The sequence below is a fragment of the Bradyrhizobium sp. 215_C5_N1_1 genome, from assembly GCF_052075935.1.
GTDB classification, from domain to species: domain Bacteria; phylum Pseudomonadota; class Alphaproteobacteria; order Rhizobiales; family Xanthobacteraceae; genus Bradyrhizobium; species Bradyrhizobium barranii.
Genome location: NZ_CP197228.1, coordinates 4,460,848 through 4,575,058, shown reverse-complemented (window position 1 = coordinate 4,575,058; position 114,211 = coordinate 4,460,848). Strand labels below are relative to the sequence as shown.

The following is a 114,211-nucleotide window of genomic DNA, read 5'->3' as shown; positions in this document are numbered from 1 at the left end:
CCTGGCAGGGCATCAGATAGTCGCCGGTCTTCGTAAAGCGCATCAATTGCTCGGAGATGTAGCCCGGCACCAGCATGGTGTTGATGTTGGTGCCCTGGATCAGGATGCCGTGGACGACGTCGGCGCTGGTGGCGCGCATCGTGATCGGCGTATCTACGGGCACCACGATGCAGGCCGGCGTGAAGGAATATTGCTGGCCGATCGCGCGCACGGTCACATTGCCATTGGCCTCCAGCACGCTGCCGAGATTGCTCTCGACGAATTCGCCGGACAGATGAATGCGCGAGGGATCGGTGGTCTCGACGCGCGGCTGCGGCATGGTGGCGCGATGGATGCCGGCGAAGGCTGCCAGAAGCGCCATGCCGACGACGATTATCACGGCAATGGTCGCCCAGCGCCGCTCGACGCGGGCCGCGACCTCGGCGCTGCCATGGGTGTCCTCTGCGCTCATTGCAGTGATCCGCGCGGCAGGAAGACGAAGAGATAGAAGGCAAGCCACATCGCGACCACGCAGGCCGTGGCGATGCCGGCCAGCACGATCGCGCCAGACGGTCCTTGCGAGACGACTTCCTCGACGGCCTGGTCGGCGGCGGCTGGGCTGGTCGGCGGATCGGAATTGAACATGACGGTTCTCTGGCGCCTCTCAGTTCAGCGGTGCGGAGCGCAGCTCGTTGGCCTCGCGCGCCGACACCGGCGTGCCGCGATTGCCCCAGGCGGTGCGGATGTAGGAGACGACGGCGGCGACCTCGTTGTCGGAGAGGAGGCCTGCGAAGGGCGGCATGCCGTAGGGCATCGGATTGCCCTTGGTGCCCGGCGGATAGCCGCCATTGAGCACCATGCGGATCGGGTTGACCGCCGACTGCATCTCGATCGACTGGTTGTTGGCGAGCGGCGGCCAGTGCGGCGGCTTGCCTTCGCCCTGGAGGCCGTGACAGCTCGCGCAATTCTTGTCGTAGACGGTCTTGCCGAGGCTGATCAGCAGGCTGCTCTCGGTGGTCGGCAGCGCCGAGCTCGGCGCCGGCGGAGGCGAGGGCTCCGCGATGCCCTTGAGGTACACCGCCATGGCGCGCGTGTCCTCGTCGTTGAGATATTGCAGGCTGTTGTGCACGACCTCGGCCATCGGGCCGTAGACCACGCCGCGCATGGAGACGCCGGTCTGGAGCAGGTCGGTGATGTCCTTGATGCTCCAGTCGCCGAGCCCCGCCTCACGGTTGGAGGTGAGGGACGGCGCGTACCAGTTCTGCATCGGGATCAGGCCGCCCTTGAAGGCGTCCGATTGCGAGGTGCCGCCAAGCGCGTTGATCGGCGAATGGCACATGCCGCAATGGCCGAGCCCCTCGACCAGATAGGCGCCACGATTCCATTCCGCCGACTTGGTGGGGTCGGACTTGAACTCACCCTCGCGGAAGAACAGCGTGCGCCAGCCGAGGATGAGCTGGCGGTTGTCATAGGGAAAGCGCAGCTCGTGCGGCTTGTTCTTCTGGTTCACCGGCTGAATCGAGCGCAGATAGGCGAAGATCGCGTCGCTGTCGGCGCGTGTCACCTTTGTGTAGGACGCGAACGGCATCGCCGGATAGATCAGCCCGCCATCCGGGAAACGGCCGTTGTGCATGGTTCTGTAGAAATCGTCCGCGCTCCACTTGCCGATGCCGGTCTCCGGATCGGGCGTGATGTTGGAGGTGTAGATCGTTCCGAACGGGGTCGGCATCGGGCGCCCGCCGGCAAACAGCCGGCCCTCAGCCGCAGTATGGCAGGCCGTGCAATCGCCGGCGCGGGCGAGATATTCACCCCGCGCAATGACGTCGCCGGCCTTGTCCTGCGCCTGCGCGGCCGTGATGAGCGCGGCGAGGGCCAGGAGCTTGATCGAAAGCAGCGTGATCGACAGTCTTGAGCCCATCATGCGCCTCGTCAGTTGGGCTGGCTGCCGCAGCCGAACGGCAGCGCGTAGGTGCCTTTCGGGACGGGGGCCGGGTTGGTGGGCGCGGGTCGCGTCGCGAGCCAGGCCGCAACGGCGGTAACATCTGCTTCCGTCAGATGGCCGGCGACGAGCTGCATGCAGTCCGGCGATTTTGCCGTTCGCGTGCCGTAGCGCCAGGCGCCGAGCTGCGCACTGACGTAAGCGGCGCGCAAGCCCAGCAGACCGGGGATGCCGGGCTGCATGCCGGTGAGGCCCGGGCCGTGACAGCTCACGCACGCCGGTATGTTACGACCGGCATCGCCGCTGGTCGCGAGCAGCTCGCCCTGCGCCAGCACTTCCTTGCTGACTTCGCTCGGCGCGGGCTGCGGCAGCGGCGGATGCTCGCTGGCGAAATATTCGGCCATCGCCTCCAGATACGGATCAGGCAGAAACTCCAGCAGATAGTTCATCGGCGGGTATTTGCGCCGGCCGCTGCGGAAGGCGAGGAGCTGGTTGTAGAGATAGCCGGCCGGCTTGCCGGCAAGCCGCGGGAAATAGACGTCGCTGGTGCCTTCGCCCTTGTTGCCGTGACAGGGCGTGCACGCCTCCACCCGCGCCGCCATGGTATCCGGCGGCTGGTTGGCCGTTTGTGCTGCAGTACCATCAATAGCGGCCAAGGTAGCAATAGCGATTGCCAGTGCAGTGTCGCGAGCGAACACGCCGTCGCCCTCCAGAAAGCAGGACCGGGTTGATTCCTGGCCACAGCGTAGAGCCGCATTATTGCGCCAATACAGTCGCGCGCAAGATCGGACATGGCGATGACGCTTGGTCGCGGTTGCACATTTGCGATCCTGATCGAATTCGACAAGAATTGCGTGCTTTTTGAAAACTGGCGTAACGCCGCGATCTCGCGGCGTATTCCGCCCGAGCTTTGCTTCACAAGCGGGAAGCGCGGCAATGTGGAATCCGTTCGCGCGCGCGCGGATGTTCTGCCGCTTGGGCCGGGCAGACGACCCATCATCAGAGTGCATCTTCCCGTCGGGCGACAAGTGCAGTTTGTGCCAAAACGCACCGCGCTGACGCAACACCCCTTGCCGGAAACGGCGCACCGCGAGCTCTGCCCTTCGCGAAAGGTTCGACTACAATCCGAGTCGGGCGCGGGCGCCTTATCGCGGGATCGGGGAGATGGGACGCTGGAAGCAGGCATGGAGCGAAGAAGACCTTGGCAGGCTGAAGGTCCTGGCAGGCACCAAGCCGATTGCGCTGATAGCGAAAGAGCTCGGCCGGACCCGCGGCACGGTGCTGGCGAAGGCGATTGAGCAGAAGCTCCCTGTCATTTGTCGGACGAAGCGCCAGGAACAATAGGGCGCGATATCGCTCGCGATCGGTCTGGCGTTACAGGGCACGCTGTCCAATCTCGCTGCCGGCGTGATGCTGCTGCTGTTCCGGCCCTTCCACATCGGCGCCGACGTCGAGGTCGTTGTGGGGCGTGGCGATCATCAATCACAGCGCGAGCGCGCTGCTGGCGGCGGCATGAAGTGGCTCAGCCGCGCGGTGACCGCGGCGTCCTGCGCTTCACCGCATGCCGGCGCGGCGAGCGGGTCACGCGGGGACGCAGGCGGGTTGCCGCGGCGGCGCGCCGGGGCTTGGGCTGGGCCTTCGGGCCGCGGGCGAGATCCATCAGCATGCGCAATGCCTCGACCACCGAGCGCTGGCGCACGGCGGTCCGGCCGATCGCGCCAAAGCGATGCTCGCGATGGACGATGCGGCCGTCGCGCGCGGCAACCGCGAAATGCACGAGACCGACCGGCTTGCCGGGCGTGGCGCCGCCGGGGCCGGCGATACCGGTAATGGCAACGGCGAGATCGACGCCGGCACGCTCCAGCGCGCCGACCGCCATCGCGGTTGCGGTCTCCTTGCTGACGGCGCCGAAATTCGCGAGCGTGCTCGCCTCGACCCCTAGCATCGCGCGCTTGGCGTCATTGGAATAAGTGACGAAGCCGCGGTCGATCACGTCGGAGGAGCCGGGAATGTCGGTCAGCGCGCCGGCAACCAGACCGCCGGTGCAGGACTCGGCGGTGGCAATCGTCAGCTTGCGCATCCGGCACAGATCGAGCAGCGAGCGGGAGAGGGCGCGTGCGTCGCTGCCGCCCATGACCTAGACGCTCCAGGGCAGACGGATGGTGGCGCTCGCGGTGGCCGCGATGCCTTCCTCGCGGCCGGTGAAGCCGAGCCGCTCGCTGGTGGTCGCCTTCACCGCGACGCGCGAGATATCGACCCCGGAGATCTCGGCGATGCGGGCGCGCATGGTGTCGCGCAAGGGGCCGATCTTCGGCCGCTCGCAGATCATCGTCACCTCGAGGTTGGCGACGCGGCCGCCGCGCTGCGCAACGCGCTCGATGGCGTATTTCAGGAACTGGTCGGAGGAAGCCCCCTTCCATTTCGCATCGCTCGGCGGAAAGTGCGAGCCGATATCGCCGTCGGCGAGTGCGCCGAGGATGGCGTCGACCAGCGCATGCAGGCCGACATCGCCGTCGGAATGGGCGAGGAAGCCTTTGGTGTGCGGCACCCGTACGCCACAGATCATCACGTGGTCGCCTTCGCCGAAGGCGTGCACGTCATAGCCGGTGCCGGTCCTGATGTCGCCGAGCAGGCTGGCCAGGCGCGCTTCCTCGCGCACGAAATCCTCGGGAGTGGTGAGCTTCATATTGGCAACATCGCCTTCAAAGGTTGCGACCGTCAATCCCGCCCATTCGGCAATCGCGGCATCGTCGGTGAAATCGCTGCGCCCATCCTTTGCCGCGCGACGATGCGCCTCGAGGATGACGTCGAAACGAAAGGATTGCGGCGTCTGCGCGATTCGCAAGGCTGCGCGGTCCGGCGTGTCCTCGACATTGCCGCTCTCGCCGGTGACCTTGATCGTGTCGGTGACAGGGACGACGGGGAGCGCAGCGCCGGTGCGGCTGGCCGCCTCGATCGCGCGCGAGATCACGCCTGCCGAGACGAAGGGGCGCGCGGCGTCGTGGATGAGCACGATATCGGGCTTATGCTTGGCGAGTGCTTCGAGCCCTGCGAGCACGGAGGCCTGCCGCGTCGCGCCGCCATTGGTCGGCGGCTCGTGGCTGAGACCTGCGACCGCTGCCGTGAACATGGCGCTGTCGTCGGGGTTCACTACCGGCTGCACGGCGAACACGTCGGGGTGGCGGCTGAAGGCTTCCATGGCGCGGTAGATCACGGGGACGCCGCCGATCTCGCGATATTGCTTGGGACCACCGGCGCCAGCCCGCAGGCCGCGTCCGGCCGCGACGAGGACGACTGCGGTGCGCTGTGATTTCGCCATAGGACTCAAATACTCAGTTGGTGATGAAGAGAGTCGGGGGAGTGGGGTGATTGCCGCATGCCTCTAGCACGGCAGGCCCGCAAAAAAAGGGGTTTCCCCGGATTGTGGGAAACAGCATTTTGCTGCACTGCACTTGAAAGATTTGCAGAACTGTCTAAACTGTAGGCATGACGCTTGACTGCACAAGAATTGTGCGCAAGATAGGTCATGGCAGGCGCGATGAGGCCCTGCCTACGCAACGAGACCCCTGTGACCGGCTCGGCAGTATCAGGCTCTAAGCCGTTGAAAATTGGCGATATCGAGGTCGCCACCCCGGTCTTCCTGGCGCCGATGTCGGGGGTCACCGACTCGCCCGTCCGCCGGCTCGCCGCCGAGCTCGGGGCCGGTCTGGTCGTGTCCGAAATGACCGCCAGCGATGAGCTCGCGAATGGCCACAAGATGTCACGGTTGCGCTGCGAAGCGACCGGGATCGGGCCTCATGTAGTCCAGCTCGCCGGCTGCGAGGCGCACTGGATGGCCGAAGGGGCCCGGATCGCCGAAGCCGGAGGCGCCGACATCATCGACATCAACATGGGCTGTCCGGCCCGGCATGTCACCGGCGGCCAGTCCGGCTCCGCCCTGATGCGCGATCTCGACCATGCCGTCAGCCTGATCGATGCGACGATCGCGGCGGTGAAGGTGCCGGTGACGCTGAAGATGCGGCTCGGCTGGGACGATCACACCCGCAACGCGCCGGAATTGGCGCGGCGTGCGGAAGCCGCCGGCATTGAGCTCGTCACCGTGCACGGCCGCACCCGCTGCCAGTTCTACAAGGGCGAGGCCGATTGGGATGCGATCCGCGCGGTGCGCGAAGCGATCTCCATTCCGCTTGTCGTCAATGGCGACATCACCACTTACGAGAAGGCGCTCGCGGCGTTGGAGGCCTCCGGCGCCGATGCCGTGATGATCGGCCGCGGCGCGCAGGGGCAGCCCTGGTTGCCCGGCGAGATCGGCCGCCGCCTGAAGGGCGGGGCGGTCGAAGCCGCGCCGTCGCTCGAGACCCAGCTGCATTATGTCCGCACGCTCTATGAGGGCGTCTGCGCGCTCTACGGCCTGCGGATCGGCCTCCGGCACGCGCGAAAACATCTCGGCTGGGCGCTCGACGTCGCGGCCGATGTGAGCCGTGCGCCGGCCGAGAAGCTGAAAGCCTGGCGCCAGAAGATCCTCACCTCCGAGGATCCGCGCCTCGTCCACCAGTCGCTGCAAGATGCCTTCGACGATTTCGCATGGAGCGCTGCTGCATGAGCTCAGTTGCTGACCATCGCCGGCCGCTTCCGTCCGAGAGCGACGCGATCCTGGATGCGCTGCCCAATCCCGTGCTCATGATCGGGCCGGACGGCAAGATCGTCGCCGCCAACATCGCGACCGAAGCCTTCTTCGACATCTCGACGCAGTTCCTGAAACGGCAGTCGCTGAAAGAGCTGGTGCCGTTCGGGAGCCCCTTGCTAGCGCTGATCGACCAGGTTCGTTCGTCGAACTCGCCGGTCAACGAATACAAGGTCGATCTGGGCACGCCGCGCATGGGCGGCGACCGCCAGGTGGATCTGCATGTCGCCCCGCTGACGGAACGGCCCGGCCATATCGTGGTGATGCTCCAGGAGCGCTCCATCGCCGACAAGATGGACCGCCAGCTCACCCATCGCAGCGCCGCGCGCTCGGTGATCGCGCTGGCCGCCATGCTGGCGCATGAGATCAAGAATCCGCTCTCCGGCATCCGCGGCGCCGCGCAGCTGCTGGAGCAGCAGGCCTCGTCCGAGGACCGCATGCTGACGCGGCTGATCTGCGACGAGGCCGACCGCATCGTGACGCTGGTCGACCGCATGGAGGTGTTCGGCGACGAGCGCCCCGTGGTGCGCGGTCCCGTCAACATCCATTCCGTGCTCGATCACGTGAAGCGACTGGCGCAGTCGGGCTTTGCCCGCAACATCCGCTTCATCGAGGATTATGATCCCTCGCTGCCGCCGGTCCTGGCGAACCAGGATCAGCTCGTCCAGGTGTTCCTCAACCTCGTGAAGAACGCCGCCGAAGCGCTGATCGACGTCCCCGACGCCGAGATCCAGCTCACCACCGCGTTCCGTCCCGGCGTGCGCCTGTCAGTCCCCGGTCAAAAATCCCGTGTATCCCTGCCGCTCGAGTTCTGCGTGAAGGACAACGGACCAGGCGTGCCGGACGATCTTCTGCCCAACCTGTTCGATCCCTTCGTGACCACCAAGCAGACCGGCTCGGGTCTTGGCCTGGCGCTGGTCGCAAAGATCATCGGAGATCACGGGGGCATCATCGAATGCGAGTCTCAGCCGCGCAAGACCACCTTCCGCGTGCTGATGCCGATGTATTCCACATCGGTCAAACATGCCGATCAAAGCAGCCGCGACGGCTCTGCCGGGAAGTCGTCGTCTGCGTCACAGGGGGCGAAATGAGGATTAACGATGCCCGCAGGTAGCATTCTCGTTGCTGATGACGACACTGCCATCCGCACGGTTCTCAATCAGGCGCTATCCCGCGCCGGCTACGAGGTCAGGCTGACCGGCAATGCCGCAACGCTATGGCGCTGGGTCAGCCAGGGGGAGGGCGATCTCGTCATCACCGACGTGGTGATGCCCGACGAGAACGCCTTCGACCTGCTGCCGCGGATCAAGAAGATGCGGCCCAATCTGCCCGTCATCGTCATGAGCGCGCAGAACACGTTCATGACCGCGATCCGCGCCTCCGAACGCGGGGCGTACGAATATCTGCCAAAGCCCTTCGACCTGAAGGAACTGATCGCCATCGTCGGCCGTGCGCTGGCCGAGCCGAAGGAACGGGTCTCGACGCCGGACGAGGACGCCGAGATGGAGGCGATCCCGCTGGTCGGCCGCTCGCCGGCGATGCAGGAAATCTACCGCGTGCTGGCGCGTCTGATGCAGACCGACCTCACCGTGATGATCACGGGCGAGTCCGGTACCGGCAAGGAGCTGGTGGCGCGCGCGCTGCACGATTACGGCAAGCGCCGCAACGGCCCGTTCGTCGCGGTCAACATGGCGGCGATCCCGCGTGACCTCATCGAGTCCGAACTGTTCGGCCACGAGCGCGGCGCCTTCACCGGCGCCAACACCCGCGCCTCGGGTCGGTTCGAGCAGGCCGAGGGCGGCACGCTGTTCCTGGACGAGATCGGCGACATGCCGATGGAGGCGCAGACCCGCCTGCTGCGCGTGCTCCAGCAGGGCGAATACACCACCGTCGGCGGCCGCACCCCGATCAAGACCGACGTGCGGATCGTCGCGGCGTCCAACAAGGACCTGCGCGTCCTGATCCAGCAGGGCCTGTTCCGCGAGGATCTGTTCTTCCGCCTCAACGTCGTGCCGCTGCGGCTGCCCCCCTTGCGCGAGCGCATCGAAGACCTGCCGGACCTCGTGCGGCACTTCTTCACACTGGCCGAGAAGGACGGTCTGCCGCCGAAGAAGCTCGATGCGCTGGCGCTGGAGCGGATGAAGCAGCACCGCTGGCCCGGCAACGTGCGCGAGCTCGAGAACCTCGCCCGGCGCCTCGCCGCGCTCTATCCGCAGGACGTGATCACCGGCTCCGTCATCGACGGCGAGCTGGCGCCGCCCACGGTCAGCCCGGGTGCCGCTGTCCAGCAGGGCGTCGACAATCTCGGCGGCGCCGTGGAGGCCTATCTGTCCTCGCACTTCCAGGGCTTCCCGAACGGCGTGCCGCCGCCGGGCCTCTATCACCGTATCCTCAAAGAGATCGAGGTGCCGCTGCTCACGGCCGCGCTCGCCGCCACCCGCGGCAACCAGATCCGCGCCGCCGATTTGCTCGGCCTCAACCGCAACACGCTGCGGAAGAAGATCCGGGACCTCGATATCCAGGTGTATCGGAGCGGGGGCTAGTTTTCCGAACGGACGGTGGCTCAGCTCCCCCTACCAAAGCGGAGCTGAGCCTTCCGGATCGCGCTGGCCGTTGTGGCTAACGCGGTGAGCAAAAGTCCGAATCAGGCCGAAACGTTCCGTTGGAACGTATGAATTGTTATTCAACCGCCGAGCGCTGCGTCGCGCTCATCTGATCAGCCGCGCCGAGACCGACTGGGCGCTGGCGACGTTCGCCAGCGGCTGCTGCACCCCGAGACCATTGACCAGGAGGTCGGCGGCTACGATCAGCAGCAGCACGGCCGACACCATCATCGCGAGAAAGAACCTGTCCATGGCGGTCAAGCCGTAGGGGCGGGAATCCGTTCCCGCAAGCGAGGTTTGCCAGAACAGCGGCCTGTGGATGCGCCGGTCCGTCGCGGCGAGGGCGCCGCGGAATTGTCGCAATTCGGCAACAATGTGGTACGAATACATCAGTATCCGCCCGCCGCGGACCCCGTTTTCAGCACCATTGCCGGAATGACCAGCGCAGACACCTCGGCCGCACACTTCGACACGGCCCCAGCGGAAGAGCCCCGGCGTTGGTCGGTGCGACGCTGGCTGGCACCCCTTGCCGTGGCGATGGCGTTGCTGTCGGCCCTCCTGACCTTCCTGGTCCTGACCGGTCTCACGCGGATCGAGCCGACGCCGGAGGTGGTCCGCTCGTTCTATCTGATCAATGCGGCCACGATCCTGCTGCTGGTCGGCATCATCGTCCGCGAGCTCTGGCAGCTGATCCTGGCGCGTCGGCGGGGCCGGGCGGCGGCACGCCTCCATGTCCAGATCGTCAGCCTGTTCTCGATCGTCGCGGTGCTGCCGGCGGTGCTGGTCGCCGTCGTCGCCAACGTCACCATCGAGCGCGGCCTCGACCGGCTGTTCTCCGGCCCGACCAAGGAGGTGATCCAGAATTCGCTGACGATCGCGCGGGCCTACATGCAAGACCACGCGCAGCTGATCCGCGGCGACATTCTCGGCATGGCCAATGACATCGCGCACGCCCGGCCGCTCTACGACCAGGACCGCCGCTCGTTCCGCGAGCTGCTGACCGCCAGCGCCGGCTCCCGCAACCTGCCGGGCGCGATGATCATCGACAAGAACACCAATATCCTGGAATCGGCGGACACCGGCATGCGGCTAGCCTATTCGCCGCCGGCGCCGGACTTCCTCAGCAACGTCAACGAATCCGAGCCCGAGATCGCGGTGCTCCCGGATGCGAGCTTCGTCGCCGCGGTGATCCGCCTGCGCGCCTTCAGCGACACCTTCCTTTATGTCGCGCGACCGCTCGATCCGAACGTCGTCAACCAGCTCAAGCAGACCGAGGTCAGCGTCGCCGAATACGCTCAGATCGAGTCGCGCCGGCTCGGCATCCAGGTCGCCTTCGCGCTGATGTTCGCGGTGATCGCGCTGACCATCCTGATGGCCTCGGTGCTGATCGGCCTCAACTTCGCCAACTCGCTGGTGGCCCCGATCCGGCGGCTGATGAACGCCGCCCACACGGTCTCGACCGGCGACCTCCATGTGAAGGTGCCCGTGCATCAGTCGGAAGGTGACCTCGCCCAGCTGGGTGAGACCTTCAACAAGATGACACAGGAATTGCGCAGCCAGCGTGACGAACTCGTCAACGCCAGCGATCTCATCGACAGCCGCCGCCGCTTCATCGAGGCCGTGCTGTCTTCGGCGAGCGCCGGCATCATCGGCGTCGACAATTCGGGCAGCGTCGGCATCCTCAACCGCTCTGCCGAGAAGCTGATCGGGCACTCCGAAGCGGAGACGCTCGGCCATCCGCTCTCCGACGTGCTGCCCGAGCTCGAGGAGATGATGAAGACGGCGCGGGAAGGGACCCAGCGCCTGGTGCAGGGCCAGATCACGATCACGCGCGACGGCACCGAGCGCAACCTGTCGGTCCGCGTCAGCGCCGAGAAGACCAGCCAGCCGCACGACAGCTACATCATCACGCTCGACGACATCACCGAGCTGGTCTCGGCGCAGCGCACCTCGGCCTGGGGCGACGTCGCGCGCCGCATCGCGCATGAGATCAAGAATCCGCTGACGCCGATCCAGCTCTCGGCCGAGCGCATCCGCCGCAAGTTCGGCAAGGACATCACCGAGACCAAGGACAAGCAGATCTTCGAGCAGTGCACCGATACCATCGTGCGCCAGGTCGACGATATCCGCCGCATGGTCGACGAGTTCTCGCGTTTCGCACGGATGCCGAAGCCGGTGATGGAGGGCGAGGACGTCGCCGACACCGTGCGGCAGGCGGTGTTCCTGATGAAGGTCGCCCATCCCGAGATCGATATCGAGGCCGAATTCAAGGAAGATCCGCTGCGCGCGCAGTTCGACCGGCGGCTGATCTCGCAGGCGGTCACCAACATCGTCAAGAACGCCACCGAGGCGGTCGAGCAGGTGCCGCCGGAGGAGCTCGGCAAGGATTACGGCAAGGGCCGCATCGACGTCGTGGTCTCGCGCGAGGGCGAGGACGTGCTGATCGACGTCATCGACAACGGCATCGGCCTGCCCAAGGTCGCGCGCTCGCGCCTCCTCGAGCCTTATGTGACGACGCGGGCCAAGGGCACCGGCCTTGGCCTGGCGATCGTCGGCCGCGTGCTCGAAGACCATGGCGGGCGTATCGAGCTGAAGGACGCTTCCGATTTCCGCGAGGGCCAGCGCGGCGCGTGGATGCGGATGCGTTTTGCGATCTCCGGTGCCCCCGCGAAGAGCGAGGGGACCGTGCAGGCATCGTTGGCCGCAAACGCGGTCACGGACATCGCCAAGCCGCCCGAAACAAAACCGCCGGCCGCCGAAACCAAAGAGCCGGCTGAAATGACCAATGATTCAACGAAGATCGAAGCCTCAACAGGCATCTGACAAGACAGGCGCGAACCATGGCAAGTGAAATTCTGATTGTCGATGATGAGGCCGATATTCGCGATCTCGTCGCGGGCATTCTCGAAGACGAGGGCTTCGTGACCCGGACCGCTCGCGACAGCGATACGGCGCTCGCCGAGATCGCCAATCGCAGGCCGCACCTGGTGTTTCTCGACATCTGGCTCCAGGGCTCCAAGCTCGACGGCTTGCAGCTGCTGGAGCAGGTCAAGAAGGACAATGCCGATCTGCCGGTCGTGATGATCTCCGGCCACGGCAATATCGAGACCGCGGTCGCCGCGATCAAGCGCGGCGCCTACGACTTCATCGAGAAGCCGTTCAAGGCCGACCGGCTGATCCTGGTCGCGAACAGAGCGCTGGAGAACTCGCGACTCAAGCGCGAGGTCAAGGAGCTGAAGCAGCTCGCGCCGAGCGCAAGCTCGCTCGTCGGCCGCTCGCCGAGCATGAACCAGCTGCGCCAGACCATCGATCGCGCGGCCAAGGCCAACAGCCGCATCCTGATCGTCGGCCCGGCCGGCGCGGGCAAGGAGCTGACCGCGCGCACGCTGCATACGGCCTCGGGCCGCGCCGATGGTCCGTTCGTCGTGATCAATGCCGCCGCGATCACGCCGGAGCGCATGGAGCACGAGATGTTCGGTGTCGAGCAATCTAACGGCGAGCAGGCGCGCAAGCCCGGTGCGCTCGAGGAAGCCCATGGCGGCACGCTGTTCATCGACGAGATCGCGGACATGCCGCGCGAGACCCAGAACAAGATTTTGCGCGTGCTGGTCGAGCAGTCGTTCCAGCGCGTCGGCGGCACCGGCAAGGTGCAGGTCGACGTCCGCATCATCTCCTCCACGGCGCGAAATCTCGAAGAGGAGATCGCTGCCGGTCATTTCCGCGAAGACCTCTATCATCGGCTCTCGGTGGTGCCGATCCGCGTGCCCGCGCTCTCGGAGCGGCGCGAGGACATTCCGGAATTGATCGACTATTTCATGGAGCAGATCTCGGCCGGCAGCGGCCTGCCCAAGCGGCAGATCGGGCAGGACGCGATGGCGGTGCTGCAATCGCATGTGTGGCCGGGCAACGTGCGCCAGCTCCGCAACAACGTTGAGAGAGTCATGATTCTGGCCGCGGGCGGACCGGAGGTGATCATCACCGCCGACATGCTGCCGCAGGACGTCGGCTCGATGGTGCCGGCGATGCCGACCAGCAACAATGGCGAGCACATCATGGGGCTGCCGCTGCGCGAAGCGCGCGAAGTGTTCGAGCGCGACTATTTGATTGCACAGATCAGCCGTTTTTCAGGAAATATTTCTCGCACAGCTGAGTTTGTTGGCATGGAACGTTCGGCGTTGCACCGGAAGCTGAAGGCGCTCGGTGTCGGCTGACACCGCGACGTCGCGGCCGCACCTCAGGGATTAGCGAGGAAAATCATCGATTTCCGTAGTTTTTCGGGGCATTTGGGCGTGGCCTGCCGCGTGAAGCGGCTTGCCTAATAACCCGTCCTGTCCTCTAATCGAACCGCTGTTCCTCCGAGGGGGATCTCATGAGGAATAGCAACCGGAAGAGGCCCCGAATGTCACAAAGAGGGCCGCAACCGGCGCAATAAAAAGAAACTCAAAGCGAGAAAAAAACAATGGCGGCAGACCGCGCACAAAACCTACAGGACACCTTCCTCAATCACGTTCGCAAAACCAAGACGCCACTGACGATCTTTCTGGTCAACGGAGTGAAGCTCCAGGGCATCGTGACCTGGTTCGACAATTTCTGTTTGCTGCTTCGGCGCGACGGTCACTCGCAGCTTGTCTACAAGCATGCGATCTCGACCATCATGCCGGGCGCTCCGATCCAGTTGTTCGAAGGCGGCGAGGATCAGCCGGCTTGAGAGTGATCTGATTGGAACCCCGGAATTTCGACGGGGAGGCCGACCGTCCGCGGTCGGCAGGGGCGAAGCAGACGGGGCGGGTGCTTGTCATCGGCCCCTACTTGCGTGTGCGCGCGGGCGGTACCGACACGCAATCGGAAAGCCATGTTCAGCGTGACGCGGAGGCCCGGCTTGATGAGGCCGCCGGCCTCGCGCGGGCGATCGACCTCGTCATTGCCGACGCCATCATCGCGCCGATCAGCCAGATCCGCCCCGCGACCTATATCGGCAAGGGCAAGGTCGAGGAGATCGCCGCGCTGGCCAAGAGCCTCGACGTCGAGCTCGTGGTGATGGATTGCGCGCTGGCGCCGATCCAGCAGCGCAATCTCGAGAAGGAATTGCACGCCAAGGTGCTCGACCGCACCGGGCTCATCCTGGAAATCTTCGGCCGCCGCGCCAAGACCAAGGAAGGCTCGCTCCAGGTCGAGCTTGCGCATCTCAACTACCAGCGCTCGCGCCTCGTTCGCTCCTGGACCCATCTGGAACGCCAGCGTGGCGGCTTCGGCTTCATGGGCGGTCCCGGCGAGACGCAGATCGAAGCCGATCGCCGCCTGATCCAGGAGCGCATCTCGAAACTCGAGGGCGAGCTGAAGAAGGTGCAGGCGACGCGGCGGCTGCATCGCGCCGGCCGTCAGCGTGTGCCGTATCGCGTCGTCGCGCTGGTCGGCTACACCAATGCCGGCAAGTCGACGCTGTTCAACCGCCTGACGCGCGCAGACGTCCAGGCCGCCGACATGTTGTTTGCAACACTCGATCCGACCCTGCGCGCGCTCACTTTGCCGCATGGCGGCAAGGCAATGCTGTCCGACACCGTCGGCTTCATCTCCAACCTGCCGACCCAGCTCGTCGCGGCCTTCCGCGCTACGCTGGAAGAGGTGCTGGAGGCCGACGTCATCCTGCATGTGCGCGACATCTCGCACGAGGATGCCGAGGCCCAGCAGAGTGACGTCGACGCGGTGCTGCGCCAGCTCGGCATCAACCCCGACGATTCCGGCCGCATCATCGAGGTCTGGAACAAGATCGACCGTTACGAGCCTGACAAGCGCGAAGAGCTCTTGAACATCGCCGCGCGCCGGCCGGAGGATCACCCGGCGATGCTGGTGTCGGCCGTGTCAGGCGAGGGGATCGACGCGCTGCTCGCCGCGATCGAGGAACGGCTCGCCGCAAAGCGCACCACGCTCGATCTCTCCATCGACGCCGCCGACGGTGCCGGGATCAGCTGGCTGCACAGGAATTCCGAGGTGCTGGCGAAAGAGCTGCACGACGGCCGCTTCGACATGACGGTGCGGGTCGACGAGACCAAGCGGGATATCGTGGTGAACCGGTTCGATGCCGTGCCGCGCGTGGCGTGATCCGAAGGGCGCGGTGCGCCCGACCGGCCTGCGTGCGATATCGACCATATCCGCGTTTCTGGGTTGAGACGCGTAACGCTAGAATGGAATGGTCAGGCCCGGATTCTTCGCCTGCGCCTTGGTATAGGCGACGCCGTGGATCTTGATCCCGCGCTCGTCCAGCAGCGAAATGATGCCGCCCTGGTTCGACAACTCCATCGGCTTCTGCACGACGATTGCGAGCGTGCCGCCGGCCGCGATCTTCCCTGACAGGGCCATCTTGTTCTTCTGCTTGTCGGCCAGCATCCAGCCGGTGAGATCGATGTCGCGATCGGCCGTATTGAGCAGCGTGACGACTTCCCGCTCAGGCGTTTTCAAGGCATTGACGAGTGCTGCGATGATGCGCACGAGTCCGTCAGGCATTTGCCCGGTCGGAGGAGCGGTCGGATCTGGCGGCTGTGTCGGCGCGCCGAGATCGATGGGGTCACCGGTCTTGTCGTCGGTGTGCCAGGCCTGCGTCTGAAATTTGAGGAAGACCGCCGTCCATAGCTTCTGATCCGGGAATTCGAACACCAGCCCGCCGTCTTGCCATGGCCCGTTGTCGCCCGAGAATCGCCCGATTGGATTTCCCTGATTCATATGGATGTCGTGAATGCCGCGACCCGGCCGGAAGCCGAAATAATTGTCCGCTTTGGTTTCCGGCCCCCATGTCTCACCGAATGCGTAGATCATCGCGCTTTCGTTCGAGAGCGCGCGCTGGACGAACTGGTCGAGCTTCTCGTTGAGGTCATTGTCCGGTCCGGGCACGGACAGCGGCAGCGGGATCATCTCCTGGGGCTGCATCAGATTGCCGCGAATGAAGTCCAGCGCGATGCTGGCCGGCTTCGGCGGCTGCGGGTGCAGGCCCTCCGGCAACGCCGCGAGATGATCGGTGATCGGATGGACAAAGTGCGATCGCACCAGGAACGCGACTTCGCTTCCGTCGCCTGACTGTACATTGACGGCGATGCGGAAATCCGCGTTGTCGGCCACGACATGGACTTGATAGTGCGGCGACTGGCCGGTGCCGAAACGCATCGCGATCGGGCGTCCCTTGAGGACCGAATAGTGCTTTAATGGCATCGCACTCACCTGAGGTGGGATTTCGGCTGCGCGGGCTCCGTCGCTCAACTTTAGACTGCTTGTCGTGACGGTTTCATGGCTTGACTGCGATCCGCCATGACCGCCTCGCTGCATTCGGGAAAAGATGCTGACCTATATCTCCTTCGCGACCGCTTCGATCCTTGCGGGTACACCGATGGAGCAGGCCACAACGCTAGCGGCGGGCCTGCGAGCGAGTCTTTGATACCGGTTTCCCCTCACTCTTCGCCGCGTTCCACAGCGCGTCCATCTCCGCCAGCGACGCCTGCTCGAGCGTCCGCCCCTGCGCCTCAAGCGCCCGTTCAATGAACGCAAACCGCCGCTCGAATTTCGCGTTGGTCGCGCGGAGTGCACTTTCGGGATCGGCATCGACATGGCGGGCGAGGTTGACCAGCGCGAACATCAAGTCGCCGGTCTCTTCAGCCAGCCCCTCGCTGTCGTTGCGGTCGAGCGCCGCCTCGATCTCGTCGGCTTCTTCGCGGATTTTTGCCAGCACAGCGCGCGGGTCGTTCCAGTCGAAGCCGACGGTGGAGGCCTTGCGCTGGAGCTCCATCGCGCGCGTCAGCGCGGGCTGGCCGGCCTTGACGCCCGAGAGTAACGACTTGTGCGTCGGCGCTTCCTCCGGCGGCCGGCGCGCCGCACGTTCGGCTTGCTCCTCGGCCTTGATGCGGTCCCAGACTTCCTTGACGTGGGAGGAGGCGAGATTGCCGTCCTTGTCGGCGAAGACATGGGGATGGCGCCGGATCATCTTGCGGGTGATGGCCTCCACGACGTCGCCGAAGGCAAAGGCATTCTGTTCTGATGCCATCTGGGCGTGGAACACGACCTGGAGCAGGAGGTCGCCGAGCTCTTCGCGCAGGTCATCGAGATCGCCGCGGCTGATGGCCTCGACCACCTCATAGGCTTCCTCGATCGTGTAGGGCGCGATCGTCGCAAAATCCTGCTCGAGGTCCCAGGGGCAGCCGGTCACCGGCGTGCGCAGCGCCGCCATGATCTCGATCAGGCGGGAAATGTCACGGGAAGGGGTCATTGCGGGGCAGTCTCCTGGGTCCAAAACCTTATGCCAAAAGCGGCCCGCCGTTCCCAGCGCGGCGCGGCGGAACAGGCCGATTTCCACCGATTGGCGGCAGATTGGCGAGGTGCTAAAGCGCGGGCCATGACTGACGCATTTTCATCACAAACCGCGCTGGTGCTGTTTTCCGGCGGTCAGGACTCCACCACCTGCCTCGCCTGGGCGCTCAGCCGCTTTGCACGCGTGGAAACGCTGGGTTTCGAATACGGGCAACGCCACGCCGTCGAGCTCGATTGCCGTGACCGGCTGTTCGAGGGCATCAAGGGCTTGCGTGCCGATTGGGCCGCAAGGCTCGGCGAGAGCCATACGCTGTCGATCCCGACGCTGGCGGCCGTGTCCGAGACCGCGTTGACGCGCGACGTCGCGATCGCGATGGGGGCCGACGGCCTGCCGAACACGTTTGTACCCGGCCGCAATCTCATCTTTCTGACCTTTGCCGCGGCGCTCGCCTACCGGCGCGGTATCACCCACATCGTCGGCGGCATGTGCGAGACCGATTATTCCGGCTATCCCGATTGCCGCGACGACACCATCCGCGCCATGCAGGCCGCGCTCTCGCTCGGCATGGCCAGGCCATTCGAGCTGCATACGCCGCTGATGTGGATCGACAAGGCGGCGACGTGGAAGCTAGCCCACGACCTCGGCGGCGCAGGACTGGTCGATCTCATTCGCGAGCACTCGCACACCTGCTATCTCGGCGAACGCGGCGCGCAGCATGAGTGGGGTTTCGGGTGCGGCGAGTGCCCGGCGTGCCGTTTGCGGGCGAAGGGGTGGCGGGAGTTTGCGGCGGGGCGCAAATAGCGCTCCAATCTCCGCCGTCATCGCCCGCGAAAGCGGGCGATCCAGTATTCCAGAGAAGGTGCTTGAGCCGAGAAGCCGCGGCGTACTGGGTCGCCCGGTCAAGCCGGGCGACGACGGAGGAGAGAGCTTGCGCTCTCTCAACGTCGTCATTGCGAGGAGCTAAGCGACGAAGCAATCCAGACTGTCACCGCGGAGAAATACTGGATTGCTTCGCTGCGCTCGTAATGACGGGTCAGGCGCGACCTACCGAAAATCCTCCGGCCGCAGCTCGATCGGCTTGCCGTGCGGCGTGCGGTCGGCGGCGTGGTCCCAGGCGTCGCGGTAGCGGTGCAGCGTCTCCGCCGATGCGACGCCCTTGCTTGCAACCAAACCTTCCAGCGTGGCGAGCCAATGCAGGTAATAGGTCTCGCCCGTGTCAGGGTCGCCGACGGCCTGCGCGCGCTTGATCTCGGAGGCCAAGGCTGCGGCCCATTCCGGCCAGGTGAACACGCCGCGCTCGTGCAGCGTCAGCGCCATCGCAAACGCATGCGCTTCCCAGGGTGCGCGGAACACCGGGCCGTCGTCATCGCGCGGAATGCTCGGAATGGCCGCCGTCGCAGCGGCCGCAGCCGGGCTGCTCATCACGCCGGGTCCAGATAGGGTTCGAAGGCGTCGATCGACACCTTCAAGGTCGGATCACCGTCCGCGCCCCAGAGGTCGCGGCCCTCGAATACGACCGTGTAAAGCCATTGCGGATTTTCGCCGAGCTCCATCGCCGCCGAATCCGGAAATACGTGGCAGCCGTGGTTCAGCTCGACGACACCGACATGGCCGCGCACATAGCGCGGCAGCCGCGTATGCGTGGTCGGATGAATGTTCCTGGCGCGGACGCGATCGCCGATGTTGAATTTTGCCGGCGCCGGAGCAGGGCGGGCGAACTCGCCGCGCACCATGACGCGCTCGACATTGGCGAGGTCGAACTTGCCGTGCTTGAGCGCCCTTGCAGGCTGCATCGCGTGACCGGCAGCGACCTCCTCCCGGGTGAGGTAGCCCTTCTCGATCAGCATCTCCTCGAGCCCGAGAAACCATTTCTTGTAGTAGGAGCTCGAGAGATAGACGTGCGGCGGCAGCGTCTCGCGATAGAAGCGCGAGGTGTCGATGTTGAAGGCGCCCGCCGCGCCCATCGCGCGCACCATGGCGAGAACACGCGATTCCCATTCCTCGTGAAACATCGGCTCGTTCGGCTCGGCCTCGACCTTGCCGAACCCGTCCATGCCGCCCATGTCGTGGACGCCGTTCACGACGGCGCTCCAGGCGTCTTGGGAAAGCCGGTGCCGATCATGGAATCGCGCGTGACCAGCTCGGCAAGCTGCTCCTCGCTCCAGCCTTCGGTGCCCGCGGGGCGCATCGGCAGCACCAGGAAGCGAGTCTCGGCCGTGGAATCCCAGACACGGATTTCCATGTCCTTGGGCAGCGTGACGTCGAAATCGGCGAGCACGCCGCGCGGGTCCTTCACCGCGCGCGAGCGGTAGGGCGCGGCCTTGTACCAAACCGGCGGCAGGCCCAGCATTTCCCAGGGGTAGCAGGAGCACAGCGTGCACACGACCATGTTGTGTCGCTCTGGCGTATTCTCGACCACGACGAGATGGTCGCCGACGCGGCTGACATGGCCGAGCGTGCCGATGGCCTTCGAGCCATCCTCCAGCAGCGCCTTCTTGAACGCCGGATCGGTCCAGGCCTTGGCGACGACGCGCGCGCCGTTGTGCGGGCCGATCCTGGTCTCATAGGCCTGGATGATGGCGTCGAGCGCGGCCGACTCGACATAGCCTTTTTCTGTCAAGATCGTCTCGAGCGCGCGCACGCGCAGCTCGGTCTCCGACAGCTCGGAATGGTCGTGATGATGGTCGTGATCGTGGCTCATGGCGCAAAGATAGGCGCAATGGTCCCTGCCTGTCGAGTATGCGCTGGGGCGCAACCGGGTCCCATATTCGTGAGGCCGGATGTAGGCTAGCCTCGCAGCAAAGCGGATTGGGAGACATTGGTGACGAACTTCGTGACGATCGAGAAGGGCCTCGGACCGGAGGGGCGGATTGCGGTGGTACGGTTCGACCGCGGCGACGGCATCAACGCGCTCTCGCCGGAGGCGATGCGCCAGCTCACCGCGGCCGCGCGCAGCTTCGAGGATGATGCCGCAACGTCCGTCGTGGTTCTGACGGGCAGCACCAGCGCCTTCAGCGCCGGCTTCGACCTCAAGGATGCCGAGGGCCGCTCGCGCAAGGACATGGATCTCGGCACGCTGCGGCGGCATCTCAAGCTCGGGCCGCGTCTGACCCATGCCTGGCATGAGATGGAGCAGATCACGATCGCGGCCATCGAGGGTTTTTGCGTCGGCGGCGGCGTCGCGCTGGCCGTGGCGCTCGACTTCCGCGTGATCGGGCACGACGCGCATCTGCGCGTGCCCGAGATCGGGCTCGGCATGAACATGAGCTGGCAGAGCATCCCGCGCATGCTGCATCTGATCGGGCCGGCCCGCACCAAGCAGGCGGTGATCCTGGCCGACCAGCGCATCTCGGCCGATGAGGCCTACGAGTGGGGTTTGGTGGAGCAGGTGGCCGATCCCGGCCATGCGTTCGATGCCGCCATGGAGCTTGCCCGGAAGGTCGCCGCGCAGCCGCCGCTCTCGGTCGCCATGACCAAGCTGACCGTCAACCGGCTGGCACATGCGCTGGATGATCTCGCCAGCCACATGGACGTCGACCAGTTCGCGCTGGCGAGTCTCACCGAAGACCACAAGGAGGGCGTCGAGGCGTTCCTGACCCGCCGCAAGCCGCGCTTCAAGGGGCGGTAGAACGTGAAGTCAGGCCATTGATCGCGCCGCGGACAGTCCGTATACGCCGCGCTAGGACAAAAACGGCTCGGCCAACGGGCGGTACAATGCGACGACAATCGAGGGGGGAGGGTCCATGGCCGCTAGCTCGCAGACGCCTCAGGCAAAAGGGTTTAGCTGGAAGCTGATCGCGCCGCTCGTGGTGTGGCTGGCCATCTATCTGTGGCCGGTGCCGACCGGTCTCAACGCCAATCAATGGCACTATTTTGCCGTGTTCGCGGCCGTCATCACCGGGCTCATCCTGGAATCGATGCCGGTCGGCGCGGTCGGGTTCATCGGGCTGACGGTCGCGGGCGTCGCCGGCTATATCGATCCCGATCCCGGCAAATCGCTGCGCTGGATGCTGGCGGGATTTGCCGAGAGCACGGTGTGGCTGATCGTTGGCGCCTTCGTATTCTCGATCGGTTATCGCAAGAGCCAGCTCGGCCGCCGTATCGCGCTGGTGCTGGTGCAGAAGCTCGGCCACAACACGCTCGGTCTCGGCTACGCGGTGGCGATGTCGGACTTCCTGCTGGCACCAGCGACGCCATCCAACACCGCGCGCAGCGGCGGCATCGTCTATCCCATCATCAGCAACATCCCGCGCATCTACGGCTCCGAGCCCGGGCCGACCGCCGGCAAGATCGGCACTTATGTGATGTGGACGGCGTTTGCGGCAACCGCGATCACCAGCTCGCTGTTCTTCACCGCGCTCGCGCCCAATGCGGCCGCGCTTGCGATCGCCAAGAGGACCGCCGGCGTCGAGGTGAGCTGGGCGCAGTGGTTCGTCGGCTTTGCGCCGCTCGGCATCCTCCTGATGATCCTCGTGCCGCTGCTCAGCTATGTGGTCTGCCGTCCCGAGGTGAAGCACAGCCCGGAGATCTCCGAATGGGCGGCCAGGGAGGTCAGCGAGATGGGCCCGATGTCGCGCAACGAGTGGATCATGCTGGCTCTGATCGTCCTCGCGATGTTCCTGTGGATCGCGGGCTCGAGCCCGGACATCCACGTGCCCCTGCTCGGCTCGAACTTCGTCAACGCCACCACCGTCGTGTTCATCGTGATCTCGCTGATGCTGGTGACGGGCGTGATCGAGTTCGCCGACATCGTCAGCGAGAAGAGCGCCTGGGAGGTGTTCTTCTATTTCACCTCGCTGCTGACGCTGGCCTCGGGCCTCAACGAAATCGGCTTCATCAAATGGTTCGCGACCGAATACGCCAAACCGCTCGCGGGGCTGTCGCCGTCGACCGCGATGCTCCTGCTGGTCGCGCTATTCTTCTGGATCCACTACTTCTTCTCGAGCATCACCTCGCATGCCGCGGCCGTGCTGCCGGTGGTGCTCGCGGTCGGATCGGGCATTCCCGGCCTGCCGGTTACGACGCTCGCCATGCTCTGCATGTATTCGCTCGGCCTGATGGGCGTGATCTCGCCTTACGCGACGGGACCCGCGCCGATGTATTTCGGCAGCGGCTATATCGGGAAGGGCCAGTTCTGGGGCTTTGGGCTGCTGTTCGGGCTGCTCTATTTTGCGGGACTCCTGCTGATCGTGCTGCCCTGGTTGCAGATCAGCTGAGCGGGGCCGGAAGCTCATACCCCCGGCAGACGAATTTTCTTCGCCGGGGTGGGATTGGGAAAACTTCGTCCAACTCCCCGCAAATATCTGACATTGCAAGGAAGACCTGAAAAGGCGATGGTGCGTGCTGCAGTGCAGCGCGTTCCACCCGAACCCTCACGGCGATTTCACTCTCCGTCGCTTGACGCGACCCGGTTCCCGGATGCCCCAGGGGGCAACAGGAACTGTTGTGCATGAAGGCCGCCTCCATGAACGCCCACCAATCGCTCGCGATCGGACAGAAGATCGAAACGCTTGAAGCGATTTCACCTGCCGCCCGGAACGCTGACGCGATGGTCCGTTTCGAGGGCATCTCGAAGATCTATCCGGCCTATCGCGGCAAGCCCGGCGTCAACGCGCTGCAAGACATCGACTTCGCGATTGCGCGCGGCTCGATCACCGGCGTCATCGGCCGCTCCGGCGCCGGCAAGTCGAGCCTGGTCCGGCTGATCAACGGGCTGGAGAAGCCGACCACGGGCCGCGTGATCGTCGACAACAGCGATATCTCGGCGCTGGCAGGTCGCGAATTGCGGCTGGCGCAGCGCTCGATCGGGATGATCTTCCAGCATTTCAACCTGCTGTCGTCGCGCACGGCGGCCGACAACATCGCGCTGCCGCTGGAGATCGCCGGCTGGGCCAAGTCCGACATCAAGGCCCGCGTCGCCGAGCTGCTGGCGCTGGTCGGCATCGCCGACAAGCGCGACCGCTACCCTTCTGAACTCTCGGGCGGCCAGAAGCAGCGCGTCGGCATTGCCCGTGCGCTGGCGACGCGGCCGAGCGTGCTGCTGTCGGACGAGGCGACCTCGGCGCTCGACCCGCAGACCACGCGCGCGATCCTCGATCTGCTCGCCAACATCAACCGCGAGCTTGGCGTGACCATCGTGCTGATCACCCACGAAATGTCCGTGGTGCGACAGCTCGCCAAGGAAGTGGTGGTGCTCGACGCCGGCCATGTCGTCGAGAGCGGCCATGTCGCCGACATCTTCACGCACCCCAAGCATCCGATCACACAGTCTTTCCTGGCCGAGGTCATCGGCGACAGCCTGCCGGTCTCGCTGGCGAGCCGGATCGTACCAGAGCCGTCTGCCGGCGGGCAGGCCGTGATCCGCGTCCAGGTGCGCGGGGCAGGGGCCGGCGACACGCTGGTGGCGCGGCTCGCGCGCGAGCTCAGCCTCGACGTCTCGCTGCTGTCGGCCCGCATCGACGAGATCGGCGGTCAGCATGTGGGCTCGCTGGTGCTCGGCATTCCCGGCAGCGAGGACACGGCGACGCGGACGCTCGCCTGGCTCTCTCAATATCAATTCTCGGCGGAGCGTCTCGGCTATGTCGCCTGAACTCATTAACCTGATCATCCAGGCCACCGGCGAAAGCCTGTATATGGTCGGCGTCGCGGCGCTGCTCGGCACCGCCTTCGGCCTGCCGCTCGGCGTCTTTCTCGCGACCAGCCGAAAAGGAGAGCTGTTCGCGGCCCCCGCGGTCAATCGCGTGCTCGGCATCGTCGTCAATGCGACACGCTCTACGCCCTTCATCATCCTGGTCGTCGCCATCATCCCGTTCACGCGGCTCATTGCCGGCACTTCGATCGGATCGACTGCCGCGATCGTGCCGCTGGTCATCGCATCGACGCCGTTCATCGCGCGCCTGGTCGAGGCCGCGATCCGCGAGGTCGATGGCGGCCTGATCGAAACCGCGTCCTCGTTCGGGGCATCACCGATCCAGATCGTTCTCAAGGTGCTGATCCCCGAAGCGTTGCCCGGCTTGCTCCTGGCACTGACGCTCGCGGTGGTCAGCCTGCTCGGCTACTCCGCCATGGTCGGTGCCGTCGGTGGCGGCGGGCTCGGCGATCTCGGCATCCGCTACGGCTATCAGCGCTTCATGCCGGAGATGATGCTCGCCGTCGTGGTCGTGCTGATCGCGCTGGTGCAGCTCGTGCAGAGCGCGGGCGATTATCTCGCACGTCGGGTCAACCGCCGGCTGCGGCAGCGCTGATACTCATTCCCTGAAACTGGAGACTACAATGCGCTTTCTCGCAACCCTTGCGGCTGCAGCCTTGCTTGCGACCACCGCTCAAGCTGAAACCATCCGCGTCGGCGTTACCGCCGGCCCCCATGCCGAGATCCTCGACGTGGTGAAGAAGGTCGGCGCCGAGCGCGGCCTCGACATCAAGGTGGTCGAGTTCACCGACTACGTCATTCCGAACCAGGCGCTGGCGCTGAAGGACCTCGAAGCCAACTCGTTCCAGCACGAGCCTTACCTGAAGAACCAGATCTCCAAGACCGGCTGGAAAATTGTCAAGGTAGCCAACACGATCGGCTCGCCGCAGGGCGTCTATTCGCAGAAATACAAGAAGCTCGCCGATTTGCCGGAAGGCGCTCGCGTTGCGATTGCCAACGATCCCTCCAACGGCGCGCGCGGCCTGATGATTTTGGCGCTGCACGGCGTGATCAAGCTGAAGGATCCGAACAACGTCTCCTCGACCATTGCCGACATCACCGACAATCCGAAGAAGCTGCGCTTCGTCGAGCTCGATGCCGCCCAGCTGCCGCGCGCGCTGCAGGACGTCGACGTCGTCTCGATCAACAACAATTACGCCGTGCAGGCCGGCCTCAATCCGGCGACCGATGCGATCGCGCGCGAGAACCCCGATGGTCCCTGGGTCAACATCCTCGCCGTCCGCGAGGAGGACAAGGACAAGCCGTGGGTGAAGCAGTTGATCGCGGTCTATCACTCCGATCCTGTGAAGACGTTTCTTGAGACGCGCTTCAAGGGTACGTATTTGCCGACCTGGTAACGTGCCGGCTTGCATGGTTCGAGACGCCCGCTTGCGCGGGCTCCTCACCATGAGGGTCCAATATCTCGCCGCAAAACGCGACCTCATCCTGAGGGCCCGCCAGAGGCGGGCGTCTCGAAGGATGGCCGCAAGCGAGCTGCGAGCCACGACTAGTCGTAGAGTAGAAGACGCGCGTCAGGCGACAAGCCTCGCGCGCCGCAGTGTCTCCGAGGGCAGCTCGGAGAAGTGGCGCTTGTAGTCGAGCGAGAACTGGCTGAAGTGCCAGAAGCCGTGTTGCACGGCGACGTCGTAGATCGACGTCTCGGCGCCGCCGGCGCGCTTCAGGTCCCGCCGCACCCGGTTCAGCCGCATCGCGCGCCAGTAATGCATCGGGCTCGTGCCCACGGCTTCCTGAAAGCAATAGCCGAGCTTGCGCGGGCTGGCGCCGACCGCCTTGCAGACCTCCAGCAGCGACAGCGAGCGATCGCCGCTGCCATGCATCAGCTCGCGGGCGCGATCCACGGTGCGCTTGCGCGCCGTGGCGCTGCGGCCGGGATCGCTGGGCTGGGCCGTCGGCAGCATGTCCATGATCTCGACGAGGAGGGCGTCCTCCAGCGCCTGTCGCGCGGCCGGATCGTCGAACCGTTCGGGTGCGGCCGTGATGGTCTCGTGAATGGCGGCAAGGTGGGCGCGCAGCCGCGCGACCGGCGCCGCCGCCATCTCGATCACCCGCAACTGGTGCCAGACGGCGCGCGGCAATTCGATGTCGAGCCGTGCCGCAAGCTCCGCGATCAGCACCGCGCTGGCGACGACACCGCGCAACTCGAACGCCTTCGGCGTACACATGTCGATCTCGGCGTCGATGCTGGCGATGACCTGGGAGCCCGCAACACTGGCCCCGTTGCAATTCACCTCGCCATCGCCGTGCCAGGGCAGACCGATGCCAAAGCTGTCGGCACCGAGCTGGCCGTATTGGCGGACTTGCTGGCTGGTGATCTCGCAGAACACTTCGAGCCGGGGCAGGGAGAGTTGCGTGAAGCTGCCTCGGAACGCCCCGGCGCTGATCTGGTCGTAGCTCAGCCGCCAGCGGCCGAGCGTGGCGCAATGCTCGTCGACATCCGTGCTGCTCGCTTGAAGTAGATTGGCAGCCGAGTCTTGAATCGGAAGAGTTTCGCTTAAAGCCATGACAGCACGTCAGAATTTGCAAGCCGAATAGCCAGCAAGAACTACGCCAGACTGGCACGGCCATGGCCACTGTCCAGCAAAATATTGCCGGATCTCGATAACGCCCGATGCGGCCTGTGTGCAGTCTTCTCCCTTGCCGTTCCGACATCGCAGTCGGGATGGCCTTGCGGAGGATCGAGATGCGACCGACGGACATCATGCGCGGCACCCCGCCTGCGCCCGAGGCCCAAGTGACCCGCGCCAATTGGCGCAGCTTTCCCGCCATCCGCTGGGGCTTCACCCACACCCGCGAAGTGCTGCCGACCGCGGAGGTTCGCCGCTCCGCGCATCCCACACGGATGGCAAGCGCGCCGCGCGAGCTGCAAAAGCTCAGCTTCACCGCGCCGGACGGCAAGCCGACCACGGTCGAGGCCACGTTGCGCGAAACCTTCGGCGATGCGCTGCTGGTCATGCACCGGGGCACGCTGATCCACGAATGGTACGGCGATGGCATGAGCGTCACCACGCCGCATCTGATCTGCTCCATCAGCAAGTCGATCGCCGGCACGCTCGGCGGCGTGCTGGCCGCGCGCGGCCTGCTCGATCCGGAGGCGAGGGTGGTGCGCTACGTGCCGGAGCTGGAGAGCTCGGTCTATGGCAGCTGCACCGTCCGCAACGTCCTCGACATGGCGGTCGCGATCAAGTTCGAGGAGGATTACGATGACCCCGCCGGCGACGTCGCGCGCTATCGCTTCTCTTCGGGCTGGGACGTGCCGCCGCCAGGCGTCGAGGCCGGCCATCAGCGCGCCTATCTCACCACGCTGCGCGGGACCGGCAAGCCGCACGGCAAGGTGTTCCACTACGTCTCGACCAATACGGAAGTGCTCGGCTGGGTCTACGAGCGCGCCTGCGGCATGCCTTACCATCGCATCCTCTCCGACTATCTCTGGCAGCCGATGGGCGCCGAGGAGGACGGCTCGCTGACGCTGGACAGCCACGGCATGGGCCGCATCGCCGGCGGGCTTTCCGTCACCGCGCGCGATCTGCTGCGCTTCGGCGAAATGATCCGCTGCCGCGGCGTGGTCGAGGGCCGGCAGGTGGTGCCGGGCTGGTGGATCGACGACATCCACGAGAACGGCGATCCCCAGGCGTGGAAAGACGGCGATCTCGCCGACATCTTCCCGGGCGCCCGCTACCGCAGCAAATGGTACACGATCGATCCCTCGCGGAACGATCTCGCGGGGATCGGCATCCACGGCCAGTGGCTCTATATCGACGCGGCCACCGACACCGTCATCGTCAAGCTCGCGACGCAGCCGAAGGCGATGGACGTTCCGCTCGACCACCGCTGGCTCGCCGCCTTCCGCGCCATCACCGCGCATCTCGCCCTGCGCTGATTTCTGGTCATCATCATGCTCGATACCGTCAAAGCCAAATCACCGATTCAAGCGGCCGCACCTCATCCGCTCGATCCTCTGACAGCCGAAGAGATCACGGCCGCCTCCACGCTGGTTCGTGCCGCCGCGACCTCGCCCGAGAACTGCCGCTTCCCGACGGTGCGGCTGGAGGAGCCGACCAAGCAGGAGCTGGCCGCGGGCGGAGCAGGGCGCCGGGCCTTCGCGCTCACGCTGGACATCACCACGGGCGAGGCGATCGAGCACATCGTCGATCTCGGCCGCAACGAGATCGTCGGCCGCAAGGTCATTCCGAACCGCGAGGCGCCCTATGGGCAGCCGCCGGTGATGCTGGAAGAATTTTTCAAGTGCGAGGCCGTGGTGAAGGCCGATCCAGGCTGGCGCGCGGCGATGGTCCGCCGCGGGCTCACCGACAAGGATATCGAACTGGTCCAGGTCGATCCGTTCTCCTCGGGCTTCTTCGATTTTGAGTACGAGCGCGGCGCCCGTATCGTGCGCGCCGTCAGCTTTTTCCGAGAACATCTGCAGGACAACGGCTACGCCCATCCGATCGAGGGCGTGGTGGCCGTGGTCGACCTGATCGCCGGCAAGGTCATCGCCCTCACGGACGCAGACCCGATCGTGCCGATCCCGCGCAAGAAGCGGAATTACGGCGCGCATGAAGTCAAAAACCCGCGCACCGACATCAAGCCGCTGCATATCGAGCAGCCGGAGGGCGCGAGCTTCAAGGTCGATGGCTGGAAGGTCGACTGGCAGAAATGGAGCTTTCGCGTCGGCTTCACGCCGCGCGAGGGCCTGGTGCTACATCAGCTCGCCTACCAGGACGGTGCACGCAAGCGCTCGCTGATCCATCGCGCCAGCGTCACCGAGATGGTGGTGCCCTATGCCGATCCGACCGAGAACCATTTCTGGAAGTCGGCGTTCGACGCCGGCGAATACGGGCTCGGCATGCTCGCCAATGCGCTCGAACTCGGCTGCGACTGTCTCGGCAACATCCATTATTTCGACGTGCCGGCCGCCGACAACAAGGGCGCGCCATTCGTCATGCAGAATGCCATCTGCATGCATGAAGAAGACTACGGAATTGCCTGGAAGCACTACGAATTCCGCAACGGCCTGTTCGAGGTGCGCCGCTCGCGGCGCCTCGTCATCTCGTTCTTCGCGACCGTCGGCAATTACGACTACGGCTTCTACTGGTACCTGTACCAGGACGGCACGATCCAGCTCGAGACAAAACTCACCGGCATCATCCAGACCGCCGCCGTGCCATCCGGCGAAAAATACAAATGGGGCGGCATGGTCGACGACAATCTGGGCGGCCCAACGCACCAGCATTTCTTCAACGTGCGCATGCACATGGATCTCGATGGCGGCGGCAATACCGTCACCGAGCACGAGTTCGTGCCGCGGCCCTGGGGCGCGGACAATCCGCACGGCAACGCGTTCGATACCACGACCCGCATCCTGTCGCGCGAGCGTGATGCGGCTGCCATTGCGAACGGCGAGACCGGCCGGTTCTGGAAGATCAGCAATCCCAACGAGACCAACTCGGTCGGCAACGCGCCGGCCTACAAGCTCGTAGTCAATCCGAGCCCGCTGATGCTGGCGCAGGAGGGCAGCTACGTGCGCAAGCGCGGCGGCTTTGCGACGAAGCACGTCTGGGTCACGGCCTTCGACAAGGACGAGAAATACGCGAGCGGCGATTATCCCAACGTCCATGCCGGCGGCGACGGCTTGCCGCGCTACGCCGCGCAGAACCGCAACATCGAGAATACAGATCTCGTGGTGTGGCACTCCTTCGGCCACACCCATGTCTGCAAGCCCGAGGATTTTCCGATCATGCCGGTCGAATATGCCGGCTTCATGCTGAAGCCGACAGGATTCTTTTCGGCCAATGCCGCCGGCGACATTCCGCCGGAGCGCAACAGCCGCAGCGTGCTGGCGGGCGACCCGAAGGATGCCGCCGGCGGCGCGTGCTGCCACGCCGGCAAAGCTTAGGCTCGTCGCGCGACAACAACGTTCGCAGCAGGCCAACCAGCGCTCGTTCGCTGGTTGCATGCGCTCGCGGTCGAATTGTCAGGGGAGTATTGCTGCCCCTTTCGAACGGCCCGCGACGCGACGGCCGGCCGCAGGTCGAAAAGATCGTTTCCAATTCCTTTCGAGAGTGATACCATCTTAAGGTTGTATTCTTTAAGGAGATTTCCCATGACCCATGCACTCAATCTCACGCTGCCGATCAAGCAGGATGCCGAGACCCTGGCGAAACTGCGGAATCTCGAGGCGAGCTTCACTGAGAAAGTTCAGCCCGCCATCGCGGCGGCGTTGAAGCAGTCCAGGATCGTCCATTTCGCCCGCGTCGTCGTCATCGACGACAAGTACATCCAGGTCATCACCGAATATGAGGGAACGCACCAGGAATACACCGAGTTTTTCCGTCGAGCGCTCACGCCGATATTTGCCGCGATATTTTCCCTGGCAGATACGACTGGCCTGGACATCAACGATCCCAATGCGTTCTTCGAATTCTCGAAGAACCACAACGCGCGCTCGCTGGGCACGGCGACCGACGGCTCAACCGACATCAGCGGCAACCCGTCCGGCTGGCTGTTCTCGGCTTACGACGGCATGACTGTCGCGGACATTCTGGCAAAGCTCGGGAAATAGCTTTCAGAGCGTATTTGCGCTTTCGGGATAGGCCGGCTTTGAGGCTGCCTATCGGCTGACCGTTCTTGCAGGACAGGCGCCATGGTGGATCTCGGCAATTTGCAGGCGATCGTCGCTCGAAGCTCCGCCAAGCCGCTGCTCGCGGTTCTGTTGTTTAGGTTTGGCGACGCCGGCGGTGCCAGGTCCTTCCTGCGGCAATGGATACCGCGAGCAGCGGTGGGGGCAGGCCCGGATCCCGATGGTCCCGCGTTCCACTTCATGTTCAGTTGGAACGGCATCGCGACGTTGATGTCGGGTCGCGCCGAACTTGACGTCGCGCAGGGGCGGCAGCAGTTCGAGGTATCGTTCGTGGACCCCGCGCAGGCGCCGGATGGCGGCATTGCGACACAGCTTGGTTTCTTCGACGCCAGCGCTCCGGCCGGATGGTGGGATGGCAAGTTCAAGTCGAGCGATATCGATCTCGCCATCCACATCGGGTTCGATACGCCCGAGCAGAAAGCCGATTGCCTCGCGCAGGTGCGGCAGTCGGCAACAGGCTTCGCTGTCCGGGAATTGGCGCTCGACAGTTGGGACGACGGCGCGCTGTCCGGCTGTCGGCCAGCCGACGGCCGCCTGCATTTTGGCTATCGCGATGGAATCACCGCGCCCAATGTTGACTGGCAGGATGCGCCGGCTGCCAGGGCTTCCGACGCCGTCGATTGCCGCGAGATCGTCGTCGGCTATCCGAACAGCGATTTTCCCACTGCACCGTTCAAGCCCGGTCCGTGGCAGGACTTCGCGCGCGATGGATCGTACGTCGGCCTGTCGTGGCTTTATCAGGACGTTGCGGCCTTCAACACATTCCTGAAGGCGAATGCACCGCAGGCGGCGCCGCATGTCGGCCCGGAACTGGCCGAGGAATGGATCGCGGCCAAGATGATGGGGCGCTGGCGACACGGGTCGCCGCTGTCACGCTTTCCCGATGCACCACCGTCGACCCCCCAATTGAACGATGCGTTCGGCTATGGCGACGATCCAAACGGCGTCAAATGCCCGCTCGGGGCTCACATTCGCATTGTCAATTGCCGCGATCAGCCGCTGAAATTCGCCAATCAGATTCGTTTCCCCAAGGGGCCGCCGCGAGTCATACGCCGCGGATTTTCCTACGGCCCTCATCTGGAGGGCACGGAGGACGACGGCAAGGACCGCGGCATCGTAGGGCTGTTCTACTTCGCCAGGATCAACGAGCAATTCTATACCATCCTGCGGTGGATGCATCAGACGGACTTTGCCGACGCCTACATGCGCCTTCCGAACGGGGCCAACGCGCAGGATGCGTTGACCGGAAACCGGGCAGATCCAAAGGCCGAGACCCGGTTCCAGGTTCCGCTTGCGGGGGACGCCTCCGTGACGTTCCAGATGAAGCAATTTATCCGCTACAAGGGCGTCGCAGTGCTGTTTGCGCCGAGCGTTAAAGCGCTCAACACGATGATTGCCGCGCAAGGTTGAACTGCCGGGCTCCCGTCAGCCGTCGCATCGTCGCCGCAGCCATTCGTTCGCGGCAGCGAGTCCGCCGTTGTCACGCGTTTGCGGACAAGCGGCGAATGTTCTCACTCTAGAAGCATTCCATATCGAAGTGCTCATAGAAGCCGGCGATGCGCCTCGACGCGCAGATGGGCGCATTGGTCGCACGATTTATTCCCCGGTCTCGATAGATTCTAACTCCTCGTCCCTCGCACTGAAGATGTCCCCGCGTTAGGGCGAGAGTCCAAAAATCATTCCGGCAAAGCCGGCAGTGCGTGGGACCTCGATAGACGTGTCAGACTTCCAACTTCGTTCGTGCTCCAATGCGCTTGTTCGACAGCTTCAGGTGCTTTTCTTCGGCGCCGTCAGCATATTCGCTCTCTGCGTTCCCTTCGCGCCCGTGCAGGCGCAAACTCAAATTCCCACGGTCTCGGTGGAAGCGCCGGCGCAGCGCGCCGGACCCGCTTGATGAGAGTCGAGACGATGAGAGCGATATTCGGCAGGCTGCATCGCTGGGCGGGACTGCTCACGGCCGGATTCCTGTTCTTCTCCGGCATCACCGGCGCGATCATCTCATGGGATCATGAGATCGACGAGGTGCTGAACCACCACCTGTTCGATGTCACCAGCAAAGGCCCGGCGCTTCCCTCGATCGAGCTCGCGAAGATGATCGAGCAGCGCGATCCCCGCGCACGCGTCGTCTACCTCTTCATGACGCCGGAGGAGGGGCACTCGCTGTGGTTCTTCGTGATGCCGCGGATCGATCCGGCGACGGGAAAACGCTTCGCGATCGACTACAACCAGATTTTCCTCGATCCCAACACCGGTGTCGAGCTCGGCCGGCGCTATTGGGGCGCGGTGTGGCCGGTGACGCGCGAAAACTTCGTCTCGTTCCTCTACAAGCTCCACTACACCATGCACATCCCGGAATTCTGGGGCAGCGATCGCTGGGGCATGCGCGTGCTCGGCGTGATCGCCATCATCTGGACCATCGATTGCTTCGTCGGCTTCTATCTGACGCTGCCCTCGCGACGGCGCGCCAAGGCCGCGCGGGCACCCCAGGTCACGCGCCAGCTCGAACGGGGCTTCTGGGCGCGCTGGGCGCCGGCCTGGACCATCAAGGCATCGGGCAGCGCCTACCGGATCAATTTCGATATCCATCGCGCCTTCAGCCTGTGGACCTGGGGCGTGCTGTTCATCATCGCCTTCACGGCGTTCACGCTGAACCTCTATTTCGAGGTGTTCTCGCCGATGATGAAGATGGTGTCGAACTACACGCCGACGCCCTATGAGCAGCGGCCCTATCGCGATCTCGACGATCCCATCGAGCCCAAGGTGACGTTTGACGACATCGCTGCGCGCGCGGCGGCCGACGGCAAGGGGCGAGGGTGGACCGTCCCGGTCGGCTCGATCAATTACGGCCCGGCCCATGGCGTCTATGCCGCGGCGTTCTTCCATCCCGGCGACGATCACGGCGCCGGCGGCGTCGGGCCGGCGCAGCTCTATTACGACAGCGAGGACGGCCGCCCGATCGGCGAACGGCTGCCCTGGGTCGGCACCGCCGCCGACATCTTCGTGCAGGCGCAATTCCCGCTGCATTCGGGCCGCATCGTCGGGCTGTTCGGCCGCATCCTGATCTCGATCATGGGCCTCGTGGTGGCGGCACTGTCGGTCACCGGCGTCGTGATCTGGTGGCGCAAGCGCCGCGCCCGCGTCCGGGCGCGCGAGACGGCGGCGATGCGCCTGAGCCGGCAGCAGCTCACGCCGGCGGAGTAGGGCCGGCGTGCCGCTCGATCGTCTGCGCATTTACCGAGTGCGCTCGTTGACGATGGGCATCGCGGTCTGCAGCGCCTGCTCGTAACGCTTCAACTGACTTAGCGAGAACTTCTTCATCGCCAGCAGTTCGTCGGACGTCTTGCCTCTCAATCGAGCGACTTTGGATGTCTTGAACACGTCATCATTCGCCGCCGAGGCGTTCTGTCGAAGCGCAAAAACCCTTTCGATGCTCTGCGACAACAGCCGATTGCGCTCCACCCCTTTGTTCGCGTGCTCCACATAGGGAAGCAGTCTATCGGTGGGCATGGCGCGAGCACTGTCTGCATCTCCTTCGATGAGGCGAAGCAGCTGCTCATCAACGATATCGGTGCATAGGTCGATACATTCGTCGCAGATAAAGACAGCCGGCCCGGCCACCAGCTTGCTCACTTCGTGCTGGTTCATGCCGCAGAACGAACAGTAGATGGGACGATCCTGCTGGGCAGGATTCTGCACGCCAGCACTCGGCTGCGCCGCATCAATCTTGGCCGACAGAATATTCCAGTTCTCGTACCCGAACGCTTTCGCGATCAGTTCCAAAGCTTCGCTGTGAGTGGTTTGCACGGCTTTGGCATTCAAGGCATCGCGCAAGGAACGAGCCATGGCCTTCGCATCGCGGAAATCGCGCATGAGAGCACCCGTATCGGCGAACGGAGAAGATCGGTGCCTGCCTTGCCGACCCGCTCGCCAATAGCGAGGGTGAGGGCGACTTTGATACGTTCACCATCCCCAAAGGGCGCAGGCAGCGGGTGTATCGACCCGATCGAATTTTGGCGCTGGACGGCCGCTCTTGTCAACCTGAAACGGGTACATCGACACCTCCGGCCGCCACGCACGTTCGCAGTTCAGGAGCCGATGAACCTTCCCGTCCGGCACCGGCACAAAGACTGGAGATCGCTCCCCGTCTTCCGGAAATTGCAATGAGATCGCTCGCCTTGCTCTGCCTGCTCGTTTTCGCGACACCCACCGACGCCGCCACGCCCGAGCAGCACTATCTCGATTTGCGCGATCGCTACATCGCAAAATTCTCCAAAGCCAAGGAGAACGACGAGACTTTCAAGCAGCACGATGCGGCGCTCAACGAGCTGACCGGTGTGCTGCGCGGCCTGGTCGGACCGGTCACGATCAAGGGGCTGCCGGCGGAAGGCAAGTCGAACGCCGACACGCTGTTCAAGGGCGACTCGGGCTTCGGCCATCTCGACGGTCTGGGCTTTGCCTCCGAAGGCGACAAGATGCAGGCCGTGGTGACCACCACAGGTCTGCTCAAGCACTGGCTGCGCGAGCACCGCGAGGACGGCCTGCCGCAGGAGATCGCCGCAGCCTTCAAGTCGGATCGCTTCTACTATCAAGCCATCCAGGACTCGGCCTTCGCCAAATATGCCGAGCTGCCGATCACGAAGCCCGCATCCGCCAGTGCCGCGGTCGCCGTGCTCGGCGTGCGCGGCAACGGCGACCTGAAGGGCGCGCCGCATGAAATCGACGTGGTCGCGATTCAGGGCGAGAAGGTCTTCTTCCTCGCCGTCACCGATGCCGTGAAGACGGCCGAGATCCCGGCCTGCGAAAAAGTCTGGAAGCAGATGATGGCCAGGAAGACTCCAGAGGACGCCATGGCCAAGGAAGACCAGGCGATGGATGCCTACACCAAATGTTTCGCCAGGGAAGCGCCCAGCCAGAGCTGGTTCGCGGGCGCGGTGAAGAAGGCACAGAGCCAGCTGGAGATGCTGTTGACGCGGTAATTGCGCAGCTTCACCACACTCCGCACCTCATCCTGAGGAGCCCGCAAAGCGGGCGTCTCGAAGGATGGCCACACGCGAGAGGCTGGCCTTCATGGTTCGAGACGCGCGTGCCGCGCTCCTCACCATGAGGGTCTTGCAACGTCCTTAGGCTAAAGCGCACTCCCACCCAAATTCCAGCCCCGGCCACCTTCGCCAAAAATCTCATACCCGGTAGGCGTCACCACAACCGTATCCTCGAGCTTGATGAAGCCGCGCTTTGGATGCTTCATCGTGGTCTCGATCGAGACCACCATGCCTGTTTCGAGCGGCAGGCGGGCGTCGGTGTCGTCGTAGGGGACCGGACCCTTGGCGGTCAGGCGAGGGGCCTCGTGGCTGACGAGGCCCATGCCATGGGCCAGGAAATCGGTGCAGTCGCGCTGCGTGATCTGGGCAAGCTGCCGCTCGGCCGCGACGTAGATGTCGCCGCCGAGAGCGCCCGGCCGGACCACGGCAAAGGCGGCGCGCTGAACCGCCTCGATCTCGGCCAGGCAATCCTTCAGTTCGCTGTCGGGTTCGCCCAGCACGGCCATGCGGGCGAGGTCGCCGATATAGCCGTGATAATTGCCGCCGGAGTCGAGCGACAGCACGTCGCCTTGCTCCCAGCGCTGCGATGACGGCGCCCTGTTGTGGCTGCTGCCGCAGGCGAGCAGGCAGTATTCGAAGGTCAGGCCGCGATTGGCCTCGGCGATGCGCAAGCCGTCCGACAATTGCTGCTTGGTCGTGCCGGGCCCATGCCCGGCGATCACCTCCAGCATCGAGGCAATGACCAGTTCGGATGCGGTCTTGAGCTTGGCCAGCTCATCGGCCGACTTGACCGCCCGCAGCCGCTCCAGCACCAGCAGCGCGTCCTTGAGCTCGGCACCGGGCAGGGCGTCAGCGAGCGCCCTTCCAGCATCCATCGGCAGGAACGCCATCTCGACGCCGACCCGCTTCAAGGGCACGCCGGCGTCGCGGATCAGGCCAATGGCCCGTGTGACCGCGTCGACCGAGCCATTGGATTCGGTGCGGACTTGCGGCACCCACGGCGGCGCCACGGCACGCTGATGGGTTTCCAGACGGTGACCGATATAGACCGCCTTATCAGGTACGCCCTTGGGATAGATCAGGACCGGCAGATAGCGGCTGACGCCCATCGCGTCCATGTAGTCGAAGAAGATCGCGCGCTCGGCGCCGAGCAAGTACTGCACATTGTGCTTGGAGGTTACGACCAGCACGTCGAGGCCGGCGGCCTCCATGAGACGGTCGAGCTTGGCGGCATCGAACGGAATGGCGCGCGAGGTGGTCGCGCGGGCGATGTTCTCCTGCATGACGGGCTCCTTGAGCGGCGGTTGAGACCGCCTTGTATCGTTGACCTCTTCAGGACTGCGACGCCCAGTCTAGCACAACCTCCACTCGCGCGCCCCAACCGAACGCCCCAATGGCAAATGGAACCAGGACCGAGACCGTCGCCAGCTAGCGTCCGCGCCTGAGGTCCGCGGTTGCGCGCCGAAGAATATCGTGCAGCCAGTCATGCGATGGCTCGCCCTCGATACGTTCGTGCCACAGCAGCCGGACCTCGACAGGGGTTGTGGCGTAAGGCAATTCGTACGTCGTGATGGCATGCGCGCGTTCGAACGCCCGCGCCAATGGACGCGGAACGATGGCCGCGAGTTCAGTGTCCGCGAGCAGGGCGGGCAGCGCAAGGAAATGCGGCAGCGAAACAGCTATGCGCGGCGGCCGGTCGCTTTCGGACAATGCCCGTTCGAGTGCCGCGCGGTCATACATCTCCGATCGCCTGGCAAGGCCGCGCTCGGAGATGAAGCCTCCGATCGCTCCCTCCTGCTCGCCGCCGAAGGAGACAACGACCAGCGGCATGCGGGCCAGGGCCGCGTTGTCGATCCGACCGAGCTTGCGCTTTCCGCCCACGATCAGCACGTCGTCATATTCGAACAACAGTGAGGTCCGAAAGCGGTTCGGCGGATCCGAGAAGACGCCGATCGCAACGTCGATGCGACCGAGGTCGATCTGCTCGGCGAGGTCGATCCGTGTCACCGGCTTGATAATCAGGTCGATCGCCGGCGCCTCAAGCCCAAGTATCTTCAGGAGCGGTGACGCCAGCACCATCGTGGTGAAGTCGTTGGCGGCCAGGGTGAACTGTCGGGTCGAGGCCGCCGGAACGAAGCGCGGCTGCTCGACCGCCGCCTCGAGAGATCGCAGCGCTTCGCGAACCTGTGGTGCCATCGTCAACGCGCGCGCTGTCGGCTGCATGCCGGTCGCCGTGCGCACGAACAGATCGTCTTCCAGCATCTCGCGGAGCCGGGCGAGCGAATGGCTCACGGCGGATTGACTGAGCGCAACCCGCTGGCTCGCCCGCAGCACGCTGCGCTCCTCCATGACGGCGTCGAAGACCTTGAGCAGGTTCAGGTCCAGGGTCTTGAAGGAAACAGCCACGTGCAGGACACCGTCGCAGGCGGATCGCGCGCCCGTTGCGTACCTGCGATCGTTTCCAGTTAAGGCCATGCGCGCGGCCAACGCAACCGAGCAGGGCGCCCGGACCGCGACGCCCAGCCGTTCGCGCCACCAATCTGAAGGCGGTTCAGGATCACTCTGCAAGAGTTTCACTTCCGCATTCGCGCGATCCCGTCATGATCCCGACGCCGAATTTGGAGGAGACGGGCAATGAAATCCTGCGGGATGTCGATCGGAGCTTTCGGACTGGCACTGGCGCTGTTCACGGCGCCGGTCCTTGCGCAGGATGGTCCGGTCAAGCTCGGCGTTCTCACCGACATGTCCTCGCTCTACGCCGACAATGGCGGCCAGGGCTCGGTGGTCGCGGCGCAAATGGTGGTCGACGACTTCGGCGGTCAGGTGCTGGGGCGCAGCATCCAGATCGTCGCGGGAGACCACCAGAACAAGGCCGATGTGGGAGCGACCATAGCGCGGCGCTGGCTCGAAAATGAAAACGTCGAGGCGATCCTCGACGTGCCCAATTCTGCGGTCGCGCTGGCGGTGCAGGGCATCACACGCGACAAGAAGAAGCTCTTCCTCGCCACCGGCGCCGCCACGTCGCGCCTGACTGGCGACGAATGCTCGCCAACCGGAATTCACTGGACTTACGACACCTATGCGCTGTCGCAGGGAACGACGCGGGCGATGTCGCGTCTCGGCGCAAACTCCTGGTACTTCATTTCGGTCGACTATTCCCTCGGCGCGCAACTCGAGGCCGACAGCCGCAAGGTCATCGATGCCATGGGCGGCAAGGTGATCGGCGCGGTGAAACATCCGCTCAATACGCAGGATTTTTCGTCCTTCCTGCTCCAGGCACAGTCCTCGAAGGCGGACGTGATCGCGCTCGCCGACACCGGCGGCGACTTCATCAACGTCGTCAAGCAGGCCGGCGAATTCGGCATCACGCAGCGGCAGAAGCTGGTCGGGCTGCTCGTCTTCATTGCCGACATTCACAGTCTCGGGCTCCAGAGCGCCCAGGGCCTGATGCTGAGCTCGGCGTTCTACTGGGACCTGAACGAGGACACGCGGGCGTGGTCGAAGCGCTTCATCGCCAAGACCCAGAAGGTCCCCACCATGATCCACGCCGGCACCTATGGCGCGGTGATGCACTACCTTAGGGCGGTTCAGGCGGCCGGCACGCTGGATGGGCCGACCATAGCCGCCAGGATGCGCGACATGCCCGTGAACGATTTCATGACGAAAAATGGCCGGATCCGCGAGGACGGCCGGCTGGTCCGCGACATGTATCTGTTTCGCGTCAAGTCGCCCGAGCAGTCCAAATACAAGTTCGACTATTACGAGCTGCTGGCGACGATTCCGGGCGAGGAAGCCTTCCGGCCGATGGAGCAAGGCGGATGTCCGCTCCTGAAGCAGCCATGATCGGCGAGGGCGCAGCCGTGCACAGCGGCATCGACGAGATCATCGCAGGCCGTTTTGCATGCCGCGACTTCTCAGGCGCGCCGGTCGGGCGAGGGACCATCGAGCAGATTCTGCGCGTGGCACGGTTTGCGCCAAGCGGCGCCAATATCCAGCCCTGGCACGTCTACGTGCTGGCCGGCGATGCCAAAGACAGGGTCTCGGTGGCGCTGCGCGAGGCGCACGAAACCGCCCGCGACGCACATATGTCGGAATACAGATACTACGCCAGTGACCTGCCCGAACCCTACCTGCAACGACGACAGGAGTTCGGCCGGTTGTTCTACGGTTCGCTCGGCATCGCCCAGACCGATATCAAAGCCAGGAGCGGCCAGACCGCCAAGAACTATGCGTTCTTCGGCGCGCCCGTCGGGCTGATCGTCACGATCGACCGGCGCCTGGAGGTCGGCAGCTGGCTCGACCTCGGCATGTTCATCCAGAACGTGCTGCTGGCTGCGGCAGGCCATGGGCTCCAGTCATGTCCGCAGGAGACGTTCTCGAAATACCACCGGATCCTGCGTCCGCTGCTGTCGATCCCGGCGGAGCAAATGGTCGTGTGCGGCATTTCGATCGGCCGTGCCAGGGACCAAATCGCGGGCAGGCTGATGCCGCGCGCGGACATCGCGGACTTCGCCTCGTTCGCGGGCTTTGAAGAACAAAGTGCAACCCAAATGGAAAGGACAAGGCCATGGGAAGCCGAGACGAACTGATTCAGTGCAGCATTCCGTTTCTGCGCGAGGTCAAGGACATGACGCCCGGCGCGGATATGGAGCGGTGGCTCAATGAGAAATACGGCGAGGGCAGCCAGCTCTACCAGGACCTGGCCCGCCTGATTAAGCTCGGGGTCGCGGAAGGCTGGGCGGCGAACCAGGAGGTCGACGGCCCCAACTACCGGCGCAGCCGCATCATGGACCCGACGCCTGAAACGTTCCAGTTCAGCATCACGGCCGTCTACATGAACAGCACCGATCCGCGCCGCTTCAAGGACGAGGACGACCACGACGTGCTCCGCGGGCAGTATCACGGTCACCCATATGGGGAACTGAACCTGGTCGTGCCGCTGGACAAGGGCGCCGAGCTCAAGGGGCTGCAGGGCTGGCAAGGGCCCGGCTGGACCGCGCCCGATCCCGGCAGCCGGCACTATCCTGAGGTGCGCGGCGGCGCCGTCATCGCGCTGTTCTATCTGCCCGCCGGACGCATCTCCTACGACTTCGCCGCGCCGTCCTAATCGCCGGCCGGACGGTCTCGGGTGACGCCGTGCGCGAGCGTCACCCGTTCAGAAGAATGCACAGCTGAGCCTGCGCGCGGCGATGCGCCGCGACGCCACCGCCAGCAAGGCGGCTCACCATGAACGGTGGAGAGGGATTTCGGCGACCATGCGCCAGGCGGCAGCCTGCCTGGACCGCGATATCCATGATTCGCATAAGGTATATTATGGAATATCTTTATATACAATTAGATCAGATATTTAGATCGAATTCCTGACACCGCGTCTTCGCTTGCCGTCCGTTTTCGGTCTACGCCGCGACCGGCCTCTCGGCTCTTGTTGTTTTTCAGATTTTGAATCCGGGCCATCTGCCGAAAGCCGATATTGCCGCAACGGTGCCCGGCTGCAATAAGCGAGACCTCGCGAGATCGCAGATGACCTTCAGGCCTTCCGTCCGTATAGGTTTGCATCTCAGAACAATAACAAACTTCCGAGGAAGCAGACCCATGAGCTTTTCCCGACGCACGCTTCTCAAGGCCTCCGCCGCGACCGCGGTCCTGGGCGGCCTCGGTGCGCCCCATGTGGCCCGCGCCCAGAGCGCCGAGTTCACCTACAAATACGCCAACAACCTGCCTGACACCCATCCGCTGAACGTGCGCGCCAAGGAGATGGCGGCGGCGATCAAGGCCGAGACCAACGGCAAGTTCGACCTCCAGATCTTTCCGAACAACCAGCTCGGCTCCGACACCGACATGCTGAGCCAGATCCGGTCCGGCGGCGTCGAATTCTTCACGCTGTCAGGCCTGATCCTGTCGACCCTGGTGCCGGCCGCGTCCATCAACGGCATCGGCTTCGCGTTCCCGGACTACGGCACGGTCTGGAAGGCCATGGACGGCGACCTCGGCGCCCATGTCCGCGGCGAGATCAAGAAGGCCGGCCTCGAGGTCATGGACAAGATCTGGGACAACGGCTTCCGCCAGACCACGTCGTCGAGCAAGCCGATCACCGGTCCCGACGACCTCAAGGGCTTCAAGATCCGCGTGCCGGTGTCACCGCTGTGGACCTCGATGTTCAAGGCGTTCGACGCCGCGCCCGCCTCGATCAATTTCGCCGAGGTCTATTCCGCGCTTCAGACCAAGATCGTCGAGGGCCAGGAGAACCCGCTGGCGATCATCTCGACCGCCAAGCTGTACGAGGTGCAGAAGTACTGCTCGCTGACCAACCACATGTGGGACGGATTCTGGTTCCTGGCCAACCGCCGCGCCTGGAGCGCGCTGCCAGAGGATGTGCGCACCGTCGTCGCCAAGAACATCAACGCCGCCGCCGTCAAGGAGCGTGAGGATACCGCCAAGCTCAATGCGAATCTCCAGCAGGAGCTCGCGGGCAAAGGCCTGACCTTCAACCAGCCTGCGGTGGCGCCGTTCCGTGACAAGCTGCGCTCCGCCGGCTTCTATGCCGAGTGGAAGGGCAAGTATGGCGACCAGGCCTGGGATCTCCTGGAAAAGGCCGTCGGCAAGCTGTCGTAACGCGTCGGGGCCGCCGAGGTTCTTATCGAGATGGCTCATGTCGAGGTTCAGGCGACCGAAGTGGTGGGCGAGGTGGCTCTTCAGCCCCCTCGCCGATCCCCCGTGCTGGCCTCGCTGGAGCGCCTCCTCGGCCTCGCCGTCGAGATCCCCGCGGCAATCCTGGTCGTCGCCGAGATCGTAATCCTGTTTGCCGGCGTGGTCGCACGCTATGGCGTGCACCGGCCGCTTATCTGGTCGGATGAGCTCGCCTCGATCCTGTTCCTGTGGCTGGCGATGCTGGGCGCGGCGGTCGCATTCCGCCGCTCCGAGCACATGCGCATGACGGCGCTCGTCGCGAGCGCGCGGCCGGCGTTGCGCGCCTATCTGGACATGGTCGCGACCTGCGCGGCGCTGGCGTTCCTGGCGCTGATCGTCTGGCCATCCGCCGAATACGCCTACGAGGAAAGCTTCATCACCACGCCGGCGCTCCAGATCTCGAACATGTGGCGCGCCGCGGCGCTGCCGGCCGGCATCTGCCTGATGGCGGTGTTCGCGCTGCTGCGGCTGCTGCGCGCCGCCGATTACCGCATGGTGCTGACGGCGGTGATATCGGTTGCCGTCATCGTCGGTCTGTTCTGGTTGGCGCAGCCTTATCTGCGGCCGCTCGGCAACCTCAACCTCGTCATCTTCTTCGTCGGCGTCGCCGGCTTCTGCGTCTTTGCCGGCGTTCCCATTGCGTTCGGGTTTGGCCTCGCGATCTACGGCTATCTGGCGCTGACCACGCGGACGCCGGTGATGGTGCTGGTCGGGCGGATGGACGAGGGCATGAGCCACCTCATCCTGCTCTCGGTGCCGCTGTTCGTGTTCCTGGGGCTTCTGATCGAGATGACCGGCATGGCGCGGGCCATGGTCGCGTTCCTGGCGAGCCTGCTCGGCCATGTCCGCGGCGGCCTGCATTACGTGCTGGTCGGCGCGATGTATCTCGTCTCCGGCATCTCCGGCGCCAAGGCCGCCGACATGGCGGCGGTGGCGCCCGTGCTGTTCCCGGAAATGAAGCAGCGCGGCGCCAAGCCCGGCGACCTCGTGGCGCTTCTTGCGGCTACGGGTGCCCAAACCGAGACCATTCCGCCGAGCCTCGTGCTGATCACGATCGGCTCGGTCACGGGCGTATCGATCGCCGCCCTCTTCACCGGCGGCCTGCTGCCCGGCGTCGTGCTCGCCATCACCCTCTGCATGCTGGTGTGGTGGCGCTATCGCCACGAGGACATGAGCCATGTGCGCCGCGCCACGGGTGGCGAGATCGGCAAGACCTTCGTCATCGCCCTGCCCGCGCTCGCGCTTCCCTTCGTGATCCGCTACGCCGTGGTCGAGGGCATTGCGACCGCGACCGAAGTCTCCACCATCGGGATCGTCTACGGCGCCCTGGTCGGCCTCCTCGTCTACCGCCGCTTCGACTGGCGGCGGCTGTTTCCCATGCTGGTCGAGACCGCGGCGCTGTCGGGCGCGATCCTGCTGATCATCGGCACGGCGACCGGCATGGCCTGGGGGCTCACCCAATCCGGCTTCTCGCGCTCGCTGGCTTCAGCCATGACCGGATTGCCCGGGGGGCCTGCGACCTTCATCGCCGTGTCGATCCTGGCCTTCACCATCCTCGGCAGCGTGCTTGAGGGCATTCCGGCAATCGTGCTGTTCGGGCCGCTGCTGTTTCCGATCGCCCGTGCCGTCGGCGTGCACGAGGTGCACTACGCCATGGTGATCATTCTCGCCATGGGTATCGGGCTATTCGCCCCGCCCTTCGGCGTCGGCTATTATGCCGCCTGCGCCATCGGACGCGTCGATCCGGCCGAAGGCATCAGGCCGATCTGGGGCTATCTGCTGGCGCTGCTGGTGGGATTGATCATCGTCGCGATCTTCCCCTGGATCTCGATCGGATTCCTGTAGAGCGCGGCGTCAAGGAGGGTTCGATGAGCGAGCGGCAGAACCAGTACAATATCGGCCTCGACAAGACCCCCGCCAATTACGTCCCCCTGAGCCCGCTGAGCTTCCTCGCGCGCAGCGCCGCCGTCTATCCCAACCACGTCAGCACTGTCTATGAGGGCCGCAGCTTCACGTGGCGCGAGACGCATGAGCGCTGCAAACGCTTTGCGTCCTGGCTCGGCGGCAAGGGCATCGGCGTCGGCGATACCGTCGCGGCGATGCTGCCGAACATTCCGGCGATGAACGAGGTGCACTTCGCCGTCCCCATGACCGGCGCCGTTCTCAATGCGCTCAACATTCGTCTCGATGCGCCTTCGATCGCGTTTCAGCTCGATCATGGCGGCGCCAAGATCATCCTGGTCGATCCGGAGTTTTCGACTGTCATCACCGACGCGCTCGCGCAGATGAAGGGCCCGAAGCCGTTCGTCGTCGACGTCGACGACGCCGCTTTCAAGGGCGGCAAGCGCATTGGCGAGATCGAGTACGAGGCGGCGGTTGCGCAAGGCGACCCGGACTTCGCGGCGATCCCGCCCAAGGACGAATGGGACGCCATCGCGCTGAGCTATACTTCGGGCACCACGGGCAATCCCAAGGGCGTCGTCACCCATCATCGCGGCGCGTATCTCAACGCCGTCAGCAACATCCTCGCCGGCCAGCTCGGCCAGCATCCGGTCTATCTCTGGACGCTGCCGATGTTCCACTGCAACGGCTGGTGCTTCCCCTGGACCATCGCTGCGGCCGCCGGCATCAATGTCTGCCTGCGCAAGGTCGAGCCGACAAAAATCTTCGAGCTGATCAAGCAGCACGGCGTCACCCACATGTGCGGCGCGCCGATCGTCTACAACACGCTGATCAACGCACCCGATGCGCCGAAGGGCAGTGCCGCGCGCGGCGTCGTCGGCCTGATCGCCGGCGCCGCACCGCCGGTCGCGGTGCTCGAAGGCGCAGAAAACATCGGCATCAGGCTTACGCACGTCTACGGCCTGACCGAGGTCTACGGCCCCGCCTCCGTCTGCGCCGAGCAACCCGGCTGGGACGATCTGCCCGCCGCCGAGCGCGCCAGCATGAAGCGGCGGCAGGGCGTGCCCTACCCGCTCGAGGAAGGCGTCACCGTCATCAATCCGCAGACGATGCAGGAGGTGCCCCGCGACGGCGAGACCATCGGCGAGGTCATGTTCCGCGGCAACATCGTGATGAAGGGTTACCTCAAGAACGAGAAGGCGACGAAAGAAGCCTTCGAGGGCGGCTGGTTTCACACCGGCGACCTCGGCGTGCTCGACGAGCACGGTTACGTCATCATCAAGGATCGCTCCAAGGACATCATCATTTCCGGCGGCGAGAACATTTCCTCCGTCGAGGTCGAGGACATCCTCTACAAGCATCCGGCCGTGCTGTTCGCAGCCGTCGTCGCAAAGCCCGATCCGAAATGGGGCGAGGTGCCCTGCGCCTTCGTCGAACTGAAGGACGGCGCCAGCGCGACCGAAGCCGAAATCATCGCCTTCTGCCGCACGCATATGAGCGGCTTCAAGACGCCGAAGGCCGTCGTGTTCGGACCGATCCCGAAGACGTCCACGGGCAAGATCCAGAAATTCCTGCTGCGTAACGAGATCGGCTCGTCGAAGGCGATCTCGGCCTGAACCGAGCCGGCGCGATCAGTGCGTCTCGAGCCGCATGCCGTCGTAGGCCGGCACCACGCCCGCCGGCAGCGATTGCCGGATCACCTCGTAATCGACGTCGGCCGTCATGTTGGTGATGACGGCGCGCTTGGGCTTGAAGCGCTCGATCCAGGACAGCGCATCGTTGATGCTGAAATGGCTGGAATGCTGGGTGTAGCGTAAGCCGTCGACGATCCAGAGATCGAGATTCTCCAGCGCGCCCCAGCTCTCGCGCGGGATGTCGTTGAGGTCGGGCGTGTAGGCGGCATTGCAGATGCGATAGCCGAGCGCGGGGATCTGGCCGTGCTGGACCAGGAAGGCGGTCATGGTCACGTCCCCGCCCTTGCCGCTGATGGTCCGGCTTTCGCCGGCCTCGATCGAATGCCGGTGCAAAATCGGCGGATAGTCGCTGCCCTCGGGCGAGATGAAGCAATAGGAGAACCGCGCCATGATGTCTTTCGCGGTCGACTGGTTGAAATAGACCGGAATGCGCTTGCGCATGTGGAGCACGACGGAGCGCAGATCGTCCATGCCGTGGGTCTGGTCGGCATGCTCGTGGGTCAGGAACACCGCGTCGATGTGGTCGACATTGGTATCGATGAGCTGCTCGCGCAGGTCGGGCGAGGTGTCGATCACGATGCGCGTGGTGCCGTGGTGTGATGTCTGCTCAACCAGCAGCGAGCAGCGGCGGCGGCGGTTCTTTGGATTGTTGGGGTCGCAGGCGCCCCAGCCGAGTGCCGGGCGCGGCACGCCGGCGGAGGAGCCGCAACCCAGGATCGTCAGCGTCAGCGTCATGCGGCTCCCAGTCCTAAGATTTCACCTTGGAGAACAGGCGGAAGAAGTTTTCGGTGGTCTGGCGTGAGATCTCATCGAGCGACACGCCGCGCGTTTCGGCTAGCACCTTGGCGACCTCGACCACATAGGCCGGCTCGTTGCGTTTGCCCCGGAACTTGCCGGGCGCAAGATAGGGCGAGTCTGTTTCAACCAGAATACGGTCAGACGGCAGTTCAGCCGCAAGCGCGCGCAGGGTCTCCGACTTCTTGAAGGTCAGGATGCCCGTGAACCCGACATAGAGCCCGAGCGACACCGCCTTCAGCGCCAGCTCGCGCCCGCCCGTGTAGCAATGCAGCACGGCGCGAAACGATCCCTTGGCCGCTTCCTCCTCCAGGATGCGGCCGCAATCCTCGTCCGCCTCGCGGGTGTGGATCACCAGCGGCAGGCCGGTCGCACGGGCCGCCGCGATGTGGGCGCGGAAGCCCCTCGCCTGCGCCTCCGGCGCGCCGTTGTCGTAGAAATAGTCGAGCCCGGCCTCGCCGAGCGCGACCACCTTGGGATGCCCGGTCAACCCGATCAGTTCGTCCGGCGAGATGCCGTCTTCCTCGTCCGCGTTGTGCGGATGGGTGCCGACCGAGCAGTAGACGTCGTCGTAGCGCTCAGCGATGGCCAGAAGCTGATTGAGCTTTCGCACCCGCGTGGAGATCGTGACCATACGGCCGATGCCGGCCGCACGTGCACGCGAGACGATCCCGTCGAGATCTTCCGCAAAGTCCGGAAAATCCAGATGGCAGTGGCTGTCGACCAGCATCGCCCGAACGCCCTAGGCCGCCGGCTCGATGTAGCGCGGGAACGCCGGTGTCGGCGCCGGTAGCGTCGAGCCGGGCGCGATCCGTTTGGCGCCCCCGAGCATCACGAAATTCCGCTCGCCCGCGGGAATGCCGAGGCTGTCGAGCAGCAAGCCCGAGGCAGTCGGCATCGCCGGCTGGGCCAGGATCGCGATCTGGCGCACGACTTCGGCGGTGACATAGAGCACCGTCTTCTGCCTGACAGGATCGGTCTTGGCGAGCGCCCACGGCGCCTCGCCCGCGAAATAGCGGTTGGCCTCCGCGACCACGGCCCACACGGCGTTGAGCCAGTGATGGATCTGCTGCGTCGCCATCGCTTCGCGCGATGCGGCGATCATGCCGTCCGCCATCGCCAGAATCGCCTTGTCGTTGTCGCTGAACTCGCCCGGCTCCGGCAGCACGCCGCCGAGCTGCTTGGCGACCATCGACAGCGAGCGCTGCGCGAGGTTGCCGAGGTCGTTGGCGAGATCGGCATTGATGCGCGCGACGATGGCATCGTGGTTGTAGTTGCCGTCCTGGCCATACGAGACCTCGCGCAGGAAGAAATAGCGCATCTGGTCGACGCCATACTGGTCGGCAAGATTGAAGGGGTCGACGACATTGCCGACCGACTTCGACATCTTCTCACCCCTGTTGAACAGGAAGCCATGGGCATAGACCCTCTTCGGCAGCGAAATGCCGGCCGACATCAGGAATGCGGGCCAGTAGACCGCGTGGAAGCGGATGATGTCCTTGCCGATGATGTGCACGTCGGCCGGCCAGTAGCGCCAGTTCTTGTCGCTCTCGTCGGGGAATCCGACGCCGGTGATGTAATTGGTCAGCGCGTCGACCCAGACATACATCACGTGCTCTTCGTCGCTGGGCACTTTCACGCCCCAATCGAAGGTGGTGCGCGAGATCGAGAGATCGCGCAGGCCGCCGCGTACGAAGCTCACCACCTCGTTCTTGCGCGAGTCCGGGCCAATGAATTCAGGATGATCTTCGTAGAGCTTCAGAAGCTTGTCCTGATAGGCCGACAGGCGGAAGAAATAGCTCTTCTCCTCGACCCATTCGACTGGCGTGCCTTGCGGGCCGAGGCGCACGCCGTCGTCGTTCAGGCGGGTCTCGTCCTCGGCGTAATACGCCTCGTCGCGCACCGAGTACCAGCCGGCATAGGTGTCGGAGTAGATGTCGCCGTTCGCTTCCATGCGCCGCCAGATTTCCTGGCTGGAGCGATGGTGCTGCTCTTCGGTGGTGCGGATGAAGCGGTCGAACGACACGTTCAGACGCTCGTCCATCTCCTTGAAGCGGCCAGCATTGCGGGTCGCGAGCGCGGACGGGGTCAGGCCCTCGTTCTGCGCGGTCTGGACCATCTTCTGGCCGTGCTCGTCGGTGCCGGTCAGGAAGAACACGTCCTTGCCGTCGAGCCGCGCAAAGCGCGCCAGCACGTCGGCCGAGATCGCCTCATAGGCGTGGCCGATATGCGGGCTGCCGTTGGGATAGGCGATGGCGGTCGAGATATAGAAGACGTTGTCGCGCGCGGGCGCAGCAACGGGAGTTGCGGCTTGCGGAGCGGCGACGGGCTTTGGCGCGGGCGGCGCCTCAGGCTTCGACACCTTCGGCTTCGACACCTTGGGCTTCACAACCTTCGGCGGCGTGGCGACGGGAGCCGGTGCGACGGTCACGGCAGGCGCAGTCACTTTCGTTTTCTTGGCGGCCTTCTTCGCGGGAGCCTTGCTCTTCGCCGGAGACTTGGCTGCCTTTTTGGCCGCTTTCTTCACCGCCTTCTTGGCGACGGCCTGCTTCTTCGCAGCCTTCTTGCCGGCCTTCTTTGTCGTCTTCGCAGCGCTCTTCTTCACGCCCTTCTTGGCGGCAGCCTTCCTGGTTTTCTTGACCTTCTTGGCAGCTTTGCGCGCGAGCGCCTTCACGGCCTTCTTCACGGCCTTGTTGGCAGCCTTCTTCTTGCTGCTCTTGCCTCTAGCGGTTTTCTTAGCTCGCGTGGCCACGACGAATTCCTTTACCGGCTTCTCGAAATTTGGAAACGAACCTGCGTTAGGTCATTATTTGGAGCATGATCCTGTCGGAAAACCGCTGCACACTTTTCCGGATCATGCTCTAGCGCGTTGCGTCCGCCAGCCAGCCAAACACCGAGAAAACCAAGGGCTTTCGCTCCAGATTGTAGGTTTCGGTGTCGCGCGCGGCGCGGACGATCTTTTCCCATACCTCAGCTAGGCGCGCAAGGCGCGGCAGATTCTGGTTGGCATTGGCCTCGTCGGAGTGCAGGCGTTCCGCAATCCAGCGATCGATGCCGTCGATGAAGGCCGCCAGCGCGACGCGGTCACTGGTGCCGAGCGAATCGCCGAGCGTGTGCAGTTCGCGCGGATCGACCTGTGGCAGGCGCGCAAGCAGCGCCGCCGTGCGCTGCTGCAGCTTCAGGGCATCGCCGCCGAGCAGCGTCAGCGCCCGCGCGACGCTGCCCTCGGAGGCCTCCGCGGCCTCGCGCAGCGCCGGATCGTTCGGATCGAGGTCAGCCGTCGAAGCTGCGGCGCCGATCACATCATCCGTGCCGAGCGGGCGCAGGCGCAGCTTGCGGCAGCGCGACTGGATCGTGGCGAGCACGCGCGCCGGCGCGTGGCTGACCAGGAGGAACAGCGACTGCTGCGGCGGTTCTTCGAGGATTTTCAGCAGCGCGTTGGCGGCATTCGGGTTGAGCTCGTCGACGGTGTCGACGATGCAGACGCGCCAGCCCTCTGCCGCGGCAGTCGAGCCGAAAAAACCGATCGTCTCCCGCGTCTCGTCCACGGTGATCACGGTGCGCATCACGCCGCGATCGTTGGCGGTGCGTTCCAGCGTCAACAGCCCGCCGTGCGAGCTGGCCGCAACCTGCCGCGCCACGGCGTTATCAGGATCGATCGCGAGGGTCTGGGCTTGCTGCACGGACGGCGCCAGCGGCTGGCCGTTGGAAAGCACGAAGCGCGCCATGCGATAGGCCAGCGTCGCCTTGCCGATCCCCTGCGGCCCGCCGATCAGCCAGGCATGCGGGATGCGCCCGCTGCGATAGGCCGCGAGCAGCGCCGTCTCGGCCTCGCGATGGCCGAACAGAAGGCTCGTCTCGCGCGGATGCGGAATGGCGGTTTCGCGTTCGGCCTGGCGCGGGCTCATAGGGAAACCACCGATGCAGGGGTTGGGAGAAGACGGTCGCGCAGCGCCGTCCAGACTCGTCCAGCAACCGTGTCGGGATCGGAATTGGCATCGATCAGGACGCAACGGCCGGGATCGTCCTCGGCGATCTTGCGATAGGCCTCGCGCAGGCCCTGGTGGAAGCTGAGCTGCTCGCCCTCGAACCTGTCAGGTGTGCCGCTACCACGACGCACGGCGGCGCGCTGCAATCCAATCTCGACCGGCAAATCGAGGATGAGGGTGAGGTCCGGCTTGAGATCGCCGATCGTGACCCGCTGCATCGCGTTGATCAGGCCCATCGGCACGCGGCCGAGGCTGCCCTGATAGGCCCGCGTCGAGTCGGCGAAGCGGTCGCACAGCACCCAGGCGCCCCGATTGAGCGCAGGCTGGATCACGGTGCGGACATGGTCGTCGCGGGCAGCCGCGAACAGCAGCGTCTCGGCTTCGGGCCCGAGCAGCTTGCCCATCCCCGACAGCACCAGGTGGCGCATGATCTCGGCACCCGGCGAGCCGCCGGGCTCGCGCGTGACGAGGGTCCGCATCCTGGCCGCAGTGAGGCGATCGGCGAGCTTCTTGATCTGGGTCGACTTGCCGGTGCCCTCGCCGCCTTCAAAGGTGATGAAGCGTCCGCGTCCGGACGGCCGCTGTGCTGCGCTCTCACTCATGATCAGAGCTTCTCGGCGCCCGCGCGGAACATGCCGATCACGAGCTCGCTGGCGCCGTCGATCGCGCGGCGCATGGTCGAGCCGGTGCCGATCGCTTCGGCGGCATAGACGGGCGTTTCCACCGCGATATTGCCGCTGCGCCAGACCTTGACCACGCCGACCTTCTGCCCGGCTTCGATCGGCGCGCGCACCGGTCCGCTATAGACGATGCGCGCAATCAGCTTGTCGCTGCCGTTCTTGTGCACCATCACCTTGACGGGCGTCTTGGCGACCAGCTTGACCGAGCGGCTCTCGCCGCCAAACACTTTTGCGTAGCCAACCTGCTGGTCGGCCGCGATCAGGGTGCGGGTCTCGAAATTGCGAAAGCCCCATTCCAGCATCTTCTTGGCTTCGGTGGCGCGATCCTCAGGATCTTCCAGGCCATTGACGACCACGATCAGCCGCGTGCCGTTCTGCACGGCCGAGCCGACCATGCCGTAGCCGCCTTCTTTGGTGTAGCCGGTTTTCAGACCGTCGGCGCCTTCCATCGAATTGAGCAGAGGATTGCGGTTGGGCTGGCGGATCTTGTTCCAGGTGTACTCCTTCTCGCCGAACAGTTTGTAGAATTCGGGGAAGTCGAGAATGATGTGGCGGGCGAGGATGCCGAGCTCGCGCACTGTCATCTTGTTGCCGGGATCGGGCAGGCCGTTGGAATTGCCGAAGGTCGACTTCGTCATGCCGAGCTCGCGGGCACGCTTGGTCATGAAGTCGGCGGCAAAGATCTTCTCGTTGCCGGCGATGCCCTCGGCCAGCGCGATGCAGGCGTCATTGCCGCTCTGGATGATCGCGCCATGCAGGAGGTCGTCGACCGAAACCTTGCTGTTGATGGCGGCGAACATCGTCGAGCCGCCCGAGGGCGCCCCGCCTTTGCGCCAGGCATTCTCGCTGATCCGGTACTCGTCGGTCGGCTTGATGTCGCCCTTCTTGATGGCATTGAAGACGACTTCCGCCGTCATCAGCTTCATCATGCTGGAGGGCGCACGCAGCTCGTCGGCGTTCTTCTCGAATAGGACGCTGCCGCTGGAAGCCTCGATCAGGATCGCGGTGGGGGCGTCGCCATCGAAGCCGGAATCCTCGGCTTTCTTGGCGCCCTGGATGCTCTGGTTGGCGGCGTAGAGGGCCCCGCCCCAGCCGATGCCCGCCACCAGAACCGCCGCGATCAGCCCACGCGCCAGCGCACCGGCGGAGAACCGGGTGCGACGGAGCGGAAAAAGACGAAATGCCATGGCGAAGCCCTGAGAGCGGCGTTCTAACAGCAGGAACCGGTGCGAACAACACGGGGCTGGCCGCCGAACCCGAGATTGCACGATTCTCGGCGCGCCCCTATCGTGGCACCTGATATTTCCCGACCAAACCCCTGAAACAAGGCGGAAAAGCGATGTTGTCCACCCGCGTGATCAAGGCCAACGGGATCGACCTGTTCATCCGCGAGGCCGGCCAGGGTCCGCTGGTGGTGCTGTGCCACGGCTGGCCCGAGCTATCCTACTCCTGGCGCCACCAGATCCCGGCGCTGGCGGACGCCGGTTTCCACGTCGTCGCCCCCGACATGCGCGGCTACGGCCAGAGCGCGGCGCCGGCGGACGTCGCCGCCTACTCGATCTTCGACACGGTCGGCGACATCGTTGGCCTCGTGCACGCGCTCGGCGAGAGCAAGGCGATGGTGGTCGGCCACGACTGGGGCGCGCCGGTCGCCTGGCACGCGGCGTTGTTCCGGCCCGACATCTTCACGGCGGTGGCGGGCCTGAGCGTGCCGCCGCCATTCCGCGGCCGCGGCAAGCCGCTCGATCTGCTGCGCCTGGGCGGCGTCACCAATTTCTACTGGCAGTATTTCCAGACGCCCGGCGTCGCCGAGGCGGAGTTCGAGCGTGATGTTGCCCGCACCATGCGCATCGTGCTCGGCGGCCGCGGCCTTGCCGATCCCAGCGCCGCGATGTTCGTCCAGGAGGGCAAGGGCTTTCTCGGTCACGCGCTCACCGAGGAGCCGCTGCCCAACTGGCTCAGCGAGGCTGACCTCGCCTATTTCACCGAAAGCTTCCGCAAGTCCGGCTTCCGCGGCGGGCTGAACTGGTATCGCAACCTCGACCGCAACTGGGAGCTGACGGCGCCCTGGCAGGACGCGCAGATCCATCAGCCATCGCTCTTCATTGCCGGCTCGAAAGACGCTGTCATCACCGGCCTGATCGGCGCCAAGCGCGTCAACGAGCTCGAGCGCGTGCTACCCAATCTGACGCGGAAGCTGATCATCGAGGGCGCCGGCCATTGGGTCCAGCAGGAGCGGCCCGACGAGGTCAATGCCGCGCTGCTGAAGTTCCTGCGCGAGGTGACTGTGCGTTAGGCGAGATCCTTTTTCATCGCGATGTGGACGGCGCCCGCCTGCCCCATCTCGGCAAATCCTCGCCGCAGGTAAAGCCTATGCGCGGCCGAATTGTCCGCAAGCACCGAGAGCGTCAGCGCACCGACACCCTGCTGCCGTGCGCTCGCTTCGAGCGCGTCGAGGATCTTCGTGCCGGCGCCGCGACCGCAATCGGCCGGCAGCAGCGCGATGTCGATGATGTGCCAGCACTCGCTTGCGCAATGAAGCAGCAGCCGGCCGATCGCGGTCGCGTCCTGTGTGACGATCAGCGAGATCGCACGCGGAAACTGCGCGGCATAGCCGGCCGCCTGGCCGCGGAACTGTTGCGCGATGATCTGGCCGACGATCGGCCCGGACAATCCGGTCGCGGTGAATTGCCCTGTCCGCACCTCCTCGAAGAGACGCCGGATGAACGGCTCGTCATTCGGACTTGCGGGCCGAAGCCGAAGAGCCGGATCGTCGGGGACGATGTCGAGCGGCGCGCCGTCAATCATGCCGTCGCGCACTCAAGATCGTTCAGGAGCTGCCGAAAGCCGGAAAGATTCCCGCGTAGGCGATACACCACACGATCGCCTGGGTCGGCTGCATGTTGTCGTGCGGCAGGTTCTGCCCGGTGAGTGTGACGGCGCTTGGCACCAAGGTGAGACTGCCGGGTGGCGCCGTGAAGCCGGTGAAGTTCGGGTCGATCGCAACCGTGGTCCCCGCCGCGCCGGGACCTGCCGTAGCGCCTGTCGCGCTCTTGTCGCCGAGTTGCAGGGCGTGCGTGTGCCTCGCCATGTTGTCGCCGATCAGCGTCACCGTCGAACTGCCGACGGTCTCGCCGACGACATAATTTTGCAATCCCGGACCTTGCCCCTGGCCGATCGCGACCGAACCGTTCAGGTTCGGCAAGGCGAAATTGGTCGTGCCATTGCCGCCGTAGTAGGTACCGACGAGTGCAAATAATGCACTGTAACCCTGAATTGGCAGGAGCTGGCCGCCGCACGGCAGCCAGGCGCTGTTGAAGCCGCCGACTGCAAAAGGAAACGCAAAAGCCTGGATTTCTCCGACGAACGGATCTGACATGGTGTCTTTCCTCGAGACTGAATACGGATGCGCGCGCAGCCTAACCGGACGAAGGGAAGACGCCCGCGTAGCAAATGCAGTAATTGGCAACGACGCTCGGCATCATGTTGTTGTGCCCGAGGCTGTTGCCCGAAGTGGCGACGCAGGGGGCCATCGTGGAGTACGTCCCGGCGTTCGCAATCGGTGCGTAGAGTTCACCTGCTGACGCCGTGGCAAGATGAAGGGTCGGCCCGGGCGTTACATCCGTTGCCGTCACGGTCGAGGACATCAGCGCATGACTGTGGGTCGGCATTTCGGCTTCGATCAGGGTGTGGTTCTCCTCACCCCCGGGCTGGCCCAGCGTATAGTTCGGAAGGCCTGTCCCCTGTCCCTGTCCAATCGGCACACGGCCGCGCAGATCGGGAAGGTTGAACGTGTTGACGCCATCGCCGCCATAGGTGGTGCCGATCACGGCGTAAAGCGTCTCAAATTGGGCAATCGAGACCGACTGTCCATTGCAGGCGAACCAGCCGTCCGGCACCCGCGGAAAGCCAAACAACCTGATCTCGCCGAGAAACGGATCTGCCATCGCATATGATCCTTTGGTGTGCGCCCGTTCCGATCCGATCGGCGAATGCGCGAATGTGGGAAAACTGAAGTGGATGGATTACGGTTGCGAAAATGCGGCCGTGCAGCCGCTCAGCTTCGCGACGGAAAAATCCCCTGCGTCGCGATCAGATAGCTGATCGTGAGATAGGGCTGCATGTTGTTATGCTGCTGGTTGCCGCCTTCGTTCACCAGATTGGTGGCGGTGGCCAATGGCGTGTCGCCGCTCCCGGCTGCGGCAAAAATCTTCGTCGGATTGGTCGCCGGCAGTGAGTTTGTCGCGAAGACGTTGCCTGTGGGAGGGACGCTCCCGCGTCCGCCTCCTCCGACCGCTGCAGACACTTGAATAAGATGATTGTGGGCCGGGAGCTGCTGCACATTGAGGCTGGCCATATACGATCCGCCGGTCATGCCCACGGGATATTGGCCGGCGCCACTCGAGCCGAGGATCGCGCGACCGCGCAGATCCGGGAGTGCAAACGTCGTCACTCCGTTGCCGCCATAATAGGTGCCGAGCAACGAGAACAGTGCGGAATTTTGCTGGATGGCCAGCAGCGCACCGTTACACAGCGCCCAACCTCTGGGAATCACTGCGCCCGCAAAAGGCATGATCTGTCCGAGAACCGGCTGTAACGGCATGACCCCTCCCCCAAAAAACTAACGACCCGTCGCGTGATGATGCAAACCACGACGGCGGCACTTAAATTAAAGAATGAATTTATTGCGGCCCACTCGCCGAGATTGTTGAACAGCCAGCGTCGACAGTCAAGCGCAAGCGCAACCATAAATTGATACATCAAGCGTTTCCGTCGATTGCCATCAAAGCACGCTTTTGTTGCCGCTATGCAACGGTTCGCCGCAAAGTAGTGCCCGCGACTTGGTTCCGGCAGTTTGGCTGGCTCGTTCGCTTGCGTTGCGCACCGCGTCCCGTCAAATGCACGCAACGATATAGGCGAATAATTTCACAATCAGGGATTTTAGGCGGATGCTCTATCGAGAGCTGCCGCTAAGGGGGGCCGGTGAGTCACGCAATTGCGGTGGCCATTCCAGAGATAGTCGGGGAACTGGCGGTCCCGACACGCGATGGTGAAGCTAAGCCTTCGCGGATATTGCGCTCTCTCTGGCGGGCGGCTCAACGCATCTGCATCGCGGCCGTCGTGATGCTCGGCGCGATGGCAGCGGCGAACGCGGCTTGTGATCAAACGACGGATTCGACGTCGGGCGTGACGATCAACTTCACGTCGGTCGGTCAGATCTATCGCCTGTGTTTGACCGTTGGCGCAGCCGCGGCCGACGACTCGGTTGTATACGGCGTCTATTCCGTCGCGGGCACAGACGCCTTTTACAATGCACCGATCGCAAATTCGAGCGGCCATTCGGGCAGCCCACTGCTCACAGCGGCCGATTATAATCCGACCACGTCAAAGGCAACTTACACATTTCATCCAACGAACCCGAACCAAAACGGTCAATCCGCGAAGGCCGGCCAGGCCGAGATCGATATCACGCTGAACAGCAAGACAGGTAACGGACAGGACTCGATCATCCTGTATTACGCGCCGGGCTGCAGCGATTTCAACGTGGGCTGCTCCGGCAGTTCGATAGCAAACACCGCTTACACGTTCACGATCAATCTGCCCGTCCCCGCGCCGACCATCACTTCGATTACGCCGACTTCAGGCCCAGGTGGAGGCGGCACCAACGTGATCATCACTGGCACCAATTTCACAGGTGCGACGGCCGTGACGTTCGGGACAACGGCCGCGACTGGCGTCACGGTCAATTCGGCGACCCAGATCACTGCGACATCTCCGGCCGGGACTGGCACCGTGGATGTCCGAGTGACGACGGCCGGCGGGACGTCGGCGACGTCGGCGGCAGACCAGTTCACCTATATTGCCGCCCCGACTGTCACCTCGATCTCACCGACCGCAGGCCCCACCGCCGGCGGGACGTCGGTGACGATCACCGGCACCAACTTCACCGGAGTCACGGCCGTGACGTTCGGCGGGACCGCGGCGGCCGGCTTTACGTTCAATTCAGCGACATCGATCACGGCGACCTCGCCGGCGGGTGCCGCCGGTGCTGTTGACGTCAGGGTCACGACACCGGGCGGGACATCAGCGACCTCGGCTGCGGATCAGTTCACCTATGCTGCTCCGCCAACCGTGACGTCGATCTCGCCGGCATCAGGCCCGCAGACCGGCGGCACAACCGTGATCATCACCGGCACGAACCTCTCCGGAGCAACTGCGGTCACGTTCGGCGCAACAGCGGCAACCGGTTTAGCGGTCAATTCCGCGAACCAGATCACCGCGACATCGCCCGCAGGCACTGGTACGGTCGACATCACGGTGACGACCGTGGGCGGAACATCGACAACGTCAGCAGCCGATCAATTCACTTATGTTCCGGCACCGACGGTCACTTCGATTTCGCCGACCTCGGGTCCGGGCTCTGGCGGCACCTCCGTAACCATCACCGGCACCAACTTCTCAGGCGCGACGGCCGTGGTGTTCGGAGCAACGGCTGCGACTGGCGTCACGGTTAATTCGGCGACCCAGATCACCGCGACGTCGCCGGCAGGAACCAGCACGATCGACATCAGGGTGACGACAGCCGGCGGCACGTCGGCAACATCGGCAGCGGACCAGTTCACCTATATTCCCTCACCGACCGTCACCTCGATCTCCCCCACTGCGGGCTCGCAGGCCGGCAGCACGGTGGTGACGATCACAGGCACAAATTTCACCGGCGTCACGGCCGTGTCATTCGGCGGGACGGCCGCGCTCGGCTTCACGTTCAATTCAGCAACATCGATCACAGCGACCTCGCCGCCCGGGACCGGCGTCGTGGACGTGAGGGTCACGACGCCGGGCGGGACGTCCGCGACCTCGGCGGCTGATCAATTCACCTATGCCGGCCCTCCCTCCATCACGTCGATTTCGCCGACAGGCGGCCCCCTGGGCGGCGGCACGACGGTCACGATCACCGGCGCCAATCTGTCAGGTGCAACGGCGGTGACGTTCGGCGCCACGGCGGCGGCCGGCTTCACCGTCAATTCGGCAACCCAGATCACCGCGACATCGCCTGCCGGGGCCGGCACCGTAGATGTCAGAGTGACCACCGTGGGCGGAACGTCGGCAATGTCCGCCGCTGACCAATTCACCTACACCGCCGCGCCGACCGTCACCTCGATCTCACCGACTACGGGTCCGCAGACAGGCGGCACGGTCGTGACGGTCACGGGCACAGGCTTCACCGGCGCCACCGCAGTGACATTCGGCGCAACCGCCGCAACGAGTATCACGGTCAATTCGTCAACATCAATCACCGCGACGTCACCCGCCGGTACCAGCACCGTTGACCTCCGCGTGACCAATCCAGGCGGCACCTCGGCCACCTCCGCCGCCGACCAGTTCACCTATGTCGCCACGCCAGCCGTCACGTCGCTTTCGCCGACGTCGGGGCCGGCGGCCGGCGGCACGGTGGTAACGATCACGGGCACCAATTTCACCAGCGCGACAGCCGTGACGTTCGGTGCAACCGCGGCGGCGGGCTTCACCGTCAACTCCGCAACCTCGATCACCGCGACATCGCAGGCCGGCACCGGTACCGTCGACGTCAGGGTGACGACCACGGGCGGCACCTCGGCCACATCGGCGGCAGACCAGTTCACCTATTTCGCCGTGCCGACCGTGACGTCGATCTCGCCGACGGGCGGCCCGCTCGCAGGCGGCACGTCGGTGACCGTCACCGGCACCAATTTCACCGGTGCGACCGCCGTGAAGTTCGGGGTGACGAATGCATCGAGCTTCACGGTCAATTCCGCGACCTCGATCACCGCGGTCTCGCCGGCCGGCGCCGGTACGGTCGATGTCACCGTGACGACGCCAGACGGAACGTCCGCCACATCGGCATCGGACCAATTCAGCTACACGCCGGCACCAACGGTCGGCTCAATCTCACCGAGCTCCGGATCCGCGATCGGCAGCACCTCCGTGGCGGTCACGGGGACCGGATTCACCGGCGCCACCGCAGTGAAGTTCGGCGCCAACAACGCGACCAGCTTCACGGTTAATTCGGCAACGTCGATCACGGCAACCTCGCCGCCCGGCGCCGGCACGGTCGATGTCACCGTGACGACGGCCGGAGGAACGTCGCCGACCTCGGCGGCAGACAGGTTCACCTATCTGTCCGCGACGACCACCACGGAGCTCACCTCGTCGAAGAATCCGAGCAGCTACGGCGAGTCTGTAACGTTCACGGCCAAGGTGAGGAGTTCGGGCGGAACGCCGACGGGAACGGTCACTTTCAACGACGGCGGCACGCCGATCGGCACGTCTACCCTGTCGGCCGGTGACGCCACCTTTGCCACGACCACGCTCCCCGTCGGCAATCACAGCATCACGGCGACCTACAACGGCAGTGTGGCCTTCAACGCCTCGACATCGCCGGCTCTGAACCAGTCGGTCGACATTCCCGCCGACAGCGCCAAGCTGCGCGCCCTCCAGCTCAACGTCACCAAGATCGTGGCACAGAGCTCGGGACAGGCGATCTCCGGTTCGATTGACACCGCGATTTCCGAAGGGTTCAGCGACGGCGGGCAATACATCATGCCAGGCGCGGGCGGGCTGCGCGTCAATTTCGCCGCCGCGCCCGACGGCGATGAGGACGACAAGCCCAAATCCGGTCAGCAGCCCGGTTCTCAAAGTTTGAACGCCTATTCGGGCGACGGCGGCTCCGGCCGGACCGGCGGCCGCGGGCGCGGCTCCTCGCGGATCGATGACGCCTTCGCCGCGATCGATCGGGCGGCTCCGACCAAGGCACCGGCTGCGCGCTTCAGGGAGCAGAAGGACTGGCTGTTCTGGATCGACGTGCGCGGCAGCGGCATCGATCAATGGGGCTCGTCCGGCAACATCGGTCAGGGTGCAACCCAGGCCACGCTTTTCGGCCAGCAGATCAACCTGCTGTCGGGACTGACCTACCGGGCGAGACCCAATTTGCTGGTCGGTGTGACCGGCGGCTACGAGAACTTCAGCTACACCCAGACCGACATCAACGGAAAGCTGAAGGGCGACGGCTGGACCGTCGGCGCCTATCTCGGCTGGAAGATCATCCCGACGCTGCGTTACGATGTGGCCGTGACCTATTCCGGCATCGGCTATGACGGCACCGCCGGCACGGCGCAAGGCAACTTCAACGGCAATCGCTGGATATTCGCGACCGGCTTCACCGGCAGCTACAGCTGGGCCAATTTCAATATCGAACCGTCGGCCAAGGTCTACGCGATCTGGGAGCGGGAAAACGCCTATGTCGACTCGCTCGGCACCCAGCAGGCGGCCCGCACCTTCTCGAGCGGCCGCGCGTCTGCCGGCAACAGGGTCTCCTATCCCGTGCCGTGGCTCGATAGCGTGCTGCTGGTCCCCTATGCCGGCGTCTTTGCCGACTATTACTTCACGCAGGACGATGCGGCCGCGATCGTTGCTGCGGGCGGCATCCCGCTCGCTTCGACACCATTGCTCCAGGGCTGGTCAGCCCGCGTCACGGGCGGCATCGGCGCAAGGCTGGCGGGCGGCACCACGGTCGGCTTCGGCGCCGAACTCGGCGGCATCGGCAGCAACACGCAGATCTGGACGTTCACGGGACGCGCGCGCATCCCATTCTGATCCCTGAGCGCGACGACGTGCCAGCGGCGCTACGTCGCTCGCCGGATTTGCCGGCTTGGTACCTGCTTAGTAGAGGCCGCGGCCGCTCAGGATGCTGCGGGCCTCGGCGGCGCCGTCGGCCGATGACGGAGCGTTCTCGGTCGCGTAGCGGCCATCCTCGTCATAGGACACGGCGCGCGCGTTCTGGAGCGCCCGGCCCCGGCCCCGGCTGCGGCTCGAGGCCGACATCTCCGAGGTCGCGTTGAGCGACGCCATGTCGGCGGAGGTGTTGCCGAGATTGTAGGGCCGCCCTTCCGGCGTCGGAACCTCGCCGCGAATGGCGCCGCGGTTCGAGGACGGAAGCTCCGGCACGAAGGGCCTTGCCGAGGCAACCCGCACCATCGAGGGCGACGGCGCCGGGATCCCGGTGCGCAGGGTCGCCATCAGCTGGCGATCGTCGGAGCCTTCCAGCGGCGCCCGGCCAACGTATTCGACACGGACCTTGGCGACGCCATTGCCTTTGAATTCAAGGAGTTCAGCGGCTTTGTTCGAGACGTCGATCAGCCGGTTGCCGTGATAAGGCCCCCGGTCGTTGACGCGCACGATCAGCGATTTGCCGTTCGAGACATTGGTCACCCGCGCATAGGACGGCATCGGCAGAGTCGGATGCGCCGCTGTCAGCGAGGTCATGTCGAACACTTCGCCATTGGCGGTCAGGCGGCCGTGGAAATCGTCGCCGTACCAGGACGCCATACCCTCGGCGCGGTAGTTGACGTCCTCCTCCGGCACGTAGGTCCGGCCGGCCACAACATAGGGCTTACCGACGCGGTAGGTGCCGCCGCCTTTCGGAACCGGATCCCCAAGCGCCACGACCCGCGGGCTCGAGGACACGCCGTACTTCGGATCGACCCGGCTGGCGAACTTGTTCGAGGAGGCGCAATTGGCGAGCGCGAGGCAGGTCGCGACCGCGGCAACACCGCGTGCGGCCCGCAAAACCGAATCTGACCGTCGGATCCCCATGCGCCCCAAATACCACTTCGCCGGAGGCGTACCCAACCCGCTTTGGCTACGGGGGAGCGCTGTCCGGTCCCAAAATCCGAGGCGGCCCACCACCGCGTCGGAAGCAGTAAGGATAACGCAACCCGAACACGGCGGAAATGGGGAGCCCACAGCGTTCACGCCGGGATGGTAAACGGGGCGTTCGCTTCTCCCCGTTGATCTACGGAGCGCAGGCCCCCTGCTCTGTGCCACTCCTGGACATTCTGTTGCGCCAAATCCTCACTCCACCCCCATTGTCTTGTGGCTCACTGGAATTCTTTTGACTGTGCAAGGCCGCACGCGTTTTCTCGGTTGCAGGGGCGAACTGGAATTTGACGATGATCGAGACGGTTTCGGCACTGATGGGTCTGGTAAGCGCGGGGATCTTCCTGGCCCATGCGTTTGAAGGTTACCGCACGAGGGCCTGAGGGCATTCGCGCGGACGGCAAGGATCACCTCTTTCAAGACGGCACGTTCGGACAATCTTAATCGATCCGACCGAGCATCGAACACGAGAGCGGCAGGTGTCCCATGCGCAACCATGACTTCGTATCCGATGGCTTCCTGGCACTGACCGCCGGCGGCTTGTTTCTTCTCTGCTCGAGCCTCGTGGCACTGGCCTTCGCCTGAGCACCACCACCAGGCTCCTTCTTTCTAACCACAACTACACCGCGATGCACATACAGCTCTGTCCGGTATTGCCCTGCTCCCGTTTAGTTGATTGAATTTCTGCGTTCGGCGCCTCGACTCATTTCAAGAGGCCATCACCAACGAGGGTGACGCAAATGCTTGCTGAGAAATTTTTTCTGGTTCTGGAATCGCTGATCCGCGGCGACCGCACCTATCCCGACGGAAGCCCCCGGGTGATCAGCACCTCCCCGCACGTGCCGGTGAAGCTGCCGGACCGGAAATAGCCATCCCCCAAACCTCCGAATCACGCGCTGCTCAGCGCAGGCCCAATAGCGAGCGGCGATAAAGGCTGTCGCGGGCCTCGCTCAGGCACACGAAGCTGCCGTCGAAACCCTGGCCATACCGCTTCTGGCCCTTGCCGTAGTAGATGCCTTTCCTGAAATCGAGCCAGACCACCTGATCGTGCGGGCAATGACGTTGCGCCTGCGCCTCGTAGCGAAACGGCGTCAGCGGCGTCGCCGAGACCTCCGCGCCACCGGCGCCAACCACGATTGCGACGGCGACCGCGATGCCGCCGAGCCCTTTGCCGAAGCCGCTCCAAGACACCCCCGCCTCCCGATTCAAGCCCTGACTCTTTGGCCGTTCGGCACAGTAGCACGAGACTGCGCGATCTGCCGGCCGCAGCCAGCGGCTTGGCCGTCTTCCACCGGCCATCTTGTCGGGTTACATGAAGGCGAGATCATCTCAGCTCGCGAGGATGCTGCCTGAATGTCGGTTGAGCCTGGACCCGAGTCCGAACTGCGCACCGAACCCCGCCCGCCGTTGCCGCGTTTGGGCCTGCTGCCGATGATCATCTTCGGCTCGCGCTGGCTGCAACTGCCGCTCTATCTCGGACTGATCGTGGCGCAATGCGTCTACATCGTGCTGTTCCTCAAGGAGCTCTGGCATCTTTCCTGGCACGCGATCGACCTCACCGAACAGCAGATCATGATGAGCGTGCTGGCGCTGATCGACGTCGTGATGATCTCCAACCTGCTCGTGATGGTCATCGTCGGCGGCTACGAGACCTTCGTTTCGCGGCTCGACCTCCAGGGTCATCCCGACGAGCCGGAATGGCTCGGCCACGTCAATGCGAGCGTCCTGAAGATCAAGCTCGCCATGGCCATCATTGGCATCTCCTCGATCGCGCTGCTGCGCACCTTCATCGAGGCCGGCAATCTCGGCTCGAACCGCGCCGGCTTCACCGAGACCGGCGTGATGTGGCAGGTCCTGATCCACATCACCTTCATCGCCTCGGCGATCGGCATTGCCTACGTCGACAGGCTCAGCGACTCCGGAATGCGCAAGCACGCCGAGTGAGGGCAACGGCCGGCCTTCTTATTGTTTGCTTGCTTCGAGCTGCGCGAGCGCCTGGTGCAGGCACTCCTGAAGCTTCTGCGCGACCTGCTCGCGCGCCACGCCCTTGGCGGCAAGATCGCCGGACACCTTGCCCACGACATCGTCGATGCTCTGGCTCTCCAGATTGTCTGTCACCAGCGCCGTTGCGTAGCTTGCCGCGGCGTCGCCGCTGAGCCCGAGCTGGCCCGCGGCCCAGAGCCCGAGCAGCTTGTTGGACCGGGCCGTGGCCTTGAACATGAATTCCTCGTCGTGAGCGAATTTGGCCTCAAAGCCCTGCTCGCGCTTGTCGAACGTGGTCATGGTCAGCTCCAATGCGTTTTCGCTGAAGAGAATCGGACTGGCTGGGAGCGAGCGTCTCCGTGGTTCTCGTCAGTTTAGGATCATTTGAATCTTCCTCCCGGAAGGCAGAGGCCGTCAAGCCTGCGCGGTGGTGCGCCGCAGCCCGGGCGTGGGCACGGCACGCACCAGCGCCACGCCAGCCAAATCGGCTAGGCAGAGATGTTTACCGTCCGTTAAGCAGACTCGGCGCCCGATGGGCCGGGGGACATCGAGAGCTGACGCATGAACAAAGAGCTGCGGGAGTTTCGACGGCTTGAACGGGTCTGCCTCGAGCAGGCCGCCCTCTCCACCATGGATCTCGCGCGAAGCGGGTTGCTCAAGGTCGCCGACGATTGTCGGATCGCGGCCGAGGCGATCGAGGCGCAAGCGCCCCGCGGCGCGTTCGCCGGCGCCGTCCAGGCGCTCAAGCTGGCTTTGAGCGCAACGGGAATGTCCAACCGGCATTAGCGGCCGGTCTCCGGTTGGGAGATCGCTTCAGAAGATTGCGGGCGGAGACCGCGTTCGGTCAGCCCTTCGCCTCGGCCGCTTCGCGCGCGAGCCGCTCGGCCCTCAGCCGTTCCTTGTTGGCGTAAAACGCCTTCTGGGCCTCTTCGTGATCGCGCATGGCCTTTTCGGCCTCGATCCGGCGTGCGGCATCACGAGCCTGGCGCTGCTCAGGGGTCAGGGGTTTGCGTCGGAAGGAAAGGTCTTCGGTCATGCGGAGACAACGCGCAAGCAACGAAACGGTTCCATGAGTTGAACCCGGCAGTCGACGCGGCCGATTGAAGTATCAACATATCAGATAGTTAGATGATGCATTCGGTCGGCCGGACCTATTGCGTCGACCCCGGCGGCTTGACGCCTGTGAGCGGGCACTGCGGCGCTGCGGGAATCGCGCTGCGCACGGGCGGATCCGGATAGTATTCGGTGTTTTGCTGAACCTGACGCGCCAGCTCCGTGCCTCCGAGCAGCGTGATCAACATCAGGGCCTCGTCGAGGCCCGCGGATATTCCGGCTCCGGTCAGGCGATTGCGATCCAGCACGAAACGCGGATGTCCGTCGGCAACCTTCACCTTCGGGAACAGCGTCGGGAAGCATTCCAGGAAAGCCCAGTGCGTCGTCGCCCAGTGGTCGTCGAGAAGGCCCGATGCCGCGAACAGCATTGCTCCCTCGCAGACCGAGCACATGTACTTCGCACCAGCGGCCTGCCCGGTCAGAAACTGGACGTAGGTCCGGTGCGGATCGTTGATGATCTCGGTGAGCGCGTCTGGATCGCCGCCGGGAATCCAGACGGCATCATACTGGGTGCATTCCGCGAAGGATTTTGCGACCTCGAACGGAAATCCCCGGTTGCGAAACCGTTTCATTCCCGGCTTTGCCGCGACGATCTCGACGTCGAAGTCGGCCCAGTCGAACATTTCGAAGGGACCGGCGACGTCGAGCATGTCGACGCCGTCGTAGACGGGAATGCCGATCTTCATCGCGCGCAATCCTCCCTACCTCCTGTGACGATCAATGTTTGTGGCCTACGGGCGTCGCCGCGGGTGTCGCCGTCGGCTGCTTGGCATGGCGCATCCCCGCCATCCCGAGGCCGCCGCCCGGCGCGTTGAGGTCGGGAACGATCGCGATATTGGCCATCATGCCCGCGTCCTCGTGGTCCAGGATGTGGCAATGCAGGACGTACTCGCCGATGTAGCGGTCGTACCGCGTCCTGACGCGGATCTGATAGTTGTTCTCGACGATGATCGTGTCGCGGAATGTGTGCCACATGCCGCAATACTGGTTGGCCAGTTGCTGCTTGTCGGCATACACGATGTCAGCTTTGCAGGTGCCGTCGGGATTATAGATCGATATCTGCTGACCGTTGGTGTTGGTGGTGGTGACGTCGATCACCTGGAACGGATTGACGTGGATATGGAAGATGTGCGGCTCGCCTTGCGCGGACAGCAGCCAATCGTCCGTGGTGTTGACCTCGCGCGTGAAGTTCACCACGTCGGGATCGTACGAGGCGTTGTTGACCGTGAAGGCCGGGAAGTTGATCGCGAAGGCCGCCTGCTGCTGCTGGCTGCCGGCAGCCGGCGGCGCAAGGTTTTCGAATGGCGCCCACGGCCGCAGATCGCCGTCACGCAGCCCGGTGCGAACGGCGTCCGGCAACGTCGGATTGGCATCGTATAGCGCCTTGCCGACATAAGCCTGCAGATCCCCCGTCACGGGCTGCCCTCCGCGCACATGGACGTAGGCCAGCAATTGCGGGGTCGACGGCCCCTGCCCGCCGCCATTGCCGTTGGACACGCGCTCTGCCTTCGGCGCCGCCTGGTTGAGCAGGCAATAGTCACCGTCCGAGGGGAATACGACGAGGACGTCGCTGCGATAGCCGGGCTGCATGTAGTTCGATTCAAGCACGCCGCCGACTTGCGAGGCGTGCACGGTGCGCAATTTGGTCCGGGTCAGACCGTCGGATGCGATCTCGAACTGCGGGATCAGTGTGCCCGTCGAGGCGTTGCAGGCGGCCAGAAGATCGGCCTTCTGCTGCTGGCGGTTGCCGCTCAGCGCCGAAGTCGCGATCAGGTTCGTTGTGCCGACCGGCGTAGCCCGCACGAGCTGAATGTTGATCGTGTCGTGAATGCCGGCATGCACGAAACGCCAGCGCTGGATCTCGCCCGCCGGCACGGTGAGCGTCGGCTGCACGATGCCATTGACGCTGGTGAAGCGGCCATTGGTGTCCCAGATCGACGATGAGTCCAGTTGCAAGCCAAAGTTCTCGACGACGCCAGGGCTTACCGGATTGCCTGACGTCGCCAGCGGGCACGTCCACGGCGCGTTGGCGATATTTGCCGGACTGCTGGCGTTGTAGAGTCCCTGCGTGGTGTAGATCTGTTGCCACGGGCCGCCGGGCTGGTTCGGCTGGTTGGCGAAGCAGGCATAGGCGATCTGCTGAAACAGGAAGAGCTGCTCCTTGAACGGCGCGCCGTTGACGTCATGCAGGACCGTGTCGATATCGGCAATCGGCTTCGGGTTCTGCGACGACGGTGGCGTATAGGGACGCTCGCCCTTGACGACCAGCACGCCCGAGGCGCCGCTCGCCACCTGCACTGCCGTCGAGCCATGACGGTGGGCGTGATACCAGAACGTCCCCGCCGGATGGTCGTTGGGGATGTTGATCTCATACGGAAACTTCGTCTGCGGGGCGATGTTGAGCAGCACGTTGTCGCTGTTGCCGGCGGGCGAAACGTGCAGGCCGTGCGTGTGCAGGTTGGTGGTGTTGAAGCACCCGACCAACGCCGGCAAGCCCAGCCCCTCCGGCGGATTGGGCAAACAGCTCGGGTCGTCCTTCGCGAGCTGGTTGATCAGGTCGACGCGCAGCGTATCCCCGGGCTTGACGAAGATCGCCGGGCCCGACTTGCAGCCGCCATAGGAGCGCAGCTCGACGGGGTCGAGGCCATCGGGTTGCGGATCGGTCGGATCCGGGTTGTTGATGAAGAAGCGGCCACGCACGAAGTTGAGCACCACCGAGACGATCGAGCCGCTGCGCGAGATCGATCCTTGCGGCCGGCAGCCGCCAACGGCCGGCGCCACGCCGGCCTCCAGGGCCACGACATTGCCCTGTCCGGGCAGCGTCGGCGGCGGTTCGAAAGCACGGGGAACCGGCGCCGCGAATGCTGGAAGGCTCGGTCCCAGCGCGGCGATGACAAGACCAATTCGCGCGAAGCTCTTCATCATGTTGTCCGCCCTACTGTTCCAGAAGACTGCTCGAAGGATTGCGTGAAGGCGCGTCGGCACGCCGGCGCCGCCAGAACGGGCGCTCGGGCCAGCGCGAGACACTGCCGTAGTGCTCGCTTAGCGTCGTCGCGTAGGCCGCAGCTTCGCGCGCGATCCACGCGCCGTAGCGATCGAGAGCGGCCGCATCACCGCGCGCGAGGCAATCGCTGGCGGCATAGGCGGCGAACACGCCCGAGCGCATGGCCTTGACCACGCCATGACCCGAGATCGGATCAAAAGCGCTCGCGGCATCGCCTGCGCAGAGGAAATGGAAGCCGGCAGTCGTTGCGGCGCACCGACTGCCCGCAGGGATCAAGCGGGGTGGTTCGAGCCGAATGATCTTGCTCGCGAGCGCCGAGACGAATTGCGTCCTGGCGAGAGCTCTGCGCCAGCCGTCCGGCGTGTTCAGCCTGAGGCCACGCGCGAGATCGGCATCGGTCATGCACGCAAAGGCGCGCCTGCCCTGGTCGAGTGCCATCGTGTACCACCAGCCGTCTTCAAAGGCCTCGACGAGCAGTTCCGGTGCGGCCGGTCCCGATGTCGTCGCCTCGGCATAGGCCGCAATCAGGCGGTCCTGCGCTTTCGCCCGCGAACCCTGGCGGTCGGCGAGTGCGCGGGCGCGGCCCGTCGCATCGATGATCAGCCGGGCCGAATGGCTGTTGCCGTCGTCGCAAACGACCGACCAGCCGTCCGCCTCGCGCGCGAGATGACAGACCTTCGCATCGACGCGCTCGGCCGCGCGGCAACCCGCCGCCGTGAGCCAGCCATCGAACGCCATTCGATCAACGCGCCATGACGGCCCGCGCGCTTCCAGCAGCAATTCGCTCGACGCCAGGCCGGCCTGGTCCCAGGAGGTGAGCGTGCGGTGCGACGGCGCAAAGCCCTGCGCCAGGAAAGTCGTCCACAGACCGAGCTGCCGCAGCACCGGCTGGACCAGCGGTGACAAGACCTCGCCTCGTCCTTCGTCTCGCCCGCGCCGCCCGGACGGCGCGATCACGGCCACCCGAAGCTCTGGCGCGCACATCGCAAGCGCGCGGGAAGCGGCCGTTCCGGCTGGACCTGCGCCTGCAACGATGATGTCGAACGCGGCCAAGGTCAGTCGGCCCGGACTGCGTAGAACGACGCCACGACGCCGGCAGGCGCCACCGTGCCGGGCGAGCCGCCGCTATGCGGGATGGTCCGGATCACCGAGCCGACGATGGCTGGGCGCTGGTCGACGCCATTGGGCCAGGCCGGCACCAGCGAGCCCCAATAATCGTAGATCCATTCCTCGCCGCCGACGACGCCGGTGCCCTGGAAACGCACCTGCATCGGCGATCCATAGGCGCGCGATCCCTTCAACGCGAGCGACCAGCCCGGGCCGCCGATCGTGCCGGTCAGCAGCTGCATCGGCCCGTCCGCGATCTCGATCGTGCCACGGCCGAATTCGAGATTGTTGAAGGCCGTGTTGACGTCGGGATCATTGAGCAGGCTGCGATAGGTCCAATGTCCGACGAATGGATTGTCGCTCATGATGCCTCGCTTTTGGGATCGGGCCGCGCCCCCGTTGTTCGCTCGACGCTGATGTATTTGGGCCCTTGATAACTGTCGGCGGGCTTGACGGCCGGCTCGTAGGGATTGCGCACGATGAAACCAAGCAGCGACCACTCGGTGACCATCTTGAGGTCGCCGACCGGCGTCTGGGGGACGCCGCGGCTCCACGTGGTCCAGACGTAATTGGGCTTACCGTTCGAGACCGAGGCGATCTCGAACGACTGCAACGGCCGATGCGCCGGCCACCACAGCGTGGTCCAGGTCTTCTCGTCGCGCCGCAAGCGATCGTCATTGTCGCTGTCGGGCCACAAATTGTTCCAGTCGGCGTAGGTGATGTTGATCGGCTGCGTGGTGCACTCGTTGAAATCGGACTGCCAGGGCAGACCCATATATTTGGTGAGGTCACCCGGCTGAAGACCGGTCTCGAAGTCGTTGTCCTGGCTGAGCGGCGAGTTGACGTTGAAGGTCGGGTCGGCAATCACGGTGCCGTGGTCCTGATTGGCCTGGGCGGCGCTCTGCAGGAAATCCGAGACGCTGCGATCGGCGTTGATCCGATACGGCGCCCAGTAGATCGAAGGGTTGCGCATCACCCAGCCGAGCTCGGCGCCCGGACAAAAGGCGCCGCCGAGCACGTTGCTGAGCACGCCGCGGTCGAGCTCGCGACCGGTCTTCGGCGGTGTCTTCGGATAAGGCGCGAAGGGTGAATAGCCGTCGGGCAGCCAGCCCTCCTCCTTCTCGTTGATGAACCAGCCGCGCGCCCATTGGCCGAGGATGAAGAGCTGGTACTCGGTGAGATGAAGAAACTTCGACGGCGTCTCGTTGGTCAGCGGATTGTCGCCGCACAACAATGGCATCAGCGGCAGCGAATGGACGCGCGACGATGCCCGGTCCTGCACCTGGAAGGAATTGGCCTCGCCCGCACGGCGCAACAGATCGAACAGGAAGCGGCGCATCGGTCCGTAGGGATCGTCGGCCTTGGAATAGTGGGTCGGACCTGCGACCGCCGCCACCGCCATGACCGCTTCGCCCTGACTGGCATCGCGCAACGGTGCATCCGACGGTGTTGCCGTCGCCGTCGGCCGCGTCGCGCGTTTCGGGGTCTTCGATAATTTGTCGGGATCGAACGTGCCGCGCTGCGCCTGATCGTGCGGGTAGTTCGATTGCTGAAGGATATCGTTCAGATACCTGAATTCATCCGGCCGGAACAGGATCGGCCAGATGTCGCGATAGAACCACGGCCGGTAGTTGCGATTCCAGGCAAGACGGCCGGCCTGCCAGTGACGCAGCGCCGCCTCGTCGCGGAACGGGATCTGCTGCGGATCGTCATAGGTGCCGAGCGTACCGTAGATGCCGGTGTCGGTGGCGAACTGGCGCACATAGAGATCGTACAGCACCTCGTCCATCGTGATCATGTCGAGGATCTCAGGGACGAAGCGCGGATAGCCGACCACGACCCAGGCCGGAAACTCGACGTCGATGTAGCGTGTCTGGCCGACCTGCTTCGAATACATGATCAGCCGCGCCATCACCGGCCCGTCGGAGATGTCGTCGTACCAGCCGTCGGTGTTGGCATAGTCCTCGATCTTCGGACCGAAGCTGCCGTTGACGTCCATGCCCGAATTGCCGTGACCGCCGAGCACGACCAGGCGGCCCTTGTTGTCGGTCATCATCTCGCCGAGCGTGTCGATGTCGAACGGCTGGAGGCCCCTGGGCGGGAACGTGGTGGCATAGCCGCCGGGGCCGCCCGAGCGATCGAAATGCGCGCGCCGGTTGGTGGTCGCATTCACGCTGCGCGGGCCGGGATCGATGATGAGCAGGTCGCGGTCCTGGCCGGTGATGTCGGCGTTGCGGCGCGCACTGCCGGGGGCGTAGCCATGCTCGCCCTTGAGCTCGGTGAACGGGTACCAGGAGGCTTTCTTGTTGGCGACATAGACGCGCCACTGGATGTCGACGAGCACACCATGATTGCCGCCGCCCTCCACGGCATCGCCGAGCGCCAGCGGCCTGCCTTCCGGGGACTCCTCGTCATAGACGAAGATCTGGAAGCGCGCGGCCTGGCGCTTCACGCGGCCCTGCGCATCCTTGAAGGTCTTGACCGGAACAGGTGTGACCCCGTCGGGGCCGTGCACGGGATTGCCGAAACTGTCGCAGGCGAGCGGCATCGCCGCGGGCGTCTCCGGCGCGAGGTAGAATTCGCTGTCGCTGTTGCCCAGGCGCGCGATGCCGATGCCCGGATGGATTCGATACGTCGCCATGACTTCCCCGCCGCTTTCTCAATCCAGGAAACTGATCGACACGCCTTCCAGCTTCAGAAGCTCCCTCTCCTCCTGGTAGTCGCCGCCGATCACGACCAGCGTGATCTGCAGCGGGCCCTTCTTCTTGAGCGCCTGCCTGGCGGCGGCCGTGACGTCGATGCGATGGACGCGCGGCATATTGTGGCTGCGCCCGCGCTGGTCGAAGCGCCGCGGCTGCGGCGGCGGGATATCGCAATGGCCGGGACCGCCGTAGCAGGCCCCATGTCCGAAGATCGAGATGTAGCCGGCGTAGTGCGGATTGCCCTTGATCGGCGTCGAGGCGTCGGCCCCGGGTTCGTTCAGGAAGGCGCGCACGAAGCAGGAGCGCATCAATTGCGGCACCTGATGCAGGCGGATCTCCGCGCGTTTGAAACTGCGCGCGGCCTGCGGCACGTTGATCGGCTGCGACACGAAGCGGCTGACCGGCGCCTCGAGGCCGACCGGCATGAAATGCGAGCTGCGGACGTATTCGTAGCCGAACGGCGCGATGTCGAGCGTGTCGCGGATGGTGTAGTTCCACGGCGACAGCACGGAATCGAGATCGGCCGGCAGCGCATTCGGATTGAGCTTCTGCCACTCCCACCAGATCCGATCGATATTGACGTGGATCGGCCAGAACACGGGATCGTAGGAGGCCGTCAGGTTGCTGAACATGTCGCCGGAGCCCGGCTGCGAATAGAGATCCGGGCGGGCGTGGAAACGGCGCCCGCCGACCTGTACGGCATCGTTGCGGCGCTTGGCGAGCGCGCGCAGACGTGTGGTCTCGGCGTCGGATTGCGACGCAGCCGCCGCGGTCGGGGCATCTTTGCAGACATAGGTCGCCTGCCCTGCATCCGGATTCTGCCCACCGGTCCAGATGTGCATGGTGTTGTGCGGATTCTGGTCGAGGAACCCGAACGCCGCGTCGTAGATGCTGCCGCCGCCGAAGTCGCGGAAATTGTTGAGGCTCAGGATCTGGGCGATGTCGTCGGCCGACGGGTAATGATAGTTGATTGCCTGGTTGATCGTCTGTCCCTTGGGATATTCGGCCGGGTAGCGCAGCGGATACCAGAGCGAGTTCGACTGAAGCAGCGCGTCGATGAAGCGCTGGCGGTTGGCATTGTCAGGATCCGGCGTGACGGCCGCATAGCCGATGTTGCTGATGACATAGCAGAAGAAGCTGTGCTGTGAGGTGAAGGTGACGCGGTCATGCGCGAGCGCCAGGATCGCCTTCTTCTGCGCCGCCGTCGGCGCCGGGTCGAGCGCCGCCAACAGCGTCTCAGCCGCCTCCTCGGTGAGATAGGCCTTCATCGAATTCGGAATGATGCGGCCCTTGTCCGGCTCCTCCGGCCGGTACTCCGGCATCGTGAAGTCCCAGTACGGGAGCATCAGCCCGGGCTCGAAGTCCTGAAGGTTCTGTTCGAACTCGTAGAGATAGGCGCGGTGCCAGGGCAGGAAGCGCTCCCAGCCGTGCTGGCAATGGTTCTGGTGGATCAGCGCCTGGTTGTTGTAGTTGCGCCGGTCTTCCGGCCAGTGGTCGAGATCGTAAAGCCGGCGGAAGCCGCGGCGCAGCCGTTCGAGCTGCGGCTCGCTCATGCAGTCGATGTTCATGCGCCGCCGGGGCTCGCCGGCATCCGCGGCCGGCGAATAGCCGTCGGCAGCGACCGCAAACTCGGCGATCTCGCTCACCTTCACCGTCGCGGTCTTCGCCGGCTTGCCAGGCGCAAGCTCGACTGCGACGCTGGTCGCATCATCCGGGCAACCGGCATCGATCCAGTCGGCAATGCGGTCGACGTCAGCGGGCGCGAGGCGCTTGCCGCCCCATGGCAGCGCCGGGAACCGGCCACCGTCGAACGGTGCTTCACCGCGCAATCCCTTGATCAATCCGGACGCGTCGCTGCGCGCATGCGGCGGGATGCAGCAGGCGTGGCCCTCCGGCACTGGAGCAACCATCTTGATGCCGAAGATCTCGGCCGCCTCCAACGCCTGTGCGCCCTTATCCCAAAACCGTCCAGCGCCACCATAATCAGCGGTGCTATCGCCGGCAGCTTCATCCAGGATCGCCTTCACGCGCGCATAAGCAACGGTCAATGCTTCGGTGTCCATTCCAGCCCCCGGACAGCAAGACGAAGAAGGCGGCCGGAGACTAATCACAACTTTTGGGTGATGTCACGTAGACACGCACCTTCAACGTCGAAGCAAGCGCGAATATTTTTCGGGGTTGCGTGATCTATTTCATACAACCTTTATCGAAACGACAGATCTGGCCATGCGTCGTGTGGATGAGGCGGATGCGAGCACGAGTGCGTTGCTCAAGCTCAGCGCCGGCCATCGGACGTGTCCGGTCATCAAACGCTGCGTGATTGAGCGTAGCGTGCATTCCAGTCGTCGTGGGATGAAGCCGAGCCACACCGGGAGCGAATCCGCGCCGAACGACTGCTCGACGAAGCCGAGCTTCGCCCTTCCCGGCCCGTTTCCCCATCGGACTTGGTTTTCCCCCGCAAGCGCCAACTTCGCGTTGCCTTGCGCGGTCGACTGCGTTAAGCGACAACCATTCTCTGTCCGGAAGGGTGGCCGAGTGGTTTAAGGCACCGGTCTTGAAAACCGGCGTGCCCGCAAGGGTACCGTGGGTTCGAATCCCACCCCTTCCGCCAGTATATTGTTCGCCACTGTTCGTGGTCGTTCGAACTCCACAGCAAATTCAGTGACTTATGCCGAAAGACTGTACTTCACAGTTCGTCGGTGTTCTTCCTGATCAGGTCACTGACCGTAGCTGAAGACCGTGGGTTCGGAGGACGATTCTTCGGAGGAACAATGGCTGGACGGCTCAAACCACTCGACGTAGAGCGCATTATAAAGCCCGGCAAATACACCGACGGTGGCGGCCTCTACTTGATCGTTACAGGACCAACGTCGAAAAGCTGGTCTTATAGATATTGGAAAGACGGAAAAGAGCGGTGGCACGGTCTTGGTTCGTTGAAGGAGGTGTCAATAAAGGAGGCGCGGCTTGCCCGGGATGCGGCCCGGCTGCGCGTCAAAGGCGATCGCAGCACCGCCGGCGTCGACATCGTCCAGGAACGTCGAAAGGCGCGCGAAGAGGCGAAAGCCGTCGTGGCCAAGGTGGTGTTGCCGACCTTCGAGGAATGCGCGGAAGCCTACATTCGGGCGAACTGGTCGACCTGGAGTGAGAAGCATCGCGACCAGTGGCCGTCCTCCCTCAAGCGCTACGCCTACGCCACCATCGGCAAATTGACGATCCCTGAGATTAAGCCAAGCCACATCTACGATCTGCTGGAGCCGATTTGGGTGGAAAAGCGGGAGACTGCGAACCGCGTCCGCGGCCGAATTGAAACGATCATCGCAAAGAACATCAATATCGATGATCCGGAGTTCCGCAATCCAGCCGAACTTACGCGGCAGATGCGCGAGAAACTCCCAAAGCGCACCAAGCGAGTCGTTCGGCATCATCCCGCTTTGCCCTATGCGGAAGCGCCGGCATTTTTGACGCTTCTGGCTAGCGCTCCGGGCAGAGCTGCTGCCATGTTGCGCTTCCTAATCCTCACGGGTTGCCGCACCAATGAGGCAATCGAGGCGCGTTGGTCCGAAATCGATCGGCAAAACTCGACTTGGAAAATTCCGGGCGAACGAATGAAGATGGACCAGGACCATTACGTTCCCTTGTCCGACCCTGCATTGACGGTGCTTGACGAGTTGCGCGATGGACGCCAAGGCGAACTGATCTTCGCCAGTCCTGATGGCGGAGCATTCTCCGAAAATGCGATGCTCGCAGTACTTGATCGTCTCGGTTACGGACACGTGACGGTACATGGCTTCCGGTCGACCTTTGCAACCTGGGCTGAGGAATGCACGGACTATCCGGATGGCGTGCGCGAGGCCGCGCTAGCCCACAAGTACAAGAGCGAGACCACTGCAGCCTATCAACGAGGCCAAAAGCTCGAAAAGCGAAGATCACTGATGAAGGATTGGGCCGCATTCCTCACGGGCGCCAATGTAATCAAGGTCGTCGGCGGATGGCCAACGCTGCGACGGCTGATTTGAGCACGATTTGGATCAACGAAGTAAACGACTGAGGCCGCCTTTCGGGCGGCCTCTTTACACGACGTGCAGTGCGAGATTGAATTTTTTGCTAGCTTTTCCCGCACGAGGACTTCAGACTTGCTCCCATTGAGAACTTAATTTTTTAGGGACATTACGATGGGAAAACCTGCCGTTTCCCGTGATGCCTTTCACGGGTTGTTCGCTTTCTATGCGGCGAAGGCTCATTATGACCATAAACCCGAGGGCGAACATTGCCTTTTGAAGCTATTCGGATCTGCGGAAGACATTCCCGATAGTTTGCTGCTGCAGTGGTCGGACAGAGTTGAGCTGCTCGGCTCCGAAACCGTCGGCCGCTTAATAGAGCCGCGCGCCCGTCAAATCACAGATGGCAACGCGCCATACGACCATGCCGGTGACTTTCTCCACGCGCTCCTGAGGGACCTCGGACAAAAAGTGCAGTGATCACCGCTGCGCTATGGTCGCGGCAGCCGTCAGACGCGAAGATTCTCCGCGCTGCTCTTGCCGCGCTTGCGATCAACCTGAATCTCGTAAGAGACCTTCTGCCCCTCCGCCAAGCCCGATAAGCCGGCGCGTTCTACTGCGCTAATATGCACGAAAACATCCTGGCCGCCGTCATCGGGCTGGATGAAACCGAATCCCTTGGTTGCGTTAAACCACTTCACAATGCCCGTCGCCACGTCCGCCTCCCGGTTGAACAATGAACATAGCCTAGGTCGAGCGCGCTGGGGCTGACAAGCAAAATCCCGCATTGCGCGACTTCGAGTGTTTTCGAAGCAACCGGTAGTCTGATAACAGGGCAAGCGATTTGCAGGCGACGTCCCGGCGCCGGGAATGTGAACTAGCGAGCGCCAACACATATTGGCATCAAGGCCCGCCAGCACGAACCGGCGAGCAGGATTACCTCTAAATCTCCAAGAGGCGGTGCCCTGCCCGCAAGCCATGGCGTGGCTCCTGTCAGGCTTTGAAGGTAGGGTATCGCTGAAGCCGCGAGCGGTCGAATTTTCGCCCCGCTTACAAAGAAGTGCGTGTTCTGCGGTCAAAGTGATCAATTCGATCTGAGCGCATCTTGCCGAGTTTTGTATTGTCGCAGCGTTCGGACGTAGTGGTGTCGATCAACCGCTTGGTAAACGGGAAAGTAGCGATCATTGATCTTTTCAAGGAGATCAGAAAGTCAGTGATGGTGGACGATGCAACTGCCTAGTCCAGGCGTCGACGATGTTCGATCCAAGATCACTAGCGCCGGAGATAACCTTTCGCCGAGCCATCAACAATGCCGGGGGCCTGGTCGCAATTGGAGTGATCTATTTCGCCCTAGCGAAAGGCGGCCTTGCTCTCGCCTCTATTCATCCCAGTGCAACGCCAATTTGGCCACCGACGGGTGTCGCGCTGGCGGCGGTGCTGTTGTGGGGATATCGGACTTGGCCTGGAATTTTCATTGCAGCGGTGCTCGCTAATGCCACCACCGCCGGCTCGATTGCCACCGCAATTGCGATTGCGACCGGCAACACTCTTGAGGCCGTTGTTGGCGCTTATCTGGTCAATCGATGGTCGAACGGGTGCAATACGTTCTCGAGACCGAATTCCGTCGCGAAGTTTGCTCTGATCTGCATCGTGATCGCGACGCCGGTCAGCGCCAGCATTGGACTGACCAGCCTGGCGGCCGCCGGTTACATCGATCGGACCAATTTCGCGAACGCCTGGGTCACATGGTGGCTGGGAGACGTGACCGGCGCGCTGGTCATTACCCCCGTTATCGTGCTTTGGGCATCAAGCCGCTACCCAGCTTTCAACCGCAATGATTTTCTGGAGACGGTCGGCGTCCTCGCAACGGCGGCGACTGTTGGACTCATTGCTTTCAGTCCCCTGATCGAGCAAACGCCGAGCCGAGATCCCTTGGGTTTTCTTGCGATCTTGCCCATGTTGTGGGCGGCGCTGCGCCGCGGTCCGCGTGACACCGCAACGGTTGTGCTGGTGCTTGCCGGCATCACCATTTGGGGGACGCTCACAGGAGGCGGCCCCTTCACGACCGCGGATCTCAACGTTTCATTCCTGCTGCTATTGATGTTCCTGATCAGTATTACGGTTCCGAGCTTGTTACTGAGCGCCGACGTCGAGGTCCGCAAGAAGGGGGAGGAAAGTCTACGCCGCGCGCAGATCGAACTCGAACGGAAGGTCGCCGAGCGTACGCAAGAGCTTGAGCTCGCCAATGCAGCAAAATCGCGCTTTCTTGCCATGGCCAGCCACGATTTGCGGCAACCATTACATGCACTGGGTTTGTTCATTGCCCAACTGCGCACGCCTCTCAGATCGGGGGAACGGACAAGGACGATCGAGCTGGTCGATGCAACGCGCAAGGAAATGGATGAAATGCTCAATTCGCTGCTGGATATGTCCAGGCTCGATGCTGGAATCCTTATCCCCACAATTACTGAATTCCCGATCGCGCGCTTGTTGCAAAAAATTGAGACGGCGTTTGATCAGGCAACGCGAGAAACGGGCTTGCGTCTCCGTGTCAGGCGAAGTGACGCCTGGGTGCGGAGCGACGCCATGCTGCTCGAACGCATACTGCTCAATTTGGTATCCAATGCGGTGCGCTATACATTGCGGGGCGGGATCATTGTCGGCTGTCGTCGGCGCGGTGAAATGTTGCGCATCGAAGTATGGGATACTGGTCCCGGTATTCCTGAGGATCAGCAGCAGAATATCTTTGGCGAGTTTTTTCAACTTGCTGCTCGAGACCGGAACCGGTACGGCAGCATGGGGCTCGGCTTGGCTATCGTCGACAAGCTTCGCCTGCTTCTCAACCATCCGATCGACTTAACTTCGACTGTGGGCCGAGGTTCGCGATTTGCGATCACGGTTCCAATGGCCGATGAATGCGTCACGTCCACCGAGCCCGTCGATCCGCCTCACCCCGCGGCCTTTGCGGTCGAACGCAAGGTCGTTCTTGTTATTGCCGATGCTCCAATTACGCAGGAAGGAACCGGCGAATTGCTGTGCAGGTGGGGATATACCGTCCTTACCGCTGGATCCGACGAAGCGGCACTTATCCGGTTTGCTGAACGCCAACAACGCCCCGATCTCATCATCTCGGATTATCATCTTGCTAGCGGAAAGACCGGGATCCGAGCCATTGAACAAATCAATGCGGCGTTTGGTTCATCCATTCCGGCTATTCTCATCAGCGGCGATACGGCACCTGAACCAGCGCGTGAGGCCAAGGATAGAGGATACATTTTGCTGCACAAGCCTGTCGACCCAATGCGGCTCCGCGCTGTCATGCACGAGTTCTTGATGGATCACGACGATGACAGGGATACCGGACGGACTTCATGACTCGGATTTCGGCGGCGATTCCCAGCCCATTTTTCCTACTTTTATGACTGCCTCGGTGCGGCTTGTTGCGCTGAGCGCCTTGAGAACGACAGTGATGTGGTTTTTCACTGTCGGCACTGCCATGTTGAGGATATTGGCTATGACCTTGTTGCTTTTTCCCTTCATCAGAAGCGCAAGCACTTCAATCTGCCGATCGGTCAATCCGAGCCTCTTAAGAGAATCGCGCGTCGTTGATTCATTTGTAGGCCGCGGAGGCGCCGTCTCCTCCAGGATTTCCGAGGGAATGTAGATACCGCCGGAGAACACCAACTCAATGGCGTTGAGCATGACCTCTCGCTCGGTCGTTTTCGGGATGAATCCCAACGCACCAAGTTTGAAAGCGCGCTTGACCGAATCTTGATCACTCGAGGACGTGAGAATGATGATGGCAATGGTCGGATAGCAGTCTCGCAGTTCGCGGAGGACAGAGAAGCCATCTCTATCGGGCAAATTGATATCAAGCAGAATGAGGCCGATGTCGGGATTTTCCTCGACCAGGTGCATTGCTTGGTGGCTGTTCGAAGCTTCAAATACGACAGCTTCTCGCTTCAGTTGCTTCAGGACAGCGTGCAACGCCTCGCGTATTAATGCATGATCGTCGACAATAAGAACTTTCATGAAAAGCTCTCCGTCATTCCATTGCACGGAGATTCGAATGAAGAAATCATACACCCACCTTTGGGTCTTTGGCGAGGAAGAGGCTGGCGGGAAGACTGGCCCCGAAACCCTCCATCCTTCATCCTTTGCCCAACCAGCGGCTCACGGTTATGCACTCAAGATAGAAGTCGTATGCCGACGTGCGCTGTAATTGTAATCAGCACACAGGATGCCGAAAAAGCGAGTGCGGACCATCAGAGTCGCGGGATTCAGAGTGCGGTTATCTGTAGGGACCTTGATCATAGGACCAAGGAACCCCTCTGTGGAGACCTCCGGCTGATTTACGCGCCATGCCGTTGAACGATAATCGTCAACCGACAGCCTCCCGCGCCAGGAGCTTCTACCAGGCGTCGCCAATTCGCGGCCGGGTTCGGCTGATGTTTTCGTGAGATTCGGTCCCTCTTGAAACGTGCTCGGACGCCGGACGGGGAACCAGATGCTTGATCGAACTGCCACCCCGAAGCCATTGGCAAGCCCGCTGCCGGAGCTGAAAGGCTTCGGCCGCGATCTGCGCATTGATGCCTGCCGCGGTATCGCCCTCTGGTGGATCTTTCTTGACCATGTCCCCAACAACATCGGGAGCTGGCTGACGCTGCGCAACTACGGCTTCAGCGATGCCGCGGAAGTATTCATGTTTCTATCGGGCTTGACCTGCGCACTGTCCTACGGCACGGCAAGGCAGAGCGGCGGCTGGACCGGCGTGATCGGCCGGACGCTGTGGCGAAGCTGGGATATTTATGTCGCATTTCTGCTGCTCACGCTTGCCTGCGCCGTCGTGGTTCACCTCGCAGGCGGCGGCCCACTTGCCGATACGAGCAATACGCGCATTCTATTGGATCAGCCGGGCGTGACGCTCGCGCACGCGGCGATCCTGCAATACCGCCCAGTCAACACCGACATCTTGCCGCTCTTCGTGCTTTATCACCTCTTGTTCGCGCCGCTGCTGTGGCTGCTGCTGCGAGCGCCGAACGCAACACTCGGCGCGTCGCTGCTGCTCTACACACTGGTGCACATCTTCGGCTGGACCATCCCGGCGTGGCCGAATGGCCACTGGTTCTTCAATCCGCTGGCATGGCAACTGCCGCTTGTGCTTGGCGCGTGGTGGATCATCGAGGGCAAGAGATTCCGACCGTGGGTGACCTCAGGCACCGCGCTCGTGCCGGCCGTTCTCTATCTGGTAATCAGCCTCATCATCGTATTGAGCTGCAGCATCCAACCGCTGCAAGCGCTCGTCCCGCAGGCGCTGCCAACGCTGCTTTACCCGATCGACAAATCGAATCTCGCTCCATTGCGGCTGTTGCATTTTTTGGCCCTTGCGGTTTTAGCCGTATGGCTCGTGCCTCGCAATTGGCGAGGGCTGACGACGGCGGTGATGCGTGGCGCCATTCGCTGTGGCCAGAACTCGTTGCCAATCTACTGCCTCGGCGTTCTGCTGACGCTGGCTAGCCACGCGGCGCTGCTCGACATCTCGGAGGGGCTGATGATGCAGATCGCGCTCAGTGTTGGTGGTGTCATGGTGATGGTTGTCGCGGCGACGCTGCTGAACGTGATCAAGACCAAACCCGGGCAGCCGCCGCGCGCGACCCCCGCCGACTTGCCTGTCGAGCAGCCGACCAGGTTTGGTCTGGTCATCGATCCTAGGACAGCCAAGGCGCTCGGCGCTTTTCCGTCCACGCTGCTCGCACGCGCCGACGGGGTGATTGCCCCGGTGCGCCAGTCCGGCCGCGGCGCCGATCCAGTGCCAGCAATTGCGCACGTCTTCGGGCCAACAGAGAGAAAATTGGCTCGGAATGTGAACTAGACCACAAAAACTGTGGCGCCTGCCGCTTATTCTTCCGGCGCCATCGCACAGGAGCCAAGGCCATGATGTCCCAGCCAAGGAGCCACAAGGGAGCGGCGCTGATCGCGACCTACGTGATGGTTGCCTGCGTAGCGGCATTACTGTCGGTCAACCTGACATCACCCACCAGCGCCGCGCTCGGCGCTGACTGGCAGTGCAGCCGGTTTGCGCTCGTATTCACGACCTGCACGCCGGTGCGTGCACGCGAGACCGTTTCCACTGGCGTGCGCAGGCCGACCTAGTACATCACAAACCGGACACCATGCTGCGAATGTCAGCTGACATCAGCGGACACATGCTGCGAGGCTCGTTCCTAATTGAGTCGGGCTGCCGATACGCTCGGCTAACTCCAAAAGCTGCTCGGTCTGGCGCTCGGTTGGAAACTTCGGATCGCAATGTAGCCTCAAACCTTGGCCTGCATTGCCGCACTCAAGCACGATAGCGGCCTCGCGAAGGCACTACGACCCGAACATCAGCTCCAGGCGCTTTCAGACAAGTACTGGTGCTCTTAGAGGTGCTGCTCCAAGCGTTCGTGGAAGGATTGTTACGACCAGTTAGGAAGGAACATCTGATGGCGACTATGTTTGTTAGACACACGGTTTCCAACTACAAAACCTGGCGAAAGGCTTACGATGATTTTGCTCCGGTTCAGAAGGCGAAGGGCGTAACAGCCGAGGCTGTCTACCGAGCAGTCGAAAATCCCAATGACATCACAGTAACTCATGAGTTTGCCACGATTGAAGCTGCGCAAGCCTTCGCGGAGAGTGCTGAATTGAAGAATGCCATGCAGAATGCGGGAGTGGCGGGAGCTCCGACGATTTGGTTTACAAACAAGGCGTGAAGTATCGATCCCGGCCAAGTGCCAGGATTGTTTTGCCCTGGTGCGCCATGTCGCCCGTTGGCCCGAAGGCGAAGACGTTCCGCAAGCTATAGGTCCGCTGCATCGGGTGGACCGGACATAGGCATCGACGGGCGCTTTTGACCCAAAACGGGCACCTGCGTCCAAATCGCTGTCGTGTCGGTTGCAATCGCTGGGTGCAAACCTTCGTATGTAGTCCTCTAGCCATTTGACGTGCGCTACGAAATCCAAATCAGTAAGCATGCATCCGGGCATGTAAGCGGGCGCGGGATGATCACGGCAGCGCGGGAAGCAGTCGACTTGCTGCTGCAAGCGAGGAACAGTTGGCATTTTGAGGGTACTCGGCATGGAATGCGTGACCGAGAATGGATAGCGTTGCGGTTTCTTGCTCGTGCGAAGGTTCTCGCGAACACCCTCCGCTTTGGCGAAGTTCGTCGGCACCACTCGGGCCACGGTTTCCGAGATGGTCAAGCGGCTTGAGGCGAAGGGTTACTTAGAGCGCAAGAGCTCCGGCGAAGACAAGCGGTCAGTTATCCTTTGCATAACGCTACGGGGGAGAAAATCCTGGCACACGATCCCATCGCGCCGCTTGTCAGTGCAATTGCAATGGTTGAGCTTGGCGCCCCAACTTTCGAGACACACTTCGTAAGGTCTTGGATCGGCTCGGCACCGCTCAGCATCGTCACCACGCGGATAGTTGCAGGCAGTGCATCTTCTGCCTGAGACGAGCATGGCGACGGCCTAGTCCACATGCCGATTTTTTCGGGCTGCTATCACTAAAGAAGAGGTTGATCTTCTGTGTTTTAATTTCGAGCGACGAGTTGGCCGCCTTCATCCTGAGCTGCCCTGCCCTGTCAGCTAGGGATCCCAGCGGGTCCATTCGTAGTTTGTCGCCGTAGCTTCTCGATCAAGCGTGAAGTCCAACGTCGAACTTCATGTAACTTCAACGACTTGGCGGTCCGAGCGCGGAGGAGTGGATATCCGCAAACGTTAATGGATCGGCCTGCAGGCGCTGTTTTCCGCGCTTACTGTTCGTATGTGCGTCGCAGAGCTACTGCCGTTGGGGCATCAGCGGAGGTGAGCCCTACCCTAGCGAGCCTGCTCAGTCCGCTTCAACCTGGGCCAGGAGCCGACTAGTTGGTAAGATTCGCGTTTGAACTCTCCCGCGCCGTCATTACTGTGACTGGATTGCCAATTGCCTTTCCCGCCGCGCGGATGGTGTCAATGAACAGCTTCGCGGCCGGGTTCAAACCAATCGGACCACCATGTCCTCTAGCTCCAAAGCTAGTATCGCCAAGAAAGCGCGCACGAAGGCTGAGGCGGATTTTGCCACCTGGCTCATGATGGCCAAGCTCGGTGGTTTCGATGACCTGCCGTCCAGCGCCCAAAGCTTTCTGACTAACTATCGAACTCGGCTCGAGACAATGAGCGAGGCCGAGTCCACGGCCCTAGCCGTTCGCGAGGTCTACAGCGCTTATTACAGCGAGATGGGAGGCGTGGGCGCGCCCCCGGAACCAAAGGCTCGCACACCAATGACAGAGGGCAAAGTCGTGCGGCTCAAGAAACGGCCTAATCAGCCCGGTCTATCGGCTGCACTGCATTCGACGAAGCCAATGATCCGAGAACTCCTTCCAGCACTGCTGATTTTCGCGAGCGTGGTGGCTCTGATTGTCGCATATAGATTTCTGGCGCAGTAACACTGCCCGCGGATTGTGGGGACGAAGTGCCGCTCACAGTAACCGCGGACATCGCTGCACTTCGCATTTGTGCCAAAAGCGGAAGTGATCCCGACTCGCGGCGTCGCGAAACGGCGATTGTGCGATACATCGAGAATGGCTCTGTTTAGCTACTTCCCTGCTTAAAGGGAGCGGCCGCCGCGCCGGCCCCTCCCCATTTTGGCTGCGGGGGCGAGCCACGTCCTCGTGTGCCGTCGGAGACGGGCAATGACCATAAGAACCTTTTGCACGCTCGCCGCCGCCATCTTTGCCTTGAGCGCGCTTTTGCAGTTGATCCGGATTGTGATGGATGGTCCGTCACCTTGAATGGCGTCGATGTGCCGTTTTGGGTGAGCTGGATTGCCGTCACCGTGGCGGGCGCGTTGAGCTTCGTCGGTTTCCGCGCCGCCATGCGCAGCTAATTGCTGGCAGAGCCCACCCGGGCCGATCTGTCGCCGGGCAGCGGAGCCACTTCCCTACCGCGGATATCGAGCCGTCGTGCTCTACCGCGACAGCGGCTTAGTGCAATTCGCGTCGGTTTGGCATACCTGCATCCATGTCCGGTCTTCCCCGAACAGCCGACGCCGAAGTGATGGGTACGCTTCGACGCTAAGGGCCAACAACGGACCTCCGGGCATGCTTAGGGTTGTCCGATTTTGCATTGTCAACCATCGCGGCAGGTGCGAAACTTCTCAAACAAATCGATCTGCGAGCAGCGCATGCGCGCTTGAGCACAAAGAACTGGAAGGACTGCGGAAAATGTTTACTAAGCGCGATCTTCTTCGTTCGGCCGCCTTGGCTGCCATCACTGCATCGACGGCGAAGTCTGTCCCCGCGCACGCACAGACCAGCGTCGATCGCTCAGGTTTTTTCGAGGCAAAAGACATTGCCGAGGCAGGGTTCGTCTACGGCCTGCCTATCGTGATGAACTATGCCGTCATGCATGAATATGCGATCGATCGGAATTCTGGGCAGTTCAAGGCTCCGTTCAATCAGATCAAGAACGAACCTAACGTCTTCACCTACAAAGATACCGCAATCGTCACGCCGAACAGCGACACACCCTATTCCTTCGTGTGGATGGATTTGCGGGCGGAGCCGGTGGTGCTCTCGGTGCCGGCGATCGATCCGAAGCGCTACTACTCGGTCATGCTATGCGACGGCAATACCTACAATTACGGCTATATAGGCACCCGTGCCACAGGGAGCGAGGCCGGCGACTACATGGTGGTCGGGCCCGACTGGAAGGGCGACACCCCGGCGGGCATCAAGCAGGTGTTTCGTTCGAGCACACAGTTTTCCGTCGCAGGCTATCGCACCCAGCTTTTCGGTCCGGAAGATCTCGACAACGTCAAGAAGGTGCAGGCTGGCTACAAGGTGCAGATGCTATCGGCCTATCTGAAGCAGACGCCGCCGCCGGCCGCGCCAACCATCGACTTCCCCAAGATCGATAAGGAACTCGTGAAGACCAACTTCTTCGATTATCTCGACTTCGCGCTGCAATTCGCGCCGGCGCAGGGCAATGAGAAAGAGATACGCGCCAAGCTAGCACGCATCGGCATTGGGCCTGGCAAGACCTTCAACTTTAAGGACCTCCCTCTGGAGCAGAAACTGGAGATAGGCCTTGGCATGAAGGAAGGCCAGCGGAAAGTCGACGAGGCCGTCGCCAATGTCGGCAAGGCGATCAATGGCTGGCGGGTTAGCGGTCTTCCAGGCGATAGCGCCCACTACAATGGCGACTGGTTGAAGCGTGCCGTCGCCGCTCAGGCCGGCATCTATGGTAATGACCCGGCGGAAGCGACCTATCCATTCACGCGCGTTGACGGCGACGGTCAAACGCTCGACGGCAGCAAGCACAACTACACACTGACTTTCCCGGCCGGAAAACTGCCACCGGTGAATTCGTTCTGGTCGCTGACGATGTATGACGGCAAGTCCCAACTCCTGATCGAAAATCCGATCAACCGCTATCTGATCAACTCGCCGATGCTGCCGAACATGAAAAAGAATGCGGACGGATCACTAACGCTCTACATCCAGAACAAGTCGCCCGGCGCTGGCAAGGAAGCAAACTGGCTGCCGGCGCCGAACGACACGATCTATCTTGTCATGCGGCTCTACTGGCCGAAGACCGAAGCACCTTCGATCTTGCCGCCGGGCGAAGGGACATGGCAGCCGCCCGGCATAAAGCGGATCGCATAGAGCGATACAGAGAGCGGCCAACTAAAGGCTCGAGCACCACGCGGTGGAGAACCCCATTGCCAGTGCGCCGGCTGATTGAACGGATGCAATGTCGCCTTAGGGTCACAAGCGGCGGTCGAAGTGAGCACGGCCCCGCGCCCGATCTGCCGCCGATAGCCGACACTACAATGGTCTCAGCCTTGTTCGGCTAAGGGCCAATTGCTGAAATCGCCGGCTGAGAGAGTCGCGGGAGACTCTTTCGAGCCGCCCGCGAGCATGATCAGACGCCTTGCTAGGCTATCTAGTCTCGCGACGTCCTAATCTCCTTTTGCGCGAGTCCTCTTCATCTGTTCTTTCACCTCCGTCAGAACCTGGGCCAGGCTGTAGGACGCCGGGGACTGCAGCGACGGGTACGGCCCGTAGCTTTCGAGCTCCTGCAGCCACAGCGCCTGGCCAACAGGAATGATGTTCCAGTCGTAGATATAAGCGGTCACCGGTCCGGCGAGTGCGCCGCTCTGACCCATAAGGCTTGACGGCTGGAAACCAACCGAACCCTCGAACGGATCCCGCTTGATGTTGTTGACCAAAGGCCAATGGAAGGTATGGACCCCCAGGAGGCCACCGCTCGCGGCCTCTGATGCCATCGCGAAGTAGATCTTCCAGTTCTTGTAGCGCACTGCCGACGGAACCGGACCTCCGTAGTAGAAGAAGTGATCGCGTGCCGATTTGTCCGACTTGCCGGTCAGATAGTCGAGCTGGTTGACGCCTTGAAGCTTGGTCTTGACGATGCCGGGATACGTGCCCGCCATGATCTGCCTGTTGAGGTCGTTGCCCTTGGCGCCACCGGCGATTTCAACAAAGGTCGGTAACCAGTCGTACGATGCGAAGATGTCGTCCAAGACTGTGCCAGGCTTGATTTGGCCCGGCCAGCGAATGACGCACGGAGCGCGCATGCCGCCCTCCCAGGTGGTCAGCTTGCCACCCTTGAACGGCGTGTTGCCGCCATCGGGGTAGGTGATCACTTCGGCGCCGTTGTCGGTGGTGAAGACTACAATCGTATTGTCGAGCTGGCCCATGTCTTCGAGTTTCTTGATCACATAGCCGATGTTGTCGTCCATCTGCTTCATGCCGGCTTCGTTGACGCCCCAGTCCCTGCCACCGGGCGTCCCTACCATTGCCATGTACTTGTCGGACAGCATGGTGGTGATGTGCATGCGCGCCGGGTTATACCAGACGAAGAACGGCTTGTTGGTCTTCTTCGGGTCGTTGCGGTCGAGAAAGTCGATGACCTTGGCCGAGATTTCCTCATCCGCGGTTTCAGAGCGCTTCAGCGTCATCGGGCCCTCGTCCTTGCACGTCTGGTTCCTCTCGGTGCCGTCGGAAGAGGTACAGGCGATTACCGGCCGCGGCGGCGTCATGCACAGCGTGGTCGCGGGATCCACCGCGCCTGGGACCTCCGCGAGTCCGCGCACCGGCGTGTTCTTGCAAGGCGCAACGATGGCCTGTTCAATCGGAGTCTTGTTGATGTCGGGGAAGCTCACGCCCTGCATCGCATCGAGGTGATAAAGGTAGCCCCAGAACTCCTGGAAGCCGTGTGCCGTCGGCAGCGCTGCCGAGTGGTCGCCAAGATGGTTCTTGCCGAACTCGCCGGTGTTGTAGCCGAGGTCGAGCAGGAACTTGGCCAGCGACGGCGTGCCGGGCTGCAGGAAGGATGGGCTGCCGGGCAGTTGCGGCGGAATCATGCCGGCGCGCAGCGGCGTCATGCCGGTGAAGAAGGCGGTGCGCCCGGCAGTGCAGCTTTGCTCGGCGTAGTAGGTCATGAACTTCGCACCCTCTCGTCCGATGCGGTCGATGTTGGGTGTCTCACCGACCATCAGGCCTTGATGGTAGATCCTCGGCTGCATAATGCCGATGTCGTCGCCCATGATGAAGAGAATGTTTGGTTTCTGCTGCTGTGCCGCAGCGGGCATGCTCGTCAGCCCGGTTATTGACAATGACATAAGTGTCGTTGCTCCGAGGAATGTAGCCGTGACCCGCTTATGCCAACCTGTCGTCTTCCTCGGCGAAACGCTCGCTCCAGCTCGCGGCCTGTTCTTGAGAATGCAGTCAAACATGGTCACTCTCCGGTTGCAGTGCTGTCACGCTTTTTGCCTGACGCACGGAAAGCCAACCTCCAATTCTCGGGAAGCCCGCTTTTGATTCAGATCAAGCAGGACAACCATCGAATGCGGTTTGCGACCAGGCGTTCGTGCGTACGTCAGTGATGCTGACATTGACGGACAGCTCGTTAGCCTTCTGTTTGCGATTTCATCTTGTCCGGAGGCGGACATGTTTGCCGCGCGCGTCGCGGGAGCCGGGCGGAGGACCGTTCGTCAGACACAAACTGCGGGCGCAACATTGAGATCGATTACGAACGAATCGTCCAGAGTTCGGCCCGACGTCCGGTACGGGTCAAACTGAGAAGAACTCAGTACGAGCATATGATTTCCGCTTTGCCCTCGAACTCAGACATTGCTCGACGCAGTCGGCGGGCTTTTGGGACCACAAACCCATGGTTGGCCCGCGTGCCCACCCTCCCCACACCGGATTTTCCGCCTAAATCATTTGCCTTGCCGTCACGGCAAATAGCAGGCCCGATTAGGGTAATCGACCGTCTTCTTCGGCTGGTAATTCCATCTCCAACTCCAATGCCCGAGCTTTCACGCGCTCCCGGCGCATCCTGGGTGGACGTTCCGGCGACGCCATTCCTCCGAGCTGCAGTCCAATCTTGCAGAGTTAAAGTACAGCGCAAATGACCAAATCAGCGCCACGATAAAATTCCGAAGGCAACGCGGCCGAACATAACTTTCAGGCGAGCGCGCCCGGCGCGCCATAGCGCTCGGCTAAGACGGCGCGGACGCGATCGATCGCCTCCATCGATCGGACATAGCTGTCGGCGGGCAGCGGGAACGGCTTGCCCTCCTGCAGGGTGGCGCGTACCGCCGTAAGCTGCGCCTCAAAGGTGCTGGGGCCTTCGAGGGTCTCGGTGCGCTCCTTGCCGTCCACGTTGAGCTGCAGCAAATGGCCGAGCTGCGGTGCGAGCGGGTTGGTGACGTCGAGCCGGCCGCGCTCGCCTTCCACGATCAGGCGCACCCGCGCCGGCGTCGCGATCATCGAACCGCGGACCGCCGCACTCACCCCGCTCTTGAACATCAGCTCGGTCGAAAATCGGGCGCCTACGCCCTCCTCGAATTCAAGCTCGGCCTGCGTCACCCGGAAGGCATCGCCGCAGACACGCCGCACCCAGGCGAGCGGGTAGCCGCCGAGATCGCGCAGCACGCCGCCGCCCGACTGCGCGTCCCAGCGGAAATTACCCTCCTTGGCAATGAAGGCGCTGAACTCGGCTTCGACATGGCGGACGGCGCCGATCATGCCGCCTTCGATCACCTCCATCACCCGCGCCCAGAGCCGGTGATGCAGCGAATGCATTCCCTCGAACACCGGCACGCCCGCAGCATGCGCCGCCTCGAACACGCGTTGCGCCTCGTCGGCGTTCATTGCGAACGGCTTTTCGACGAGAACCGGTTTGCCAGCTTCGACCGCGCCCAACGCCTGCTCGGCATGGACGTTCGGCGTGGTGCCGACATAGGCCAGATCGATCGCGGAATCACGAAGCATCTCGGCATAACTCGCATAGACGCGGCCGATGCCATGCTCGGCAGCATAGGCCTCCGCCCGGCCAGGATCGCGCGCGGAAATCGCAACCACTTCGATCCCAGGAAGGACGCGCGCCGGCGCAAGCACCGAGCGAATCGCGATCTTCGATGCGCCGACCAAGCCGACTCGCAACGGGCTCGACATCGAGGTCCCCTCTCCTTTCATATTTCGAATCCTTCGTTACCAGAGTCGGGCCTTCAAAAGGAAAAGCAACGGCTGCGAGCACCTCCGCATCGCTTCGTCACTGACGTGGCCGATCGGGTCCGAGCGGGTGATCAAAAAACAGCGCAAATAACTAAATAGACCCACCGATAGAGTTGCGCGCACAACTTTCTTGTGTAGTTGCTGCGCGCGGCGATAACGTCCTTGTGTCCCGCGCAGCACGCAAAGATTCCGCGGCTATCATTGCCGCAAGATCTCCGGGGTAATGTCCGCGTTGGGTCAAAATGCGAAGAACCTAGCGTTAGCAAACCTGGTCCGCTCCGACCCACTAAGCGGACCTTAATCGGAGGTGCCGCTACTTCGCATTTCCGGGCTCATGCGTGTCCGTTCCGAAGAATGGAACTACACTGGGTTTTCACTATTTGTGTTGAGCGGTAGTTCTCTCGCGGCGATCTCGAAACGAGGTTCGCTATGACCTCCAGGTCCTCGATCAGGCTCGGTGCGCCGCTCGTCGCTTTTTTTCTGACCATCTGGCCGTTAGTTTCGTCGGTACATGCTGTTGAGGACGCTGGAAAGGTTGGCGTGGTGTCCTTTGGCCTGTTCGGGGATCAAGGCGTGTTTAGATCCGAGGCGACCGGTGCAGCTCAGGTCGTAGCTGGCCGTTTTCGGACTGGATCGATCAATGTGGAGTACAATTCCAAGAAGGGCGGAAATGCAACGATCGAAGCGCTGACCAGGTCGTTGCAGGCGGCAGCCAACCGCCTGGATGCTGAGAAAGACGTTCTCTTTTTGATTCTCACCTCGCATGGCTCTCCAGACGGCCTCGCAATCAAGGCGGGGCGGCACACAGAGACGCTCACGCCATCTCGTCTCAGCAACATGCTCGCGAAGACAGGTGTGCGACACAAGGTGGTTGTCATCTCGGCTTGTTATTCCGGGGTCTTTATCCCGCGCCTGGCGAATCCCGATGTGCTGGTCATCACCACGGCCGATGCCAACCATCCGTCGTTCGGCTGTCAGGACAAGGCCAAGTGGACCTATTTCGGCGACGCATTTTTCAACATCGCGCTCCGGAAAGCCGTTAGTCTGAAGGATGCGTTTCTGGATGCGCGCTCACTCGTCCGGAAGCGAGAATTGCGGGAACATTTCGAGCCGTCGAATCCCCTCATGGCAGGCGGCGCAGACGTCCTGCCGTTGCTCGTCGGACGCCCTTGAACAACCGGCCGCGAAGCCCTGAGGCGATTCCTTGCAGGCGTGCACCCGCAATGCACATCCCATCACGGTTTCGTGGAACAAGTCGCTTTATCACATTCGCGAGTGCGCCGGGCAAATGAACTCCCCGCCGCACCCGCGTGCCGCCGATCTTAAAGTGTTACCTTCTGTCGGCGGTTGCGCACGTTTGGGCCAATTGTTAGTAGCTTGTCACCGTAGCTACTCGCGCATGCTTCATAAGGATCGACTAAAATCGCTGGGGTTTCAGCGCCTTGGTTGCTCCAGTTTGGAGGAGCGGTGACAGATCACTGACCGCGGCTTTTTGACCGTGGGTTCAGAGGACGGTTTTTCCTGAGGAATGGCTGGAAGGCTCAAACCGCTCGAGGTAGAGCGCCAAACGCCGATGGAGACGGACTCTACCTGATCATCACCGGACCAACATCGGAGTCGCATTGGCCGATTGGTGTTGCGGTCCGCGTGTTTCCACCGATTGGATAGCGCGCGGAGCGCTGTCCAATATGGACCGCGCGACCTCGGAAACGCCGGTGAGGATGATCTGCACGCCGATGCAGAGCAGCAGGAAAGCCGACAGTTTCGTCACCACGCTGGTGCCCTCCTCGCCGAACAGGCGCGCCATTGCGCTCGATTTCCGGTAGGCATGGTAGATCGCCGCGGTGACGGCGAACGCCACCAGAAGCGAAACGATCGATGACTGGAACATCGCATCGAGGCTGCTGGTGCGGCTAATCCCGATCGCGATGGCTGTCGCGATCGTTCCCGGCCCGGTCGTCAGCGGAATTGTGAGGGGAAAGAAGGCCATGCGCTTCATGGTCGCATGATCGGGGGACGAGACCTCGTGAGGTCCGGCCGGGCCCGAGGGTGCGTGGAGCATGGACCAGCCTGTCGCTGCGACTACGAGGCCGCCGGCAATCCGGAGCGCCGGGATGGTCACGCCGAAGAAGTTGAGGATCTGGCTGCCCAGAAACAGCGACACCAGCAGGACCACGAAGGCATATCCGGCAACCCGCAGCGCAAGGCTCGCGCGCTCGTCTTCAGAAAGACCTCTCGTCTTGTCGAGGAAGATGAAGGCCAGTCCGTAGGGATTGATGATCGCGAACAGCGCGCCGAAGCCGAACAGGAAATCGGCAACCAGCCCCGATGTGGCGATATCACGCATGCTGCGCCCACTCCGCTCCTCGGCTTACGGCCATGTGAAGCCGGGCGCTTTGAAATCGGCCAGATTGTCGAGCGGCTTGCGCAGAACCTCAAACAGCACGGCCACCGACCAGCTGTTGGCGACACGGGCCAGCATGCCGACGAAAAACCGGGGCATCATCCGATGATACCGGATCTCACTTGTCCTTGCCGGGTGATCGTTCAAGACGCGATCTCTGCGCGCGCATGCGCTTGATCTCCTCCCTGAGCGCCTCGGCTTTTTCGTCTCGTTGCTCGCTCGCCGTTTCCAAGGGTTCGTCGCGAAGCAACTTCTGGAGTGCCTTTTCGACAGAAAGCTTGTTGGTCTCGGCCATACCAGACCTTTCTGACGCTACCGCGTCTGTCAGTACCGTGGTTGCAGTCTCAGCTCTTCGGACTGAACATGCCGCCGGCCGCCTTCATCGCCGCCTCACCCATGGTCTTGGTCTGGTCGGTCAGGGCCCGCATCTGCTCCTGGAAGAAATCGGCTTGAAGCTTGAGCGCGTCCTGGACATCCTTGGCATGGATCAGCTTGTCGCTGAGGTCCAGGGTCGCTGTGACATTGCGCTGCATGAAACTGCAAAACTCCTTCGCCTGGTTCGCGATCGGCAGAGGCGACGAACTGATCCCCTTCTCCAGCATCTCGAAATAGTCGGCGTTGGCCTTGCGCAGGCGGCCAAGTGCCTCGGTCAGCGCCGCACGGACGTTATCTGCGGATAGATTGATCTCTGCCATGACGTCTCTCCCTTCAGGTGTTAGCAGTTACGCGGTAAGCCCTCCGAACCAGGCGCCGAAATAACCGGCGTAGAGCGCGGGTACTTCGAGATTCATCGAGTGCCCGACGCGAGGCACGATCACGAGACGGCAATCCGGCATCGCAGCGGCCATGACGTGAAGATCGGCTGGCAGAATCCAACCGTCCCATTCGCCCCATAGCACCAGGTGCGGATGCTTCAGCTCCGGCATACGGCGCTCGAGCTCCCTGCTCTCTCTTTCCTTCGTGAGGTTGACCGGCGTTCCGATCCAGATGCCCTCGGAGACGCCAAAGGTCTGCTCGATGATGCGGTCGAACAACGCCTGGATGTCCTTCAATCCCTCCCGAAATCGAGGCACGGCGTTCGGCGCCATGCTCTCGGGCACGAACAGCGAGGACGCCGCGGTCGCCATGATCGTCCGTGTCAGGTCCTTGCTCGCCATCATCGCCCGAAACAGGCCGATCTGGTCGGCATTGAAAGCCATGCCGAGCGGCGTCACCGGATCGAGTGCGAACACGCGTCCGAAACGCTGCGGCTGCATCAAGAGCATACGGGCGGCGATGATGCCGCCGGTCGAATGCGTCGCGAGATGGCAATGGCCGATGTCGAGCATGTCGAGTGCCGCCAGCATGTCCTCGGCATGCTGCTGCATGGAGTAGTTCGCATAATCGGCGGCAGGCTTCGGCCGGTCGCTGTCCCCGCAGCCGCGCCAGTCGATGGCGATGACGCGCAGGCCCGTCGGAAACAAGGGCGCAGCCAGCTCGATCCAGTCCTTGCTGGCGAGATTGCCATGGATGAAGACGACGGTCACTTCGCCTCGGCCCCACTCCCGCCAGCCAAGCTCGATTTCACCCGCCTGCACCCGTGGCATAGACCGATCCTATTTGTTGAGACCGGCGGTTGGTGCCGCACCGGGAGGTGTCGGCGCCACTGGCAGGGCGGATACCACGGACCCCTTGATCATGCGATCTGTGCCGAGGGGCGATGAGGTGTCGACCGTTCCCTTCGTGACGAAGTCCACGACGTCGGCGGAATATTCCACCGGATTGTCGGTGTGGATGAAGTGCCCGGTCTCCGGATAGATTTTCAGAATCGGCCGGTTGCCCGCGTTGGTCATGCGCGTCATGAACGGCGTGATGACGTCGCGTCCGAGATCGGTCAGCCCGTTGAAAGCGGGCGTCGGGATGAACGGCTCCTTGTCACCGAAGGCGAGGAAGATCGGCGCCTTGATCTGGGTGACCCGCTCGTAAAGGTTCTTCGGATCATCCTGCTGGAGCTCGGCCCCGATCGTGTAGATGTCAAAGATGAAGACGTTGCACCACTGTTCGAGCTCCTTGGGATTGCCCTTGGTAAGCCCGACGCGCTGCTCGGTATGGAAGCGCGCATATTCGCTGTCGCTGAAGAAGTAGCCGCTCTTCGCCGCCGACACCACGCCGGTGTCGGGGTCGCGCTTCTTGAAATAGAAGAAGTCGCGAATGCCCTGCTCGTCGCGGGCCTTCTCCGCCGCCAGGATGCCGGTCTGGTCCCAGATCTGCTTCCACTTGTCGAAGTCGCGACCGAGTCCCGGTTGGAACAGAGGTGCCTTCTTGTCTTTCGCGATCGTGATGTCGCGCGGGTATTCCTCGAGTCCGGATGGTGCTTCGAGCGCGAGGCCCTGCACCGCATCCGGCCAGGTCAGGGCGTACCCCGTGACGAACTGACCGCCCAGCGAGTGGCCGAGATAATAGGCTTTCTTGACGCCAAGCTGGTTTACGACGAGATCGTAGATGACCTCGCGCATATCCTGCATGGTGCGCGCCGGGCTCTTATCGAGATTACCGGGCCCGGACATGCCGTAGTTCGGCAAGTCCGGCACGATCACACGCAAGCCACTCCGCAGCGCATATTGCATGATGTTGCCATAGTGCCCGCCGAATGCGCCCTTGCCGTGGATGATGACGAGGACCTTGGGATCCTTGTCGGTGCCGGCATACTCATCCATGTAACCAATCTGCCAGGTGTTGCCGATCTTGTCCTTGGCGTTGGCGTATTTGACCGGATAGGGATAGGTCACGAAGTCCTTCCAGAAGGACTTGCTCGGATCGATGTTTTCGGCGACGCCCGGTACGCGATAATTCTTGTCGACGAACATCCTCGCGCGATCGAGAGCCGCGACGTCGTCCATGAAGGCGACGAACTTCGGATCGTTCTTGCGCTGGTTGATGATTGGGAATACGCCGTAATGGGCGACCGGGCTCTCCTGCGCGATCAGGTCCGCGCCCGGCACGCGATCTACGGCCTTCTGCGCCAGCTTGAAGTTCAGCCAGAGGTCGTTGGTGATGTGCATCACCAGCGTGCGCGCCTGGATGCGGCCGAGATATGGATTAATGTTGTGGGTCTCACCGACCCGGTTGCGCCAGACGAGATCGACGGCGTCATAGAGCTTGGCACGGTTGGTGACGCTCAGACCGGCCTTCTCGTTCGGCGGATCCCAGTAGAATATCTCGGGCTGGACCGCGGCCCAGTTCTGGGTCGTGCGGAAGCCGAAGTCGTAGCCCGTCATGCCCAGGATCGACCAGCCGAACGCCACACCCGGCATCGGGTGCTTCTCCTTGGGCAGATTGTAGTAGTCGCCCTTGGTCGCCTGCCAGACCGGATCGCCCTCGATCGCGGCCGTCATCATCTGGAAGGTCCAGTTGCCGACGGGGTCTTCACCGTCCGACTGCGTGGTGCCGCCGATCGGCATCAGGGCGCCGATATATTCGGGATGCATGACCCCCCACACGTAGGTCTGGGTGCCGCCCATGGAGACGCCCGTGACAAGCGCGACGCGCGCCACCTTCAACTCGTCGCGCAGCAGGCGGTAGTTCGCCTGCACCATGTCGTAGTAGCTGTACTGCGGAAACTTGATGCCGAGGCCGTCGGACGGTTTGCTGGCGCCCCACGTCCCGAGCGGGTCGACCATGATGACGTAGTAGCGGTCGGTGTCGATCGGCCGTCCGGGGCCGATGATCGGGACGCCGCCCGACAGGGCCGCGCCCTTGACCCACTGTTCGTACATATCGGTGGAATCGCCGGAATAATAGGAATTGATCACGACCGCGTTGGTGATCTCACCGGCGGCATTGCGCCGCGCGTTGCCGATCGCGATGTATCCGGTACGCAGCTTGCCTGCCCCGAGCGATTCCAGCGTCACGCCGCCCTCGCCGCCATTCTCCCATTTGGAGGGATTGGCCAGGTCGTACTTGCCGCCAAGCCGGAAGTTCGCGATCTCATAGGTCTTTTTGAGCCCGTCATGCTGCATCTGCGACGAGCGCCGCGTGAACGGCTGGGCGACCGCGAGCGCGGTACCGACCAGCAACAGGATCAGGCTGACGAAGCAACGCTTGAGTGCGCTTCTCCCGTTCATGACGAACTCCCTCCTGGCGGTATTTTGCGCGAACGCTAGGCTGGACCTCCTCCTGAGGTTTGATTTAGCTCAATGGAATCCTTGAGCCTGCCTTGAGGATCGTGGTCATCGTCACGCTGGCCGGTCCCCGCAATGCCCTTCCTCAGTCATGGCTCATATCGTATCCGCTATGAGCTCGACGGACCGGCGAATGCGCCTGCCTATGTGCTGGTCAACGGTCTCACGCAGTATTCCGAGCTTTGGGGCACGTATCGCGACACGCTAATCGCACGGCGGTTCCGGGTCGCTACCTTCGACCTGCTCGGCCAGGGCGTCTCCGACAAGCCCGCGCTGTTCATCGATCAGGACGACCACATCGCCGTGCTGCATCGCCTGATCGGCGAGCTTGGCGACGGTCCGGTCTTCCTCAGTGGCATCAGTTTCGGTGGCTTGATCGCGCTGCGCTATGCCATCGAGCATGGCGCGCGGCTGTCGGGTCTTGTACCGATGAGCTGCTTCGCCGAGCTTTCGCCACAACTGCTACTGATCGGCAACGCCTTGCGCACCGGCCTCATTCTGGGCGGCACCGGCTACCTCCAGGATCTGTTACTGCCGATGAACCTGTCTGATCAGTGGTTGAAGCCGCTGCTGGACAAGCTCGACAACGTGAAGCGGCAGGGCTGGCTGGTCAACGACGTGTACGCCCTTCAGAACCTGATGGAGTCTTTCCTCGACTTCAAGCCGCTGACGCCGCGGCTTTCCTCAATATCCGTCCCAACGATGATCCTGAACGGCGAGTTCGACTTCCTCACGCCGCGGGCGCTGCACGAGACGTTGCGTGTGGAAATTCCTGACAGTGCGCTCGTCATCATCCCGAGGGCCTATCACGCCTTCACGCTCGAAAAGGCTGCACTAACAGCCGACCTGTTGGCGCGCTTCGCCGAGGACGTGTTGGCTGGCCGCTGGCAGGGCAACAAACAGGTCTTGATCGCGCCGGAAGAGGCCGGCGGGGACTTTTCGCCGTTTCCCGCCGGCTATGACCATCTGCGCGCGATTCCGGTGCAGAGGCCAGCAATATGAGCGCGTTCTTCGGACCGCTGCAAGCCGACGGACGCGTGCCGCCGCGCCAGCAGACGCGGGTCGCCGCGTTCCTGGTTTCTGCGCATGGTGCGCTGGCACGGCAATTCGCGGTCGCCCTGCCCGCGAGATTCGATGCCGCCTGGCAGACCGAATTGAACGCGCAGTTCTATCGCGAGAGCGAGATCGTCTCGCTTCTCATGCGCGCGACCGCGTGGGTCCCGGACCTCGCGCTGGGCCCCATGGCGGCATCCTGGGAGATGGCCTGGCTTCCCGCCCCGATCGAAGGCATCGCCGATCACACCCGCGCGCAGACCATTCACCTCGCGACGCTCGCACATGCGGTCCATGCCGGGATCCGGCCGGCGGCCCTGCTGCCGACGGAAGCGAACGCGAACGATCCCTTCGTGATGGCGCTGCGCCGCATCGAGTTCGAGAGCGGCCGGCTGTTGCAGGCGCAGATTCTGTTCCTGAAGGGCCCGGACCTCCTACCTTTCCGGGACGCCGTCAGCGCGACGCTCGAACGGCGGCACGCCGAGGTGCGCAGGCTCTGGCACGAGACCCTAGCAGGCGTCGGCGTTGACCTGCGCGAATGACCCGGCAACCTTGACGCAGATCAAGGCCGAGAGTCTGCCCGCCCCCAACATCGATCCAGTATTCACCTGCACCTCCGACCGGAGTTCCGCCCATGAAGGCCGTTTCCGTCGAAGAAGCCGTTGCGATGATCCCGGCCGGTGCGAGCGTCATGGTCGGCGGCTTTATGGGCGTCGGAACCCCGGAGCGCCTGCTTGACGAACTCGTGCGGCAGAACAAGACCGGCCTGTCTCTGATCTGCAATGACGCCGCTACTCCCGGCAAAGGCGTCGGCAAGCTGTTCGACGCTACGCTGGTCTCAAGGCTGACGGCAACGCATATCGGCCTCAATCCGAAGGCGCAGCAGCAGATGCTCGCGAACCAGATCGCCGTCGATCTCGTGCCGCAAGGCACCTTCGTCGAACGCATCCGCGCGGGCGGATGTGGCCTCGGCGGGGTGCTGACGCCGACGGGCGTCGGAACGCTGGTTGCCGAAGGCAAGCGTCAGATCGAGGTGGATGGCAAGCCGTTCCTGCTGGAGACGGCATTGCGGGCGCAGTACGCGCTGGTTCACGCGTTTCTCGCCGACTATCTCGGCAATCTCGCTTACGCGCTGACCTCCCGCAACTTCAACCCGGTCATGGCGATGGCTGCCGACACGGTCATCGTCACTGCAGAGAACATCGTGCCCGTCGGTGTCATCGCGCCCGATCACGTCGTGACCCCGGCGCCGCTCGTCGATTACCTGATTACCAACGGGTGAGATCATGGACCCGCAGATCATCATCGCCCGACGCGTCGCCAGGGAGTTGAAGAGCGGAAACCTCGTCAATCTCGGCATCGGCATTCCGACCTTGGTTGCGAATTACGTTCCGGCCGATTTGAAAGTCTTTTTTCAGTCGGAGAACGGATTGATCGGCACCGGGCCGATTCCCGAACAAGGCATGGCGCATCCGACGCTGACAGACGCCGGCGGCCGCCCCATTAGCGCGCTCCCAGGTGCGGCGACCTTCGACAGCGCGATGTCGTTCGGACTGATCCGCGGCGGCCATGTCGACGTCACCGTGCTCGGCGGCCTCCAGGTCGATGCGCATGGGCTTCTCGCCAACTGGATGATCCCGGGCAAGATGGTGCCGGGCATGGGCGGGGCGATGGACCTCGTCAGCGGCGCAAAGCGGGTCATCGTCGCCATGCAACATGCAGCGAAGGGCAAGTCGAAGATCGTCAAGACATGCAACTTGCCTCTGACCTCGGCGCGCCCGGTTCATCTGGTCGTGACCGACATGGCGGTCATCGGTTTTGCGGACGGCAAGGCGACGCTGCTCGAGACCGCCCCAGGTGTCAGCGTTGGCGAGGTTGTGGCGGTGACAGAGGCCGAATTGGTCATTCCTGACAACATCCCGGAAATGACGATCTGACGAGGTCACGACCATGCGGATATTCAGCGACTTCAACGAGATCAAATCCGCGGTCGGCACCGAGATCGGCGCGAGCGACTGGATCGAAGTGACCCAGGATCGGATCAATAAATTCGCCGAAGCAACCTGTGACGAGCAATGGATCCATGTCGACCAGGACCGCGCCAGGAAGGAAGCGCCCGGCGGCACCACCATCGCTCACGGCCTGCTGTCGCTCTCGCTTGCTCCGCTGTTCATTCGATCCGTGATGGGCTTGAAAGGGCTGCGCAATACGCTGAATTACGGCGCGGATCGCATCCGGTATTTGGCGCCGGTGCCGGCCGGCTCAAAGCTCCGCGGCCGGGTCACCGTCGCTGAAACCGAGGACGTGCCGCCGGACGGCTTGCGCGTCAACTATCATCTCGTGATCGAGATCGAGGGCGGCAAGAAGCCCGCTTGTGTCGCCGAGCTGATCGCCCTCCACTATCGCTGAGGGCGGTCAGTCGATGATGTGATACCCGCCATCGATATAGAGAACGCCCCCGGTGATCAGCTTGGCGCCATCCAGCGCCAGGAACGCAGTGGCGTTGCCGACGTCGTCGATGCTGACCAGGCTGCGCGCCGGCGCTTTAGACTGCGCCTTGTCCATGAGCTCGTCGAACTCCGGGATACCTGACGCCGCGCGCGTGGCGAGCGGGCCGGGCGAGATCGCGTGCACGCGGATGCCCTTGGGGCCAAGCTCGGCGGCCGCGTAGCGGACGGCCGCTTCAAGCGCCGCTTTCGCCACGCCCATGATATTGTAGTTCTCCACCACCATCTGGCTGCCATAATAGGTCATGGTGAACATCGTGCCGCCGTTCTTCATCAGCGGCTCGGCGAGATGCGCCATGCGCAGGAATGACCAGCAAGAGACGTCCATCGTCTTAAGGAAGCCATCGCGACCGACGTCCACCACGCGGCCATGGAGTGCCTCCTTCGGCGAGAAGGCGATCGAATGCAGCAGGAAATCGAGCTGTCCCCATTCCTTCGTAATCCGCTCGAACACCGCCTCGGTCTGCCCCTCCGTCATCACGTCCAGCGGCATGAAGATCGGCGCTTCCAGTGCCTGCGCCAGCGGCTCGACGTGTTTCTTGGCGCGATCGTTGAGATAGGTGACGGCCAGATCGGCCCCAAGCGCACGAAATGCCCTCGCGCACCCCCAGGCAATGGACTGGTCGTTCGCGATGCCGACGACGAGGCCCTTCTTGCCCTTCAGGGCAACCTTTGTATCCGGGAACACGGGGATCATGACACCCTCTCTTGTCTTGGATTGGTCGATTGTCCGTTCATCAACAGCGACAGCGTATGCTGTGCGATCATCAGCTCTTCGTCGGTCGGCACGACGTAGACGGGGATGCGGCTGTCGGAACGCGAGATCAATCTGGAATTGCGGGAGTTCTCGACGGGATCGAGCGTGACGCCGAGCCATCCGAGCTGCTCGACCACGCGCGCGCGAATGTTCGCCGAATTCTCGCCGATCCCGGCCGTGAAGACGAAGGCGTCGAGGCCCTGCAAGGCGGCCGCGAGCATGCCGGCACTGAGACCGATCCGATAGACGAAATAGTCGACCGCGAGCTTCGCCTTGGGGTCCGCGCTCGCCTCCAGCTCGCGCATGTCATTGCTGACACCGGAGAGCCCCTTCAATCCGCAGTCGCGATAAAGGAAATTCTGCACGTTTGAGGCGGACATCCCTTTCTCGGAGATGAGATAGATCACCACCCCGGGATCAATCTGCCCTGGACGCGTTCCCATCGGGAGGCCATCGAGCGCCGTGAAACCCATGGTGCTCTCGACGCTGCGCCCGTCCTTGAGCGCACACATCGACGCGCCGCTGCCGAGATGGGCAACGATCACGCGCCGCTTCGCGATATCGGGCGCCACGCCCGGCAGCGTCCGGGCGATATACTCGTAGGACAGCCCATGAAAGCCATAGCGCCTGACACCCTCGGCATGAAGTTGATGCGGAATAGCATAGTGGTCGGCGACGGCATCATGCGTGCGGTGAAATGCGGTGTCGAAGCAGGCAACCTGTGGCAGCGTCGGGAAATTCGCCAGCAGCGAACGGATCGGCGCCAGATTGTGGGGCTGGTGCAGCGGCGCCAGGGTCACAAATCGTTCGAGACGGGACACGACGCCGTGGTCGATCAGTACTGGCCGCGAATAGTCCGGCCCGCCATGCACGACCCGGTGACCGACCGCGATCGGCGTGACGCGAAGTTCGTCCCGCAGCCAGTCGCCGGCAACGGCCATCGCCGCCGGAACATCAGGCACAGCCTCGATCGGATAGGCCCGATCGGCCATCGGATCGCCGCTCGGGCCACTTGCCCGCAGACGCGGTCGGCTGCCGATACCGTCCATCTGTCCCTTGATCTGACGACGAAGCGCACCGTCGCCTTCGATCGCGTAGACCTGAAACTTCACACTGGACGAGCCGGCATTGACGACGAGGATCGTATCCATGGCGATCACGCGGCAACCGTCGGCGCCTTCTGACGCCGGGCATGAGCATAGAGCGCGGCGACCGCACAGGACGCCATCCGCGCACGTGGGGAATCCGCGCGCGAGGTCAGCACGACGGGCACGCGCGCACCGAGCACGATGCCGGCGCCATCGGCCTTGGCGAAATAGGCGAGATTTTTGGCCAGCATGTTGCCGGACTCCAGGTCCGGAACCATCAGGATCTGAGCGCGGCCGGCGACCTCGGATGTGATGCCCTTGATCCGCGCGGCTTCCAGATCGATGGCATTGTCGAAAGCCAGCGGGCCGTCGAGGATGCCGCCGGTGATCTGGCCGCGATCGGCCATCTTGCATAGGGCAGCGGCTTCGATGGTCGAGGGGATTTTCGAGGTCACGGTCTCGACGGCAGACAGAATCGCGACCCGCGGCGTCTTGCCGAACCCTGCCTGATTGTAGAGGTCGATCGCATTCTGAATGATGTCGCGTTTGGCGTCGAGATCGGGGAAGATGTTGATCGCCGCATCCGTCACGAAGATGGTCTCCGCGTAGACAGGCACGTCCATCACGAAGACATGGCTGATACGCCGGTCGGTGCGCAAGCCACCGGTCTTGGCCGTGACGGCGCGCATCAATTCGTCGGTGTGCAGGCTGCCCTTCATCAACAGCTCGCCTTTGGCGGCATGGATGAGCTCGACGCCCTTGGCCGCGGCTTCGTCGCTGTGCGCGGCATCAACGATCTCGAAGCCGGACACATCGAGATCGCACCGGGCGGCGGTATCCTTGATCTTCCGCTCGGGCCCGACGAGCACGGGCCGGATAATGCCGGCGCTTGCGCTGTCGATAACACCGCGCAGCGAGGTCTCGTCGCAAGGATGCACCACGATAGTCGGCGTTGGCGGCGCGCCCTTCGCCGCCGCAATTAACCGATCATACTTGCTGCCGGGCTGGGTTTGCGTCGTGTCGGCCGACATGATGTCACTCCCGATCCTGCCAATCCGCGTTACGACGCCCGTGCCTTGGGATCGAAAGGGGCGACGTTCGATGTCAACTCCGCCTCTCCGTCCAGACCGAAGAGCGCGGCGACGCGCTTCAGGCGATTGGCCCGCTCGCCGGTGATGTCCTCACTCGCCGACAGCACCTCGCGCATCGCCGCGAAGGCCGCACGCCGCTGGTTGGTGTCGTCGGGCAACAATTTCGGGATCGCAGCGAGAGCACCTTCGCGATCAAGAAGCAGCATGAAGAACTGCTCACGCACCAGCGTCTTGAATTCCGACAGCGTCATGCGGGCGCCGGCATGGTCACGCCGAACCTGCCGCAACGCCTCGATGCTGCGCTCATCAACCATGCCGCGTGCGGAACCAACATAAAGCAGCGCACGGAGGGCCGCTTCGCGGAGTCCGCCCTCACCGATGTGCGATTTTAGCTCGGCGATCCGTGCCGCGAGCATGGCACGATGCTCCGGCGACATCTCCCGGTGGCGCGAGGGCACGGAATTAGGGTCGACGCCGACCGCGGCCTGGAGCAGTGGTGAGCCGTAGAGGTTGAGGAAGACGGCCTCGCTCAGCGCCTCCTGCGCGTCGCGCCAGCTATCCAGCGCGTGCACGATCTGCTTCGACATTTGTTCCTGGAATGACAGGAATGGATTGTCCTTTGAAACCGGCTTGCGGTCTGTCTCGACACGATCTGCAGCCGATTTGACCGTGGACATCCAGGGGTTCTGGCTGCTGAACGCCTCGTATTGCAGCCGCAGCGGATGCATGTTGCGGCCCCATTCCGCGAGTTGGGGCGTCACCATGCCCTTCACCCACGGCCGCAAGAATTTTTGATAGGCCGCGAGATTTAGCTCCGAGACACGCTTGGCCGCAGCGAAGCGCCGCTCATCCTCGGGCGAATTTCCGCCCATTGCGCGGATATCGTCCAGCGTGCGGGCCTCGCAGCGCATCACCCACTGGCCAGCCGCAAGATCCGCATTGAGCGTCTCGTTGCCACGGGCCTCGAACGTGGCCTCGTAGAGTCCTGGCGGCAGCACGTCGATCAGATCGATGTTACTTGAGAACTCAGCGTGCTCCTTCTTGGCCACGCCGCCGGATACGAAGATCCCGAGATGGCCGATGCTCTCGTGAACCGTATAAACAATAGTCTGTCCGTAAGCTCTGATCTCGTCGACGTCGGCGTAGCAGTCCAGGATCCAGTCCAGCGCCTGTTGCGGCGGGGTGACATTGTCGCCCTTGGAGCAGAACACCACGATCGGCGAACGAATGTTGCGCAGATCGACCTTCTGGCCATCGGACATATCGATCCGACCGGCGGCGAGATTGTTGCCGATGAAGAGTTCGTCGACGATGAACTGGATTTCCTCGGCATTGAGATTGACGTGTCCGCCCCACCAGCGCTCGAAATCGAGATAGCGTTCCGCCTCGGTATCGACCTTGGAGTAGACGTTGTACTGCTTGGTCCAGAGCGTATTCGACGGGTTCTGGTTCTCGAAATTCTGTACCAGCCAGGCACCGTCGAACTTGCCGGCACCGAGATCGCTCGTGAGCGCCGTGAGCCAGCTTCCGCCCAGCAGGCCGCCGGAATAGCGCATGGGGTATTTGCCATGCACGCCTGCCCAATAAGCCAGCGGCGCACCGGCGATGATCAGCGGCCCGAATAATTCCGGCCGCAGTGACGCCAGGATCATGACGGCCCAGCCGGCCTGACAATTGCCGATCACACAGGGCTTTCCGTCGGCGTCCGGATGACGGCTGATGACCGTCTCGATAAAGATCGCTTCCGCGCGCGCAATGCGTTCGATGGTTTGCCCGGGCATAGGCTCCGGAAGGAAGCCGATGAAGTAGCAGGGATGCCCCGCCTTCATGGCGACGCCGATCTCGCTATCGGCCTTGAAGCCGCCGATGCCGGGTCCATGGCCGGCGCGCGGATCGACCACGACGAACGGCCGCCGGCTCATGTCGATCTCAACATCCTTCGGCGGAACGATGCGCACCAGCGCGTAGTTGACCGGTTCGTCCAGCTTCCGGCCGTCCGTGACCAATTCAGCAGCATATTGCAGCACATGCGGCGCGGTCTGGGCGACGTGATCGCGGTACTGGTCGCCGCGCTGGCGCATGATGTCCAGGAACAGGACGCTGCGCTGTCCCGCATCGACCATGTATTCCACGGCCGAGGCGACCAGCCCCGACATCGGGCCATCAGGCAGCTTTAAGTCTTTGATCGCCATGTTCGACCTCGTCGTCGCGCGAGGTCATTCAAAAAGGTCGGCGGTCGCTGACGTTGATTTAGGTCAACGGTTGGTGACGGCGTTCGCGTCAATCGGGATCGACCAACCGCCCCGCGGGGGCACGCCGCAATCGGGCCGCGGGAGAGCTTAAGTGCCGGATGCAGCAAATTACAGCCGCCAGGAGAGACTACGCGACGGACGATTGGTCGATATCCGGGCGCTTCGTCCCGAGGATGAGCCCGACATGCTTGCCGCGCTCGAGGAGACCAGCGCTCAATCGCTCCAACGCCGCTTCTTTGTGACGAAGCGTCATTTTTCCGAACGGGAACGCGCTTTCTTCATGGAACCCGATTTCAGAAACCACGTGGCGCTGGTTGCGTGCACGGAAGAGGCGAGCCGCAGCATGATCATCGGCGGTGGTCGCTATGTCATATTCGAGCCTGGACGGGCCGAAGCAGCTTTCGTCGTGATCGATGCCTGGCAGGGACGCGGCGTTGGCGGGCTGCTGACGCACCATCTGATCGCTATCGCCCGCGAGGCCGGTTTGACGGAGTTGACCGCGGAAGTGCTACCGGAGAACGCAGCGATGCTCCGCGTCTTCGACAAGTTTGGCTTCAAGCCCGCAACGATCCGCGAACCCGGTGTAATTCACATGGCATTGAAGCTGTCCTAATACGCGGCCGGCACGGGAGCTCCAGCATCGAGAGAAATGGCGGCGGCGCGTCGCGCCACCGTCCGTTGGTACCGGCACCTCCAAACGCGCGCCCTCACCCCAAGCCTGAATTTTCCGCCGCACGTGATCTGTCAGGCGAGCGTCAGCCTGTTCGTCTAGCTTCGCAACATGTCGGCCGCCGACACACGCCGCCCCTCAGCAATCCCGGACACTGGCGACACCGCCCAGGGCGTCGCCGGTTGCGAGGCCCGGTTGGATTCGCGTCCATTTCCGGGCCTCGTTTGCTGCCTCAAAAGAAAACGGCGCCCCCAAAGGAGCGCCGCCCGAAACTCTTCGTCGCTGCGTTGGCTCAGTAGCCGCAGGACGCGCAGCCCATCTGCACCGGCGCGTAATAGGAATAGCCGGGCGAAACCATCTCGACGCGCTGGCGCGTGGCGTATTGCGGCGGGATGCGTTCATACTGGACGCTCGGCGGTGCCACCATCACGGTCTGCGGCACCATCACGGTGCGGTACTGCGCCGGCGCGCGGTGCGCGACGGTCGCGCCGGGCGACACCATCACGGTCTCGTCGACGGTGCGGTATTGCGGCTGCACGTATTGCTGCTGGTAGCAGGTCTGGCACGGCGGTGGCGCGTAGCAATTGTAGCAGCCGGCGGAGGCCGCGCTCGTCATGGAAATCGCGGCGACGACTGTTGAGAAAGCGATAGCGAGAGTACGAGACATTGTGGTGGTGCCCCAGTTGCCCAAAATGGATTTGCGAAGGTCGCGAGCAGTATACGCTGCAACATCCCGAGTTGCCGAACTTCGTCGAGGCATCCTTAATGCGAACGGCCGGCTTTCGCCGGCCGTTCAGAACTTGTTGACTATGCGCGCGAGGCGCGGACGGTGCAGCGCTTACTTCGTGCGCCGCTTCACCTCGCGCACGGCACCGCGCGCAGCGCTGGTGGTGAGCGCAGCGTAAGCCTGCAGCGCGGTCGAGACGTTGCGCTTGCGGCCCACAGCCTGCCAGGCGGCATCGCCCTTGGCCTCTTCCGCCGCGCGGCGCTTGGCGAGCTCCTCGTCGGAGACTTCCAGCGTGATACTGCGCTTCGGGATGTCGATGGCGATGCGGTCGCCGGTGCGCACCAGACCGATGTTGCCGCCTTCCGCCGCTTCCGGCGACAGATGGCCGATCGACAGGCCGGACGAGCCGCCGGAGAAGCGTCCGTCGGTGACGAGCGCGCAGGCTTTGCCGAGGCCCATCGATTTCAGGTAGCTGGTCGGATACAGCATCTCCTGCATGCCGGGGCCGCCGCGCGGACCTTCGTAAATGATGACCACGACCTCGCCGGCGACGACCTTGCCGCCCAAAATGCCTTCCACAGCGGCGTCCTGGCTTTCGAACACGCGCGCGGGGCCGGAGAATTTCAGGATCGAGGCGTCCACGCCCGCGGTCTTCACGATGCAGCCGTCCTGCGCGAGGTTGCCGTAGAGCACGGCGAGGCCGCCATCCTTGCTGAAGGCATGCTCGAGGTTGCGGACCACACCCTTCTCGCGATCGCTATCGAGCTCGTCGTAACGGCGCTCCTGGCTGAAGGCGACCTGCGTCGGGATGCCGCCGGGAGAAGCGCGGAAGAACGTGCGGACAGACTCGCTCTTGGAGCGCTTGATGTCCCAGCGCTCCAGCGCGTCGTTCATGGTCGGCGCGTGCACGGTCGAGACCGAGGTGTCGATCAGGCCGGCGCGGTCGAGCTCGCCCAGAATGCCCATGATGCCGCCGGCGCGATGCACGTCCTCGACATGGACGTCGGCGACCGATGGCGCGACCTTGCACAGCACGGGTACGCGGCGCGACAGCCGGTCGATGTCCTGCATGGTAAACTCCACCTGCCCTTCATGGGCCGCCGCCAGCAGATGCAGCACGGTGTTGGTCGAGCCGCCCATGGCGATATCCAGCGTCATCGCGTTCTCGAACGCCTTGAAGTTGGCGACGTTGCGCGGCAGCACGGAGGCATCGTCCTGCTCGTAATAGCGGCGCACGATATCGACGATGGTGTGGCCGGCCTCGACGAACAGGCGCTTGCGGTCGGCATGGGTGGCGACCACGGTGCCGTTGCCGGGCAGCGCGAGGCCAAGCGCTTCGGTCAGGCAATTCATCGAATTGGCCGTGAACATGCCCGAGCAGGAGCCGCAGGTCGGACACGCCGAGCGCTCGATCACCTTGACGTCCTCGTCGCTGACCTTGGAGTCGGCGGCCGCCACCATGGCGTCGATGAGGTCGACGGCCTTGGTCTTGCCCTGCAGCGTGACCTTGCCGGCCTCCATCGGGCCGCCCGAGACGAACACGGCGGGGATGTTGAGCCGCAGCGCGGCCATCAGCATGCCGGGCGTGATCTTGTCGCAGTTGGAGATGCAGACGAGGCCGTCGGCGCAGTGCGCGTTGGCCATGTATTCGACGCTGTCGGCGATCAATTCGCGCGACGGCAGGCTGTAGAGCATGCCGTCATGGCCCATGGCGATGCCGTCATCGACCGCGATGGTGTTGAATTCCTTGGCGACACCGCCGGCCTGCTCGATCTCGCGGGCGACGAGCTGGCCGAGGTCCTTGAGGTGGACGTGGCCGGGGACGAACTGGGTGAACGAGTTGACGACCGCGATGATCGGCTTGCCGAAATCGGCATCCTTCATGCCCGTCGCGCGCCAGAGGCCGCGGGCGCCCGCCATGTTGCGGCCGTGGGTGGTGGTGCGGGAGCGATAGGCTGGCATGGCGGTTTCCGTCCTCGGTTGGGTCAGCCGGGCGGAAAAATGGAAGCCGCCTCAGGCCTTTCCGGCCGGATAGCGCACGGGCTGGGCGCGCGCAACGGGAACTTGCCCCGAAACGGCCCGGATCGGCCCAGCGCAGGCCTCCCCTGCTCCCGGCGCGGGTTATTGCAGGGTCGCGCCAGCGCCGGACGGACGCTGCAGCAGCTAGCGCTTCGGCTTGGGCAGCACAATTCTCCCCTGGGAGGCAATGCCGCCCCACTTGGCGGACCACCCGACTTCCGAGGCCGAGAATGGCTCGATGCCTGCATGCCCCCCGGCACCCTGCAGTGCAAACAGGGCGCCTTGGGGATCCACACATCGTGCGATCCAGCAGCCATCAGGCAATTCGATCGGACCCTGGAGGATCCGGCCTCCACCAGCATTCACATGCTTCGTCGCCGCGCCGATGTCGTCGACATTGAAGTAATGCAGCCAACATGGCTGCGCTACGCTCGAAAGTTTCGTCAGCATGCCGCCGACCGTTTGCCCCCCCGCCGAAAACAATTGATACCAGTCCGCTGGATCGGTTTGAGCGTCAGCCTTCTGCCAACCAAATAGTTTGCTGTAGAAATCGAAGATCACGGTCCGGTCGGCGGCCAATAGCTCATGCCAGCCTACGCGCCCCGGCTCGTCCAGCCGGCCCGGTTTCCATCGGCCATATGTCGGTTTCTCGATCAGCCCGAACGTCGCTTTCTGCGGATCGGCAGCGACTGCTATTCGGCCAATATTGGTGTCGGTCGGCGGCACAAAGATCGCGCCTTCGAGACGCCTGATCTGCGCGGCAGCCCCGTCCAGGTCGTCGACAGCGACGTAACCCATCCATCTCGGCGTTGCCCCCGATCTCCGCCCCTCTTCCGGGATATCCATAAGGCCGCCCAGCGGGATGCCGCCGCTACGAAGCACCGTGTAAGGCAGTTCCGGAGTCGATTCATCCTTCACGCCCCAGCCGACGACCTTGCGATAGAATGCGCCCGCCGCCGCGACGTCCGTGGTCAGCAGTTCGTACCAAGCGAAACGTCCGAGTTGATCCGCCACGCCGATCTCTCCGTTCAAACCTGGAAGCGATTGCGGCACTGCACCAAGTTGCACGCGCACCGAGAGCGTGGATCGTTGACGCGTTGTGTCAACCGGCCGTGCTGATTGCCGTTCATGAAGATGAATACATCCCGAACGTGCAGCGCCGCGCTTTTGTGCGCGTAATTGTTGCCCGCGTTATTTCCTGGGCGTAGACTTACCGCGGCTGGGATACTTCTTGCAATGCTCGGAGGTTCGACCATGCGGCAGGCGAAGAAGACTTCTAAAGGGAAGAAGCGAGTAAGCAAAGTCGCCGTGCCGGCGTTCGGAGCCGCAGGGTTGACGTTCTCGCTGGCGGGAGGCGCATCGGCGTCCGCCGTGCCGACACCCGACGTACAACAATTGCCGCACCTTGGAACGGGCCAGGCAATCACGCTCGATGAAGAGGAAATGGCTGACGTCAGCCTGGCCACCTTCCATCTCTTCGACAAGGAAAACGCCGGTAGCCGCGTGCAGCTGGCATGGCGCGGATGCGGCGGTTGCCGCGGCTGCGGAGGCTGTCGGGCTTGCCGTGGTTGTCGATGTGGCGTCGGTTGCCGATGTGCGGGTTGTGCAGTTGGCTGTGCTGTCGGCTGTGGCGTTGGTGTGGTGGGATGCGCCGTATCATGCGCGGGTTGCTGCGCATCGTGGGGCCGCTGCCGCGTGTGCTAGACCCCGGCGCATTCCGAATGTCAAATTCACGGGTTGATAGGTCATTGGCCGGCCTCAAGAAAGGGTCCGGCCAATTGCTTGAATTCGCTACGACGCTTGCATCGGCGGCTTGCGGGTGACGGCTGAATTCGTTTCAATTCTCTGGGAAAATGCCGGCGCGCGGTCGCGACGATCCATCTTGCGCCGGGGATCTAGCGTGACGGCAACAGGATCAGCGTGCTGACTCAATGACTGCAACTCGCAAGACCCGCGTTGCGCGGCAGACCCGCAAAGACATTCTCCGATTTGCACCGAATTTCACCGCTTACTTGCTGCCTCCCGATGCGGTTTGTCTCTATTCCGAGAACCGCAAATTCTTCCTGCACGGCGAGCTCTACTGCGCCCTCGCCAGTGCGATCGGGCAACACGGCAAGGCCAGGTCGGAGATCATTCGCCAGCTTTCGAAGCGCTTCCCGGCCGACAAGATCGAGGAAGCAATCAAGCGGCTGCTCGATCGCCGATATGTCGTTGCGCGGACCCCGAAAGCGTTCGACGACGCCGTCGGCGGTTTCCTGGCAAGCCTCGGCATGCCCTTGGAGATCGCCGAACAAAATCTTCGCAATTGCCCCGTTCAGGTCGAGTCGATTGACGTCAAAGGCGCCAAGGAGCTGACCGCGGCCTTGGGTAAGCTCGGCGTTCAAATCGCCAAGCGCTCGCCGAGGCTCACGATCACGCTGGTGAACGATTATCTTGACGGGCGACTTGCCGAACTGAACCAGGAACGCGTGGCCGGCAAGACGTCCTGGTTGCTGGTACAGCCGTCCGGCGCGTTTCCGCTGGTCGGGCCCATGTTCAAACCGGGCGAGAGCGCCTGCTGGACCTGCCTGTTCGATCGCATGATCCGCAACCGGGAGATCAAGGGGTTTCTTGACCGGGGACCGGCGCGTGCGGTTGCCATGTCGCCTCTCGTCAGAGAAAGCGTCGGCAAGACTGGAATCCATTTTGCGGCAGTCGAGATCGCCAAGGCAATTGCCTCGGATTTTCGCACCGATTTGTGCGATCACATCGCAAGCTTAGACCTGACCGGCGCCGCCATCGCCAAGCACTACGTGACGCGACGTCCGCAATGTCCGACCTGCGGCAGCAGGAAGCTGAACAACCCGCGCCGATCTCCGGCCCTGGTCGAGATTGCCGAGGGCAAGAGACTCGTCATGACCAGCGGTGGATATCGCACCGTGACGTCGCGGTCGACGGTGTCGCGCTTCCGCAAGCATGTGAGCCCGCTGACCGGCGTGGTCACCCGGCTCGAGCGGATCGACGTCGACCTGCCGATGAACACCAATTACTTCGCCCAGCACAATTTCTCCGCGCCGGCCCACAGCATCGACCAGCTCAGGTCCGGATTGAGCGGCGGCAGTTTTGGCAAGGGCTCGACCGCCGAGCAGGGTGAAGCCAGCGCGCTGATGGAATCGATCGAACGCTATTCGGGCATTTTCCAGGGCGATGAGATCAGGACGACGCGCCGCTTCATCGATTTCGCGCCTGGCGACGCGCTTCTTCCCAACGACGTCCAGCTCTTCAGCGAAACGCAGTTCAAGACCAGGTTTCTGCAGCAGCCGGACGATCCCCATCCGGTGCCCGAGCCGTTCGATCCCTCGACGAGGACCGAGTGGTCGCCGGTCTCGTCGTTGCGCGACAAACGCTTCAAATATCTGCCGACCGGCCTCCTGTACTTCTTCTATGGCGGCTTTCATACGGATTCCAACGGCTGCGCGGCCGGCAACACCCGCGACGAAGCCATCGTTCAGGGCTTCCTCGAACTGATCGAGCGCGATGCCTACGCGATCTGGTGGTACAACCGGGTGCAACGCGCCGAGGTCGATCTCGGGCAATTCGACGATTTCTATGTTCGGGATCTCCAGGCTCAATTTGCGGAAGCCGGGCGCAAGCTCTGGGTGCTCGACATCACCACGGACCTCGGCATTCCGACTTACGTGGCGATCATGCACTGGATGCAGAATGGACACGAGAATATCGAGTTCGGTTCCGGCGCGCATTTCGACCGCCATATAGCGCTGCTGCGATCCCTCACCGAACTGACCCAATTTATGTCCGTCGGCATGATGGGCGGCGCAAGCGGCGAGAAGCCGACCCTCGACGGTGTCACGCCGCTGCGCCTGGAAGACTACCCGTTCCTGACACCGAGCGACCACCCGATCGTCCCCCCAGCGCCGAGCCTCAAGCTTCACGACAATACGCGTGACCAGGTCATTGCCTGCGTCGAGATCGCCGCCCGTGCAGGCTACGATTTCCTCGTCCTCGACCAGACACGTCCCGACGTCGAGGTTCCGGTCGTCAGAGTCCTCGTTCCCGGCCTGCGTCATTTCTATCGCCGTTTCGCACCGGGTCGCCTTTACGATGTGCCGGTGAAGCTCGGATTGTTGGACCGGCCGCGACCGGAAAGCGATCTGACTTCATTCCTTCCACACACCTGAAGGGTTGCTCTTTCGTGCGCGCTCCCCGGAAAAAGCCGACCAGGAAGATCGCGCCAGACATTGCCGCCCGGTTGAGCCATCATTTCTCCCTCCAGATGCAGCCGGACGGAAACATCACCGCCATTCTGGGCGACTATTCCGTCAACCTCGGACAATTCAGCGCGGCCGCGATGGACTGCGCGCGACATCTGAGCACCGGCCTTCCGCTCGCGTCCTTTGCGGGCAAGAGCGCCCTCGCGAGAGACGTCGACGCCCTGGTACGTCGCCTGGCCCGGCAGGGGCTTCTGGAATACCGCCTCTCCTCGTCGCGTAACACGCAGGACTTCGTGGTCATCGAGCCCCAAGTCCCCGAATACTGGCCGCGGCGCGCGAAGCTGGGCAGTCGTGACACCATTGTGCTATCGCGCTTTGCCTTTCTCCGTCGGCGCGGCAACGAGCTGGTGCTGGAATCGCCATGCGCCGGCGCGTTGTTCCGGATTGGCGATCCCGCCATCGCCGCCACCCTTGCGG

The 114,211-nt window shown here is 63.4% G+C and carries 101 protein-coding genes, 1 tRNA gene and 3 pseudogenes (2 of these 105 running past the window's edge); 51 read left to right on the top strand and 54 right to left on the bottom strand.

The window, feature by feature from the left end; all coding sequences use genetic code 11:
* The 4 genes in view from AB7G19_RS22030 to AB7G19_RS22015 are tightly spaced (at most 19 nt apart) and all read right to left on the bottom strand, a layout consistent with a single transcriptional unit that may run on beyond the window.
* On the bottom strand, positions 1–451 hold the 5' portion of the coding sequence (locus AB7G19_RS22030; protein WP_135213614.1) for a cytochrome C oxidase subunit II. The gene continues 113 nt to the left of window position 1, outside the view; 451 of the gene's 564 nt are visible here — the first part of the coding sequence; the start codon lies at positions 449–451; its stop codon lies off the left edge, out of view.
* Complete coding sequence (locus tag AB7G19_RS22025) at positions 448–624, bottom strand: hypothetical protein (RefSeq protein WP_166096542.1); 177 nt, start codon at positions 622–624, stop codon at positions 448–450. Before AB7G19_RS22025 ends, AB7G19_RS22030 begins: the two co-directional genes overlap by 4 nt.
* 19 nt (positions 625–643) lie before the next feature.
* On the bottom strand, positions 644–1,900 hold the full coding sequence (locus AB7G19_RS22020; protein WP_135213615.1) for a cytochrome c: 1,257 nt from the start codon (positions 1,898–1,900) through the stop codon (positions 644–646).
* Between the two features lie 8 nt (positions 1,901–1,908).
* A complete protein-coding gene (locus AB7G19_RS22015) occupies positions 1,909–2,520 on the bottom strand; it encodes a c-type cytochrome (protein WP_225048829.1) in 612 nt (203 codons plus the stop codon).
* A gap of 562 nt (positions 2,521–3,082) precedes the next feature.
* Between AB7G19_RS22015 and AB7G19_RS22010 the strand changes: the two genes are divergently transcribed.
* Positions 3,083–3,262 carry a hypothetical protein gene (locus AB7G19_RS22010; RefSeq protein ID WP_071914051.1) on the top strand — a complete coding sequence of 60 codons (180 nt, stop codon included), beginning with the start codon at positions 3,083–3,085 and terminating at the stop codon, positions 3,260–3,262.
* Positions 3,263–3,376, top strand: a pseudogene (locus AB7G19_RS22005) (mechanosensitive ion channel family protein); the annotation flags it as partial.
* Positions 3,377–3,440: 64 nt separating this feature from the next.
* Here the strand turns inward: AB7G19_RS22005 and AB7G19_RS22000 are convergent.
* Together AB7G19_RS22000 and AB7G19_RS21995 are read right to left on the bottom strand one after the other, a co-directional pair.
* A complete protein-coding gene (locus tag AB7G19_RS22000) occupies positions 3,441–4,052 on the bottom strand; it encodes a CinA family protein (RefSeq protein ID WP_028161429.1) in 612 nt (203 codons plus the stop codon).
* A 3-nt stretch (positions 4,053–4,055) separates the two neighbouring features.
* Positions 4,056–5,237, bottom strand: coding sequence for a bifunctional 2-C-methyl-D-erythritol 4-phosphate cytidylyltransferase/2-C-methyl-D-erythritol 2,4-cyclodiphosphate synthase (locus AB7G19_RS21995; RefSeq protein WP_135213616.1), 1,182 nt, complete (start codon positions 5,235–5,237; stop codon positions 4,056–4,058).
* Between the two features lie 282 nt (positions 5,238–5,519).
* On the opposite strand from AB7G19_RS21995, the gene dusB reads away from it, so the two are divergent.
* Genes dusB through ntrC form a run of 3 tightly spaced genes read left to right on the top strand, consistent with a single transcriptional unit; the run spans position 5,520 to position 9,145 of the window.
* On the top strand, positions 5,520–6,521 hold the full coding sequence (dusB, locus tag AB7G19_RS21990; RefSeq protein WP_193560863.1) for a tRNA dihydrouridine synthase DusB: 1,002 nt from the start codon (positions 5,520–5,522) through the stop codon (positions 6,519–6,521).
* Positions 6,518–7,693, top strand: coding sequence for a two-component system sensor histidine kinase NtrB (locus AB7G19_RS21985; protein ID WP_028147561.1), 1,176 nt, complete (start codon positions 6,518–6,520; stop codon positions 7,691–7,693). Before dusB ends, AB7G19_RS21985 begins: the two co-directional genes overlap by 4 nt.
* A gap of 9 nt (positions 7,694–7,702) precedes the next feature.
* Complete coding sequence (gene ntrC / locus AB7G19_RS21980; RefSeq protein ID WP_028147560.1) at positions 7,703–9,145, top strand: nitrogen regulation protein NR(I); 1,443 nt, start codon at positions 7,703–7,705, stop codon at positions 9,143–9,145.
* Between the two features lie 165 nt (positions 9,146–9,310).
* Here ntrC and AB7G19_RS21975 read toward each other — a convergent pair whose 3' ends face one another.
* Entirely contained in the window at positions 9,311–9,595 is a 285-nt protein-coding gene (locus tag AB7G19_RS21975; RefSeq protein ID WP_166096546.1) for a histidine kinase, read from the bottom strand.
* A 45-nt stretch (positions 9,596–9,640) separates the two neighbouring features.
* On the opposite strand from AB7G19_RS21975, the gene AB7G19_RS21970 reads away from it, so the two are divergent.
* From AB7G19_RS21970 to hflX, 4 genes are all read left to right on the top strand, one after another.
* Positions 9,641–12,028 carry a sensor histidine kinase gene (locus AB7G19_RS21970; protein WP_354123807.1) on the top strand — a complete coding sequence of 796 codons (2,388 nt, stop codon included), beginning with the start codon at positions 9,641–9,643 and terminating at the stop codon, positions 12,026–12,028.
* A gap of 17 nt (positions 12,029–12,045) precedes the next feature.
* Positions 12,046–13,416: a nitrogen assimilation response regulator NtrX gene (gene ntrX, locus AB7G19_RS21965; protein ID WP_071914044.1), complete on the top strand. Its 1,371-nt coding sequence runs from the start codon at positions 12,046–12,048 to the stop codon at positions 13,414–13,416.
* Between the two features lie 248 nt (positions 13,417–13,664).
* Complete coding sequence (gene hfq / locus AB7G19_RS21960) at positions 13,665–13,913, top strand: RNA chaperone Hfq (protein WP_007591126.1); 249 nt, start codon at positions 13,665–13,667, stop codon at positions 13,911–13,913.
* An 11-nt stretch (positions 13,914–13,924) separates the two neighbouring features.
* Positions 13,925–15,304, top strand: a complete 1,380-nt coding sequence (gene hflX, locus AB7G19_RS21955) for a GTPase HflX (RefSeq protein WP_166096548.1) — start codon at positions 13,925–13,927, stop codon at positions 15,302–15,304.
* A 78-nt stretch (positions 15,305–15,382) separates the two neighbouring features.
* Here hflX and AB7G19_RS21950 read toward each other — a convergent pair whose 3' ends face one another.
* Both AB7G19_RS21950 and mazG read right to left on the bottom strand, forming a co-directional pair.
* On the bottom strand, positions 15,383–16,405 hold the full coding sequence (locus AB7G19_RS21950; protein ID WP_354265883.1) for a DUF2278 family protein: 1,023 nt from the start codon (positions 16,403–16,405) through the stop codon (positions 15,383–15,385).
* Positions 16,406–16,598: 193 nt separating this feature from the next.
* Positions 16,599–17,453 (bottom strand): nucleoside triphosphate pyrophosphohydrolase, encoded by an 855-nt coding sequence (gene mazG / locus AB7G19_RS21945; protein ID WP_354265884.1) that lies wholly within the window; start codon positions 17,451–17,453, stop codon positions 16,599–16,601.
* Between the two features lie 126 nt (positions 17,454–17,579).
* Here mazG and queC point away from each other — a divergent pair, with 126 nt between their 5' ends.
* The gene (gene queC, locus AB7G19_RS21940; RefSeq protein ID WP_354265885.1) at positions 17,580–18,296 is read left to right on the top strand and encodes a 7-cyano-7-deazaguanine synthase QueC; all 717 of its coding nucleotides are present in this window, start codon (positions 17,580–17,582) and stop codon (positions 18,294–18,296) included.
* A gap of 243 nt (positions 18,297–18,539) precedes the next feature.
* Here the strand turns inward: queC and AB7G19_RS21935 are convergent, their stop codons facing one another.
* Genes AB7G19_RS21935 through nthA form a run of 3 tightly spaced genes read right to left on the bottom strand, consistent with a single transcriptional unit; the run spans position 18,540 to position 20,196 of the window.
* A complete protein-coding gene (locus AB7G19_RS21935) occupies positions 18,540–18,917 on the bottom strand; it encodes a nitrile hydratase accessory protein (protein WP_354265886.1) in 378 nt (125 codons plus the stop codon).
* Positions 18,917–19,576: a nitrile hydratase subunit beta gene (gene nthB, locus AB7G19_RS21930; RefSeq protein ID WP_354265887.1), complete on the bottom strand. Its 660-nt coding sequence runs from the start codon at positions 19,574–19,576 to the stop codon at positions 18,917–18,919. Before nthB ends, AB7G19_RS21935 begins: the two co-directional genes overlap by 1 nt.
* Entirely contained in the window at positions 19,573–20,196 is a 624-nt protein-coding gene (nthA, locus tag AB7G19_RS21925; protein WP_354265888.1) for a nitrile hydratase subunit alpha, read from the bottom strand. The genes nthB and nthA overlap by 4 nt, the downstream gene beginning before the upstream one ends.
* Positions 20,197–20,316: 120 nt before the next feature.
* Here nthA and AB7G19_RS21920 point away from each other — a divergent pair, with 120 nt between their 5' ends.
* From AB7G19_RS21920 to AB7G19_RS21900, 5 genes are all read left to right on the top strand, one after another.
* On the top strand, positions 20,317–21,123 hold the full coding sequence (locus AB7G19_RS21920; RefSeq protein WP_354265889.1) for an enoyl-CoA hydratase/isomerase family protein: 807 nt from the start codon (positions 20,317–20,319) through the stop codon (positions 21,121–21,123).
* A gap of 115 nt (positions 21,124–21,238) precedes the next feature.
* The gene (locus AB7G19_RS21915; protein WP_354265890.1) at positions 21,239–22,711 is read left to right on the top strand and encodes a DASS family sodium-coupled anion symporter; all 1,473 of its coding nucleotides are present in this window, start codon (positions 21,239–21,241) and stop codon (positions 22,709–22,711) included.
* A 233-nt stretch (positions 22,712–22,944) separates the two neighbouring features.
* Positions 22,945–24,084 (top strand): methionine ABC transporter ATP-binding protein, encoded by a 1,140-nt coding sequence (locus AB7G19_RS21910; RefSeq protein WP_354265891.1) that lies wholly within the window; start codon positions 22,945–22,947, stop codon positions 24,082–24,084.
* A complete protein-coding gene (locus tag AB7G19_RS21905; RefSeq protein ID WP_354265892.1) occupies positions 24,074–24,739 on the top strand; it encodes a methionine ABC transporter permease in 666 nt (221 codons plus the stop codon). Before AB7G19_RS21910 ends, AB7G19_RS21905 begins: the two co-directional genes overlap by 11 nt.
* 28 nt (positions 24,740–24,767) lie before the next feature.
* On the top strand, positions 24,768–25,541 hold the full coding sequence (locus tag AB7G19_RS21900; RefSeq protein ID WP_354265893.1) for a MetQ/NlpA family ABC transporter substrate-binding protein: 774 nt from the start codon (positions 24,768–24,770) through the stop codon (positions 25,539–25,541).
* 174 nt (positions 25,542–25,715) lie between these two features.
* Here AB7G19_RS21900 and AB7G19_RS21895 read toward each other — a convergent pair whose 3' ends face one another.
* A complete protein-coding gene (locus AB7G19_RS21895; protein WP_441268075.1) occupies positions 25,716–26,705 on the bottom strand; it encodes a helix-turn-helix domain-containing protein in 990 nt (329 codons plus the stop codon).
* 179 nt (positions 26,706–26,884) lie between these two features.
* Here AB7G19_RS21895 and AB7G19_RS21890 point away from each other — a divergent pair, with 179 nt between their 5' ends.
* The 5 genes from AB7G19_RS21890 (at position 26,885) to fsrB (ending at position 34,042) form a co-directional block, all read left to right on the top strand.
* On the top strand, positions 26,885–28,081 hold the full coding sequence (locus AB7G19_RS21890; RefSeq protein WP_441268074.1) for a serine hydrolase domain-containing protein: 1,197 nt from the start codon (positions 26,885–26,887) through the stop codon (positions 28,079–28,081).
* A 15-nt stretch (positions 28,082–28,096) separates the two neighbouring features.
* Positions 28,097–30,097: a primary-amine oxidase gene (locus tag AB7G19_RS21885; protein ID WP_354265896.1), complete on the top strand. Its 2,001-nt coding sequence runs from the start codon at positions 28,097–28,099 to the stop codon at positions 30,095–30,097.
* A 207-nt stretch (positions 30,098–30,304) separates the two neighbouring features.
* Complete coding sequence (locus tag AB7G19_RS21880; protein ID WP_071914020.1) at positions 30,305–30,763, top strand: hypothetical protein; 459 nt, start codon at positions 30,305–30,307, stop codon at positions 30,761–30,763.
* Positions 30,764–30,844: 81 nt separating this feature from the next.
* Entirely contained in the window at positions 30,845–32,251 is a 1,407-nt protein-coding gene (locus AB7G19_RS21875) for a Dyp-type peroxidase (protein ID WP_354079929.1), read from the top strand.
* A gap of 498 nt (positions 32,252–32,749) precedes the next feature.
* Positions 32,750–34,042, top strand: a complete 1,293-nt coding sequence (gene fsrB, locus AB7G19_RS21870; RefSeq protein WP_354265897.1) for a siderophore utilization protein FsrB — start codon at positions 32,750–32,752, stop codon at positions 34,040–34,042.
* A gap of 350 nt (positions 34,043–34,392) precedes the next feature.
* Here the strand turns inward: fsrB and AB7G19_RS21865 are convergent.
* Both AB7G19_RS21865 and AB7G19_RS21860 read right to left on the bottom strand, forming a co-directional pair.
* Positions 34,393–34,486: pseudogene (locus tag AB7G19_RS21865) on the bottom strand (ClpX C4-type zinc finger protein); the annotation flags it as partial.
* A 72-nt stretch (positions 34,487–34,558) separates the two neighbouring features.
* Positions 34,559–34,711 (bottom strand): annotated as a pseudogene (locus AB7G19_RS21860) (glyoxalase superfamily protein); the annotation flags it as partial.
* A gap of 290 nt (positions 34,712–35,001) precedes the next feature.
* On the opposite strand from AB7G19_RS21860, the gene AB7G19_RS21855 reads away from it, so the two are divergent.
* On the top strand, positions 35,002–35,817 hold the full coding sequence (locus AB7G19_RS21855) for a hypothetical protein (protein WP_441268073.1): 816 nt from the start codon (positions 35,002–35,004) through the stop codon (positions 35,815–35,817).
* A gap of 149 nt (positions 35,818–35,966) precedes the next feature.
* Here AB7G19_RS21855 and AB7G19_RS21850 read toward each other — a convergent pair whose 3' ends face one another.
* A complete protein-coding gene (locus AB7G19_RS21850) occupies positions 35,967–37,163 on the bottom strand; it encodes a M24 family metallopeptidase (RefSeq protein WP_354265899.1) in 1,197 nt (398 codons plus the stop codon).
* A gap of 145 nt (positions 37,164–37,308) precedes the next feature.
* Positions 37,309–38,367, bottom strand: coding sequence for a LysR family transcriptional regulator (locus tag AB7G19_RS21845; RefSeq protein WP_441268072.1), 1,059 nt, complete (start codon positions 38,365–38,367; stop codon positions 37,309–37,311).
* A 147-nt stretch (positions 38,368–38,514) separates the two neighbouring features.
* Here AB7G19_RS21845 and AB7G19_RS21840 point away from each other — a divergent pair, with 147 nt between their 5' ends.
* The 6 genes from AB7G19_RS21840 to AB7G19_RS21815 all read left to right on the top strand — a co-directional run bounded on the left by AB7G19_RS21840 (position 38,515) and on the right by AB7G19_RS21815 (position 46,085).
* Complete coding sequence (locus tag AB7G19_RS21840) at positions 38,515–39,723, top strand: ABC transporter substrate-binding protein (protein WP_354265901.1); 1,209 nt, start codon at positions 38,515–38,517, stop codon at positions 39,721–39,723.
* Positions 39,720–40,469, top strand: coding sequence for a nitroreductase (locus AB7G19_RS21835; protein ID WP_354265902.1), 750 nt, complete (start codon positions 39,720–39,722; stop codon positions 40,467–40,469). The genes AB7G19_RS21840 and AB7G19_RS21835 overlap by 4 nt, the downstream gene beginning before the upstream one ends.
* Complete coding sequence (locus AB7G19_RS21830) at positions 40,448–40,987, top strand: 4-hydroxylaminobenzoate lyase (RefSeq protein WP_354265903.1); 540 nt, start codon at positions 40,448–40,450, stop codon at positions 40,985–40,987. The genes AB7G19_RS21835 and AB7G19_RS21830 overlap by 22 nt, the downstream gene beginning before the upstream one ends.
* A 485-nt stretch (positions 40,988–41,472) precedes the next feature.
* Positions 41,473–42,492: a TRAP transporter substrate-binding protein gene (locus AB7G19_RS21825; protein WP_354123803.1), complete on the top strand. Its 1,020-nt coding sequence runs from the start codon at positions 41,473–41,475 to the stop codon at positions 42,490–42,492.
* Between the two features lie 30 nt (positions 42,493–42,522).
* A complete protein-coding gene (locus tag AB7G19_RS21820) occupies positions 42,523–44,412 on the top strand; it encodes a TRAP transporter large permease (RefSeq protein ID WP_441268071.1) in 1,890 nt (629 codons plus the stop codon).
* A 23-nt stretch (positions 44,413–44,435) separates the two neighbouring features.
* A complete protein-coding gene (locus AB7G19_RS21815) occupies positions 44,436–46,085 on the top strand; it encodes an acyl-CoA synthetase (protein ID WP_283016466.1) in 1,650 nt (549 codons plus the stop codon).
* 15 nt (positions 46,086–46,100) lie between these two features.
* On the opposite strand, the gene AB7G19_RS21810 is transcribed toward AB7G19_RS21815, so the two are convergent.
* The 6 genes from AB7G19_RS21810 to AB7G19_RS21785 all read right to left on the bottom strand — a co-directional run bounded on the left by AB7G19_RS21810 (position 46,101) and on the right by AB7G19_RS21785 (position 52,814).
* Positions 46,101–46,898 (bottom strand): MBL fold metallo-hydrolase, encoded by a 798-nt coding sequence (locus AB7G19_RS21810; protein ID WP_283016467.1) that lies wholly within the window; start codon positions 46,896–46,898, stop codon positions 46,101–46,103.
* Between the two features lie 13 nt (positions 46,899–46,911).
* Positions 46,912–47,688 (bottom strand): TatD family hydrolase, encoded by a 777-nt coding sequence (locus AB7G19_RS21805; RefSeq protein WP_283016468.1) that lies wholly within the window; start codon positions 47,686–47,688, stop codon positions 46,912–46,914.
* Positions 47,689–47,700: 12 nt separating this feature from the next.
* A complete protein-coding gene (gene metG, locus AB7G19_RS21800; protein ID WP_283016469.1) occupies positions 47,701–49,710 on the bottom strand; it encodes a methionine--tRNA ligase in 2,010 nt (669 codons plus the stop codon).
* Positions 49,711–49,819: 109 nt separating this feature from the next.
* Positions 49,820–50,866 carry a DNA polymerase III subunit delta' gene (locus AB7G19_RS21795; RefSeq protein ID WP_283016470.1) on the bottom strand — a complete coding sequence of 349 codons (1,047 nt, stop codon included), beginning with the start codon at positions 50,864–50,866 and terminating at the stop codon, positions 49,820–49,822.
* Positions 50,863–51,549 (bottom strand): dTMP kinase, encoded by a 687-nt coding sequence (gene tmk, locus AB7G19_RS21790; protein ID WP_085401502.1) that lies wholly within the window; start codon positions 51,547–51,549, stop codon positions 50,863–50,865. The genes AB7G19_RS21795 and tmk overlap by 4 nt, the downstream gene beginning before the upstream one ends.
* Before the next feature lie 2 nt (positions 51,550–51,551).
* Complete coding sequence (locus AB7G19_RS21785; RefSeq protein ID WP_166341880.1) at positions 51,552–52,814, bottom strand: D-alanyl-D-alanine carboxypeptidase family protein; 1,263 nt, start codon at positions 52,812–52,814, stop codon at positions 51,552–51,554.
* A 152-nt stretch (positions 52,815–52,966) separates the two neighbouring features.
* Between AB7G19_RS21785 and AB7G19_RS21780 the strand changes: the two genes are divergently transcribed.
* On the top strand, positions 52,967–53,923 hold the full coding sequence (locus AB7G19_RS21780) for an alpha/beta fold hydrolase (protein ID WP_354113831.1): 957 nt from the start codon (positions 52,967–52,969) through the stop codon (positions 53,921–53,923).
* Here the strand turns inward: AB7G19_RS21780 and AB7G19_RS21775 are convergent.
* From AB7G19_RS21775 to AB7G19_RS21760, 4 genes are all read right to left on the bottom strand, one after another.
* Entirely contained in the window at positions 53,920–54,447 is a 528-nt protein-coding gene (locus AB7G19_RS21775) for a GNAT family N-acetyltransferase (protein ID WP_354131528.1), read from the bottom strand. The two genes, AB7G19_RS21780 and AB7G19_RS21775, sit on opposite strands and share 4 nt — an antisense overlap.
* Positions 54,448–54,457: 10 nt before the next feature.
* Positions 54,458–55,006, bottom strand: coding sequence for a phage tail protein (locus AB7G19_RS21770; RefSeq protein ID WP_354113829.1), 549 nt, complete (start codon positions 55,004–55,006; stop codon positions 54,458–54,460).
* A 40-nt stretch (positions 55,007–55,046) separates the two neighbouring features.
* Entirely contained in the window at positions 55,047–55,574 is a 528-nt protein-coding gene (locus tag AB7G19_RS21765; RefSeq protein WP_166096568.1) for a phage tail protein, read from the bottom strand.
* 110 nt (positions 55,575–55,684) lie between these two features.
* Complete coding sequence (locus tag AB7G19_RS21760; protein WP_063983286.1) at positions 55,685–56,230, bottom strand: phage tail protein; 546 nt, start codon at positions 56,228–56,230, stop codon at positions 55,685–55,687.
* Between the two features lie 521 nt (positions 56,231–56,751).
* Between AB7G19_RS21760 and AB7G19_RS21755 the strand changes: the two genes are divergently transcribed.
* On the top strand, positions 56,752–61,260 hold the full coding sequence (locus tag AB7G19_RS21755) for a beta strand repeat-containing protein (protein WP_441268831.1): 4,509 nt from the start codon (positions 56,752–56,754) through the stop codon (positions 61,258–61,260).
* Positions 61,261–61,326: 66 nt separating this feature from the next.
* Here the strand turns inward: AB7G19_RS21755 and AB7G19_RS21750 are convergent, their stop codons facing one another.
* Positions 61,327–62,259 carry a septal ring lytic transglycosylase RlpA family protein gene (locus AB7G19_RS21750; RefSeq protein WP_354113827.1) on the bottom strand — a complete coding sequence of 311 codons (933 nt, stop codon included), beginning with the start codon at positions 62,257–62,259 and terminating at the stop codon, positions 61,327–61,329.
* Positions 62,260–63,062: 803 nt separating this feature from the next.
* Here AB7G19_RS21750 and AB7G19_RS21745 point away from each other — a divergent pair.
* Positions 63,063–63,191, top strand: a complete 129-nt coding sequence (locus AB7G19_RS21745; RefSeq protein WP_256374848.1) for a hypothetical protein — start codon at positions 63,063–63,065, stop codon at positions 63,189–63,191.
* A 31-nt stretch (positions 63,192–63,222) separates the two neighbouring features.
* Here AB7G19_RS21745 and AB7G19_RS21740 read toward each other — a convergent pair whose 3' ends face one another.
* The gene (locus tag AB7G19_RS21740; protein ID WP_071913898.1) at positions 63,223–63,513 is read right to left on the bottom strand and encodes a hypothetical protein; all 291 of its coding nucleotides are present in this window, start codon (positions 63,511–63,513) and stop codon (positions 63,223–63,225) included.
* 162 nt (positions 63,514–63,675) lie between these two features.
* On the opposite strand from AB7G19_RS21740, the gene AB7G19_RS21735 reads away from it, so the two are divergent.
* Positions 63,676–64,266 carry a TIGR00645 family protein gene (locus AB7G19_RS21735; RefSeq protein ID WP_063983282.1) on the top strand — a complete coding sequence of 197 codons (591 nt, stop codon included), beginning with the start codon at positions 63,676–63,678 and terminating at the stop codon, positions 64,264–64,266.
* 18 nt (positions 64,267–64,284) lie between these two features.
* On the opposite strand, the gene AB7G19_RS21730 is transcribed toward AB7G19_RS21735, so the two are convergent.
* A complete protein-coding gene (locus AB7G19_RS21730; RefSeq protein WP_063986370.1) occupies positions 64,285–64,605 on the bottom strand; it encodes a DUF1476 domain-containing protein in 321 nt (106 codons plus the stop codon).
* Positions 64,606–64,866: 261 nt separating this feature from the next.
* Here AB7G19_RS21730 and AB7G19_RS21725 point away from each other — a divergent pair, with 261 nt between their 5' ends.
* Positions 64,867–65,091 carry a hypothetical protein gene (locus AB7G19_RS21725; protein ID WP_028153369.1) on the top strand — a complete coding sequence of 75 codons (225 nt, stop codon included), beginning with the start codon at positions 64,867–64,869 and terminating at the stop codon, positions 65,089–65,091.
* Between the two features lie 58 nt (positions 65,092–65,149).
* On the opposite strand, the gene AB7G19_RS21720 is transcribed toward AB7G19_RS21725, so the two are convergent.
* The 7 genes from AB7G19_RS21720 to AB7G19_RS21690 form a co-directional block, all read right to left on the bottom strand.
* Positions 65,150–65,341, bottom strand: a complete 192-nt coding sequence (locus tag AB7G19_RS21720) for a hypothetical protein (protein WP_028153368.1) — start codon at positions 65,339–65,341, stop codon at positions 65,150–65,152.
* Positions 65,342–65,456: 115 nt separating this feature from the next.
* Complete coding sequence (locus AB7G19_RS21715; RefSeq protein ID WP_354113826.1) at positions 65,457–66,104, bottom strand: DJ-1/PfpI family protein; 648 nt, start codon at positions 66,102–66,104, stop codon at positions 65,457–65,459.
* Positions 66,105–66,135: 31 nt separating this feature from the next.
* Positions 66,136–68,343, bottom strand: coding sequence for a multicopper oxidase family protein (locus AB7G19_RS21710; RefSeq protein ID WP_354233553.1), 2,208 nt, complete (start codon positions 68,341–68,343; stop codon positions 66,136–66,138).
* 10 nt (positions 68,344–68,353) lie between these two features.
* A complete protein-coding gene (locus AB7G19_RS21705; protein ID WP_354123797.1) occupies positions 68,354–69,475 on the bottom strand; it encodes a tryptophan 7-halogenase in 1,122 nt (373 codons plus the stop codon).
* 2 nt (positions 69,476–69,477) lie between these two features.
* Positions 69,478–69,894, bottom strand: a complete 417-nt coding sequence (locus tag AB7G19_RS21700; protein ID WP_071913888.1) for a hypothetical protein — start codon at positions 69,892–69,894, stop codon at positions 69,478–69,480.
* Entirely contained in the window at positions 69,891–72,170 is a 2,280-nt protein-coding gene (locus tag AB7G19_RS21695; protein ID WP_354131531.1) for a LodA/GoxA family CTQ-dependent oxidase, read from the bottom strand. The genes AB7G19_RS21700 and AB7G19_RS21695 overlap by 4 nt, the downstream gene beginning before the upstream one ends.
* Positions 72,171–72,188: 18 nt before the next feature.
* Positions 72,189–74,294 carry a tyrosinase family protein gene (locus AB7G19_RS21690; protein ID WP_354123795.1) on the bottom strand — a complete coding sequence of 702 codons (2,106 nt, stop codon included), beginning with the start codon at positions 74,292–74,294 and terminating at the stop codon, positions 72,189–72,191.
* A 458-nt stretch (positions 74,295–74,752) separates the two neighbouring features.
* Between AB7G19_RS21690 and AB7G19_RS21685 the strand changes: the two genes are divergently transcribed.
* The 3 genes from AB7G19_RS21685 to AB7G19_RS21675 all read left to right on the top strand — a co-directional run bounded on the left by AB7G19_RS21685 (position 74,753) and on the right by AB7G19_RS21675 (position 76,709).
* Positions 74,753–74,842, top strand: a tRNA-Ser gene (locus tag AB7G19_RS21685).
* A gap of 160 nt (positions 74,843–75,002) precedes the next feature.
* Positions 75,003–76,247 (top strand): tyrosine-type recombinase/integrase, encoded by a 1,245-nt coding sequence (locus AB7G19_RS21680; RefSeq protein WP_441268070.1) that lies wholly within the window; start codon positions 75,003–75,005, stop codon positions 76,245–76,247.
* 156 nt (positions 76,248–76,403) lie between these two features.
* The gene (locus AB7G19_RS21675; RefSeq protein WP_441268069.1) at positions 76,404–76,709 is read left to right on the top strand and encodes a hypothetical protein; all 306 of its coding nucleotides are present in this window, start codon (positions 76,404–76,406) and stop codon (positions 76,707–76,709) included.
* A gap of 29 nt (positions 76,710–76,738) precedes the next feature.
* Here AB7G19_RS21675 and AB7G19_RS21670 read toward each other — a convergent pair whose 3' ends face one another.
* On the bottom strand, positions 76,739–76,945 hold the full coding sequence (locus tag AB7G19_RS21670; protein WP_097668860.1) for a cold-shock protein: 207 nt from the start codon (positions 76,943–76,945) through the stop codon (positions 76,739–76,741).
* A gap of 538 nt (positions 76,946–77,483) precedes the next feature.
* Between AB7G19_RS21670 and AB7G19_RS21665 the strand changes: the two genes are divergently transcribed.
* The gene (locus AB7G19_RS21665) at positions 77,484–79,604 is read left to right on the top strand and encodes an MASE1 domain-containing protein (protein WP_441268068.1); all 2,121 of its coding nucleotides are present in this window, start codon (positions 77,484–77,486) and stop codon (positions 79,602–79,604) included.
* On the opposite strand, the gene AB7G19_RS21660 is transcribed toward AB7G19_RS21665, so the two are convergent.
* Positions 79,599–80,261 (bottom strand): response regulator transcription factor, encoded by a 663-nt coding sequence (locus AB7G19_RS21660; protein ID WP_441268067.1) that lies wholly within the window; start codon positions 80,259–80,261, stop codon positions 79,599–79,601. The two genes, AB7G19_RS21665 and AB7G19_RS21660, sit on opposite strands and share 6 nt — an antisense overlap.
* Positions 80,262–80,736: 475 nt before the next feature.
* Between AB7G19_RS21660 and opgC the strand changes: the two genes are divergently transcribed.
* The 6 genes from opgC (at position 80,737) to AB7G19_RS21630 (ending at position 86,916) form a co-directional block, all read left to right on the top strand.
* Positions 80,737–82,101, top strand: a complete 1,365-nt coding sequence (gene opgC / locus AB7G19_RS21655) for an OpgC domain-containing protein (RefSeq protein ID WP_441268066.1) — start codon at positions 80,737–80,739, stop codon at positions 82,099–82,101.
* Between the two features lie 62 nt (positions 82,102–82,163).
* Positions 82,164–82,382 carry a hypothetical protein gene (locus AB7G19_RS21650; RefSeq protein WP_441268065.1) on the top strand — a complete coding sequence of 73 codons (219 nt, stop codon included), beginning with the start codon at positions 82,164–82,166 and terminating at the stop codon, positions 82,380–82,382.
* 329 nt (positions 82,383–82,711) lie between these two features.
* Positions 82,712–82,981 (top strand): antibiotic biosynthesis monooxygenase, encoded by a 270-nt coding sequence (locus tag AB7G19_RS21645; protein WP_441268064.1) that lies wholly within the window; start codon positions 82,712–82,714, stop codon positions 82,979–82,981.
* A 409-nt stretch (positions 82,982–83,390) separates the two neighbouring features.
* The gene (locus AB7G19_RS21640; protein WP_441268063.1) at positions 83,391–83,648 is read left to right on the top strand and encodes a MarR family winged helix-turn-helix transcriptional regulator; all 258 of its coding nucleotides are present in this window, start codon (positions 83,391–83,393) and stop codon (positions 83,646–83,648) included.
* Between the two features lie 616 nt (positions 83,649–84,264).
* The gene (locus tag AB7G19_RS21635) at positions 84,265–84,696 is read left to right on the top strand and encodes a hypothetical protein (protein ID WP_354133837.1); all 432 of its coding nucleotides are present in this window, start codon (positions 84,265–84,267) and stop codon (positions 84,694–84,696) included.
* A 777-nt stretch (positions 84,697–85,473) separates the two neighbouring features.
* Positions 85,474–86,916, top strand: a complete 1,443-nt coding sequence (locus AB7G19_RS21630) for a DUF1254 domain-containing protein (protein WP_354133870.1) — start codon at positions 85,474–85,476, stop codon at positions 86,914–86,916.
* A 296-nt stretch (positions 86,917–87,212) separates the two neighbouring features.
* On the opposite strand, the gene AB7G19_RS21625 is transcribed toward AB7G19_RS21630, so the two are convergent.
* Positions 87,213–88,865, bottom strand: a complete 1,653-nt coding sequence (locus AB7G19_RS21625; RefSeq protein WP_354133839.1) for an arylsulfatase — start codon at positions 88,863–88,865, stop codon at positions 87,213–87,215.
* A gap of 877 nt (positions 88,866–89,742) precedes the next feature.
* Complete coding sequence (locus AB7G19_RS21620; RefSeq protein ID WP_439035016.1) at positions 89,743–90,735, bottom strand: Gfo/Idh/MocA family protein; 993 nt, start codon at positions 90,733–90,735, stop codon at positions 89,743–89,745.
* Between the two features lie 489 nt (positions 90,736–91,224).
* Here AB7G19_RS21620 and AB7G19_RS21615 point away from each other — a divergent pair, with 489 nt between their 5' ends.
* Positions 91,225–91,968 carry a C13 family peptidase gene (locus AB7G19_RS21615; RefSeq protein ID WP_441268062.1) on the top strand — a complete coding sequence of 248 codons (744 nt, stop codon included), beginning with the start codon at positions 91,225–91,227 and terminating at the stop codon, positions 91,966–91,968.
* A gap of 424 nt (positions 91,969–92,392) precedes the next feature.
* Here AB7G19_RS21615 and AB7G19_RS21610 read toward each other — a convergent pair whose 3' ends face one another.
* Genes AB7G19_RS21610 through AB7G19_RS21585 form a run of 6 tightly spaced genes read right to left on the bottom strand, consistent with a single transcriptional unit; the run spans position 92,393 to position 97,302 of the window.
* Positions 92,393–93,142, bottom strand: coding sequence for a MarC family protein (locus AB7G19_RS21610; protein ID WP_225048843.1), 750 nt, complete (start codon positions 93,140–93,142; stop codon positions 92,393–92,395).
* A 24-nt stretch (positions 93,143–93,166) separates the two neighbouring features.
* Positions 93,167–93,301, bottom strand: a complete 135-nt coding sequence (locus AB7G19_RS21605; protein WP_354123791.1) for a hypothetical protein — start codon at positions 93,299–93,301, stop codon at positions 93,167–93,169.
* A 16-nt stretch (positions 93,302–93,317) separates the two neighbouring features.
* Complete coding sequence (locus AB7G19_RS21600) at positions 93,318–93,494, bottom strand: hypothetical protein (RefSeq protein WP_166096581.1); 177 nt, start codon at positions 93,492–93,494, stop codon at positions 93,318–93,320.
* 49 nt (positions 93,495–93,543) lie between these two features.
* Positions 93,544–93,894, bottom strand: a complete 351-nt coding sequence (locus AB7G19_RS21595; protein ID WP_071913875.1) for a phasin — start codon at positions 93,892–93,894, stop codon at positions 93,544–93,546.
* Between the two features lie 27 nt (positions 93,895–93,921).
* Complete coding sequence (locus AB7G19_RS21590; RefSeq protein WP_283016501.1) at positions 93,922–94,785, bottom strand: alpha/beta fold hydrolase; 864 nt, start codon at positions 94,783–94,785, stop codon at positions 93,922–93,924.
* A 9-nt stretch (positions 94,786–94,794) separates the two neighbouring features.
* A complete protein-coding gene (locus AB7G19_RS21585) occupies positions 94,795–97,302 on the bottom strand; it encodes an alpha/beta hydrolase (RefSeq protein ID WP_283016502.1) in 2,508 nt (835 codons plus the stop codon).
* A gap of 132 nt (positions 97,303–97,434) precedes the next feature.
* On the opposite strand from AB7G19_RS21585, the gene AB7G19_RS21580 reads away from it, so the two are divergent.
* The 5 genes from AB7G19_RS21580 to AB7G19_RS21560 all read left to right on the top strand — a co-directional run bounded on the left by AB7G19_RS21580 (position 97,435) and on the right by AB7G19_RS21560 (position 100,821).
* Positions 97,435–98,361, top strand: coding sequence for an alpha/beta fold hydrolase (locus tag AB7G19_RS21580; protein ID WP_354233559.1), 927 nt, complete (start codon positions 97,435–97,437; stop codon positions 98,359–98,361).
* Positions 98,358–98,954: a hypothetical protein gene (locus AB7G19_RS21575; RefSeq protein WP_166341360.1), complete on the top strand. Its 597-nt coding sequence runs from the start codon at positions 98,358–98,360 to the stop codon at positions 98,952–98,954. Before AB7G19_RS21580 ends, AB7G19_RS21575 begins: the two co-directional genes overlap by 4 nt.
* A 92-nt stretch (positions 98,955–99,046) precedes the next feature.
* Positions 99,047–99,694 (top strand): CoA transferase subunit A, encoded by a 648-nt coding sequence (locus AB7G19_RS21570; protein WP_038944143.1) that lies wholly within the window; start codon positions 99,047–99,049, stop codon positions 99,692–99,694.
* A 4-nt stretch (positions 99,695–99,698) separates the two neighbouring features.
* Positions 99,699–100,349, top strand: coding sequence for a 3-oxoacid CoA-transferase subunit B (locus AB7G19_RS21565; RefSeq protein WP_071913865.1), 651 nt, complete (start codon positions 99,699–99,701; stop codon positions 100,347–100,349).
* A gap of 13 nt (positions 100,350–100,362) precedes the next feature.
* Positions 100,363–100,821: a MaoC family dehydratase gene (locus AB7G19_RS21560; RefSeq protein WP_071913863.1), complete on the top strand. Its 459-nt coding sequence runs from the start codon at positions 100,363–100,365 to the stop codon at positions 100,819–100,821.
* A gap of 6 nt (positions 100,822–100,827) precedes the next feature.
* Here the strand turns inward: AB7G19_RS21560 and fabI are convergent, their stop codons facing one another.
* The 4 genes from fabI to AB7G19_RS21540 are packed head-to-tail and all read right to left on the bottom strand — an operon-like array spanning position 100,828 to position 106,047.
* Complete coding sequence (gene fabI / locus AB7G19_RS21555) at positions 100,828–101,616, bottom strand: enoyl-ACP reductase FabI (RefSeq protein ID WP_028147828.1); 789 nt, start codon at positions 101,614–101,616, stop codon at positions 100,828–100,830.
* Positions 101,613–102,827, bottom strand: a complete 1,215-nt coding sequence (locus AB7G19_RS21550; protein ID WP_283016504.1) for an acetate/propionate family kinase — start codon at positions 102,825–102,827, stop codon at positions 101,613–101,615. The genes fabI and AB7G19_RS21550 overlap by 4 nt, the downstream gene beginning before the upstream one ends.
* A 5-nt stretch (positions 102,828–102,832) precedes the next feature.
* Positions 102,833–103,795: a phosphate acetyltransferase gene (locus AB7G19_RS21545; RefSeq protein ID WP_283016505.1), complete on the bottom strand. Its 963-nt coding sequence runs from the start codon at positions 103,793–103,795 to the stop codon at positions 102,833–102,835.
* Positions 103,796–103,824: 29 nt separating this feature from the next.
* Positions 103,825–106,047, bottom strand: coding sequence for a DUF3141 domain-containing protein (locus AB7G19_RS21540; protein ID WP_441268061.1), 2,223 nt, complete (start codon positions 106,045–106,047; stop codon positions 103,825–103,827).
* 151 nt (positions 106,048–106,198) lie between these two features.
* Between AB7G19_RS21540 and AB7G19_RS21535 the strand changes: the two genes are divergently transcribed.
* On the top strand, positions 106,199–106,720 hold the full coding sequence (locus tag AB7G19_RS21535; protein ID WP_283016507.1) for a GNAT family N-acetyltransferase: 522 nt from the start codon (positions 106,199–106,201) through the stop codon (positions 106,718–106,720).
* Between the two features lie 349 nt (positions 106,721–107,069).
* Here AB7G19_RS21535 and AB7G19_RS21530 read toward each other — a convergent pair whose 3' ends face one another.
* The 3 genes from AB7G19_RS21530 to AB7G19_RS21520 all read right to left on the bottom strand — a co-directional run bounded on the left by AB7G19_RS21530 (position 107,070) and on the right by AB7G19_RS21520 (position 110,537).
* A complete protein-coding gene (locus tag AB7G19_RS21530; RefSeq protein WP_283016508.1) occupies positions 107,070–107,393 on the bottom strand; it encodes a hypothetical protein in 324 nt (107 codons plus the stop codon).
* Positions 107,394–107,615: 222 nt separating this feature from the next.
* Positions 107,616–109,466 (bottom strand): dihydroxy-acid dehydratase, encoded by a 1,851-nt coding sequence (ilvD, locus tag AB7G19_RS21525; RefSeq protein ID WP_283016509.1) that lies wholly within the window; start codon positions 109,464–109,466, stop codon positions 107,616–107,618.
* Between the two features lie 201 nt (positions 109,467–109,667).
* Complete coding sequence (locus AB7G19_RS21520; protein ID WP_283016510.1) at positions 109,668–110,537, bottom strand: VOC family protein; 870 nt, start codon at positions 110,535–110,537, stop codon at positions 109,668–109,670.
* Between the two features lie 917 nt (positions 110,538–111,454).
* Between AB7G19_RS21520 and AB7G19_RS21515 the strand changes: the two genes are divergently transcribed.
* Both AB7G19_RS21515 and AB7G19_RS21510 read left to right on the top strand, forming a co-directional pair.
* Positions 111,455–113,701, top strand: a complete 2,247-nt coding sequence (locus AB7G19_RS21515; RefSeq protein ID WP_441268060.1) for a TOMM precursor leader peptide-binding protein — start codon at positions 111,455–111,457, stop codon at positions 113,699–113,701.
* Positions 113,702–113,796: 95 nt separating this feature from the next.
* Positions 113,797–114,211, top strand: the 5' portion of a protein-coding gene (locus AB7G19_RS21510; RefSeq protein WP_283018873.1) for a SagB/ThcOx family dehydrogenase. 962 nt of this gene lie beyond the right edge of the window; the window shows 415 of its 1,377 coding nt (coding positions 1–415); it begins with the start codon at positions 113,797–113,799; its stop codon lies off the right edge, out of view.

Excerpts from the sequence above, each read along its gene's own strand:
- AB7G19_RS21805 (WP_283016468.1), bottom strand. The coding sequence starts at position 47,688 with ATGCTGGTCGACAGCCACTGCCATCTGGATTTTCCGGACTTTGCGGAA.
- AB7G19_RS21680 (WP_441268070.1), top strand. The coding sequence starts at position 75,003 with ATGGCTGGACGGCTCAAACCACTCGACGTAGAGCGCATTATAAAGCCC.
- AB7G19_RS21915 (WP_354265890.1), top strand. The coding sequence starts at position 21,239 with ATGGCCGCTAGCTCGCAGACGCCTCAGGCAAAAGGGTTTAGCTGGAAG.
- AB7G19_RS21985 (WP_028147561.1), top strand. The coding sequence starts at position 6,518 with ATGAGCTCAGTTGCTGACCATCGCCGGCCGCTTCCGTCCGAGAGCGAC.
- AB7G19_RS21605 (WP_354123791.1), bottom strand. The coding sequence starts at position 93,301 with ATGATGCCCCGGTTTTTCGTCGGCATGCTGGCCCGTGTCGCCAACAGC.
- AB7G19_RS21890 (WP_441268074.1), top strand. The coding sequence starts at position 26,885 with ATGCGACCGACGGACATCATGCGCGGCACCCCGCCTGCGCCCGAGGCC.
- AB7G19_RS21910 (WP_354265891.1), top strand. The coding sequence starts at position 22,945 with ATGAAGGCCGCCTCCATGAACGCCCACCAATCGCTCGCGATCGGACAG.
- AB7G19_RS21730 (WP_063986370.1), bottom strand. The coding sequence starts at position 64,605 with ATGACCACGTTCGACAAGCGCGAGCAGGGCTTTGAGGCCAAATTCGCT.
- AB7G19_RS21850 (WP_354265899.1), bottom strand. The coding sequence starts at position 37,163 with ATGCAGGAGAACATCGCCCGCGCGACCACCTCGCGCGCCATTCCGTTC.
- AB7G19_RS21650 (WP_441268065.1), top strand. The coding sequence starts at position 82,164 with ATGATGTCCCAGCCAAGGAGCCACAAGGGAGCGGCGCTGATCGCGACC.
- AB7G19_RS21735 (WP_063983282.1), top strand. The coding sequence starts at position 63,676 with ATGTCGGTTGAGCCTGGACCCGAGTCCGAACTGCGCACCGAACCCCGC.
- AB7G19_RS22020 (WP_135213615.1), bottom strand. The coding sequence starts at position 1,900 with ATGATGGGCTCAAGACTGTCGATCACGCTGCTTTCGATCAAGCTCCTG.
- AB7G19_RS21780 (WP_354113831.1), top strand. The coding sequence starts at position 52,967 with ATGTTGTCCACCCGCGTGATCAAGGCCAACGGGATCGACCTGTTCATC.
- AB7G19_RS21935 (WP_354265886.1), bottom strand. The coding sequence starts at position 18,917 with ATGAGCAGCCCGGCTGCGGCCGCTGCGACGGCGGCCATTCCGAGCATT.
- AB7G19_RS21665 (WP_441268068.1), top strand. The coding sequence starts at position 77,484 with ATGTTCGATCCAAGATCACTAGCGCCGGAGATAACCTTTCGCCGAGCC.
- AB7G19_RS21545 (WP_283016505.1), bottom strand. The coding sequence starts at position 103,795 with ATGTCGGCCGACACGACGCAAACCCAGCCCGGCAGCAAGTATGATCGG.
- ntrC (WP_028147560.1), top strand. The coding sequence starts at position 7,703 with ATGCCCGCAGGTAGCATTCTCGTTGCTGATGACGACACTGCCATCCGC.
- AB7G19_RS22010 (WP_071914051.1), top strand. The coding sequence starts at position 3,083 with ATGGGACGCTGGAAGCAGGCATGGAGCGAAGAAGACCTTGGCAGGCTG.
- AB7G19_RS21895 (WP_441268075.1), bottom strand. The coding sequence starts at position 26,705 with ATGGCTTTAAGCGAAACTCTTCCGATTCAAGACTCGGCTGCCAATCTA.
- AB7G19_RS22000 (WP_028161429.1), bottom strand. The coding sequence starts at position 4,052 with ATGGGCGGCAGCGACGCACGCGCCCTCTCCCGCTCGCTGCTCGATCTG.
- AB7G19_RS21810 (WP_283016467.1), bottom strand. The coding sequence starts at position 46,898 with ATGACGCTGACGCTGACGATCCTGGGTTGCGGCTCCTCCGCCGGCGTG.
- AB7G19_RS21995 (WP_135213616.1), bottom strand. The coding sequence starts at position 5,237 with ATGGCGAAATCACAGCGCACCGCAGTCGTCCTCGTCGCGGCCGGACGC.
- AB7G19_RS21700 (WP_071913888.1), bottom strand. The coding sequence starts at position 69,894 with ATGAGCGACAATCCATTCGTCGGACATTGGACCTATCGCAGCCTGCTC.
- AB7G19_RS21620 (WP_439035016.1), bottom strand. The coding sequence starts at position 90,735 with ATGTCGAGCCCGTTGCGAGTCGGCTTGGTCGGCGCATCGAAGATCGCG.
- AB7G19_RS21660 (WP_441268067.1), bottom strand. The coding sequence starts at position 80,261 with ATGAAAGTTCTTATTGTCGACGATCATGCATTAATACGCGAGGCGTTG.
- AB7G19_RS21600 (WP_166096581.1), bottom strand. The coding sequence starts at position 93,494 with ATGGCCGAGACCAACAAGCTTTCTGTCGAAAAGGCACTCCAGAAGTTG.
- AB7G19_RS21625 (WP_354133839.1), bottom strand. The coding sequence starts at position 88,865 with ATGCCCGCTGCGGCACAGCAGCAGAAACCAAACATTCTCTTCATCATG.
- AB7G19_RS21690 (WP_354123795.1), bottom strand. The coding sequence starts at position 74,294 with ATGGACACCGAAGCATTGACCGTTGCTTATGCGCGCGTGAAGGCGATC.
- AB7G19_RS21710 (WP_354233553.1), bottom strand. The coding sequence starts at position 68,343 with ATGATGAAGAGCTTCGCGCGAATTGGTCTTGTCATCGCCGCGCTGGGA.
- AB7G19_RS21840 (WP_354265901.1), top strand. The coding sequence starts at position 38,515 with ATGAAATCCTGCGGGATGTCGATCGGAGCTTTCGGACTGGCACTGGCG.
- AB7G19_RS21540 (WP_441268061.1), bottom strand. The coding sequence starts at position 106,047 with ATGGCGATCAAAGACTTAAAGCTGCCTGATGGCCCGATGTCGGGGCTG.
- AB7G19_RS21745 (WP_256374848.1), top strand. The coding sequence starts at position 63,063 with ATGCTTGCTGAGAAATTTTTTCTGGTTCTGGAATCGCTGATCCGCGGC.
- AB7G19_RS21825 (WP_354123803.1), top strand. The coding sequence starts at position 41,473 with ATGAGCTTTTCCCGACGCACGCTTCTCAAGGCCTCCGCCGCGACCGCG.
- AB7G19_RS21595 (WP_071913875.1), bottom strand. The coding sequence starts at position 93,894 with ATGGCAGAGATCAATCTATCCGCAGATAACGTCCGTGCGGCGCTGACC.
- AB7G19_RS22015 (WP_225048829.1), bottom strand. The coding sequence starts at position 2,520 with ATGGCGGCGCGGGTGGAGGCGTGCACGCCCTGTCACGGCAACAAGGGC.
- AB7G19_RS21550 (WP_283016504.1), bottom strand. The coding sequence starts at position 102,827 with ATGGATACGATCCTCGTCGTCAATGCCGGCTCGTCCAGTGTGAAGTTT.
- AB7G19_RS21970 (WP_354123807.1), top strand. The coding sequence starts at position 9,641 with ATGACCAGCGCAGACACCTCGGCCGCACACTTCGACACGGCCCCAGCG.
- ntrX (WP_071914044.1), top strand. The coding sequence starts at position 12,046 with ATGGCAAGTGAAATTCTGATTGTCGATGATGAGGCCGATATTCGCGAT.
- AB7G19_RS21770 (WP_354113829.1), bottom strand. The coding sequence starts at position 55,006 with ATGTCAGATCCGTTCGTCGGAGAAATCCAGGCTTTTGCGTTTCCTTTT.
- fabI (WP_028147828.1), bottom strand. The coding sequence starts at position 101,616 with ATGATCCCCGTGTTCCCGGATACAAAGGTTGCCCTGAAGGGCAAGAAG.
- AB7G19_RS21785 (WP_166341880.1), bottom strand. The coding sequence starts at position 52,814 with ATGGCATTTCGTCTTTTTCCGCTCCGTCGCACCCGGTTCTCCGCCGGT.
- AB7G19_RS21530 (WP_283016508.1), bottom strand. The coding sequence starts at position 107,393 with ATGACGAGCGCGGCCTCCGCCGGCTGCTACAATTGCTACGCGCCACCG.
- AB7G19_RS21855 (WP_441268073.1), top strand. The coding sequence starts at position 35,002 with ATGAGATCGCTCGCCTTGCTCTGCCTGCTCGTTTTCGCGACACCCACC.
- tmk (WP_085401502.1), bottom strand. The coding sequence starts at position 51,549 with ATGAGTGAGAGCGCAGCACAGCGGCCGTCCGGACGCGGACGCTTCATC.
- AB7G19_RS21905 (WP_354265892.1), top strand. The coding sequence starts at position 24,074 with ATGTCGCCTGAACTCATTAACCTGATCATCCAGGCCACCGGCGAAAGC.
- AB7G19_RS21575 (WP_166341360.1), top strand. The coding sequence starts at position 98,358 with ATGAGCGCGTTCTTCGGACCGCTGCAAGCCGACGGACGCGTGCCGCCG.
- AB7G19_RS21950 (WP_354265883.1), bottom strand. The coding sequence starts at position 16,405 with ATGCCATTAAAGCACTATTCGGTCCTCAAGGGACGCCCGATCGCGATG.
- AB7G19_RS21560 (WP_071913863.1), top strand. The coding sequence starts at position 100,363 with ATGCGGATATTCAGCGACTTCAACGAGATCAAATCCGCGGTCGGCACC.
- AB7G19_RS21615 (WP_441268062.1), top strand. The coding sequence starts at position 91,225 with ATGACCTCCAGGTCCTCGATCAGGCTCGGTGCGCCGCTCGTCGCTTTT.
- AB7G19_RS21875 (WP_354079929.1), top strand. The coding sequence starts at position 30,845 with ATGGTGGATCTCGGCAATTTGCAGGCGATCGTCGCTCGAAGCTCCGCC.
- AB7G19_RS21720 (WP_028153368.1), bottom strand. The coding sequence starts at position 65,341 with ATGACCGAAGACCTTTCCTTCCGACGCAAACCCCTGACCCCTGAGCAG.
- AB7G19_RS21580 (WP_354233559.1), top strand. The coding sequence starts at position 97,435 with ATGCCCTTCCTCAGTCATGGCTCATATCGTATCCGCTATGAGCTCGAC.
- AB7G19_RS21675 (WP_441268069.1), top strand. The coding sequence starts at position 76,404 with ATGGGAAAACCTGCCGTTTCCCGTGATGCCTTTCACGGGTTGTTCGCT.
- AB7G19_RS21715 (WP_354113826.1), bottom strand. The coding sequence starts at position 66,104 with ATGAAGATCGGCATTCCCGTCTACGACGGCGTCGACATGCTCGACGTC.
- queC (WP_354265885.1), top strand. The coding sequence starts at position 17,580 with ATGACTGACGCATTTTCATCACAAACCGCGCTGGTGCTGTTTTCCGGC.
- AB7G19_RS21835 (WP_354265902.1), top strand. The coding sequence starts at position 39,720 with ATGATCGGCGAGGGCGCAGCCGTGCACAGCGGCATCGACGAGATCATC.
- AB7G19_RS21830 (WP_354265903.1), top strand. The coding sequence starts at position 40,448 with ATGGGAAGCCGAGACGAACTGATTCAGTGCAGCATTCCGTTTCTGCGC.
- mazG (WP_354265884.1), bottom strand. The coding sequence starts at position 17,453 with ATGACCCCTTCCCGTGACATTTCCCGCCTGATCGAGATCATGGCGGCG.
- AB7G19_RS21755 (WP_441268831.1), top strand. The coding sequence starts at position 56,752 with ATGCTCGGCGCGATGGCAGCGGCGAACGCGGCTTGTGATCAAACGACG.
- AB7G19_RS21900 (WP_354265893.1), top strand. The coding sequence starts at position 24,768 with ATGCGCTTTCTCGCAACCCTTGCGGCTGCAGCCTTGCTTGCGACCACC.
- AB7G19_RS21725 (WP_028153369.1), top strand. The coding sequence starts at position 64,867 with ATGAACAAAGAGCTGCGGGAGTTTCGACGGCTTGAACGGGTCTGCCTC.
- AB7G19_RS21695 (WP_354131531.1), bottom strand. The coding sequence starts at position 72,170 with ATGGCGACGTATCGAATCCATCCGGGCATCGGCATCGCGCGCCTGGGC.
- AB7G19_RS21570 (WP_038944143.1), top strand. The coding sequence starts at position 99,047 with ATGAAGGCCGTTTCCGTCGAAGAAGCCGTTGCGATGATCCCGGCCGGT.
- ilvD (WP_283016509.1), bottom strand. The coding sequence starts at position 109,466 with ATGCCAGCCTATCGCTCCCGCACCACCACCCACGGCCGCAACATGGCG.
- AB7G19_RS21885 (WP_354265896.1), top strand. The coding sequence starts at position 28,097 with ATGCTCGATACCGTCAAAGCCAAATCACCGATTCAAGCGGCCGCACCT.
- AB7G19_RS21515 (WP_441268060.1), top strand. The coding sequence starts at position 111,455 with ATGACTGCAACTCGCAAGACCCGCGTTGCGCGGCAGACCCGCAAAGAC.
- nthA (WP_354265888.1), bottom strand. The coding sequence starts at position 20,196 with ATGAGCCACGATCACGACCATCATCACGACCATTCCGAGCTGTCGGAG.
- AB7G19_RS21760 (WP_063983286.1), bottom strand. The coding sequence starts at position 56,230 with ATGCCGTTACAGCCGGTTCTCGGACAGATCATGCCTTTTGCGGGCGCA.
- hfq (WP_007591126.1), top strand. The coding sequence starts at position 13,665 with ATGGCGGCAGACCGCGCACAAAACCTACAGGACACCTTCCTCAATCAC.
- AB7G19_RS21880 (WP_071914020.1), top strand. The coding sequence starts at position 30,305 with ATGACCCATGCACTCAATCTCACGCTGCCGATCAAGCAGGATGCCGAG.
- AB7G19_RS21645 (WP_441268064.1), top strand. The coding sequence starts at position 82,712 with ATGGCGACTATGTTTGTTAGACACACGGTTTCCAACTACAAAACCTGG.
- AB7G19_RS21765 (WP_166096568.1), bottom strand. The coding sequence starts at position 55,574 with ATGGCAGATCCGTTTCTCGGCGAGATCAGGTTGTTTGGCTTTCCGCGG.
- AB7G19_RS22025 (WP_166096542.1), bottom strand. The coding sequence starts at position 624 with ATGTTCAATTCCGATCCGCCGACCAGCCCAGCCGCCGCCGACCAGGCC.
- AB7G19_RS21975 (WP_166096546.1), bottom strand. The coding sequence starts at position 9,595 with ATGTATTCGTACCACATTGTTGCCGAATTGCGACAATTCCGCGGCGCC.
- opgC (WP_441268066.1), top strand. The coding sequence starts at position 80,737 with ATGCTTGATCGAACTGCCACCCCGAAGCCATTGGCAAGCCCGCTGCCG.
- AB7G19_RS21565 (WP_071913865.1), top strand. The coding sequence starts at position 99,699 with ATGGACCCGCAGATCATCATCGCCCGACGCGTCGCCAGGGAGTTGAAG.
- AB7G19_RS21750 (WP_354113827.1), bottom strand. The coding sequence starts at position 62,259 with ATGGGGATCCGACGGTCAGATTCGGTTTTGCGGGCCGCACGCGGTGTT.
- AB7G19_RS21585 (WP_283016502.1), bottom strand. The coding sequence starts at position 97,302 with ATGAACGGGAGAAGCGCACTCAAGCGTTGCTTCGTCAGCCTGATCCTG.
- AB7G19_RS21795 (WP_283016470.1), bottom strand. The coding sequence starts at position 50,866 with ATGAGCCCGCGCCAGGCCGAACGCGAAACCGCCATTCCGCATCCGCGC.
- AB7G19_RS21635 (WP_354133837.1), top strand. The coding sequence starts at position 84,265 with ATGTCCTCTAGCTCCAAAGCTAGTATCGCCAAGAAAGCGCGCACGAAG.
- fsrB (WP_354265897.1), top strand. The coding sequence starts at position 32,750 with ATGAGAGCGATATTCGGCAGGCTGCATCGCTGGGCGGGACTGCTCACG.
- AB7G19_RS21590 (WP_283016501.1), bottom strand. The coding sequence starts at position 94,785 with ATGCCACGGGTGCAGGCGGGTGAAATCGAGCTTGGCTGGCGGGAGTGG.
- AB7G19_RS21820 (WP_441268071.1), top strand. The coding sequence starts at position 42,523 with ATGGCTCATGTCGAGGTTCAGGCGACCGAAGTGGTGGGCGAGGTGGCT.
- AB7G19_RS21630 (WP_354133870.1), top strand. The coding sequence starts at position 85,474 with ATGTTTACTAAGCGCGATCTTCTTCGTTCGGCCGCCTTGGCTGCCATC.
- AB7G19_RS21815 (WP_283016466.1), top strand. The coding sequence starts at position 44,436 with ATGAGCGAGCGGCAGAACCAGTACAATATCGGCCTCGACAAGACCCCC.
- AB7G19_RS21610 (WP_225048843.1), bottom strand. The coding sequence starts at position 93,142 with ATGCGTGATATCGCCACATCGGGGCTGGTTGCCGATTTCCTGTTCGGC.